We start from the raw sequence: 115,343 nt of genomic DNA on the forward strand, positions 1-115,343 counted from the left end.
GCTCCTGAAACTAAAGGTGTTGTAAGGTTCAAAGTTGAACCAACACATAGTGGGCCATTATTCGATGCAGTTGGTGTTGCCGGTATCGGGTTAACAACAACTGTGGTTGAACCTTCTGCACTTGGACAACCTGCTACAGTTACTATAACATTGTATGTTCCCGCAGTAGCTAGAGTTACTCCGGAAATACTTGGATTTTGTAATCCAGAACTAAAACTATTAGGTCCAGTCCAGCTGTATGTTGCTCCTGAAACTAAAGGTGTTGTAAGGTTCAAAGTTGAACCAACACATAGTGGGCCATTATTCGATGCAGTTGGTGTTGCCGGTATCGGGTTAACAACAACTATGGTTGAGCCAGCGGCACTTGGACAACCTGCTACTGTCACTGTAACATTGTATGTTCCCGCAGTAGCTAGAGTTACTCCGGAAATACTTGGATTTTGTAATCCAGAACTAAAACTATTTGGTCCGGTCCAGCTGTATGTTGCTCCTGAAACTAAAGGTGTTGTAAGGTTCAAAGTTGAACCAACACATAGTTGCCCATTATTCGATGCAGTTGGTGTTGCCGGTATCGCATTAACAATAACTGTGGTTGAGCCAGCGGCACTTGGACAACCTGCTACAGTTACTGTAACATTGTATGTTCCCGCAGTAGCTAGAGTTACTCCGGAAATACTTGGATTTTGTAATCCAGAACTAAAACTATTTGGTCCGGTCCAGCTGTATGTTGCTCCTGAGACTAAAGGTGTTGTAAGGTTCAAAGTTGAACCAACACATAGTGGGCCATTATTCGATGCAGTTGGTGTTGCCGGTATCGGGTTAACAACAACTGTGGTTGAACCTGCTGCACTTGGACAACCTGCTACAGTTACTATAACATTGTATGTTCCCGCAGTAGCTAGAGTTACTCCGGATATACTTGGATTTTGTAATCCAGAACTAAAACTATTAGGTCCAGTCCAGCTGTATGTTGCTCCTGAAACTAAAGGTGTTGTAAGGTTCAAAGTTGAACCAACACAAAGTGGCCCATTATTCGATGCAGTTGGTGTTGCCGGTATCGGGTTAACAGTTGTTGAAATACTATTACTAGTTGCAGGATTTCCAATAGGGCATGGCGTTATGTTTGATGTTAAAACAACTGAAACAACCCATCCGTTCTGAAGTGTCGATGTTGAAAAAGTATTACTTAAACTTGGAGTACCAACGTTTAAGCCATTTACTTGCCATTGATACAAGGGACTATCACCTCCGTTTGTTGGAGTTGCTGTAAACATAACAGACTCACTTGCGCAAATAATGTTATTGCCATCACTTGAAGATATACTTACACTAACAGGTATCAATGGATTTACCGCAAAGTCATTTACACTTATGTTAGCTACTGCACCAGCGGTAATTGTAATTTTTCCTGTTGTTGCATCATTAGGTAATGTTACATTAATCTCTGTATCACTTATTACTGTAAATGTTGTAGCTGATAGTCCGTTAAATAATACATCATCAACCTCTGTCGGTACTTTAAAACCGCTGCCATTTATAGTTATGGAAGCCCCTGAATTAGAGCAAGCGCTGCTAGGAGTAAAACTTGATACTGTTTGTCCAAAACTAAAAAGAGTGCTCAGAAACAATAAAATTATGAAGAAGTATTTTTTTTTCATGAGACCTACGATTTAGATTCAAAACAATTATTATTTCTGAAAAATGCAGATGGTGGGTGCCGAGTCAATTTTATAAACAAAACAATAATCTTTACTTTAGGTAAAATATTTATAAAAAATAAAAAATAGAAATAGACTAAATTATTTTATTGTTTAATTTACGAGATTTTTCTTCTTAAATTAAAGTATAGATTTGGCTTATCTGACTTAAAGTTAGGTGTTTGAAATGTATTTTTTGATTTTTATACTTGTTTTTCGATGAACGGATTTTATCTATCGACGAATCACCTGTTTAAAAAATACATGAAAGAATTTTCTATGCTATAAGTCTGTGTAAAAACAAAAAAACTGTCTAAAAAGACAGTTTTTTTGTTTTTGACTAGCAATCCTACATTAGGGAATAATTATTTTTTTACTTAATTCTCCATTTGTAGTTTTTATTTTTACGACATATATTCCTGTGCTTAATTTTTTAACTGGTAGGACAATTTGGGTCTGATTTTTATTCTCAATTTCCCAATTTGAAACAGTCTGACCTAGTATATTGAAAAGGGCAACTTCGTCCACTAATAAATTTAAGATGTAATTTGTAATAACTAACGTCTCATTATTCTCAGAATAAAAAATATTGATGCTATTTTCTATCTTAGTTTCTTCACTTAGGCTAAGTGTTTTGCCAGTAAATCTCAAAATGTAACGATTGTTGTATTTGCCGACATCAAAATAAATTTTAAAGTCGTTTTCTCGTAGATTATGATAAACTGCATTTCATGTCTTGTAAATAAATTTCAGTGCTTTTTGGAATATTTTCCAAAGCATCAATTCTTATAGTTACTTCACTATAAACTTCTTTGTTGAAAGAAAGTTAGGAACCTATCGTTACGGCCTCTAATTTTATAAAAGAAGAAAAAGAAGAAGGATGTAAGACCGTATTATAACCGTAATAAAGCCCGATTATATTTGTAGTCTATACTTTAAGAAAGCAATATAGTGGTGCCATGCTAACAATTTCGTTTTTTATCCATTTTTATTCTTAAATTACAAAAAAAAACATAAAAAACTGTCACGATAGACAGTTTTTTGTTTGTATAAAGGTTGATTAAAATAAATTAAGGAATAATTATTTTCTTACTTAAATCTCCTTTTGAAGTTTGAATTCTTGCGATATAGATGCCAGAACTTATTTTCTTGATAGGTAGCTGGATGTTTTGTTGCGATTGATTCTCTATCTTCCAAGTGTTTATAGTCTGTCCAATGCTGTTATATAACACGACTTTCTGTACCGTTATATCTATTGAAGAGTTGCTGATTATCAGTTTATTGTTGTTTTGGGAATGACTGATAATAATGTTGGTTGAATTTATGACTTCCTCTTTTATCGCTAATTTTTTATCTGTAAAACGCAATGAGAATCTTGTTTTATTCTGGCCTGCAGGAAGAGTAACTTCAAAGGCTTTACTACGAATATCATTATAGGTGTCATTCTCCAAATCATAAATAAATATATTTTGATTTTTGTCAAAATTTTCTAAATCATCAATCATGAAACTTACTTTTCCCAAAGCATCAGTTTTTACACCAATAGGGTAGGAGGCGCTGGCATTAAAATAGCCCACTCCCTGAATGATTAATTCCGATTCGTTAGTTAAAAAATAAATATCATTTGGTAGATTATCAAAACTGGTTCCATCATATCCATAATCAATACCATCGGTCGCTTTTTCATTCATAAAACCTAATAAGAGCTGTTTGTGGTAATCGTTATGTGAGGTAAAGCCCAATCGAATTCTTTTTATATTATCTTCAGGAGTTATGTCACTATTGTTGTTGTTCCAAGCTTCCTTTTTAGTTTCTTTCATTTTATACAAAACATTCGATGATTCATTTTCATTTTCTTTAACAAAGGCTCTCTGACTGTTTTTGAAAATTACAGTACTAGTTGTGGAGCTTGGACGACCACTAATAAAAAAACCTTGGCCCACAGGGATATATCTGTTGGGAATTCCTCGGGAAGGTGTGTCGACCTTACTTATAAAGTCAACATTTGCGGAGGATGGTGCTATACCTCCAGTTAAATTACGAACCGCATAACCTCCTTGATAGTCCCTTAGAACATGAGTGTTGTTCGCTTTATAATGTTCCCAGAAATATAAAGTTCCATTAGTAACATCACTTGTATTGGAGTCAATGAAACTTAGGTTGTCTTGTATAAAAGCATTTGAGTCTAATGCTGAAGGATAGGGGTTTCCAGCTAATAATAGTTGATTTGGATTAATTGTATTAGTTGCGATCAAGCCGTTGTTCGGTTTTCCCACAAAGGTATAGTTTTGGTTATCCGATGTTGCTCCACTTCCTTTTAGGGTGTAGCCTTGACCTACCCTGACAGTTCCGGTTTCACCAATTCCGCGCCAATTTGCATATGCATTACTATAGTTATCAAATTTATATACCCAATAACGTGCTAGGCTAATAGGGGATGTTGGAGAACCATCATAACCACCAATCCATTTTAAATTTTGTGGTGTCGAGCTAGTTCCGTCTTTCATCACGTCAGCAATTGTATAATCAGGATTATTAGTCGTTGTATTTATAGGACTAACGGGAGAACTCCAATAATTGTAGTTGTACTTGTTCGATTGTCCTTGTTGATCTCTTTCAATAGACCCAGAACTAGTTACATCCAGATCACTTTCAGTAGTTTGTACCAACTGTGACATGCCCACTAAATCAATTTTTCCATCTAATTTTAAGTACCAATCATTTTGTATTTTGGTGTCATTATTCATCACAATATTTTTTCCTGAGTCAACAATCATTCCCAAGTCAATATTGTTAGCCGTTTCAGCAATATCATGCTGAACTTTTACTATTGACCAGTCTTGCTCCATGATATCATTTCCTCTGATTTCTTTAGTGGGGCTGTTTACCGCAGTTGCAAAACTTCCGGTGCGTTCAGTTAAAAATGGCATCGGAGCCTGTTGCACATAAATATTTTTATGGTTATAAATTTTTGTTCCTGTAACATCAATAGCTGTTGTTGTCAGGTCATCAATGATATCATCTTTGTAGGTGTCCATTCTATAATAACGGAGCAAAGAAGTAAAAGGCAAAGAAGCAGGCGCGGTAGCGACATTTTTTGGAACAATCAAACCTCTAATTTGCGAACTTACATCTTGAATTTCTTGATACACCATCCTTTGAAATTGTGATTCGGTCAATGCTGAATTAAAGACTCTTACTTCATCTATTTTTCCTTTGAAATATTTTGCACTCGTACTAGGATCTCTTCCTAAAGTAAGTAATGTTGCATCAGCTGATATACTTCCGTTTTTAGCTTGTGTCGCTACTAAAGCTCCATTTAAATATAATTTGATATTTGATCCGTCATAAGTTACTCCTACATGGTACCATTGTGATACATTCAAAGTGGTGTTAAAAAGAACTGATGTTCCATTTACAACCGCTTCTAATTTCTTAGCTGCAGTAATTCGGATTTGAAAATTATTTTGTCCTACAATAACTCCATCGGTTGAAAATGTAGGGTTTAAATTGATCCATGCCATAAGTGAAGCATTGGCTAAGCCTCCAAGAATGGCGGTGCTTTGGCCGTAATCATTTCGTCCGTCAAAATCTAGATACAGTTTGGTACGGATGTCTCTAGGAGATCCCCATTGAGACGTATTTGTATCAAAAGTATCTAGGATCCCGTCTTTATCAATGTCGGTTGTGCCATCAATAATGCCATCATTATTAGTATCTAAAGTTTTATAATCATAAATCAATAGTGTATTAGCAATATCAAATGTACTTCCATTAGATTCAACATCAAGATAATCAGGAATTCCATCTCCATCAGTGTCTTTGAGATAGGTAGTAGCTGGATTTGCAGTTGCGATACCTTGTCCTAAATTTCCATATTGGTTCGTAACACCTGTGCCATAGTCATAAATGTCTAATATTCCGTCGCCAAAACCTTCAGTTATTCCATCTCCATTAATATCTTTACTTCTAAATGTTTCTGATTCTGGCCCATCGCCAACACCATCTCCATTGATATCACCATCTCCATTTTGATATCCAGCAACGGCATTTGTATTTCCAGCTCCAGATTCGTCCACGTCAAAAAGACTGTCATTATCGCTATCTAAATCAATATAATTAGGAATCCCATCTCCGTCAGAATCTAATGCCGGTAATGCCGCTACTGATTCACCACTATCATGAAGTCCATTTCCGTTGGTATCTAGCCAAGTAGCATCAATTTTTCCTTTGGCGTTACTCAAGTTTCCTAAACCTGCTTCAATTACATCTTCTATACCATCGTTATCTGCATCCAAATCAAACATATCGGCTACACCATCATTGTCTAAATCGCATAAAGTTTGTGAAATTAGGATGTCATCAAGGGCAAGGTCATTACCGCCACCACCAGGAGCATTATTCTTGAAACGAATGGTAAAGGCATTTACATTTCCTAAGTTGACGCTAGTGGTGAATTGTTTCCAAACTCCTTGAGCACAAGTATTATCTGTGGTGCTTCCAGAACATCTGCCAATATCACCTGTGTTGAAAGTAGTAAGAAGATTGTTTGATAGATCATAAAATTCAACTGTAACATTGGGTAAAATTGAATTTGGAAAGGTAGATTGTGCCATGATATTTAGTACCCAAAAGCTATAAGTTATAGGTAGATTTGACAAGACACCGGTAATGGTTGTTTCATAAAATGTACCTGGGGTAAAACTGGCATTAAAAACGGCCATTCTTCCATTGGTATCTCCTGTGGTATGATCTTCCCCATTGTACCAAGCCAAATCGCCATGAATGTTTTCAGGATCACTAGCAATTGTTCCTGTTATTTTAGAAACCACCGTGTATTCACCATCGTCCAATATCTTAGTTGATTGCGAAGGACATTCTGTAGTATTGGCTCCAACAATTCCGTCTTCATAGCAATAGGTTGTTGTTGCATTATAGGCGGCAGTAAAGTCTGAAGTTCTTCCTCCAGTGCCAAAGGTTTCATTTAGGAATTTATAATCTACTTTATGTCCATTGGAACTATTGCAATTTATTTCCTCGGTTGCATCCAGAATGCCATCATTATCATCATCAATGTCAAAGTTGTCATAAACTCCGTCGCCATCGCTATCAAAAAAAGTTTGGATTCCTGTTCCTTGAATGGAGAAATCATAAGGATTCTCATTACTGTCATTGTTTACAATTGAAATTGCAGCGTTTTTTTCACCTAGCGTGCTGGGGTTAAAGCTAACAGAAAATGTAGAGCTGGCTCCGGGAGCAATTGAAGCATTCGGACTTGTTGTAACTGTAAAATCACTGGCATTAGCTCCAGAAATAGTAATGGCGCCTATAGATAAGGAGGTAGCTCCCGTATTTTGAATCGTATATGTTTTTGTAATGATTCCCGTACTCGTTTCCATCGATCCAAAGACTGTCCAATCTGAAGTACTTGGGGTAGTATCTCCATCAATAATTGAAGTAGCATTTCCTAGAATATTTATTTCTTGTGGTGTAATCACAGTTGCTATCACAGCGGTTCTTGATGAAGAGGTGCATGAACCGTTATTTGTTTCTACGTAATAAGTTGTTGTAGCAGTAATAGTTGGAGTAGTAAAACTAGTTCCTGTCCCTAAAGCAGTTCCGTCGAGACTAGTTGCAAACCAAGAAATTGTTCCTGCAGATGCCATTGCTCCTAAAGTTACTGTTCCTGTACCTACTGTAGATCCAGGAGTTGTGCTTGTAATTGTAGGGATAGCCATTACGGTTACAGTTGCCGTATTATTTACATTAATTGTTGAATTGCAATAATTTGGAGTGAATCCACCACTAGCAAGATTTGTGATTGTTATAGTAGTCGATCCGAAATTTGGCAATGTGCCAGTGTTGAAACTTCCCGAACCTGCCGTAGCAACTGTCATAGTTGCTGTGATTCCTGTTGCTGTATTTACACCAGTTAAATTATAAGTAACAGTATAGGTACCAATAGGTAATCCTGTTGCTGTTGAAGTAACAGCTACATTTGCACTACTTTTTGCACATATTGGAGTCGTAACTGATGTGGTACTTAAGTTGTATGTAGTAGGGCAGGTCCAGGTTACAATTACCTGACCTCGAAAACCATCCCCTCCTTTTCTATTAGCGTTTCCAACATTTCGACCACCACTTCCACCGCCACTTAAGGCAGTTGCAGAATTTCCATCTGAGCCGGAACTTATTGTACCTGGGGCTCCATCACCTCCTTCAATTGTACCTCCGATTCCTTTCGTGCTACCACTTGCATTTCCGCCACTTCCAGTGCTACCTGCACCACCACCACCACCACCGCTAGCGCCTGCTATAGCATTTCCTCCAGCTCCACCATTTGTTGTGATCCCAATAGTTGCGGTGCCACCGGCACCTAAAGAGTTATTACCAAGATTTCCACCGGAACCTCCTATGGCCGTTACGGTAGTACCAAAACTTGAAGTTTCACCAGTTGTTCCATTTACTTTATCCGCCCCAATACCTCCAGCCCCAACTTTGATTGTTATTGCTGTACCTGAAGTTACAGGTACGTTAGTAGCTTTAGTATATGAACCTCCGGCACCACCACCACCTGCTTGTGTTTTATTTCCGCTGCCTTGAACGCCTCCGCCTCCGCCTCCTCCTCCCCAAGCTTCTACTTGAACATTGGTTACTCCAGGGGGAACTGTAAAAGTTCCAGAAGTAGTGAAGGTTTGAGTTGTTTGTGATATTCCAAAGATTGTTATGAAAAGTAGGCTAATTGTAAAAACTATTTTTTTATTTACTAAAGTAATTTTCTCCATAATCTAATTACTGTATTTAATTAATGTTCCGCTTATTATTTTTTATTAGGATCATATTTGAGTATTTTTTTATAAATGCTATAAATTTAAATTTATTATTGCAAATAATCTGCTTAAGTACTAATAAAATCGACAAAATGCATTTTTGTTTAATTATAGTAGGTTAATTATTGTTAAATAATTAATTTTTAATACAATTTTTGATAGTTATTGTAGTACAGTAATAATAACTAATTTGTAAATTTTAGAATAATTCTTATTTACTAAAAGTAGTTACGATAAATCGCAACTACTCTTAATTAGAAATTGAATATTCTCTATCTAATGCTTTTTTTTAAATGAAGATAGTCAAGATATAAAGGATTTACTTAGTAGAGGTATCTCAAAACTCCTTGAGCTGCATGAATGCTACAAAGAACGGGTTGGGTAGATTGCAGGGAATTAATCGGTTATTTATTTCCTGAAAATTTTACAATTGTAAAAAACACTTTTAGAACCACAAGAGTGAATAAGTTTATGGAGTTAATATGCTTGATTAACAGTGTTTTATTTGAAAATAAAAATGGGACAAAGAAGAATATTTCTTTCTTGTCCCATGTAGTAGCGAAGACTACAGGTGAACTCGTTACCTCAGGGTTATGAAAAACGCTATTTTTATTATATTCACCCTAACTTTGCGATTTTATAGAACTTTATCGAATCTTGAATGCTTCGATATTTGTTTTTTCGGACTATTCCTCACTCTTTATTTAATGGATAGAGGGAGTTAACTAGATATAAATCCTGTCCAAATTTGCTTCAACGAGAACTTTGCAAATAGTATGATTATTTAATTTGTAAGTAAATTTATGATCGATATGTTACGGTTATAGTACATCTTGTAATTTACCATAAGCTTCTTTGTGTTTTTGAGTTGGTATTTTTTTTAGATTTATCATTTTCCAAAGAACCGAAGGAAGGTTTGCAATTACTTCAATATTCTCCATTTCTAGTAAATTCCAATCTGGCGTTTTGTTTTTAAAAGATAAAAGAAATTTACAATAAAAAAAAATAACATGAAAAAATCTGAAAAGTTGTTATTGTGTGGCTAATCGAAAAATTTGCAAATAGGTGTGAATTTATTTTTTATTGCAGGGAAAACTTAGAATGTTTTGTTTAAATAATGTAATCCTATTTTTCGATTTTACTTTTATTAAGCATCATGAATTTTTTTATTTCTTGTCCAGAAATTTTAGGATTAGCTCCTTCTTGACCTGCTACTAAAGCTCCTACCGCACATGCATAATTCAATGCCTTTTGTGGAGATTTACCTCTAAGCAAGCGCGATAGGAGTGAGGCCAAAAAAGAATCTCCAGCACCAACAGTATCTACTACTTTTACAAAATAACCACTATTGTAATAAAATTTACCATTATAATATAGAACAGCTCCAAATTCCCCTTTAGTGACACAAAGCTGTTTTGTATTTGTTTTCTCGGCAATGAATTTGATGTTTTGTTCAAACGAGTTATATGGCGAATTCAATTCTCGGCTTATTTCACGTAATTCTTCATCATTCAACTTTATAAAGTCAGCTTTTAGCATTAATGAGTAAATTACTTCTGTTGTATAGTATGGAGCTCTTAAATTTGCGTCTAAAACTTTATATTGTGCATTGTCCAAAAGAGAAAATAAAGTTTCACGAGATACTTCATCTCTGGATGCTAAACTTCCAAAAACAAAAACATCTGCTTCGGTAATCAGTTTATCCATTCTTTCTGTTTTTTCAATTTTGTCCCAAGCAGATGGATATAGTATGTCATAGGAAGCATTTCCCTTTTCATTTATCATCACATGGACTGCGCCCGTTTTATATTCGTTTGTTATTTGAATTAAATCAGTAGAAACTTCATGATCGTTTAGATATGATAAAATACCTTCTCCATTTTCATCCGCACCTACGCGACTTATCATGTTCGTTTTAATTCCCATAGAATTCATTCGCAAAGCGACATTTAAAGGAGCTCCTCCAATTTTCTTGTGAGTTGGAAAAATATCCCATAGCACTTCCCCATAACATACTGCACTTAAAGCGTTCTTTGTCTTCATAGCAAAACTTATTAAAAAATTAAGAATAAGTATATTAAGGACTTATTCAGTAAAAAAAAATATAAGTTAAAGGCAAGAATAAACCTTGCCTTTAACAGTATTAAATTAATAACCAAAAAATAATTTTATTCTTAATAACCTGGATTTTGTTTGTATAATCCAGCCGTAAAATTAATTTCTCTTTGTGGTATTGGGTAATATTCATCTCGACCCGCTGTAAACTTGGCATTCGAAAGAAAGTCTCTTTTTGTTTTTTCTTTAGTAAGATAAGCATTTAACACGGGTTCAGCGATTCCCCATCTTACAAGGTCAAAAAATCGAGGACCTTCCATACCAAACTCTAATCTTCTTTCAAACATCAATGCTTTCATTGCATAATCTTTTGATGGAAAAGCCAAGTATGGCGAAATTTTATAAACATCTGAAGCACCTGCTGCTAATGGCATTGACTTACTAGCTGCAGCTCTTGCTCTTACAAGATTTATAATAGGCAAAGCTTCGTTCTGGCGGTTCAACTGGATTAATGCTTCCGCTTTAAATAATAAAACATCTGCATATCTAATGAAATCAACATTTTTAGACGTTCCAATAAATGGTCCGTTTTTTACATAACAAGAGCAGTCTGGCGATTGTTGTTCTTTCATATTCCCAAAAAAACCATAAACACCTGGATCTCTCGCCCAACTGAATTTGTAAACCATATCACCCGCATTTTTCAAAGTGTTTTTGTATTTAAATGGTCTTCCAGGAACACCTACAGTATGATCAATTCGAGGGTCAAGAGTTACTCCAGCCGTTAGCGGAGCATTACCATTTCCATCAATTGTTTTAAAAATATCAGAATCATTAAACGTTTCTAATAATGGCAATCCGTTTGCATCTGTTTTAAAAGCATTCACCATATTTTGACTCGCTAAGTGAAAACCACAACATCCATAAAGAGAAGTTCCATGCGGAGAGTTTAATCCGGTTACAAAACTTACTCTTCCAGTATTTGTACCATCATTGATAGAAAACTGAACAGCCCAAATAGATTCTTGTCCATTATCATTTCCATCCAAAAAGTTTTTTGCATAATCAGTTTCTAAACCACCTGTTACCGCATCAGCATAATCAATCACCTCTTGTAATCTTGCGGTATTTATGCTTGTTACTTGATGATTATCATTTTGCTGATAAGCTTGATACAATCTTAGTTTTGCCAAATAGGCCGCCGCTGCATTCTTATCGGCTCTACCAACTTGATCTTGCGCTTGTTCTAAGTTATTAAAGGCGAAAACGAAATCTTCCGCTATTTTATTCCATAATTCATCACTTGTCAAATCATTTGATGTCTTTAATATTTGCTCCTTAGATAAATCTTCTGATATATATGGAACTTTATTAAATAGTAATTTCAACATAAAATGCGAATGCGCTCTTAAAAAACGTAATTCTGCTTGCCTTGTTTTCTTTTTTGGAAATTCCGCTTCTGTCAATCCATTGATAACAGACAAAGCAAAATTAGCTCTTGAAATGGCCTTATAATGGTTTGTCCAAGTTCTAGGTAACATAAAATCTCCATAATCAGCAATAGTTGTATTGTATTGTTCGTAACGATCAATTACATCGACATCACCACGACCGCCACCGCCTTTGTAAGCATCATCAGAACGCACACTTCCATAAACCCATTGATTGGTTATTGGCCCTACCATTTCGTCATTTCCTATTGCAGCATAAGCTGCAGTAACAAGAGCATCTGCATTTTCTGCTGTTGCAACACTTTCTGAAGTCAAGACTCCTGTTGGTTCATAATCTAAAAAATCGGAGCTACATGATGCCAAAAACAAGATTGACAGGCAGCTAATAACTATTTTATTATATTTCTTCATGATAATTGCTTAAAAATTAATGTTTAGACCTAATGAAAATGTAGTTGGAACTGGTATTCTATTTACATCTGTGCGCTCTGGATCCTGTCCTATATATCCTTTTGGTGTAAACCAAAATAAATTCTCTCCTTGTGCATAGACCCTGCAATTTGTTATGAATCCTGTTTTTTCTACTAATTTCTCAGAAAGTGTATATCCAAGTTGCATGTTTCTAACTTTGAAATAGGAGTTGTTTCTGAAAAAATAATCAGATGCTTGATTGTCATTATTTGCCAAAGAAAGGGAAGGAACATCTGTGTTTGTATTAGAAGGTGTCCAAGCATTCAAGGTTCCAGGTCCCGCATTTTCTCTACCTTGAACAAAATTATTCCAATAGATATATGGATCTTGTCCAATACGGCCTGTAACTCCTGATCCAAAAACAGAAAAATCAAAATCTTTATAAGCTAAACTAATGTTGATTCCGTATTCTAATTTTGGCAATGTGCTTCCAATGAAAGTTCTATCTTCAGAATTTATTACACCATTTCCATCAAGATCAATATATTTAATTCCTCCTAATCTGGCAGCCACTTGTGTAGCATGTGAATCTATTTCAGCTTGACTTTGAAACAAACCGTCAGTTTTGTATCCAAAAACTTCAAACTGTGAATGTCCTACGATTGAATTAGTCGCTGTCCCAGGATAGGCCGCTCTTACCTCTTCTGGTAATTCAGTTATTTTATTCTTTGTTGCACCAAAATTAGTAGTCACATTAAAAGTCAAGCCGTTATCCAAGGTTTCACCATAACTTACGCTAAGTTCCCATCCTCTGTTAGCAGTATTCGCACCATTTACAGAACGTTGTTGTCCTTCGCCAACAGCGGATGCTACAGGTGGTACAATCAATATACCCTCGGTTTTTCTAGAGAAATAATCAAATGATCCTGATAATTTATTTGCAAAGAAACCAAAATCTAAACCAACATTATATTCCTTAGTTGTTTCCCATTTTAATCCTGAATTTATACCTTGTATAGATACAAAACCAGAAGGTAAATTTCCAGTATTAGCACCATTCAAATCGTAAGCTGTGCCCACATTATAATAAACGTTAAAAAAATCAGGGAAATATACATTTTGATTAGGACCATATCTCGTTTCAAACAAACCAAAACGAGCATTGTCACCAATAGATTGATTCCCCACCTCACCGTAACCAGCGCGTAATTTCAAATTTGAAACTGTTGTAACATTTTTAAGGAATTCTTCATTGTTAATTCTCCATCCTGCAGTTACTGCTGGAAAAATACCATATCTATTATCTTGGCCAAATCTTGAAGAACCATCCCTACGAATCGTGAAAGAAGCTAAATAACGATCTGAAAAGGCGTAATTAAATTTTCCGAATTGAGAAAGCAAACGGCTTCCAGTTGTTATACCATTATTAGTTCTTGCACCAGTTGCCGCTGCAAGTGTAAAATATGATTCTGATTCTACTGCAAATCCTTCAGCACGAGCAAATAATGAATTAAAATCCGTTTTAGTTGATTCAGTTCCTATAAGAATTCCAATCTTATGATCTGAAAGGTTTAAATTATAATTCAAAGTATTTGAAATGGTTAGACTTGAGTATTTATTAGTGTCTATGTTTAAACTATTTATATTTCTAGTAATAAATCCATTGTTTACGGTTGGTTCAATGTCTTTACGTTTAAAATCATTAAAATCTATACCAATACTGTTTCTAAAAACTAATCCTTTTACGATGTCAATTTCAGTGAAAACATTACCATATAAGGACATTTTTCTAGAATTATCCCATCGATTTAGATATTGCATCAACAATGGATTATTTCTATCTGAATATCCAGATCCAATAGGACCTCCATACTCTCCAGTATTAGTGTAAACTGGAATAGTAGGAGCTAGAGATATCGCTAATCCAGGAGTTAGTGCACTACCTACATCAGTAGCTGCATTTCTTTCGTCAGATTGTGTAAATTGAGAGTTGACACCAAATCTTACTTTGTCATTAAACAATTTAAAATTGGCATTAAGTCTAGCAGAATATCTCTCGTAATTCGTATATTTTAACATTCCTGAATTATCCAGATATCCAAGATTTAAAACTGCATTTGCTTTTTCAGACCCTCCTGAAACAGACAAGTCATTATTTACAAGTAATCCTGTTTGATATACTGTATCTTGCCAATCAGTATCACCAGCAGGTACGTTTAGATCGCCTCCTACAAATGGTTTGACGCTTACGCTATTTAAGACTGGATTAGCAAAATCATTATTCCAATCAAAATTATAAATTTCGCCATACCCGCCCGCTGGATCAGCACCATCATTTACAGATGCTTGCCATAATACTTTACCTCTGTCTGCAGCATTAAGCATTTTATAGCGTTGTCTCTTTTCAGAAAGGACTGAAACGTTAGTGCTAAATGAAACCGCAGTAACATCCCCTTTAGTTCTATTTTTAGTGGTTACAATAATGACTCCATTGGCTGCTCGAGAACCGTAAATAGATGAAGCTGAAGCATCTTTCAAAACTTGAACAGATTCGATTACACTAGGACTTAAACTCGCAAACACCTCTGGTCTTACGGTAGGAACCCCGTCAATTACATACAAAGGATCGGTATTCCCCAAGGTACTAACTCCTCTAATCAAAATTTTGCTATTTGCACCACTTGGATCTCCTGATTTTTCAATTGCCAGACCAGCAACTCTCCCTTGGAGTGCTTGCATAGCATTACCAGAGCTCATACTTTGTCCTTCTATCGGCTTCAGATCCACGACAGTTACCGCTCCCGTTAAATCGGCTTTTTTCTCTCTAGAGTAACCAGTTACAACAACATCATCTAATTTAAGCGACTCTGATTTCAATGAAACATCTAAATTAGTTTGTCCATTAAGCTTAATAGTTTGTGTAGCAAAACCTGTATAGCTAAATATTAATGTTGCATTTTTATCTACATTATTAATTGTAAATCTACCGTCAAGGTCTGTAGATGTACCCATATTTGTACCTGACACCAGTACTGATGCTCCTGGAAGAGTCATCCCATCATCTGCGGAAGTTACTACTCCTCTGATTCCTATATTTTGGGCCGATAAAGAAGTAAAGGACCCCATCAGGATTAAGTAAAGAATGATTTTGTGTTTCATAATTAAAGTGGTTTAGTTAAAGTTTAGTTGGTTAATTATTAAGTTTTCAATGGTATATTCTGCATTAGCATTAGAAACCGTGAAATATTGCATTGGTTTATCTGGAAAAAATATTTCCGTCATAACCGTCTTTCCATTATTATAAAATATTTCAATTGAAGTTTTGTCAACAATTACTCTTACATCCATTTTATCAAAGTCACCTATAAAAGGAGCTTTTGAAATGTTTTTTGCAAAAACATCAGAAAAAGCTAAGTTTCCAGATTTTGATCGATCGATAAAAAAGTAATTATCTTCTTTATTGATTCCAAATTCTAATTTATTTTTTGAATCATTTGAAAATGAAAAAGTGTAAACATCCTTTTTTAGATCCTTTATAGTAAAGCGAATATCTAGTTTCGATAAATCGACTAATCCCTTATCTATTATCACTGTTTCTCTATTTATTTTAAGAGATTCTTTTTTAATAGTCTTAGCAATATAATTTTGTAATTCTTTTACCGGTTTAGAGGAGATAATAAAGTGACCGTCCTCTTTTATAAGTGCTAATTCTCTAGGTATCGTCATAGAACTTCTCCAAGTTTCAGTTGGTACTTTTTCTGCATAATTCCAATTTGACATCCAACCTATGAACAATTTTCTGCCATCAACCTCAGATATATTTGCCCAAGTTACCCCAGCATAGTTGTCTCTTCCGTAATCAATCCAAAGTCCTTTTTGTTGTTTTACATCTTTGGCAAAAGATTCATCCAGCGTGAATGTTTTTCCGTCAAAATCACCAACAAAATATTGAGTAGCAGAACCACCATTAGGTCCTCCTGGGTTTATACTTAATAACATTACCCATTTGTATTCATCAGTGCCTTCAACTTGCATCGGAAAAAAATCTGGGCATTCCCAAACACCTCCATGAGCTCCAATATTTTTCCCAAAATCTGAAAGTAGTTCCCAGTCTTTCAAATTTTTAGAACCATAAAACATAGTCTTATCTCCCGCTGCCAAAACCATTAACCATTTTTTATGAATGTCATCCCAAGTTATTTTAGGGTCTCTAAAATCTTTAATATTTGGATTTTTAATAATAGGATTAGCATCATATTTTGTCCAAGTCAATCCTTCATCTAATGAATATGCAATTCCTTGTGACTGATAGTTAGTTTCCCCTGCTTTTTCCATCTTCATATCGTGGTAAGTAAACATCGCAACCATAGGAGGATTTTTCAAGCTCCCAAAACCTGAAGTGTTATTTACATCTACAACTGCACTTCCAGAAAAGATATATCCTTTTTCATCTGGGTAAAGGGCGATTGGTTTTTCTGTCCATGAAATAAGATCTGTACTTATTGCATGTCCCCAATGCATAGGTCCCCAAACATTCGAATCTGGATAGTATTGATAAAAAAGATGGTAATAGCCATTGTAATAAAACATCCCGTTGGGATCATTCATCCAACCTTTTTGTGGAGTAAAATGAAAATTTGGTCTATACAATTCTGCTTCTGTATAATCTTTCTTTTCCGTAAATAATGATTGCTTACACCCTACTAAGAGAACCATTCCCATAATACAACATAAGAGCCTGAAAAATTCTTTTTTAATTACTGTTTTCATAATTTTTTATTTAATTAATTTTTTACTCAATTCTTCCAAAGAAATTCCTTTTGTTTCTGGCATCATAAAAGCAACAAACAAAAGTTGAAAAACCATCATTACTGCAAAAAACAAAAACACTGTACCAGGGCCTACTGTAGAAAACAAATATGGAATTAATGATGGAATTATAGCCGCTAGAACCCAATGAGTAGTACTCCCAAAGGATTGCCCTGATGCTCTAAGATGGTTCGGGAAAATTTCTGAAATAAATACCCAGATTACTGCACCCTGACCTATTGCATGTGCTGCAATAAAAAGAAACAAAAATACCGGAACTGCCATGCCTTCCCAATGAAAGAAGAAAGCCATTGCTACTAAACTAAGTGATATGATATAACCAACAGAACCTATGTACATTAAAACCTTACGTCCCAATTTATCAATAAGAAAAACACCCAGCAGCGTAAAGATTAAATTCACGACACCAATACCTATGCTGCTTAACAAGGCAGTACTTTCGCCAAGACCGGCTTCCTGAAATATTCTACTTGAATAATATAAGAATGCATTAATTCCTGACAGCTGGTTGAAAAAAGCCATTAAAAAAGCCAATATCAAAGGAGTTCTGTATTTTTTCAAAAAGATAGTATCGTTTGCAATTGCCGCGTTGTCGTTATCAAGCTCTATTTCCTCCTTCATTTTTTCGTAGTCAGCTTCTTGCCCCATCAACTGCAAAACTTTTCTGGCTTCATCATTTTTAAATTTAGATAACAGCCATCTAGGACTTTTAGGAATAAATAAAACCAGCAATACATATATTATGGCCGGAAATGCTTCAACACCCATCATCCATCTCCATGAGTTTTCTCCAATGTCTTTCAATAAATAATTAGAAAGAAAGGCAACTAAGATTCCTAAAACAATATTGAATTGATAAAACGCTACTAATTTTCCTCTGTCCTTTGCTGGAGCAATCTCTGAGATATACGTTGGAGCAGCAATTGTTGAGGCACCAACTCCGATACCTCCAATAAATCTAAAAACAGCAAAAACAATCGGATCATTTGCAAAAGCTGAACCAATGGCTGAAACCAAAAATAAAATTCCAATCCATAATAAGGTATTCTTTCTTCCTATTTTATTAGTGGGTATTCCTCCAAATATGGCACCTAGTACCGTACCCCATAATGCCATTCCCATGACAACTGTCCCGTGAAAAGCATCAGATGAATTCCAAATCGATTGTAAATTTTTATCGGCTCCTGAAATCACTACAGTATCAAAACCAAAGAGGAAACCTGCTAGTGAAGCTATCAAGGCCCAAGACGCTATTTTTTTCATTATTTATAATTATTATATTGAATTGCTAAATTATGTTTAAAAAAAACAATAATAATTTACAGATGTTACAATGTCATACGATACCTATAAAAAAACACAATACCTATTGCTATAGCCTTTAATTTCAGCGGATTTAACTTTAAAAATTACATATGCTACTTCGTTGTAGTTACAGTTATGTTACAAAAAGTAGAATCATGTTACATGGTTATTAATGATAATAAGAACTTAAAAGGACATCAATACTCGCATATCATTAGTCTTAAGGTTTATTTAAATAAAAGTTAAACATTGGGTTTGGTGAGTAGAAACAAAAAAACCATCAAAATATACTTTTGATGGTTATTCTTAATGTTAAAATACGTCTATTATTAGGTAGGTTTTAAAAGTAGATTTAATTCAGTAAATAATACTGTACAGGCAATTTATAGGAATATAATAGAACGGACAAAGCTCACAATTAGCACCTTAAAACTTATTTATAATCGTGTTTTCTAATTTTTGAATTCCTTTGGAGACACTCCAAATTTATTTTTAAAAGTAGTTGAGAAATAATTTGGAGAAGAAAATCCAACTGCATATGCTATTTCAGAAATAGTTTGATTCGAATTTAGAAGCAGCTCCTTTGATTTATCTAATCTGATATTATTGATATGATCACTTACACTAATCCCTAAAATCGCTTTTACTTTTCGATATAATTGCACGCGAGAAATATTCAAGTCTTTAGCTAAATCCTCGACGGTATAAATAGAATTATCAATATTTGAAGCTATTAGCTCATTAAGTTTTCTAAGAAAATTCTGTTCTGAAGTTCCGAAATTAACATTCTCATTATTTGCAATATTAGCAATGTTATTAGAATAATAAAAGCGTAATTTTTCTCGGTTAAAGAGTAATCCTTTTATGGATTGAACCAGTACTTTTAAACTAAATGGTTTTGTTAGGAAAACATCGGCACCACTTTCTAGTGCTTTCAGATAGGAATCCTGGTCATCTGAGGCAGTAAGAATAATTATCGGGATATGAGAAGTTCTTAAATCTTTCTTGAGAATTTCACAAATTTCAAATCCATTTTTTCCTGGCAAATTCAAATCACACACTATAACATCAGGTACCATCTCTAGTGCGCGTTTAATAGCATCAAAGCCGTCAGCGGTATAAATAGAAAATTCAACAGACAGTTTTTGAGTCATATAATCAAGTAGATCTACATTGTCTTCGATACATAAAATAGAATATTTATCATCTGAATTTGCAACTTCTCTGTTTGGCAGAACTTCTTCCTCAAGATAATCATTCTGATTAACGAAGTCTAAAGCTGGGGTGTTCACTATACTTTTAGGATCTAAATGTTCTTTTCCTAATTGTAATGTTATAATAAAATCAGTTCCATTTTTCGATTGAACTTCGACGCTTCCCTTATGTAAATCAACAAAACTTTTGGACAGATGGAGACCAATACCAGAGCTATTTCTAAAATTGTTGGAGCCTTGATAAAAGGCACTAAACACCTCTTTTAATTCATTTTCCGGGATTCCAATCCCAGAATCTTTAAAATAAATCTTAACCTCGTTCTTCAGTTTGTCTTCATTTATCACAATAGAAATCTTACCTTTTTCTGGAGTAAATTTAAAGGCATTGGAAAGTAAATTAAAGTATACTTTGTCCATCAGATTTCGATCAATATAAACCTCAAGATCAGGATTGTTTGTCACCAAAGAGAAATCGATACTAAGTTTCTTTGCTTCTCTTTCAAAATCCGCAATAATACTATTTGAAAAATCAAACAAATTAGTGATTGAAGCTCTTAATATAAATTTTTTGTCTTCAACTTTTCTATAGTCTAATAATTGATTGATTAATCGAAGCAACCTTCTAGAATTATTATACATCAAAGTAATCTCTTTATTTACTGAATTTCCTTTGCTTTTAAGCTCGGTTCCCAGAGATTCTACAGAACTTAAAATTAAAGTCAAAGGCGTTTTAAATTCATGTGACAAACCCATAAAGAAGTTTAATCGTGCTTCATTACTTTGTTTTAATTCCTCTGAATATTGTTTAATTTCATTTCTTTGACTTTTAATTTTTTTGTTTCTTATTTCTAATTCCTCTTTTTTACGGCTAATCGCAATGCGAGAATAGATGCTGTACACTGCTAAACACAATGTTAAAATAAATAATGCAAATAATAGTTTTAATAAATTATTTTGAGTTGCATAATCCTTCCCTTTGCTTTTAATGATATTTTGCTGTTCTTCAATATTTGACTGTTGGATTGCTATTCTGTCAAATTGATTACTCATAATATCTGCGTTAAGCGAATCTATTATTGTAGTACTAAGTTTGTTTTTTTTGGGAACTATTTCATTATATACAATTTTCAAGGCTAATTTTATTGCTTCACTACCTCCTGTAGGGTACAAAATAGTTGCGCTCAAAACTCCTTCTTTAACCAATTGAATCCCTCCAAAGGGACCATTGAGACCATCAACTCCTATAAATTTTAATTTATTTCCTAAACCTTTACTTTTAGCAGTTTTCCAAGCATTATATGCGATAACATCATTATAACAAAATACATAGTCTATATTTTGTAAGCTATCTAATAATCTGGTAAATTCTGCTTTTGGATATTCAGAGTCCACAGAACCTACTGTATGTACTTTGATTCCTGGGTATTTACTAATAATTTGTTTAAAACCTTCACTCCTTTCTACTCCTGGAGAAGTGGTGTGATCTCCTTTAATTTCAACTACAGTAGCGTTCCCTTTTGACGAAGCAGCAACATATTTTCCTGCTAATCTCCCTACCTCAATATTATCTGCGCCTATGTAAGTAGTGTAATTAGTTGTGCTTGCTTTTCTGTCTATTAAAATAACAGGTATACCGCTAGCCTTGGCTTTTTCTATAACGGGAACAATAGAGTCAGATTCGAACGGGGAAATTATTATTACATCAACTTTATTATCAATAAACTTCTCTATGTCAAGAATTTGTTTTTTAGCCTGGTGATGCGCATTATATATAGTCAAATTGACGTGGGGGTGAAGAGAGGCCTCGACTTCCATTGCATGATTCATAGAAACTCTCCATAAGTCATTTCCAACACTTTGTGAAAAGCCTATTGAAATTTCACGTTCTTCTGTAGATGTTGAATTACAAGAGGTCTGTAGGAAAACGAAATTCAAAAGCAGGATATAAAAAAAGATGCTTCTTGTCATGGTTTGGTTGGCTTATTATGGTATATCATTAACCCATTACGACTAACAACTTTGAAATATGATATAAAAAACAGAAGTAGTCCGTTTTTTATATTGGAAAGTATATAACTTTATAGGGGGCAAGGAAGTTAAGAGAGTTTTTTTTTTTTTGACTATATTTTCTAGAAATTATTAGAAAGGTTCAAAAACAAATATATAAAAAAAAAATGATAGTATAATTTTATTAGTACAATGGTATTTGAAGTTTCTAAAATTGGAGTAAAATTTAAGTTACGAAAGTAAAAAAACAACTTCTGATTATATTTATTTCCTGACAGAAAAGTAAAAAATTGGACATGCTAATTTAGCCATCACAGTAAGTTAAGAAATAATCTTAATTTTAGCCTATGAAAGAAGTCCGCAAAATTTATGACAAAGCTTTTAAAGAAAAAGCCGTTCAATTAAGTTATGATAGAACAAATGTATCAGAACTCGCCAGAGAGTTGCATCAAGTAATGCAAAAAGAAACAGGGCTACTAACTTCACATTCGAATACAAAAGTATTGGAATCATATTATATAGATCCTCAAATTTTATCGGTAGTTGAAAGGGGGGCTGTCGAAATAAAGATATTTGGACAAAATTCCTCACTCTAATTCCTCACTCCTAATATTTTGAAATGCTTTTTTACTTGATTGAAAGCATAAAAAAACCCTTAAACAGCTGTTGTTTAAGGGTTTGTTTGTGTAGCGAAGACGGGAGTTGAACCCGTGACCTCAGGGTTATGAATCCTGCGCTCTAACCGACTGAGCTACCTCGCCAAATGTTCCTGAATAAGTAATCCCTGAACGCGGGTGCAAATATAAACATAATTTTAGAGCACACAAGTATAAATCGAAGAAAAAAAAATATTTTTAAAAACGTTTTTTTTATGGCATTATATTCTATATATTCGAAAAAAATATAAATGTAGCTCATGGATTCAAAAGTACGTTACGAAATAGAGTTTCCAATAAATTCTTCTCCACAATTGTTATATCAATATATTTCCACACCATCCGGATTATCAGAGTGGTTTGCAGATAATGTTAACTCTCGTGGTGAGTTTTTTACATTTATATGGAATGATTCTGAGGAAAAAGCTAGGCTAGCCTCAAAGAAATCAGGGGAAAAAGTGAAATTCAAGTGGGTGGATGGAAATGGAAAAGATACCGAGTATTTTTTTGAACTACATATTTTAGTTGACGAGTTAACCAAAGATGTTTCTTTAATGGTGGTCGATTTTGCCGAAAAAGAAGAAATTGATGAAGCCACACAACTATGGGAAAATCAAATCTCAGACCTGAAACATCTCATTGGTTCTGTATAGCAAAATCGCATATTATAACTTATATTTGCCCTAAACTAAATTTAGGGCTTTTTTTATGATTAATTTTAATGGGACTATAGTATCTCAGGATACAAATATATTGACACAGAATCGTGCTTTTCTTTATGGTGATGCTGTTTTTGAAACGGTAAAAATCGTAAATGCTAAGATTCTTTTCTTAGAAGATCATTATTTTAGGTTAATGGCGTCTATGCGTGTGGTTCGAATGGAGATTCCTATGAATTTCACAATGGAATACCTAGAAGAACAAATTCTCTCTGTAGCAGCTGCTAACTCACTGTCTAGTTCTTGTCGTACTAGGATTACTGTTTATAGGAATGATGGTGGTTATTATTTACCACAAACTAATACAGTCTCGTTTTTAATTCATTCTATCGGGATCGAAGAAGTATTGTATTCATTCAATGAACAGAAATATGAAGTTGATTTGTTTAAAGATTTTTACATCACTAAACAATTACTGTCTTCGATAAAAACAACAAATAAAATTCTAAATATTACAGCCAGTATTTTTGCGAGCGAAAACGGATTTGATAACTGTTTGTTATTAAACGATAGTAAGAATGTAGTGGAGGCGATTCAAGGTAATATATTTATGGTGACAGCCAATAAATTGATTACTCCGCCGGTTTCTGAAGGATGTTTGAATGGTATTATGCGAAAACAAATTTTAGATTTTGCTAAAAAAATGAATAATTTAGAGGTAGTAGAAGAAGTAATCTCGCCGTTTGACTTACAAAAAGCAGATGAGTTATTTATTACAAATGTGATAAAAGGAATACAGCCAATAACAAAATATAGAAAAAAAGAATTCGATGTCGTAGTAGCAAAAGTGTTATTAGAAAAATTGAATGAGGTAGTAAGCAGTACTTAGTTTAAGTAGGGATTTTCGGGCGCATTAGACCAAATCATATAGTCACCGCCTAGTTCTAAGATTTGTTCTTTCCAGAAATGCTCAGAGGCTTTGCCGATGATTTTATTTTTATAGTTGTTGTTTGCGACAATCCATGAATTTGAAATCATTTCTAGTTCTAATTGATTTTCTTCCCATCCGGTGTAACCTAGAAAAAAACGGATATTGTTTTTATTTATTTTTCCGTTGTTGATGAGTGTTTTTGTCGATTCAAAATCTCCGCCCCAATAGATACCATTCGAAATTTCGATACTGTTTGGTATCAAATCTGGGATATTGTGAATGAAATATAGGTTGTCCTGCTCTACCGGTCCGCCATTGTAGATTTTAAAGGAAGCGTTAATTTCAGGAAGTAGATCATGTATCGTGTATTTTAAGGGTTTATTGATGATAAATCCTACTGATCCTTCTTTATCATGGTCCGCTAATAAAATGACAGATCTATTAAATGATAGATCTCCAATTATAGAAGGCTCTGCTATAAGTAGTTGTCCTTTTATTAGTTTTTCTGAAATCATTTTCGTTGGTTTTTTTTAATAAATTTAAGAAAAAATAGCAGAAATATCCAAATAAAATCGTTTAAAGACAAAAAAAAACCCTCCATCAGGAAGGTTTTTATTATAATAGGTTTTAAAACTTACAATTAGTTTACTGCACCTTCTAATTCTGCACCTGCTTTGAATTTCACAACGTTCTTAGCTGCAATTTGAATAGTTTTTCCTGTTTGAGGATTTCTACCGTCTCTTGCTGCTCTTGCTGAAACTGACCATGATCCGAAGCCTACTAGAGATACTCTACCACCTTTGTTCAAAGTTCCACTTACATTTCCTAAAAATGACTCTAAAGCTAATTTTGCAGCTGCTTTTGTGATTCCTGCATCAGCTGCGATAGCATCGATTAATTCTGATTTGTTCATAATAATAGTTATTAATTGTTGGTTATAAATAATTGTTAATACACAAATTTAGCAGGAAATCCTTACCGCGCAAGCGTTTCGGGTGATTTTAGTGCGTTTTGTTAATAACTTATTTTTTTTGTTCATAAAACAATGCTTATTTGTTGTGATTTTTGAAAATCACCCTATTTTATTGACTTTAAGAGACTTTTGCCTGGGCAGAAAATGTGACTCCATTTAAAAATTCAGGAGTTGTCATTTTCTTCTTACCAGGAAACTGTAAGCTTAGAATCTGGATAAAACCATTTTCTACTGCAATTTTCATTTCTTTTTTCGTGCAAACCATCGTGCCGATCGCTAAATCATGATCTTCAAGTATTGTTTTAGCATCGTATATTTTTACGTTCCATTCCTCATTTTTATCTAAAAACATGCACCAAGCTGCGGGATACGGACTCAGTCCTCTAATCAGGTTGTTGATTTCTAAAGCTGGTTTTGTCCAATCAATTTTACAGTTTTCTTTGTTTAGCTTAAATGCCGATTTAATATCAGATGAATCGGTTTGAATTGTGGTCGTCACATTTCCTTTTTCAATTAGCTCTAAAGTTTCTATAACTGTCGTACTACCCAAATACATTAAACGGTCGTGTAATTGTCCAGCATTTTCAGTTGGGTCAATTTCGGTTTCTGAACTCATGATCATGGCTCCAGTGTCGATTTTATCATCAATAAAAAAAGTAGTGACTCCTGTTTTTGTTTCGCCATTTATTATTGCCCAGTTTATTGGCGCAGCCCCACGATAATTAGGTAGGAGCGAAGCATGAAGGTTAAAGGTGCCTAATTCCGGCATTTCCCAAACCACTTTTGGTAACATTCTAAAGGCGACTACAATTTGCAAATTTGCATTCAGCGATTTTAATTCTTCTAAAAATGATTCGTCTTTAAGGTTTGTGGGTTGTAGTAGGTGTAAATTATTAGCTAAAGCATATTCTTTAACTGCAGAATATTTTAGTTTTTGACCACGACCAGCAGGTTTATCTGCGGCAGTAATAACTCCTACAACATTATATTTATTTTTTATTATAGTATCCAAAATGCCAACGGCAAATTCGGGGGTTCCCATAAATACGATTCTTAATTTTTCCATTATAATTTTAAGGTATATTTATTATTCGACTTTATCTGTATGCGTTCGTTTTCTAATAGCTGCTGCAATACAAAGATAATATCCTTTGATTTTTTATTCGTTTTATTTTCAATTTCTCTCGAATTTAAATCTTCGAGAGTTAGTAAGGCAATTATTTCTGTTGAAAGACTGCTGCTATCTGTTTTCTTATTTTTTTTACTAATGCAGTAGGAACAAATACCGCAATCAGTGTTTGTCTTTTCTCCAAAATAGTCTAGAATCAACTTGCTTCTACACGCTTTTTGTTCACTAATATAATGTAATACTGATTTGAGCTGCTCTTTCTTAAGTTGATTTTGGTTTTCTAAATATTTAGAAACTCTAGATATGGTTCTTTCATCTTCCCGAATTTCATTAAAAATCAAAGTGGCATCATTGTTTTTTGACTGGTAATCTACAATGTCTTTTTCTTTTAATTTTTGTAAAACGGCTAGTACTTGGCTTTCGGTATGTTTTGATTTTTTTGCGATTAATTGCAAATTAAAGGCGGTTGCCGTATCATAAATTCCAGCGTAAGTTCTAAGGATCGCTAAAATAATTTCTTCGTCGTTGCGATTCAAACTCATGTATCGAATTAGTTCCTTGGAAGGAATAACGAACTGTAACATGATCTTTTCTGAAAATTCTTGTGACAGCGTGATAATCCCTTGTCTGTCCAGAAATTGCATCGCATTATAGGTTTTTAAAACTGGGAATTTATATTTTATACAAAATTGATTCAAGTTAAACGAAAACCGTTCGTTAATGCCTTCTCCGTATGCGATCTGGAAAAAATTACACAACTTATTATACATTTCGTTGAGAAATTTTTTGTCTGGGAGAATGTGAATAAACTGATTTTCAGTCTGTTTAATATCTGAAGGGTTGGTTAAGAGTACAGCAAATGCTTTTTCGCCGTTTCGTCCAGACCTTCCTGCTTCCTGATAGTAATTTTCCATGTTTTCGGGAAGCTGAATATGAATCACGGTTTTGACATCTGATTTGTCGATTCCCATCCCAAACGCGTTTGTAGCGACAATAACTTGCGCTTTGTTTTCCATCCACAGCTGCATGTTTTTGTCTTTTTCCCTCGAAGTAAGTCCTCCGTGGTAATAGGTTGCTTTAAATCCTAAGGATTGCAATTGAGACGAAATTTCGAGACAAGATTTTCTGTTTCTAACATAGATTATTGAAGATTGAGGATTTTTCTTTAGAATCTGTTCTATTCGAAAAAGTTTATCCTCTACTTCAAAAACCATATAAGCAATATTTTTCCTAGCAAACGATTTCTGAAAAAGCTGTGGCTCTTGTAAACCGAGTTCATTGATGATATCTTCTTTAACTTTAGGAGTTGCTGTTGCAGTTAAAGCTAAAAAAGGAACTGTAGGAAAATGGGTTTTTAAGTTGGAAATTTTCAAATAAGCGGGACGAAAATCATGACCCCATTGCGAAACACAGTGTGCCTCATCTATAGTTATCAAACTGATGGGTAGGGCTTTTATTCTGTCCAGAATCCAGTCTGACTGCAAGCGCTCTGGTGATAAATAGAGAAATTTATAATTTCCAAATTGGCAATTGTCCAATAAGTCAATCATTTCATCAGATTTTATTCCACCTGTTAGTGCGATTGCTTTAATGTTTCGCTGTTGCAAATTAGCCACTTGATCTTTCATTAAGGCAACCAAAGGAGAAACGACTAAGCAAATTCCGCTCTTCATCATCGCTGGAATCTGAAAACAGACTGATTTTCCTCCGCCAGTTGGCATCAGAGCAAAAGTATCCTTGCCGCTTAAAACGGAATCAATGATTTCATTTTGCAGCGACCTAAAGGAATCGTGTTTCCAGTATTTTTTAAGAATTTGTAATGCTTCTGACATCAATTATGAATTAGGATTACAAATTTCGAATTACAAATAAATGAGTTGTAGACTCAAACAACTAATTACTTAGAAATTTCATCTAATATAAAAAGAATTCTGTTATCTATAGTGTCTTTAGGAACTTCTATAAGAGAATAGCCATAACCTTCGTAGGTTTCTATAAGGTGGCTTTGAATCAATTTTGCTTGTTCGTAGTTTTCGTAACGGGCCTCATCGCTTACGTAAATCTCTTCCCAAGGCGGGAGGATGAAAATTTTAGTGTAGACATGTTCCTTACAAATAGCGTCAAAAGAGGCTGGATAGCTGTCCCCGATATAATGCATATAAGCCAAAACATCAGGAATTCCACGATCAATAAAAACAACATCATGAGATTCATTCAACGCATCATTGAATTGTTTTTTCCTTCCTTCAAGAAGTAGTTCGCTGAACAACAAGGGCTTTTCGAGAAATAATTGCTCGATGCCTTGTTTCTTTGCTTCTAAGGTTACCTCTCTGGAAATTTCAGGGTAGCAGCAAAAACCTTTGGCTACTAACCCATTGATAAGAGTACTTTTGCCTGTTCCAGGACCGCCGATAATTACTATGATTTCTTTCTGCACTTTTTGGAAATAAGGCGCAAACTTACTCAAACTTATTGGAAAATTAAAAAATGATTGCGCTTAAAATTATAGTTTTAAGTAAAAATTCATATTTCATAATTCATAATTTACATTTGAAACCGTATATTTGCTATTATTTTCTAATATATATAATGGATAAAAACACCGAAGAATTTTATGCGCGATTAAAAGTAGAGCTGGATAATAGTAATAGCTGGCCTGCTTTATATTTGTTTAAATTTATTGTTCCTTCTGTAAACGATAACGTGGAACGTGTTGAACTGGCTTTTGATTGTATGGGTGCCGTTATTACAACGACAAAATCCAAGACCGGAAGGTTTACCAGTATTTCAGTTGATGTTCAGATTAAAGATTCTCAAGAAATAATTGATAAATACCTGGAAGTTTCTACTATTGAAGGTATCGTTTCCTTGTAAATAGGAAAAAGACTAATTAAAGTAAACGTAAATACTTGTTTTGTTTGTACTTTAAATGAGTCTGTAACACTGAATAAAAATACAATTCACTTATGAATTCAAAATACCAAAAAGAAATCGCTAACGATGTTGTACATCATTTAGAATATAATGCAGAGCGATCGCATTTAATTATTCCTGAATATGGACGTCATCTACAAAAACTTATTGAGCAAGCAGTTGCGATTGAGGATAATGAAGAGCGTAATAAAGCGGCAAAATACATCATTCAAGTGATGGGGAGTTTAAATCCTCATTTACGTGACGTATTGGATTTTCAACATAAATTATGGGATCAATTGTTTATTATGTCCGATTTTAAATTAGATGTAGATTCACCGTATCCAATTCCTTCACGTGAAGTATTACAGCTAAAGCCTGACGTATTGCAATATCCTCAGAATTTTCCAAAATACAGATATTACGGTAATAACATCAAGTATATGATTGATGTTGCCAATAAATGGGAGGATGGTGACATGAAAAATGCGCTAGTGAAAGTGATCGCAAATCACATGAAAAAATCTTATTTGAGCTGGAACAAGGACACTGTTAAAGACGATGTGATTTTTGAGCATTTATACGAACTTTCAGATGGTAAGTTGAATATGATACAAAATCCGGAAGAGCTTATAAGCACAACAGATTTATTGCGTACAAACAAACGAATTTCGAATAAAATTTTACCAGTGGGGCAACCAAAAATTCAAAGTAATAAGAATTCAAAGCCAGGTAAATCGAAAACATTCACAAAAAAACAATAATAATCAGAGTTAGTGATAAATTAAGACAGTACGAAATGGAGGTTAATTCTCCAGTTAATTCGAGATTGTTTTAAAAAATAAACTACATAAATTTTACTACAAACATATGGGAATTTTCAAAATAGAAGGAGGTATTCGTTTAAAAGGAGAAATTACTCCGCAAGGTGCAAAAAACGAAGCATTACAAATATTATGTGCTGTACTTTTAACTCCTGAAAAAGTAATAATCAACAATATTCCTGATATTATTGATATCAATAAATTAATTACGCTTTTAGGAAATTTAGGAGTAAAAATCCAAAAAAATGGTCCTAATTCATATACTTTTCAAGCAGACGATGTCAATGTAGATTACTTAGAAACGGAAGCCTTTAAGAAAGAAGGAGGATCTTTACGTGGTTCTATTATGATCGTTGGTCCATTTTTAGCCCGCTTCGGTAAAGGATATATCCCGAAACCAGGTGGTGATAAAATAGGTAGAAGAAGATTAGATACACACTTTGAAGGTTTTATCAATTTAGGTGCGAAATTTCGTTACAATAAAGAAGATCATTTTTATGGAGTAGAAGCTCCAAAAGGATTGAAAGGAGCAGATATGCTACTTGACGAAGCTTCGGTAACTGGAACCGCAAATATTGTTATGGCTGCTGTACTAGCAAAAGGAATAACAACGGTTTATAATGCTGCTTGCGAACCTTATTTGCAACAACTTTGTAAGATGTTGAACTCGATGGGTGCAAAAATCTCAGGAGTTGGATCTAACTTATTAACTATCGAAGGGGTGGAAAGCCTTGGTGGGTGTGAGCATAGAATTCTTCCTGATATGATCGAAATCGGAAGTTGGATTGGACTAGCTGCCATGACCAAAAGTGAAATTACCATTAAAAATGTAAGTTGGGATAATCTAGGTGTGATTCCAAGTACTTTTAGAAAAATTGGTATTACTTTAGAACGAAGAGGAGATGATATTTACATTCCTTCTCATGAAAATGGATACGAAATTAAAACAGATATTGATGGTTCTATACTTACCGTTGCCGATGCACCTTGGCCAGGATTTACTCCTGATTTATTGAGTATCGTTTTGGTTGTAGCTACGCAAGCAAAAGGTGATGTTTTGATACATCAGAAAATGTTTGAAAGCCGATTGTTCTTTGTGGACAAATTGATTGATATGGGAGCAAAAATAATGTTGTGCGACCCGCATAGAGCAGTGGTTATGGGACATGACTTTCAATCACAGTTGAAAGCGACGACGATGTCTTCACCTGATATTCGCGCTGGTATTTCTTTATTGATTGCTGCGCTTTCCGCAAAAGGAACTAGTACGATACAAAATATTGAGCAAATAGATCGTGGTTATGAAAGAATTGACGAAAGACTAAGAGCTATTGGGGCTAATATTGTTCGTGTCGAATAAAAAAGTGAACAACAACTAATGACAAATGAACAAACTGCTGTAAAAGCAACTTACTTTAGTATCATAGGAAATACCTGCTTAGCCCTTATCAAAGGGTTGGCAGGTTTTTTTGGCAATTCATATGCTTTAATTGCTGATGCGATTGAGTCCACCACCGATATTTTCGCCTCGTTTTTAGTCTTATTCGGAATTAAATATTCGAATAGACCAGCAGATAAAAATCATCCGTATGGACATGGGCGTGCAGAGCCATTAATTACCTTTATTGTAGTTGGTTTTCTAGTTATTTCGGCTACCATAATTGCTTATGAGAGTGTTTTAAATATTCGAACTCCTCATGAATTACCTAAATCATGGACATTATATGTTCTAGGGGCAATAATTATTTGGAAAGAATATTCCTTTCGGTTGGTTATTCGAAGAAGTATAGAAACAAATAGTTCTTCATTAAAAGCTGATGCCTGGCATCATAGAAGTGATGCAATTACTTCTGTAGCAGCTTTTATAGGGATTTCTGTAGCTCTATTATTAGGGAAAGGATACGAATCAGCAGATGATTGGGCGGCACTTTTTGCTTCGGTATTTATTATTTTTAATGCCTATCTTATTTTTAGACCTGCATTAGGAGAGATTATGGACGAACATGTATATGACGATTTAATTGAGAACATTAGAGAAGTATCCTTAGAAGTTGAAGGAATTATTGATACTGAAAAATGTTTTATAAGAAAAGCTGGTATGAAGTATCATGTAGATTTGCATGCCATCGTAAATGGAACGATTACGGTGAAGGAAGGGCACGATTTAGCTCATAAACTGAAAGATACCTTAAGGGAAAAATTACCTGAACTAGGCCATATTTTGATTCATGTAGAGCCGCATTTGTATAGTTAAAACAATAGCATAAAAAAAGGAGTTGGATTTTCGAATCCAACTCCTTTTTTAAGTTTTAATACATTTTTAGGAAGTCTTATTCAATAAAGGACAAGACTGCTAATTCGTAGCTCTTTAATCCAAATCCCAAAATAACGCCTTTAGCATTTCCTGAAATATAAGATTGATGCCTAAAGCTTTCGCGTGAATAGGTGTTAGAAATGTGTACCTCTATAACAGGAGTTGTAATTGCTTTTATTGCGTCGCCAATTCCTATGGAAGTATGTGTATATGCGCCTGCATTTAAGATAATTCCATCGAATGAAAATCCAAATTCTTGAATTTTCCCGATTAATTCTCCTTCAATATTACTCTGGTAGTATATAAATTCAATTGCTGGATATTTAATTTGCAAAGTAGTAAAATACTCCTCAAAGGTTTGATTTCCATAAACCTCGGGCTCTCTTTTTCCTAGTAGATTTAAATTAGGTCCGTTGATAATACAAATTTTCATAATCGATGTTTTTGTAAAAATAAAAAAACCGTTCCAATTAAAGAACGGTTTTGGTATAATTAGTTTTTTATTCTGCTAGAAAAGGAATCCAGCTGAAACTTGAACTACTGAGTTTTTTACTTCAGCATTCTTTGAAGCGTCTGTCAATCCTAGGCTATAACGACCTGCAAGAAAGAAGTTATTTGTGATTTTAAAGCCAAGTCCTGCATTAGCTGCGAATTCGAATGTGTTAGCGTCTTTAATGTCAAAATTATTTCTTTCGCTTAATAAAAAGGAAGCTTGTGGTCCTAATTCAAGGCTGACTACTTTATTCAAATAAACTTTTGCCATTACTGGAATAGACAAGTAACCTAGTTCATTTTTAAATTCTTCGACAGCGTTTTTGTAGGTTGCGCCTTGTGTAGAATATAATAATTCAGGTTGAATAGCGAAACTGTTTAATAATTTAATTTCAGCAACTAAACCCGCGTGGTAACTCGTAATAGCTGAGGTGCTATAGTTTTCGTTGTTTATGTTAATTTCTGAACCATTTTGATTAGCATAATTCAATCCTCCTTTTATTCCAATTTTAACTAATTGTGCTTGTACTGATGCAGACATAGCCAATAAGGCAACTGCTGCTAAGATCGTTTTTTTCATAAAATTGTTTTTAAATAATAATTTTTAATTTGAAGCTGCAATACATAACCCTTTTTTAAGATAAATATTGTCGATGTCTTCTTTTTATTTTTTTGTTGTTATTACGATTTTCATAAATCAAATACTGAGCCGTTATTTGAGAATGGCAAGTATGTCAAGTTAGATAAGCTCACTCGTTGGAAACAAAATTAGAGTGTAAAAGTACTGGTTGTTAGTGTTTTATTATTGTTGTTTATAAAAAGAATCCCTTTAATTTAATTCTGGGTTTTATTTTAAATTTCTCTTATACAAGGGTTTGTCGAAATAATTAAATTTTAGTGATTTTTGATTAATTAAGATTTTAGTGAATGGTTTTGGTATGTTTCTGTCATGAAAAAAATTCAGTAAAATAGATTTGATAAATAATTAAAAATTGTGATTTATGTATTTACTATTCGAAATTTATAAATGTTTTAATTTCGAAATAAATTTAAAGGGAAAGAAGCGTTTGCAAAGTTGTTTTTACTGCAGCGCCTTTTTTATAGCTAGAAAAGGCTTTTCTTTGTAAGATGAAGTGGAATTCATATATCAAAGATTTTCAGTCGTATTTAAAAATCGAACGCGGTCTATCAAAAAATACGATAGATAACTACTCTTTCGATATCGAGCGACTGTGTTTATTTCTCAGTGAAAATCAAATCGATATTTCGCCACTTAAAATCCAAGAAGAAACGATTCAGCAATTTATCTATGCGGTTTCAAGTGAAGTAAATGCACGCTCGCAGGCAAGAATAATATCAGGTTTGAAAAGTTTTTTTGGTTACTTGATTTTTGAAGATTATCGTCTCGACAACCCTTTGGAACTTATCGAATCGCCAAAGACTGGCCGGAAATTACCCGATACCTTGTCTGTCGATGAAATCGATGCCTTAATTAAATCGATTGATTTGACTTCAAATGAAGGAGAGCGCAATCGCGCGATGCTTGAAACACTTTATGGTTGTGGATTACGTGTTTCGGAACTAGTGTCTTTAAAAATTTCCGATTTGTTCTTTGAAGAGGGTTTTATCAAAATCACAGGGAAGGGAAATAAGCAGCGTTTTGTGCCTATTGGCAGTCTAGCGCAGAAGTACATTCAGGTCTATAAAGAGACGGTCAGAGTTCATCTGAATGTTAAGAAGGAGCACGGTGATGTTTTATTTTTGAACCGGAGAGGTAGTCAACTTACCAGAGCGATGATATTTACTATTATTAAAGATTTAGCGGTTAAAATAGAGTTGAATAAAAAAATAAGCCCACATACCTTTCGTCATTCTTTTGCTACACATCTTCTTGAAAATGGCGCCGACTTGCGTTCGATTCAATTGATGTTAGGACATGAATCAATAACTACAACGGAGATCTATTTGCATCTCGACAGAAAGTTTTTATCAGAAGTGATTAATAATTTTCATCCCAGAAAAAGCTAATGATTACAAAAAGATAAGAACTATTGATATTTAGCGCATTTCAGGACGGGACAATACAATAAAAAAAAGACCTATTGAATCGAAATTCAATAGGTCTTTTTTTTATTCCCCTCGAGGGGTTAGGGGAGGATTACTTAGCGATATTTACCGCTCTAGTTTCTCTAATTACTGTTACTTTAACCTGACCTGGATAAGTCATTTCGGTTTGTATTTTTTGTGAAATTTCGAAAGAAAGTGTAGCTGCATTATCATCAGATACTTTTTCGCTTTCAACGATGACTCTTAGTTCTCTACCAGCTTGAATTGCATAAGCGTTTTTGACACCGTTGAATCCATATGCTACTTCTTCTAGATCTTTTAGACGTTGTATATATGAATCTAATACTTGTCTTCTAGCTCCTGGTCTAGCTCCTGATATTGCATCACAAACTTGAACAATTGGAGATAATAAAGATTTCATTTCTATTTCATCATGGTGCGCTCCAATAGCATTACATACTTCTTCTTTTTCGCCATATTTCTCAGCCCATTGCATTCCTAATAATGCGTGAGGTAAATCACTTTCTGCATCTGGGACTTTACCAATATCATGTAGCAAACCGGCTCTTTTTGCTAATTTTACATTTAATCCTAGTTCAGCTGCCATAATTCCACAAAGTTTAGAAACTTCGCGGGAGTGTTGCAATAAATTTTGTCCGTAAGAAGAACGGTATTTCATACGTCCTACTACTTTTATCAACTCAGGGTGTAAGCCGTGAATTCCTAAATCGATAACAGTACGTTTACCAACTTCTATAATTTCATCGTCAATTTGTTTGGCAGTTTTAGCAACAACCTCTTCAATACGTGCTGGGTGAATACGTCCGTCAGTTACTAATTTGTGTAAAGCTAAACGTGCAATCTCTCTACGTACAGGATCAAAACAAGAAAGGATAATCGCTTCCGGTGTGTCATCTACAATGATTTCTACTCCGGTTGCTGCTTCCAGTGCTCTAATGTTACGTCCTTCACGACCAATAATTCTTCCTTTAACATCGTCAGATTCTATGTTGAATACAGACACACAGTTTTCTACCGCTTCTTCTGTTCCAACTCTTTGGATGGTATTGATAATGATTTTCTTAGCTTCTTGTTGTGCAGTTAGCTTAGCCTCTTCAATTGTATCTTGAATATGAGACATCGCATTGGTTTTAGCTTCTGCTTTTAAACCTTCTACTAGTTGGTTTTTAGCTTCTTCAGCAGATAAGCCAGAAATTACTTCAAGTTGTTGTAATTGGCTTTTATGTAGTTTGTCAACTTCTAATTGTCTTTTGTCTAAAACTTCGATTTTAGCAGTAAACTCAGTAGTTTTTGCTTCAAAATCATCATTTACTTTCTTAGCCTTGGATAATTCGTTAGAAACTTGCGATTCTTTGTCTCTAATTCTTTTTTCAACTTCAGCTACTTTTTTGTCACGTGCCAGAATTACTTGTTCGTGTTCTGACTTTAATTCGATAAATTTCTCCTTTGCTTGTAGAATTTTATCTTTTTTTATGTTCTCTGCTTCAAGATTAGCATCTTTTAAAATGGATGAAGCTTCCTTTTTTGCACTTTTAATGAGATTAGAAATATTGCTTTTTTCTATAATTTTAGCGATTCCAAAACCCGCTGCAATACCTATAATTCCTGAAATAATGATCGTTAATATTTCCATGTTTGTTTAAAATTTATATATAAAAAAAGCCTACATTAAGTCGTTTGTATAAACTCGAAAAGACAAGTTTTGAGCTAACTCACTGTTCAAGTTTCCTCGCCGAGGCGTGGCATGCTTTAGTAGTGATGATTTGCTCATTCTAAATTGTTAGTGTTGAGTTTACCAAATGTGAACTAATGTAGGCAGTATCTTAGTTTCTGTAAAGAACGTTTAATTGTCGAGATATTGATCTAAAAGCGCGTTGATTTTTTTAATTCTTTCAATGGTTTCTTCACCATTAATAGCATTATCAATTTGTTTTTGTTCTGATTGTGAGGCAAATTGTAAAGCGCACATCGCTAATACATCTTGTTTGTCACGCACAGCATAATTTTCTTCAAATTGCTTCATCATCACGTCAATCTTTTTAGAAGCACTTCTCAGTCCTTCTTCTTGCGAAAGATCTACCGTTAACGGGTATACTCTGTCTGCTATTGATATTTTAATTTTAAGCTTTTCGTCCATAAGTTTTACTAATCAGATAGCTGTGCTATACAGTAATCAATTTCACGAATTAATGAATTTATTTTAAGCTTGGTCTCTCTCTTATTATCGTCACTGCCTAGTAATGAGTTGGCAATTTTAAGTGTCTCATATTGCGATTTTAACGCTTCAATCTCATTTGCTTGAGTTTGTATGATAGTTGCAGATTTTGTTAATTCGATTTTTAACTCTTGAGTATTTTGATCTAAACGTTTTATTTTTAGAATTAGTTTTTCAACCTTATTTTCAAGAGTATCAATTATTTCTGCAATTACACTCATAATTTATCCTACGTATTACTTATTATTACAAATTTAGTATTAGTTTTTATTATTACAATATATTATTCGTTTTTTTATTATAAAATAATCAATTGGCTGTACTTTAAGAGGTTACTAAATCTGCCATTTAATTCAAGGAGAACTAGTTACTTTTATTTATCTTAGCAAAAATGTATGCTATGAGATTTGTTATTTGTTTTCTATTGTTTTCGGCGAGTGTACTAGCACAGACGACCTTTCCAAAGGACTATTTTAGTCCGCCGTTAGATATTCCTATGCAGCTGTCAGGAAATTTTGGTGAATTAAGATCCAATCATTTTCATGCAGGTTTAGATTATAGAACCTTACAGCGTGAAGGCTTGAATGTGCGTGCTGCGGGAGACGGTTATGTCTCTAGAATAAAGATTTCGCCCTTCGGAAATGGGAAGGCAATTTATATAACTCATCCAAATGGTTATACGTCTGTATATTGTCATTTACAAAGAGCAACTGACGCTATCGAAAGTTTTATTTTTAAAACGCATTACAAAGAAAAATCATATGAAATCGAGATGTTTTTGAAACCGGGTGAATTGGTAGTCAAAAAAGGACAGATCATTGCATTGTCTGGAAATACAGGTTCTTCAGGTGGGCCACATTTGCATTTTGAATTTCGAGATAGCAAAACAGAAAAAGTGATCAATCCCTTTTTATTTGGATTTGACAAGGATTTCAAAGACACTAAAAAACCGACTGTTTCAGCAGTTTATGTTTACCCGGTTGACAGTAAATCTTCGGTAAATCGTTCGAAACGTCCGCTGCTTCTAAATTTGTCTTTACAAAAGGATGGAAGCTATCTGGCAAATAAGGTGGTGGCAAATGGTAAAATTGGTTTTGGAGTGAGCGCTGTCGATTATAATAATATGTCAGCTAACAGAACTGGAATATATAAGTTGCAGACTTTTTTGAATGGAAAACCTAATTTTGGTTTTCAAATGGACACTTTTTCATTCGACGAAATGCGCTATATAAATGCATTGGTAGATTATGCTCGCTTTAAAACAACTTCACAAAAAGTACAAAAACTATTTATGGTTAATCCATATAAATTGAGTTTGATAAAGACTGATGATACAAACGGGGTGATTACTGTAGTTCCTAACTTGACATCCGTTTATCGTATTGAAGTTTCTGATTTTACAGGTAATACCACAACAATTTCCATCCCCATTAGTTATGATCCATCAGCGCCAATTGTTGAAAAAGAGGCTGTCGTTTCGAATTATTTTATAAAAGTGAATAAAGACAATAGTTTTGCTAAAAATAATATGTCGGTTTTCTTTCCAGCTGGTACTTTCTACGAAGATTTTGATATGAACTTTGATGCGAAAGGGGATGCCTTGTACTTACATGATGGTACTATTGCTGTACACTCTAATTTTACAATTACTATCGAAGATGGTAAATACACCGATAGTCAAAAGGAAAAAGTATTTATTGCAGATATCGATAAAAGCGGAAAACTAGGTTATAACACCACTTACAATAAGGACAATGTTTTTACTGCTAAAGTAAGATCTTTAGGCACCTATAAACTAGCAATGGATACTACTGCGCCAACGATTTCTATTGGTAATTCTATTGAAGGCAAGTGGATAATTTCTCAAAAAACAATTCAACTTTCAATTAATGACAGTGGCTCAGGTATAAAGAGCTATAATGGTTATTTGAATGGCAATTGGATTTTATTCGAATATGATAATAAAACAAGAAAAATCACGCATGATTTCAAAGATGGAGTAGTGGCTGAAGGAGCTAATGATTTAAAAGTTGTGGTCACAGATAATGTAGGAAATTCTACTATCTTTGAAACTAGTTTTTTTAGAAGCCAAAAATAACCTTATACATACAACTTGAGTGTCAATAAAATAACATTTGTTTTTATTACTTTATGGATGGGTTTGTCTTCGTTTGCACAATCAGCACGTGTAAAGGGAGTAATTCTTGATAATAATAATCGACCAATAGAGAATGTAAATGTTACGGCAGCAGGATATAAAACACAATCTAATGAAAACGGTTTTTATCTTGTAAGAGTGCCGGTAAATGAAAAAGTCGCTGTCGTTTTCACCCATATTTCGTTAAAAAAAGCAACGGTCTATCTTACCTTAAAAATAGATGAAGACTATGAATTCAACTTGGTTATGAATAATCAAGAAGAACAAATGGGCGAAATTATAGTCACTACTAATAATAAGAAGCAGGTTCAAGGAATTACGACAATTGCCCCAGAGGCTATTCGGAAAATTCCTGGTGCTAATGCTGGTATCGAAAATATTTTAAAAACATTGCCAGGAGTTAATTCGAATAATGAACTGAGTACGCAATATGCTGTTCGCGGTGGAAACTATGATGAGAATTTGGTTTATGTAAATGAGATCGAAATCTATCGGCCTTTTCTAATTCGTTCGGGACAACAGGAAGGATTGAGTTTTACTAATACTGATTTGGTTCAAAATGTAGAATTCTCTGCTGGAGGTTTTCAAGCAAAATTTGGAGATAAGTTATCCTCGGTATTAGATATTACGTATCGAAAACCCACGAAGTTTGGCGCTACACTTGAAGCGAGTTTTCTTGGCGGAAGCCTATCAGTAGATGCAGTTTCGAAAAATAAAAAATGGACCGCAATCACAGGTGTTCGTTATAGAAATAACAGTCTTTTAGTAAATAGCCAAGACACCCAAACTAATTTTACTCCCGCATTTGTCGATGTGCAAACGAACGTAAATTATCAGGCTTCGCCAAAATGGCAATGGAGTTTTCTGGGTAATATCTCGCAAAACAAATACCAATACCAACCTTTAACTCGTGAAACTAAATTTGGAACCATAGACAATCCGATGGCGCTCACGGTGTATTATGAGGGAGTGGAAAAAGATAAATACGACACCTATTTTGGTGCGTTTAAAGCAACTTTCGAAGCAACAGATACTTTTACTTTAAAATTTATTGGTTCTGTTTTTCATACTTTAGAGCAAGAGCATTTTGATATTTTTGCACAATATCGCTTAGGAGAAGTGGATTCTAATATAGGATCTGATACTTATGGCGAGGTCGCTTTTAGTCGTGGAATTGGTAGTCAACTCAATCACGCTCGAAACGATCTAGATGCCCTAATTGTAAATGCCGAAATAAAAGGCTTTCACGATTGGAAAAAAAACCTGCTAGAATGGGGAGTTAAATTTACTCGGGAATCAATTCGCGATAGAGTAGTGGAGTGGGAAGTGATTGACTCCGCTGGTTTTTCGATAAATCCTCCGATTATTAATTTGCCTAAAAATGATCAGCCCTATTCGCCTTATGCTGGACCTTTACTTCCGTACCAAAATGTACGGGCAATAAATTTCAACATAATAAATAGATTTTCGGGTTATGGGCAATGGAGTAGGAAAGATAAAATAGGTCGCAGTGAAGTGTGGTATAATGCCGGAGTGCGTATTCATAATTGGCAAGTTGGCGGTGGGAATGTTAATGGAACAGCTCAGACTACCTTTAGCCCCAGAGCACAGTTTTCTATAAAACCAGATTGGGAAAAAGATTTGGTATTCAGAGTTTCAGGAGGTGTATATCATCAATCTCCATTCTATAGAGAACTTAGAGATGCGGAGGGAATTGTTCAGCCAAATGTAAAAGCACAACAATCCATTCACTTTGTGTTAAGTAATGATTATAGTTTTAAAATGTGGGAACGCCCTTTTAAACTTGTTTCAGAGTTATATTATAAATCGCTTACAAATGTGAATACTTATACAATTGATAATGTGAGAATACGTTATGCGGCTTCTAATGTGGCCAAAGGCTATGCGCAAGGACTCGATTTTAGATTAAATGGAGAATTTGTTCCTGGAACAGAATCTTGGATTAGCTTTGGTTATTTAAAAACAGAAGAAAATAGTGCGAATAAAGGTTATATTGCAAGACCTACAGATCAGAGGTTGAAATTCGGACTCTTATTCCAGGATTATATGCCTAATATTCCAAGTGTAAAGATATATTTAAATTTGCTTTATAATACTGGATTACCTGGGGGTTCGCCGTCTTATGCTGATCCTTATTTGTACCAAAACAGATTAAATGATTATCGAAGGGTAGATGTTGGCTTTTCAAAAGTGTTATTAGATAACGCAATTGGAAAGCAAAAAGAAAATTGGTTTGGAAGTTTTAAAGAGCTTTCGATAGGATTAGAAATATTCAATCTCTTTAACAATCAAAACGCAATAACGAATACTTGGGTGCGTGATGTTTATTCGAAAAATGAATATGCGATTCCGAATTATATGACCACTAGAGTGTTTAATGTTAAGTTGAACGCACGATTATAAAGTAAGAAAGCAATCACTTTAAGTCACCGAATCGTTTTATGATATATATTAGTTATAATTATAAGAACCATTTTTAAAATTCATTACATTTGGATTTATTTTAATATTACATCTTTATGAAAAATTTACATATAGCCTTATTAAGTAGTATTGTGTTAGTTTTAGCCAGCTGCAAGAAGGAGGTCGAAAAGCCAAAAGTCATTTATGATACTGTAAAAGGAAAAGGAACTACTAAGGTAGATTCGACTCAAGTAGCTATTTCTGACTTGCCTATTCAGATGGAAGGGACTGATTATTTGATTCATCCAGTTGGGGATTTGAGAGTGTATGAAAGAGGAACAAAAGCGAGATACGGATCTTCAAGTGTAATTGATCTGAGTTTCACAATTTCGAACTATGGAGAAAATGAGATTACCGGTTACTTGCAAAATTTGAAATTTCAAAAAACCGATTCTGATTCGATACGACCGTTAACAGATAAACCTGCCTTAATTCAAACAGCTACTTATTTAAAGCCCATTTCTGATAGAATTAAGAAGCAAATTATGGTTTATACCATGTTTGATACAGACACAAATAGAGATGGAAAACTGGATAGCAGTGATATAAAATGCTTGTACTTAAGCGATATTAGCGGAAAAAGATTTACAAAAGTATCAGCAGATTTTCAGGAATTGATTGACTGGAATTTAATAGAATCTAAAAGTCGTTTGTATTTTAGAACAGTAGAAGATACCAATAAAAACGGACAGTTTGATAAAAATGATGTGGTACAATATAATTACATCGATTTGTTAAGTAGTGAATGGAAAGTAACCAACTACGAGCCAATATAGATTAAAACGAAATCTTAAATCAAGATATCACTCTCTAAATCAGATTTTTCAATTTTAAAATCAAAGCCCAGTTGCTTTACCAGTTGGATTACTAGGTTTTTATACCAGTTTTCTGATTTTGGGTGAATATATATTTTTTCGATCAACTGATCAAGATTTACATTTATTTTTAAACCATCATTTAAGGTAATAGTACTTTCGGCCACGTCTGAGATAATTCGTACTTCGCGCTCGTACTGAAAACTTTTTCGCTTGAACAAAAACGGAAAGAACATATCGTCAAAGGGGATGTATTCTTTTTTGTAATCGATATAATTCACTTCGCCAATAAACTGCTTGTAATTGTTCTCGGGAGCAAGTGCTTTCTGCAATCGGCCTATTGTGGATTGTATAGCAAGTCCCTCGGTGTTTTGCGTGAATATTTGCCACATAGCGAAGGATTCATACTCATTTATATGCCAACTACTAATCGCTACTTTTTCGCGTTGTTCTTTGTAGAACTTTAAAAAGTCGGGGTTGTCGATCGATAATTTTTTAATTTCTTCGAATGTGGGTTCGCTAAATGTACCTTCATATTGATCCTCAAATTTGTCAGATCGCGACATGAATAGCTTTTTAGACATTAACAAATCCAAAAATTTAGACAAATCCAAATACTTCCAAACAATGGTGTCTGGATCTTCAGGGAGATTAATATTTGGATTGGTATGGTACATTCTTTTTATTTAAATATCTAAAAAACGGAATAATTTATAGGTTGTACACAATTGGTAAACCTTAAATTTAAAAGCAACAATCATTATTCAAACGACTGTAGCGAAACTAATTTATTATACGTTCCTTCTAGTGCAATTAATTCGTCATGCGATCCCTGCTCTACAATTTTTCCTTTTTTCATCACTATAATAACATCTGCATTTTTAATAGTCGAAAGACGGTGTGCGATTACAATGGAAGTTCTGTTTTGCATCATATTCTCCAAAGCAACTTGCACAAATTTTTCACTTTCGGTATCCAAAGCTGAAGTCGCTTCGTCCAATATCATAATTGGAGGGTTTTTCAAAACAGCACGTGCGATAGAAAGTCTTTGTTTTTGACCTCCAGAAAGTTTATTTCCGCTGTCGCCAATGTTGGTGTGAATTCCGTTAGGTAATTCATTTACAAATTCATAAGCATTAGCGATTTTCAAAGCTTCTATAATTTCGTCATCTGTGGCATCGATCTTTCCTATTAAGATATTAGCTTTTATCGTGTCATTAAATAAAATGCTGTCTTGGGTAACGAGTCCCATTAACCCACGAAGTGACTGCAAGTTCATGTCTTTTATGCTTATTCCGTCAATGGTTATTGTACCTTCATTAACATCATAAAAACGAGTTAGTAAATTAGCGATTGTACTTTTTCCACTTCCAGATTGACCTACTAAGGCAACGGTTTGTCCTTTTTTAACTTGGAGTGAAAAGTCTTTTAGCACTTTTTCATCTTCGTATTTGAAATTGATATTTTTGATTGTTATATCAGATTCGAAAGTGTTTTTTACAACGGCATTTTCTTTAGATGTAATTTCGTTTTCTACTTCTAGAACTTCAAATACACGTTCTGCAGCGGCTAACCCATTTTTTACGGAATACGAAGCTTTAGAGATCGCTTTAGCAGGCGTAAGAATATTAAATGCCAAAGTTAGATAAACGATAAAAGCCGATCCGTCTAAGGTTTTGTCTATTAGAACTAAATTACCGCCATAAAAAAGTAAAACGGCTATGGTTGTTACCCCCAGAAACTCACTTAATGGTGTGGCTAAATTGTTTCTACTTCCTATGCTGTTTGTTAAATTTAATAATCGTGTTACCGAATCATTAAATCTATTTTTAAAAGTAGGCTCTGCATTATAGCTTTTAATCACTTTTAATCCGCCTAAAGTTTCATCAACAATAGAAATTAACATTCCGCTTTCCTTTTGCGCTTGTAATGATTGCGCTCTCAGGTTTTTGGCTAGTTTCGAAATGATCCATCCAGAAATAGGCATGAAAATCAAAACAAATAAAGTTAGTTTTGTGCTTATAATAAACATCGTTACTAGCGCAAAAATAATGGTAAGCGGTTCTTTTACAACTAATTCTAAAATAGAGAAAAAGGAGTTTTGCACTTCATTGACATCACCTAGCATTCGAGCCATAATATCTCCTTTTCTTTTTTCAGAATAGAAGGAAATAGGCAAGTCTATGATTTTTTTATACATTGATTTTCTCAAATCTCTCAAAACACCATTCTTGAGATGCATGATATGATGCGATGCTAAATAATTGAATAAGTTTTTAAGTAAGAATGTTGTAATTACCATTAAGACCACGAACAATAAGGCAACTTGGATACTGTTGTCCTTTGTTAGTGAGGAAATTTGATAATACATATAATCAGTACCAAATTGTTTTATTTCTCCTATTCCAGTGTAAACAGGTTTAGTTAATACCGCCCTTGTTTTTCCAAAAAGCACTTCAAGTACAGGAAGGAGGGTAAGCATAGAAATAGTGCTAAACAAGGCATACAAAATATTATATACCACATTCCAAATGATATGTGACTTATACGGTTTTGTATAAGGAATTAATTTTAATAAACTTTTATCCATTAGTTCAATTGCATTGCTGTAATTATATTCTTAATTTTTTGATCTAAAATTGCGTCTACTTCTTTAAAGTCGTCAACAGAATCTAAGAAAGTATTCACACTGATGTAGAATTTTATTTTTGGCTCGGTTCCGCTTGGTCTGGCACATATTTTTGATCCATCTTCGGTGTAATAAATAAGGACATTCGATTTTGGAAGATCCATTGTGCTTTCTGATCCGTCTAATAAATTCTTAGCGATAGATGATTGGTAGTCTTCGACAATTATAACTCTTTGCCCACTAATTTCTTTCAAGGGGTTTTCGCGCAAATCAATCATCATTTGGTTGATTTCTTGCAATCCTTCCATTCCTTTTTTGGTGATTGAAACTAAGTATTCTTTGTAGAAACCGTGGTCTACATACAATTGTAGTAATTCTTTGTACACCGTACTTCCTTTAGCTTTGGCTTGAGCCGCAACTTCACAAATTAATAAGGTAGCTGCAACAGCGTCTTTATCACGCACGGCATCTCCTACCATATAACCAAAACTTTCTTCACCACCACCAATGAATTCCTGCTCTGGAAAGTCATTGATCATTTTTGCGATCCATTTAAATCCAGTCAAACCAATTTTGCATTCTACATCATAGCTTGTCGCTAGTTCCATCATCATAGGCGTGGAAACAATCGTTGAGCCAACAAATTGTTTACCATTTATTTTGCCTGCATTTTTCCATTTTTCCAATAAAAAAGCAGTCATCAAAATCATTGTTTGATTTCCGTTTAATAAAGTCATCTGTCCTTCATTATTTCGAACAGCAACACCTAAACGATCGCAATCAGGATCTGTCCCGATAACAATATCTGCATTTATCTTATCAGATAGTGCCGTTGCCATTGCTAATGCTTCCGGTTCTTCTGGATTTGGAGATTTAACAGTTGGAAAATCACCATTCGGAACTGCTTGTTCAGGAACAATATTAACATTGGTATAACCAGCTTGAGCTAAAGTGTCAGGAACTAAAGTTATCGAAGTCCCGTGTAAAGAGGTGAAAACGATATTTAGGTTCTCTTTTGCTTCAGTGGGAGTGTTGAAGCTTGCATTTTCAATAGATGATTTTATGAAAGCGGCATCTACTTCTTTTCCTACATAATGAATTAAAGCTTCATTAGCATCAAACTTAATTTGATCGAAGTTTAGTTTTTCGATTCCATCGATAATAGCTCCGTCTTGTGGAGGAACAATTTGTCCGCCATCTTCCCAATATACTTTGTATCCGTTATATTCAGGAGGATTGTGAGAAGCTGTAAGTACAATTCCGCACTGACATCCTAAGTGCTTAACAGCAAATGACAACTCTGGTGTAGGTCTCAGTTCTGAAAATAAAAACACTTCGATACCATTTGCAGAGAAAACATCGGCAACCACTTTTGCTAAAGTATCACTGTCGTGACGGCAATCATAAGCGATAGCAGCTTTTATAGGTTGGTTAGGAAAGGTTTTTAGTAAATAATCAGATAGTCCTTGTGTACTTTTTCCAAGTGTGTATTTATTGATTCGGTTGTTTCCAACGCCCATTACACCGCGCATTCCACCAGTTCCAAATTCTAGATCTTTATAAAAACTTTCTTCTAGTTCTTTTGGAGAACCAGCTATTAATTCTTTGACTGCTTGCTGTGTTGCTGCGTCAAAGGTTGGTGTAAGCCATTCGTTTACCGCATTCAAAATGTTTTCTTTAATTTCCATTTTTTATATGTTTTAACTTTTATTGTTTTAGAAATCAGCAGTTGATTCTGCTTCGCACCGAAGCGTCTGCGTCTTTACTGCCTGTGCTAGTTAGCTGGTTTGGATAATTATTTTTTATAACCTATTTTATTTCTATCCTTATTTTTGTTGGCGTCGGTATCTTTGTCTACCAGATAGTTTAGTGCTTTGTAAATATCTGGAAATTGATTTTCAATTTCCGTTAGCCTTTTGGTAAGTTCTTCATAATTTAAGGCGAATTTTCGTAAAGAAACAAAACTACGAATTATGGCAATATTAATCTCAATTGCTTTTTCATTGTTTAGTACACTTGATAACATTGCAACTCCTTGTTCCGTAAATGCAAAGGGCATATATCTTAGTCCTCCTCGGTTTGAGGTCACAATTTGTGACCTCAAACTTTCTAATTCGATTGGAGCCAATTCAAACATGAAATCATCTGGAAACCGATTGATGTTTCTTCGGACAGCTTGTTTTAAAACTTTAGTACTTGTTTCGTAAAGTTGAGCTAAATCAAAATCAAGCATTACTTTTTGCCCTCGAATTTCAAAAATTTTATTTTTAATTACTTCGATTTCCATGTGAGACTGTTTGTCTAATAATCAACTTTTACATTAAGAAAACCAATTTACAAAAAATTAAGCTCGCCAGAAATTTTATAACGCTCTTCGTTACTCTTTGTACGTAAAATTATTTCGCCAAGAAATCCTGCCAAAAATAATTGTGTACCTAATATCATAGTGGTTAAGGCAATAAAAAACCAAGGGTTGTCAGTAACTAGGCTATAGCGCATGTCGTTGTACATGTGGTATAGTTTTGATATTCCAATGTATCCTGCCAGTAAAAAACCGATAATAAACATTAGTGATCCCATGGCTCCAAATAAATGCATTGGTCTTTTTCCAAATCGAGACAGAAACCAAATCGTAATTAAATCTAGAAATCCATTAATGAAACGTTCCATTCCAAATTTAGTTTCTCCATATTTTCGAGCTTGGTGCTGTACCACTTTTTCTCCGATCTTTCCAAAACCGGCATTCTTTGCCAAGACAGGAATGTATCGGTGCATTTCACCCGAAACTTCGATGTTCTTTACTACTATATTTTTATAGGCTTTTAACCCACAATTGAAATCATTCAGCTCTACTCCAGATGTTTTTCTAGCTGCCCAATTGAATAGCTTTGAAGGTAGGTTTTTTGCAACCACAGAATCGTAGCGCTTTTTTTTCCAACCTGAAACTAAATCAAAGTTTTGAGAAGTAATCATATTATAAAGACCCGGAATTTCCTCAGGGCTATCTTGTAAATCAGCATCCATTGTGATAATAACATCACCTTTGGCTTTAGCAAAACCAGCATGTAAAGCCTGGGATTTACCAAAGTTTCTCATGAAACGTATTCCCTTTACATATGGGTTTTCAGAGGCAAATTCTTCGATAATCGACCAAGAATTGTCATTGCTTCCATCATCTAAAAAGATGATTTCGTAGGTGTAGTTATTGGATTGCATTACTTTAACAATCCAAGTATAAAGCTCTTTAAGGGACTCTTCTTCGTTAAGAAGAGGTATAAGTATGGATAAATTCATTAATTAAAGGCTTTGAGGATTTTGGTTTTTTACAATGGCACCAACAATTAGCGAGTATAATAACCCAATAAAAGAATACATTGCAAGTGTGACAGGTAAGACAATTAATGGATTTGAGAATTTTTTCATCATTTCAATACCCATCTCCATATCTTTAGAGGTGATGTTAGGGTTTTGTCTAATCATATCATCTTTGGTAATTGAAATCATCTCATTAAGAAACTCGGGAAAAATAAGATTAAAAACAATACTAAAAAGACCATAAATTAGTCCAGCTATAAAAGCGATAGCAACTCCCGTTTTTAGACATTCACCATAGGAAATGAATCCGTTATTTAAGTTTTTCTTGTAGTTGATACATCCTAAATATATGAATATTAACGGCAGTACAAGGTAATTAGCAATATTGACAATCACTCCGGCGCTAGTTCCTACTAAGGATCGCATTCCTATAATATACATAATTACAAATTCGAGAATCATTATAACGCCAAACGCTATTCCATATAATATTCCAGATTTACCGGGGGATGTACTTTTTTCCATAGATACCTATATATTTATTAATGCACAAATATAGTAATTCCCAATATATTGGGCTATAAAAAACAGTTTTTACAATTTAATAAAAAAAATGAAAACAAAGATTTGTTTATTGAAAAATAAGTGTAAATTTGCAGTCTCAAAATAATAGTGTAAAACAAAAAGTTATAATGAGTTTACACCTTTTCTGTCGAAAGAAAAGCTTCAAAACAAGTTATAACCAAACAAATAAAAAAGATGAAAAAAGGTACGCACCCAGAAAATTACAGATTAGTAGCATTTAAAGACATGTCAAATGAAGACGTTTTTATCACTAAATCTGCTGCGGAGACAAAAGAGACAATTACAGTTGATGGTGTTGAATACCCAGTTGTAAAATTAGAGATCTCTAGAACTTCTCACCCTTTTTACACAGGAAAAAACAAACTTATCGATACTGCAGGACGTATTGATAAATTCAAAACTAAATACGCTAAACACGTTAAATAATTTAACTTGTTTTCAAAATTTATTGAAGCCTTCCAATGTGGGAGGCTTTTTTGTTCTTTTTTTTGAAAACTTTGTAACTTTGCTGCAATTGTATTAAAAGAGCGATTTTTAGAATTAAACTATAAAATGATAAATAACCGCATCATTAAATAAATTTTATATGAATTACATACTTTTTGACGGTCCAGCCCGAAATGCTTTATTGCCTTTTACCTTTACGCGTCCCGTTGCTGATATCCTTATTGGGATTATGACAATTCGTCAAAAATGGGAAATGCATCTAGGATCTACCACCACAACCTTAACCGAGGAGTATTTGTCAGATAAATATCCAATGGTCGAATTAGAGGAGAATGTGATGATTAATGCTTCTTTTCTTCCTAATGTTGTTCTAGTGGAAATGATCGGTAATCTAAAAGCAAATCAGGCTATATTTAAAGGAGAAGAAGTTGTTGCTTTTTTTACGGATGAAAATCAAGAAGAAGTAGATTTCGATTCTTATGAGATTATTAAATATAATGAAGATTGTATAACAGTAATGCGTACTTGGGATATTTTCTCAAAAAATGATGCCGCTATTCGGGAGGATTTTGAATTCTTGACTGCAAATAGAAAATCAAAACCAATTCCAAAAAGTGTTAATGTAATCGCTCCTGAAAATGTGTTTATTGAAGAAGGAGCTAGCTTAGAATTCGTAACTTTAAATGCATCTACTGGTCCTATATATATTGGTAGGAATTCTGAAATTATGGAAGGCACTGCTATTCGTGGACCTTTTGCCTTGTGTGAAAATGCATCGGTAAAGATGGGGTCTAAGGTTTACGGCGCTACAACAGTAGGGCCTTATTCAAGAATTGGTGGTGAAGTAAAAAACACGGTGCTTTTTGCTCATTCGAATAAAGGACATGAAGGCTATCTTGGTGATTCAGTTATTGGTGAATGGTGTAATTTAGGTGCTGACACTAATAATTCAAATCTAAAAAACAACTACGAAGAAGTGAAGTTGTGGAGTTATGAAACGGAAGGTTTTGCTAAAACTGGATTGCAGTTTTGTGGCTTGATGATGGGAGATCACAGTAAGTGTGGAATTAATACCATGTTTAACACCGGAACGGTAGTTGGGGTAAGTGCTAATGTTTTTGGAACTGGATTCCCTCGCAATTTTATTCCTAGTTTTTCTTGGGGTGGCGCTGCTGGTTTTACCACTTACTTAACTAAAAAAGCATTTGAGACAGCAAGAATCGTTTTGAGTCGAAGAAATATGGAGTTTGACGAAAAAGAGGCCGCAATTTTAGAACATGTTTTTGAAGAAACAAGAAAATGGAGAAAAGAGTAAAGAATTAGTACTTTACAAGTTCGCATAAGAAAAACTGCCTCGTTTATTATAATGAGGCAGTTTTTTTTATGCTTTTATTTTTGGGGTAAAATCTTATTTTATTGGTTATTATTGTTAATAGTGCTGTTTTAATGTAAAAAAAGTTTTTTTTATTAGAGCTTGATTTTTAGCTTATTAATGCTTTTTATTTTTTTTATAAAGTATATAGTTAGTTTTTTTTATCAGTATGTTATAGTTTTATCAAAAATTATTAATGAAACGATTGTTTTGTTGGTTTTATGATAATTATAAATAAAGCAAATATATGGAAGAAGTTGTTGGGATGTTAAATGACATAGTATGGAGTAATGCATTAATCATTTTGTGTTTAGGTACGGGACTTTATTTTTCGATCAGAACACGCTTTTTACAAGTGCGTCATTTCAAGGAAATGTTCCGTTTGCTATTTGATGGAAAAAGCACAGAATCTGGAGTTTCTTCATTTCAGGCATTGTCAATGTCTTTGGCCGGTAGAGTAGGTACCGGAAATATTGCAGGAGTGGCCACGGCAATTGCTTTTGGTGGACCTGGAGCTTTATTTTGGATGTGGTTAGTGGCTTTTTTAGGAGCGAGTACTGCTTTTGTCGAAGCTACTTTGGCTCAAATTTACAAGGAGAAACATTTGGGTGAATTCCGTGGTGGACCTGCTTTTTATATAGAAAGAGGTTTAGGGGTGAAATGGTTTGGTGTTTTGTTTGCGATCGTTTCAGTTATTTCGGCGGGTGTCTTGTTGCCTGGAGTTCAAGCAAACTCAGTTGCTGACGGAATCAAAAATGCCTTTCAATTAGATACTTGGATTACGGGAATTGGGGTTGTTTTGATATTTGCTGCTATTGTCTTTGGTGGTGTAAAACGAATTGCAAAGTTTACTGAGTATATAGTTCCTTTTATGGCAATTGGCTATATGCTTATCGCCGTCGTGATTATAATTGCTGATATTCAACAACTACCTGATGTTATTATGTTGGTATTCAAAAGTGCTTTTAATATGGAAGCTGGTTTTGGTGCTGTTTTTGGTTTAGCGGTTCAATGGGGAGTAAAAAGAGGAATTTATTCTAACGAAGCAGGACAGGGAACGGCTCCACATATTGCCGCTGCTGCAAATGTTTCGCATCCTGTCAAGCAAGGTTTGGTGCAGTCTTTTTCAGTTTATATTGATACTTTGTTAGTGTGTTCTGCAACTGGATTCATGTTGCTGATGACTGGAAAATACAATGTTCATAACCCAGCTTTCGGAACGGGTGGCGCATCTGAATTTTTGTATTCTGGTGCTCAGAATATTGCAGTTGGTCCTGGATATACGCAAAGCGCCATGGATAGTGTTTTTCCAGGTTTTGGGTCTTATTTTGTGGCAATAGCTTTGTTTTTCTTTGCCTTCACAACAATATTAGCGTATTATTATATTGCAGAAACTAATATTTCTTATTTGACTAGAAAATTTGAATCGCCAATCTATAATTATATACTTAAAATAATTATGATGCTTGTAATTATGTACGGCTCTGTCAATCAGGCAAAATTAGCGTGGGATATTGGAGATATAGGAGTTGGATTGATGGCTTGGTTTAATATTATTGCTATAATTCTGCTGCAAAGACCTGCTTTAGCTGCCTTGAAAGATTATGAAAAGCAACGAAAAGCAGGTAAAGATCCTGTTTTTAATCCAGAAGATATTGGAGTTTCAAATGCACATATTTGGAATACAATACACAAAAATAAAGACGTTTAGTAGTAGTTTTAGATTTTTGAAAGCTTCTAGAGATCAGAATTTAATTCCGTTTCTAGAAGCTTTTGTTTTATAGTAAACAAATTACTTAATTAATCTATCTTTGCACTTTTAAATTTTAGGTATTCAAATTCTTGCAACCTTTAGTTTCTAATCTCTAACTTAAAACAATGATTACAGTTAACGATATTTCAGTCCAGTTTGGTGGAACTACACTTTTTAGCGATGTTTCTTTTGCTATTAATGAAAATGATAAGATTGCCCTAATGGGTAAAAATGGAGCAGGAAAGTCTACGCTTCTTAAGATTATTGCAGGTCAAAGTAAACCGTCAACAGGAAATATTTCTGCGCCAAAAGATGCTGTAGTAGCTTATTTGCCACAGCATTTATTGACATCAGATGGAGCTACTGTTATGGAGGAAACTTCTAAGGCATTTGGTGAAATTTTTGGAATGAAAGCAGAGATAGATGAAATCAACGAGCAGTTGACTATTCGGACTGATTATGAAAGCGATGCTTACATGAAATTGATCGAAAGAGTTTCTGACTTAAGTGAGAAATTCTATGCGATCGAAGAGGTGAATTATGAAGCTGAAGTAGAGAAGATATTAATAGGTTTAGGTTTTGTTCGCGAAGACTTTACGCGTCAAACTTCTGAGTTTTCAGGAGGATGGAGAATGCGAATTGAGTTGGCGAAGATTCTTTTGCAAAAACCAGATTTAATTTTGCTGGATGAGCCTACCAATCACATGGATATTGAAAGTATTCAATGGTTAGAGGATTTCTTGATTAATTCGGCCAAAGCAGTTGTAGTGATTTCCCATGATAGAGCATTTGTAGATAATATTACAAATCGTACCATCGAAGTGACGATGGGACGTATTTATGACTACAAAGCTAAATATTCTCATTATTTAGAGTTGCGTAAAGACAGACGTATTCATCAGCAAAAAGCATACGATGAACAACAACGTATGATTGCCGACAATAGAACTTTTATCGACCGTTTTAAAGGGACGTTTTCTAAAACTGATGCAGTTCAATCGCGAGTGAAGATGCTAGAAAAGTTAGTTATCGTGCAAGTTGATGAAGTTGATACTTCGGCATTGAAATTAAAGTTTCCTGCGGCAGTTCGCTCGGGACAATATCCTGTTATTGTAAAAGATTTGTCTAAATCGTATGGAGATCATGTCGTTTTTAAGGATGCAAATATTGTAATCGAAAGAGGCGAAAAAGTGGCTTTTGTTGGTAAAAACGGAGAAGGAAAATCGACCATGATTAAAGCAATCATGAAAGAAATAGGTATCGATGGCGGAAGTCTTGAAATAGGACACAATGCCCAAATTGGGTATTTTGCACAAAACCAAGCCTCGTTATTAAATGAAAATGCTACTATTTTTGAAACTATCGATGATATTGCTGTTGGTGATGTTCGAACTAAAATTAAAGATATTTTAGGAGCTTTCATGTTTCATGGAGATGACGTGACCAAAAAAGTAAAAGTACTTTCAGGTGGTGAGAAAACGCGTTTAGCAATGATAAAATTATTGCTTGAACCAGTTAATTTGTTGATTCTGGATGAGCCTTCAAATCACTTAGATATGAAAACCAAAGATATTATTAAAGATGCCTTACGTGATTTTGACGGGACTTTGATCTTGGTTTCTCACGATAGGGATTTCCTTGACGGACTAGCAACTAAAGTTTTCGAATTTGGAAACAAAAGAGTAGTGGAGCATTTTGAAGATATCACTGGTTTCTTAGCACATAAGAAAATGGATAGCATGAAGGAAATAGAGAAATAGTTATTTCGAAGAAATTTTCGAATAAAATAATTAATAAACTGCCCCCAAATAGCACTTTGCTTTTTGGGGGCAGTTTGATTTTATAGTTTTTTAAAGTCTAATTCCGGGTGGAAGTAGTTCTTTGTAAACAGGATTCTTTTTGAAGAAAACTACGATTTTTGGAAGTATTGGAACTACTTTTAATTTTCGTTCAATGGCTATTGCCATAATTTCAGATAGAAACTGAGAAACAAATTCTTCATTTTCAAATTCCTCAGGAGTATTTATTCTGGTTAAGAATATCTTTTTTTCCTGAAAAGAATATTCAATTGAAACTAATCCTTCCTCTACTATAGTTTCAAATTGTCTTGCGAAAGTATTGTCTTTGATTTCCAGAATGCTAATAGAATGTTCCATATTGTTTATTTTTTTTATTTATGAATGAAGCGTGTTTCTCTCGTGTGTTTTACTGAAGATTCATTGGCGTCACAGCCAATAGTATTTATATTTAGTTTCTGTTTTTAATTAGTAAAAAGTATTTATTTCTCTAATTGTCCCTAGTAATCGAATTTTTAAACTTCATGAGTCTGCTAAGCGTCGAGTGTGGGGTGGGCGCTGCTATATTTCGAATTTTGGTTGTGATATTTTTAAAAATTTGCAGATCAAAAAGTTTTATTAGTGACACTATAATGTGTTTAGGGCTTTGTATTTTTTAGTAAAAGTACCTTTGCAAAGGTATTTAATTGATTATCAGTATCATATTATTTTAACTTCTATCTTTGTTGTGGCCTTCTCTACGGTAGGAAATTCAAGTCTTTGCTGTATTTTCAGATGTTAATATTGATGAGGTATCAAGTTCAGTATTTCAGCTTTTGCTACTCAATTTTTGATATTAGTTGTAATAGGCAGCTATAATATAAATATCGAAAAGAGAATTAAACAAATTTTAGCTCGTTTTTAATGCAATCTCACTTCCCTTTTAGAGTTGTACTAAGTTGTTGTCATAATTTAATGATAATATCGATCGTGTTTAGAAGGGAGTTGAGATAAAAAAATTAATTTTATAGGAAATTTGTTGTTATAACATGAAACGTAATTATGAGTAAAATCCCCGTTTATTTTATGCCTGGATTAGCGGCTAGTGCCACGATTTTTGAGAGAATCAAACTTCCCGAAGCTGACTTTGAAGTACATCTTCTAGAATGGGAAATTCCGCTGTCGAAGGAATCATTGGTAGACTATGCTAAGAGAATGACCAATAAAATCAAAGAAGAAAATCCGGTTTTAATCGGTGTTTCGTTTGGTGGTATTTTAGTTCAAGAGATGGCTAAACATATTGACGCTAGAAAAGTAATTATTATTTCGAGCGTAAAAAGCAATTTAGAGTTTCCTCGAAGGTTGAAAATTGCCAAAACGACTAAGGCTTATAAACTAATCCCGATGAGTTTGATATTGAATTTAGAGAATTTAGCTAAGTTTTCCTTTGGCGCAAAGATCAATCATCGACTAAAATTATATGAAAAATTCCTGTCGGTTCGCGATATTGGGTATTTAGAATGGGCGGTAGAGAAAGTGATTCTTTGGGATCAAACGGTCGCTGACGAAAATGTAGTTCATATTCATGGTGATTTAGACGATGTTTTTCCAATAAAGTATATTAAAGAATGTAAGGTGATAAAGGGCGGAACTCATATTATGATTTTGAATAAATACAGGTGGTTCAACGCTAACCTAGCTGCTATTATTTTAGAAACAAAGACAAGCGCCGACTGATTGTTGTTTCCAGAAACGAAAACACTAAAAAATGAATAAAATGAAAAGAATAGAGAAAATAAGTGTCATCATTACAGTGGTTATTGTAAGCGGTTTATTAATTTTTGCGACTACTCATGCGTCAAAAGATAAGTTAGACAAAGAATATACATCGTCCTATTTTCCAGCCGCTGCTAATTTTGCTGGAGAAGCAACACCACTGAAAGTTTCGGATGTCAAAGAACGTCTAGATCGAGAATTGATTGTGAATATCAACCTTCATGCTTCAACTATTTTGGCTATAAAAAGAGCGAACCGCGCTTTTCCTGTTATTGAGCCCATTCTCAAGAAAAATGGAGTCCCAGATGATTTTAAGTACCTACCGGTTATCGAAAGTGGTTTAGTAAATGCAGTATCTGGTGCTGGTGCCAGAGGAGTATGGCAATTTATGCCTGAAACGGCCAAGGAACGAGGCATGGAAGTGAATGATTTTGTAGATGAACGCTACAGTTTAGAGAAGTCGACCCAGGCTGCCTGCAGTTATTTGTTGAATGCCAAAGCAAAATTTGGAACTTGGACACTAGCTGCAGCTTCATATAATGGCGGAATAGCAGGTGTAAACAAACAAATAGACATTCAAAAAGAATCCAATTATTATGATTTACTTCTTACCGAAGAAACGTCTCGTTACGTATTTCGCATTCTAGCATTGAAGGAAATTATGAAAAATCCTGATAAATACGGATTCTCATTGGCTAAAGAAGAATTGTATCCCTTATTGCCAACTAGAAAAATTGTCGTGGATAGTACAATTCTGGACTTAGCTGATTTTGCAAAAGCGCAGGGAATAAACTATAAGATTTTGAAGATTCACAATCCTTGGCTTCGAGATAGAAAATTAGAAAATCCAACCAATAAAAAGTACACGATCGAAATTCCGCTGAGGGGATATTAAGTTGGCATGATAAATAAGAAAGCAGTTCAAAGCTATTTTCTTATTCGAATAAAAAGAAGCAGCTTCGCAGATCTATTGATAGATAGAAATTGCGAAGCTGCTTTATTTAAGGCTTTATTTCCTGAGGGAATTAAAGTAAAAAAGGACAAAATGAATCCATTTTGCCCTTTTTTAAATTATATCTTTTTCATCTGACCTTTCATCATTGTGATTTGTTCTTTCAGCATACCTTGCTTGTCTAGTTTTTTTGCTTCATTCAACAGATTGGTTGCTTCTAGCTTTCTTCTTCTTGACATCGCAACTCCAGCTAGATTTAATTTGGCAACAGCCAAATCCATATCCATAGACAATCCAAGTTCGATTGCTTTTTTGAAATATTTTTCTGCTTGATTGATATTTGTTTGCGAAAGCATGATTCCGTGTAGGTAATTAAAGTATCCTTGTTGCTTTCTTACTAAGGCCGTTTCTGGATTTTTAATGAATGTTAGCCATTTTTTTGCTCCTTCAAAATCTTGTTTTCTTAGTTTTAAGAACGCTAATAAGATGAATTCGTTTTTGAAGTAAAGGAAAATTGGAATCGAGGTCAATAATAAAAGGAAAATTCCATTCCCAATATTGTTTTCAGTAAATTGCCAAATGCCAGTAATTGCGATAAGTCCGGCGATAATAAGTTTAATATTCTTGTGAAACATAGTGTGTTTGATTTATGAAGGCAAATATAGTAAAATGAAATGAAAATATTTTTACAAAACTACTTGTGAGGAAAAAAAGTCTTTGTATATTTGCACTCGGTTTTAGGGTAACAGATACTCAAAAACGAGAAGACATATAAATAAGATTTTAAAGATACAAAGCAATGAGCAAAAGAACGTTTCAACCATCGAAAAGAAAAAGAAGAAATAAGCACGGATTCATGGACAGAATGGAGACTCCGAATGGAAGAAAAGTTCTTGCTAGAAGAAGAGCTAAAGGAAGACATAAATTGACTGTTTCTTGCGAACCAAGACACAAAAAATAATGTTTGTATAAACATAGATAAGGCGTTACTTTTTTTAGTATCGCCTTTTTTTATACCTTGTCGTTAAATTATTATTTTTTTAGAAGCTAATCCCGCTTTTTGTTGCAATCTTTTTATTTTTAAAGAAAAAATAAAAAGGATTTTCACGACAATCGGGGCTAAAAGTAAAACAACAAATTACACAATAACTACACTACAATGCCAAGAGACACATCCATCAAATCAGTTTTAATAATAGGATCAGGACCTATTGTTATTGGTCAAGCTTGCGAATTTGACTATGCAGGATCACAATCAGCACGTTCTATCCGAGAGGAAGGAATTGAAGTAATCCTTATAAATTCGAATCCAGCAACGATTATGACCGACCCATCCATGGCCGATCATATCTACTTGAAACCCCTAACGACTAAGTCGATAATTGAAATTTTGAAAGCACATCCACAAATCGATGCTGTGTTACCTACTATGGGTGGACAAACAGCTTTGAACTTGTGTTTAGAAGCTGATGAAAAAGGGATTTGGCAGGATTTCGGAGTAAAAATGATAGGTGTTGATGTAAACGCCATTAATATTACCGAGGATAGAGAGCAATTCAAACAATTGCTTCAAAAAATTGGAGTGCCATCGGCACCAGCAGAAATATGTACTTCTTACCTTAGAGGAAAAGAAATTGCACAAGAATTTGGTTTTCCTTTAGTAATACGTCCTTCTTTTACTCTTGGAGGTACCGGAGCCGCTATTGTTTATAAGAAAGAAGATTTTGACGAACTTTTAACCAGAGGTTTAGAAGCTTCACCTATTCATGAGGTGTTGATTGATAAAGCTTTAATGGGATGGAAGGAATATGAGTTGGAGCTTTTGAGAGATAAAAACGACAATGTTGTAATTATCTGTTCTATTGAAAATATGGACCCAATGGGAATTCATACTGGAGATTCAATCACTGTGGCGCCAGCGATGACGTTATCAGATCCAACATTCCAAAAAATGCGTGACTACGCAATTTTGATGATGCGTAGTATCGGAAACTTCGCAGGTGGATGTAACGTGCAGTTTGCCGTTTCTCCTGACGAAAAAGAAGATATAGTAGCAATCGAAATTAACCCTCGTGTGTCTCGTTCTTCTGCATTAGCGTCTAAAGCAACTGGTTATCCAATTGCAAAAATTGCTTCTAAACTAGCTTTGGGATACAACCTAGATGAATTACAAAACCAAATTACAAAATCAACTTCGGCTTTATTCGAACCGACTTTAGATTATGTAATTGTAAAAATACCGCGTTGGAACTTCGACAAATTCGAAGGAGCTGACAGAACTTTGGGACTTCAAATGAAATCTGTTGGTGAAGTAATGGGGATTGGACGTTCGTTCCAAGAAGCTTTACACAAAGCCACTCAATCATTAGAAATAAAAAGAAATGGTTTAGGAGCTGACGGAAAAGGATATACAAACTACGAACAAATTATCGATAAACTAACTCATGCGAGTTGGGATCGTGTTTTTGTAATTTATGATGCGATTGCCATGGGAATTCCTTTGAGCCGTATCCATGAAATTACTAAAATCGATATGTGGTTCTTGAAACAATATGAAGAACTTCAAACTTTAGAAAAAGAAATTTCTACTTATAAAGTAGAAGACTTGCCACGAGAACTTTTACTAGAAGCGAAACAAAAAGGTTTTGCCGACAGACAAATTGCACACATGGTAGGTTGTCTTGAAAGTCAGGTTCACACGTTGAGAATGACAATGAATATCAATCGTGTCTTCAAATTAGTGGATACTTGTGCGGCCGAATTTAAAGCAAAAACACCTTATTACTACTCGACTTTTGAAGCTGAAATAGAAAAGGCTGATGGAACACGTTACGTAGACAACGAAAGTATTGTTACTGATAAAAAGAAAATAATCGTTCTTGGGTCAGGTCCAAATAGAATTGGGCAAGGAATCGAATTTGATTATTCTTGTGTGCATGGAGTTTTGGCTGCGAAAGAATGTGGTTATGAAACTATCATGATTAACTGTAATCCAGAAACAGTTTCGACTGACTTTGATACAGCTGATAAATTATACTTCGAACCGGTTTTCTGGGAACATATCTACGATATTATCCAACATGAGAAACCAGAAGGTGTAATCGTACAATTAGGTGGACAAACGGCTTTGAAATTAGCTGAGAAATTATCTAAATACGGAATAAAAATTATAGGAACTAGCTTCGACGCTTTGGATTTAGCCGAAGACAGAGGTCGTTTTTCTGAATTGCTTACGGAATTGAATATTCCTTTTCCACAATTCGGAATTGCTGAAACAGCTGATGAAGCTTCTGCTTTGGCTGATGTACTGGACTTCCCATTATTGATTCGTCCTTCTTATGTGTTGGGTGGTCAAGGAATGAAAATTGTAATCAACAAGCAAGAACTTGAAGAGCATGTTGTTAATTTATTGAAGACAATTCCAGGAAATAAATTGCTTTTAGACCACTATCTTGATGGTGCGATAGAAGCGGAAGCGGATGCGATTTGTGACGGAGAAAATGTGTATATCATAGGAATTATGGAGCACATTGAACCATGCGGAGTACACTCTGGAGATAGTAACGCCACATTGCCACCGTTTAACCTTGGTGAATTTGTGATGCAACAAATAAAAGACCATACTAAGAAAATAGCACTGGGCTTAAGAACCGTAGGTTTAATAAACATACAGTTTGCGATAAAAGACGATATCGTTTATATTATCGAAGCTAACCCTAGAGCATCTCGTACGGTACCGTTTATTGCAAAAGCATACGGAGAGCCTTATGTGAACTATGCGACCAAAGTAATGCTAGGTCACAATAAAGTAACTGATTTTACTTTCAACCCACAGTTGAAAGGATATGCAATCAAACAACCGGTTTTCTCTTTCAGCAAGTTCCACAATGTAAACAAGGCATTAGGACCAGAAATGAAATCAACAGGAGAAAGCATCCTTTTTATTGATGATCTGAAAGACGATCAATTCTACGAATTGTACTCAAGAAGAAAAATGTATTTGAGCAAATAAGCTTGAATTAATATACAGAAAAGCCACTCAATCGAGTGGCTTTTTTTATGGAGTAAAAAAATGTGGTATTTTGTTCATTCCGAGGAACGAAGGAATCGCATTAAAATAGTTATGTGATTCCTTCTTCACTGGAATGATAAGTTTGCAGAATGAACATTATAACTATAAAACAGAGATTAAGTTATGTTCTATTAATTACTTGAAGCCTTTTCTTTACTGGTTCGTATCAATTCCCATTTTCATTAACTAGTTTTCGCTTTGCCAAATAATTTTTTAAATACGTTCACAACCAACAATGCAAGAATTCCGCCTACTAATCCTGCGATAAATTCTCCCACTATCGAAGGTAGGCTTTGTAATAAATGATGAACAGGTTCAATACTGTGCACAAAAATTCCACCCGCGACTAATAGAAGTGCCAAAGTACCTATAACGGCTAGACTTTTGATTACTATGGGAAGTGCTTGTATCAAGAAGTTCCCCGTCAATTTTGATATTTTACTTTTCTTTGTCATTAATAGAACTCCCATATCATCCATTCGAACAATAAGTGCTACAATTCCATAAACCCCTACGGTGGCTATAATAGCAATAAAAGTAACTACCAGGATTTGTGTGATAGTGGGTTTCCCCAATACCGTTCCCAAGGCGATGATCACGATTTCGACTGATAATATAAAATCAGTTACTATAGCCGATTTTATTTTCCCTTTTTCAAGTGCTAATATCTCCGCGTCGCTTAGTGGTGCGGTATTAATTTTTTCTACTGCATGTTCGTGAGGAATTACATATTCATATATTTTTTCGGCACCTTCATAAGCAAGGTAAATAGCACCAAGTAATAGTATAACAGTGATTAACGATGGAAGAAAATAACTCAGTAGAAATGCGAGCGGTAAAATAATCAATTTGTTTAAAAACGAGCCTTTCGTTATGGCCCATAACACCGGTATTTCTCTGGAGGAAACAAATCCAGATGCTTTTTCGGCATTAACGGCTAAATCGTCACCTAATATACCTGCTGTTTTTTTGGTGGCTATTTTACTCATTACCACAACGTCATCCATAAGTGCTGCGATATCGTCTAACAGCGCGAAAATTCCTGATGCCATACTTTATTATTTGTTTAGTTTATCTTTAAAAAAATCAATTGTTCGAGTCCACGATAGTGTGGCTGCCGCTTCATCATATCGCGGCGTAGTATTATTGTGAAAACCATGATTGACGCCAGGATAAGTATAAGCAGTATTTTCTACTTTGTTCCTTTTAAGAATGATTTCATAGGCAGGCCAACCTTCATTTACTCGGCTGTCTAATCCTGCATAATGTATCATAAGAGGTGTTTTAATGTTTTCAGCCTCTTCAGCAGTCGGTTGTCCGCCATAATAGGGAACTGCCGCGGATAATGTTGAAATTTTTACTGCCATCATATTGGCAATCCAACCTCCAAAACAAAATCCAACAACACCTATTTGGCCATTACAATCTTTATGAGCTTTAAGGTATTCGTAGGCGGCTATGAAGTCTTCGAGCATTTCCTCTCGGTTTCGTTTTTTTTGTAATTCGCGACCGTCATCGTCATTTCCTGGGTAACCGCCCAATGGAGATAAAGCGTCTGGTGCGAGCGTTATAAATCCGTCAATCGCCGCTCTTCGGCCTACATCTTCGATATAAGGATTCAGTCCGCGGTTCTCATGCACCACAATGATTCCCGGTAACTTTTTTTTCGACTTAGATGGTTGGGATAAAAGCGCATTTATTTTTCCTCCGCCTTTCGGGGAATCGTAGGCAATAAATTGGGAGTTCAATCTAGGATCTTCCGGTTTTATCAAAATCGAGTCTAGGTAATTAGGAGTCATAAAACTCAATAAAGATGGCAGGGTAAGAGTTCCTACGGCAAACAAGGACAGTTTTTCAACAAACCGTCTTCTGTCAATTTTATTATGGGCGTAGTCGTCATATAAGTCAAATACTTCCTGACTGATATCTTCTTTGGTTAATTTTTTCATAATGCTAACTTTTTATAAAGGTATGCTTTTGTTTCAATCAATAGAAAACACAAATATCCTCGAGTCCTTTTCTTTTTAAATCGGGAACCCAGCATTCTTTGGCTGGATAACCCACGGGAATCAAAAGATAGGGTTTTTCATTTGCAGGGCGGTTTAATGTTTTGGTGAGGAAGTTCATCGGGCTAGGAGTGTGGGTTAAAGAAACTAAACCTGCATTATGTATTGCTGCTAGCAAAAATCCGGTGGCTATACCGACACTTTCCTGAACATAATAATTGTTTTTCTTTTTCTGGTCAGAATCTAATTCATAGATACGTCTAAAAACGATAATAAGATAAGGTGCGGTTTCTAGAAAAGGCTTGCGCCAATCGGTCCCTAAAGGTTTTAAATCTTCTATCCAATCGCTGGACATGCGGGATTCGTAACTTTCGAACTCTTCCTCTTCGGCAGCGATGCGAATTTGTTTTTTGATTTCGGGATTTTCGACCACACAAAAAGTCCAAGGCTGTTTATGTGCTCCAGACGGTGCCGCAGAAGCGGTTTTAATAAGATTTTCAATCACCTCTCTAGGAACAGGGCTGTCTGAAAATTCCCTTACGGAACGTCTGCTGTCCATTGCTTCGAAAAAAAAATGAGAACGCTCGCGCATTTCTTGGTCAGAAAGCATGACTTTGCTATAACGGATATAGGGGTAATCTTCAATTATTTTTTTATCTGGCATTTTGACTTTTTTTCCTATTATCAAATATAAATAAAATTATGAGTAATAGTGTTAAATGTACAGTTCAAGTACATTTTTAAGCAAAAATCAAAAAAATACCGTGACTGGGATTTTCGTGGATCGTTGGTTTAAAAGTTTTCATTATAATTAGTGCAAATACTTAGTATACCATGTTATTGCCGAATTAGCGACTTCGAAAAGTTTCCCTGGTTCTTCAAACAGATGGGTAGCGTCTGTAATAACTTTCATTTCTTTTTCGCAATGCAATTCGTCGTAAGCCCTTTTATTCATTTCGATTATTGGTATATCCTCGCCGCCCACAATTAGTAATGTCGGAGCGGTCACCTGATGCAAAGCATTCGAGGCTAAATCAGGTCTACCACCACGAGAAACTACTGCTTTTATAGTATCTCCAAAATAAGCCGCTGCTCGTATTGTCGAAGCTGCTCCCGTATTAGCTCCAAAATAGCAGATGGGTAATCCATTTACCTCACTGTAATTGACAAGCCATTCTGTAGTTTCTATCAATCGGCTGGTTAAAAGGTCGATATTAAATCTATTTTCGTAGACGCTATTTTCCTCGTCCGTTAATGAATCTAACAATAAAGTGCCTATTTTCTGTTTTTGAAGTAGCTCTGCCACCATTCTGTTTCTGGTACTAAAACGACTGCTGCCAATTCCATGAGAAAAAACTACAATTCCTGTTGCTCCCATAGGAATTGTTAGATCTCCTTTTAATATCGCTGAAGTTAGTGGGATATCAATTTCTAGTTTTTTCATGATTTCTAATCTTAGAATAATAGTTTAGTTGTTATTTGATTTGGTTAGCTTGTATTCAGTATTTGGATTACTTGCTCGTCGTCCACTTGTCGAAAATCTTCATAAAACTCGCCTACACTTTTGAAATGTTTGGAGGCTATTAGATAGTGGAATTCATCAGTTTGATCTTCAATGATAGTGACAGTATTGTACGACAGTACTGGAACGGCGACAATAATTTTAGCAGCACCCTGTTTTCGTAGCATTTCTAAAGTTACTAATAAGGTGTTTCCTGTGGCGATGCCGTCATCTACAAGTATGGTATTTTTACCTTTGATCTCAATGGGTTTGCGATCGCCTCTGTAAAGTTTGTATTTTTCCCGCAGTACATTTTGGAGTCTGATAATTTCATTTTCTATATAAATTTTATCAATTTCCGGATGTTCATCTAGAATAGTAGAATCCAGTGAAACGGCACCAATGGCAAATTCTTTATTAGAAGGATGCGCTATTTTTTTTGAAAGAACGATGTCTAAAGGCAATTGTAATGTTTTTGCAATTTCCGATCCAAGGGGCACGCCTCCTCTCGGTAATGCCAGTACAACCGAATTACTGTTTTTGTACTTTTTTAATTTTTCTACGAGTAAAATTGCGGCTTCCGTTCGGTTTTTAAAAATCGAGTTGTACATAGAATAGTTTTTAATAAAAACAACATCTTTTTTATTTGTAAATTAACTGATTGGTAGTTGTTTATGAATTTAAGGGTGCTAGTTTAAAGCGAAGGTAAATTTAGCAGTTTGGCTTTTCTGGTAATGCTATCAGACTGCTCTGCTTCTTTTTAAACCAATAAGGTATGGCAAATTGCCAAAAATGATTTGTGGATATAGATTCCATTGTCTGGGTTGTTATGTGTTAAGAAACAAACAAAATGAGGCTGCATTATGATGCAATAGATAAGGGGAGTACATTGTTTTTTATAGTTAGTGAAATTAATTATTAGCTATAAATAACTTGCATATCAAAGTTAATTAAAAAATAATAATACTCATACATTTTTATCTAACTATTTTATTGTCAATTACTTGTGGTCTAAATAGTACAGTTTAGGAAATTATCAAACTACTAGAATATAATTTATACTAGGTTGAAAACTATTTTTGGCTTTAGAAAAGATGAATTGATTCAATAATAAAGTATAACTAAGTAGATAGTTTTGAAGCTTTTATTCAGGTTTAAAATAAATAACCTATATTTGTTTAATAAATATGGATAAATAATGAACAATATAAAAAATGTATTTAGCATTAAAGACCTCGAAAATCTTTCAGGCATAAAAGCACATACCATACGTATTTGGGAAAAAAGGTATAATGTGCTGCAGCCTATGCGAACAGATACCAATATAAGATTATATGATTTGGCAAGTTTGCAAAAACTGTTGAACATTACTTTATTACATGATTACGGATATAAAATATCCAAAATTTCTGCTTATCCAGAAGCGGAAATTCCGCAGATGGTGCGTGAAATTGTATCTTCAAAGAGTGCAAAAAACCACGCCATTACTGCTTTTAAAATGGCGATGATGAATTTTGATCAAGAGCTTTTTTTAAATACCTACAATTGGCTATCCGAAGAAAAATCATTCAAAGAAATTTTTCATCAAGTATTTATTCCATTGCTGGAAGAGTTAGGTTTATTGTGGCAGACGGATACTATTACTCCGGCTCACGAACATTTTATTAGTTGTCTCGTTCAACAAAAGCTCTTGGTCAATACAGAAAAACTACAGTTAGTTAGGCCAACACAATTAGATAAGGTTTTTGTACTTTCACTTCCTATGAATGAAATACATGAACTAGGGTTAATGTATTTGAATTACGAAATTTTATACAGAGGCTATAAAACGATATATTTAGGAGAAAGTATGCCCATTGATAACTTAAAAGATCTAAAAAAGCATTTCAATTCTATTGTGTTTGTTTCTTATTTAACGGTTCAGCCAGAGCTGAGTGCTATTAATGATTATATAGTAGAAATGACAAATCAGTTAGTAGATGAAAGTACTGAACTATGGTACACAGGCAGGTTAACACAGTTTATCGACAAAAAATATCTTTCAGATAGAATAGTCGTTTTTAATTCTATTGCGGAATTAATTGAGAAAATATAGTTTTTGTTTAATCATTTTGTATATTTGCTAAACAAATGAGAAAAAATATTACAATTATCGGTTCGGGATTTTCAGCTTTGTCTGCCGCTTGCTATTTAGCCAAAGCAGGTCACAAAGTTGTGGTTTTTGAGAAAAATGCTACCATTGGAGGTAGAGCAAGACAGTTAAAGAAGGACGGTTTTACATTTGATATGGGACCAAGTTGGTACTGGATGCCAGATGTTTTCGATCGTTTCTTTGCTGATTTTGGCAAGAAGACATCAGATTATTATGAGCTTATAAAGTTGTCTCCTGCATATCGGGTGTATTTTGGTGAAAATGAATTTATTGCAATCGCCGATAATTTAGCAGAAATCGAAGCTACTTTTGAGTCTATCGAAGAAGGAAGTGGGAAAGTCTTGCACGAGTTTATAACCGAGGCAAAAAGTAATTATGACATCGCTATTAAAGACTTAGTGTATCGTCCTGGTGTTTCTCCCTTAGAACTTGTAACAGTCGAAACAACTAAGAAAATAGGGCAGTTTTTTAGCAATATTAGCCGTGATGTACGCAAGAAATTTAAAAACGAAAGACTAATTCAAATTCTTGAATTTCCTGTGTTGTTTCTGGGAGCAAAACCATCCGATACGCCTTCTTTTTATAGCTTTATGAATTACGCTGATTTCGGAATGGGAACTTGGCATCCAAAAACAGGAATGTTTGACGTCGTGCGAGCTATGGAAAGCCTCGCAAGAGAACTAGGTGTGACATTTCACACCAACTCTAACATTGAAAAAATAATTGTCGAAAATAAAACAGCAACAGCGATTATAGTTAACGGCGAAAAGATAACCTCAGATTTGGTTTTAAGCGGAGCTGATTATCATCATACCGAAACATTGTTAGATAAGGAATATCGTGCTTATTCAGAGAAATATTGGGAAAGTCGCGTTTTTGCCCCTTCCTCTTTATTATTCTATGTAGGTTTTGATAAAAAAATTGAAAACATATCGCATCATGCCTTGTTTTTTGATGTTGACTTTTATCAGCATGCAAAAGATATTTATGATGAACCACAATGGCCAAAGAATCCTTTGTTTTATGCTAATTTTCCCTCTTTAACTGATAAAACTGCCGCTCCAGAAGGAATGGAGTCTGGCTTTTTTCTTATTCCATTAGCCCCTGGAATCAATGACTCAGAAGAGCTGAGAGAGGAGTATTTCAATAAAATAATAGATCGTTTTGAGCAGTTGACGCAGCAAAGTTTAAAAAATAATATTATCTTTAAAATTGGGTTTTGTAAAAATGATTTTGTTGAAGAATATAATTCTTATAAGGGGAATGCTTACGGCATGGCAAACACTTTGTTGCAGACGGCTTTTTTAAGACCAAAACTGAAAAGTAAAAAAGTACTTAATTTATATTTCACGGGGCAATTAACCGTTCCAGGACCAGGAGTTCCTCCGGCTTTAATATCAGGAAAATTAGTGTCAGATTTGATTAATAAACAATTTTTAGAACAATAAATATGAAGCAATTATTTGACGATGTATCATTCAAATGCAGTAAACTAGTCACAAAAAGCTATAGCACTTCATTTTCCTTGGCTGTATATATGCTTTCGCCAAGTATTAGAGATGCAATCTATAGCATCTATGGTTTTGTGCGATTTGCCGATGAAATTGTGGATTCGTTTCATGGTTTTAAAAAGGAAGATTTGATTAATGATTTCGAAAGAGAATATTATAAAGCATATGATTCTGGTATAAGTCTAAATCCTATATTAAACTCTTTTCAGCATACGGTGAAACAATACAATATTACGGATGATCTTGTTCAGGCCTTTATGAAAAGTATGAAACTGGACTTAATTAAATCAGATTATAATAGTGTCGAAGAGTACAATGAATACATTTATGGATCTGCTGATGTGGTGGGTTTAATGTGTCTAAAAGTTTTTGTTTCTGGTAAAGAACACAAATACGATCAGTTAAAAGCCGAAGCGATGCGTTTAGGATCTGCTTTTCAAAAAGTAAATTTCTTGAGAGATTTAAAGGATGATAAGCTGCTTTTAAACAGGAATTACTTTCCTGGAGTCGATTTGAATTCATTCGATGAAAAGGCTAAGAACGAAATTATAGCAGAAATTGAAGAAGATTTTAGGATTGCCTATCAGGGAATTGTAAAGTTGCCTATTGAGGCTAAATTTGGGGTGTATACTGCCTTTGTGTATTATAAAAAATTATTAAAAAAATTAGAGAATACTCCTTATCACCAAATTGGAAATGAAAGAATACGAGTTTCTAATTATACTAAAGCGGCTTTATTAGCACAATCTTTCGTGTCTTATAAGTTGAAATTGGTATAAGTGTAGCAACCTATTTTTAGCTTTCAAATTAATTAAATACAAATAACAATGATTTCTTTTTTTATTTTCCTTAGCGTTTTTCTGTTTATGGAATGTGTCACTTGGCTAACCCACAAATACGTGATGCATGGCTCGATGTGGTATTTTCACGAAGATCATCACCAGCCTAAATATGCTAATACTTTCGAACGGAATGATATCTTTTTTGTAATTTTTGCATTGCCCAGCATTGTTCTTTTTTACTTTGGCGTTGAGGGCGGAATGAATTATTTGTTTTTCGTAGGACTGGGAATTACGGCCTATGGATTTTGTTATTTCATGATTCATGATGTATTAATTCACCAAAGATTTAAATGGTTCAAGAACACAAAAAACAAATATCTAATAGGTTTGCGCAAGGCCCATAAAGTACACCATAAACATCTTGGAAAAGAGCATGGTGAATGTTTCGGTATGTTGTTTGTCCCTTTTAAGTATTACAAAATGTAATGATTTTATTTTGCCGTGTACACGTTGAAAAAATATTTCCCTGGTTTTTTCAATAATGTTGAGCATTAGATTGCCGCTTTTATGATCTCGTTTTTAGAACTAGGTCAAAAAGATCTCGCCCGAAACTTCGGGGAAATTTCTAAACGAAATATAGTTGTGAATACAACATTAAAATCGAATAAAAACTATGAAAGTATATAAAAAAGAAACCGTGCAGCATGTAAATGCTACAGTTGAGGAATGCTGGAAGTTTTTCTCTAGTCCTAGGAATTTACAAAAAATAACTCCCGAAACGATGGGTTTCCAAATCACGGATTTTGATAATAAATCCATGTATGCTGGACAAATTATCCAGTATAAGGTTTCACCGCTTTTAGGTTTAAAATTACCCTGGGTGACCGAAATTACCTTTGTAAAAGAAAATAGCTATTTTATAGATGAACAACGTTTTGGACCCTATTCTCTTTGGCATCACAAACACTTTTTTGAAGCTACTGAAAACGGTACAAAAATGACAGATCTCGTTCATTATGCTTTGCCGTTGGGCTATTTAGGCAGAATAATGAACAGCCTAATAGTAAAGAATAAATTAAAAGAAATCTTTGAATATAGAGTTAAAAAGGTAAATGAAATCTTCAATTCTAAATAATGAATAAAATTGCAGTTTCTTTTTTTTGGTTTAGACGTGATTTACGTTTGGAAGATAATATTGGTCTATTTTATGCTTTGGAATCTAAATATCCTGTTATCCCATTATTTGTTTTTGATGATTCCATTTTAGATAGTTTACCAAAAAACGATGCAAGAGTTGGTTTTATACACGAATCATTAGCAGGGATTAATCAGGAATTAAAAGCAATAGGAAGTTCATTTTTAATAAAAAAAGGAGCAACTGCAGCCGTTTGGAACTCCCTTATTCAGGAATATAATATTCAAGGAGTTTTCTTCAATAAAGATTATGAGCCCTATGCTATGAAAAGAGATCAGGAGATTTGTGAACTTTTAGTAAATGAAAACATCGTTCCCTTTTCCTATAAAGACCAAGTCATTTTCGAAGAAAAAGAAATCACAAAAGCCGATGGCTTACCGTACACGATTTATACACCATTTAAAAATAAATGGCTTGAAAAATACAATTCTGTTGGCACAGTTCGCGAATATTTAACAGCTGACAAATTTTCAAGTTTCTATAAATCTGCCTTCGCTTTTCCATCCTTAAACGAAATAGGTTTTGTCGAAAATTCCATAAAAGTAAAGCCTTATACTTTAGATTCAATTTCGAAATACCAAGAGATACGAGATTTTCCGGCAGTAGATGGGACATCCTATTTATCACCACATTTGCGTTTTGGAACCATTAGTGTTCGAAAAATGGTCAATTGGGCAGCAAAGACAAATGCTGTTTTCTTAAGCGAATTGATATGGCGGGAGTTTTTTATGCAAATCCTCTTCAACTTTCCAAGAGAGCTAACTCATAATTTTAAGTCAGCTTACGATGGAATTAAATGGCGTAATAATGAAGAAGACTTCAAGCGTTGGTGTTCCGGAACTACGGGCTATCCCATGGTTGATGCCGGTATGAGACAATTGAATGAAACGGGTTATATGCACAATCGAGTGCGTATGGTTGTAGCAAGTTTTCTATGCAAACATTTATTGATTCAATGGCAGTGGGGCGAAGCTTATTTTGCCGAAAAGTTATTGGATTACGAAATGGCGTCCAATGTTGGAAATTGGCAGTGGGCAGCCGGAACTGGTTGCGATGCAGCGCCGTATTTTAGAGTTTTCAATCCTGAAATTCAATTGAAAAAATTTGACGAAAAAGGAATTTATATTAGGAAATGGATTCCTGAATTTAATTTAGGTTACGGACAACCTATGGTGGAACATGCTTTCGCTAGAGACAGAGCTATAGCGACTTATAAAGCTGGGATATTGAAATAAATTAATTTACCATATAAGTCATATAAGTAGAGAACAGAATATATTACAAAAATAATATATGGTTTGAAGAGATTATTCAGTATACCTCTAAACGGAACTTTAAGTTTACGAGTGGATTACACTTTATCAAATACTAAGTTATCACTAGTTTTAAAGCAGTTAAATTAGGAAAGTAAATTTTTTACAATGTAAGACATATAAGTAAATACCAGGAAAACTTATATGAACTTAAATTACTTATATGTTTTAAAAACCTCGGTGATCTTTTCAATTTATGATTAAAGGATAAAACTTTAAACTTATATGACTTATATGTTTTAAAAAAGATATTTACTTTATCAACTCATTTAACATTCCATTAAAGATAAAGCCATGAAAAGGCAAAACAGAGTACCAGTATAATTTTCCCCAGATTCCTTTTGGTTTAAAGGTTGCTGTTTGAATTAAATTCTTGTCATGGATTTTGAATTCGAGCCAAGCTTGTCCAGGTAGTTTCATCTCAGCATATAAGACTAGTTTGCCTTCTTCTTTATTGGCATACAAAACCCGCCAAAAGTCCAAAACATCTCCAGTGTGAATCTCATGTCTGTTTGTTCTTCCTCTTCGAGAACCAACACCTCCAAAAAGTTTGTCTATAAAACCCCGAATACCCCAGAGCCAATCGCCATAATACCATCCAGTTTCACCTCCCAAAGACCAAATTTTATCAATAGTATAATCTCGATCGACTAGTTCTTTTTTTCTACTGTCAATAAAACAATCTTCTTTTGGAATGGTAAGGTATTCTGAAATACTACTGCTAAACCTACCGCTGGCTAAGGAATCTTTCCAACTGGAAACTACTTTATCTTCACCTACTTTAATTAAAGCAAGAGACAGTGCTTCCGTGTATGACATAGGTTTTACATCAAGCAATTCATTTATTCTGGTGTCCCTGCAAACTACTTCGACTTTCATACTACTTACTAATGCTGAAGCTAATTTATAGGAGGTAGAAGTTACAAAATAAAGCCAATAGGACGATAGTTTTGGTGTCATTAACGGCACCGTATAAATCCATCTTTTTAAATTTTTAGCTTTGGCAAAACCCAATAGCATTTCCTTATAAGTAAGTATATCCGGCCCGCCAATATCAAAGTTTTGTTTGTAAGTCAATGGATTTAATAAAGACTTTGATAAGAATTCGAGAACATTACGTATAGCAATAGGTTGGCATCTGGTATTAAGCCATTTTGGGGTTATCATAACCGGGAGCTTAAGTACCAAATCTCTAATGATTTCAAAAGAAGCGCTTCCTGAACCCACAATAATTCCTGCCCTTAGTGCTGTTAATGCAAAAGTTCCAGTGTTTAAAATATTTTCCACATTTTTTCTGGACGAAAGATGTTTAGAAAGGGCATCATCATTGACAATCCCGGTAAGGTAAATGACTTGTTTAGCATTAGTATTGTTTATCCTATTCACAAAATTAGTGGCTGAAGTACTTTCTAATTCATCATAATTATCCTTTGAACTTGCCATGGAATGAATAAGGTAGTAACCAGCATCAATATCATTAGGAATGTTTTCTAATGTTTCTTCCTTTAAAAAATCGACTTCAATTACAGCTATGTTTTTTTCGAATTCTTTTGGAATAAAAAATCTATTTTTATCTCTCACGCAACAAATGACATCATGACCTTGCCCAATTAAAATAGGTAGAAGTCGTTTTCCAATGTAACCTGTTGCGCCTGTTAAGAGAATTTTCATAGATCTTATTTTTAGTATTAAATTTAACTAAATTTATTAGAAATCAGGCTAATAAACTCTTTTCTAGTTTTGTCTTTTTCAAAAGCGCCAGTAAATGATGAGGTTGTCGTAACTGAATTTTGTTTTTGAATTCCTCTCATTTGCATGCACATGTGCTGCGCTTCAATTACTACAGCTACACCTAATGGATTTAACGCATCTTGGATACAATTTTTTATCTGATCTGTTAATCTTTCTTGTACCTGCATTCTTCTGGCAAAAGCATCGACAATTCTAGGAATCTTGCTAAGTCCCACAATTTTTCCATTTGGAATGTAAGCAATATGTGCTTTTCCAAAGAACGGTAACATATGATGTTCACACATAGAATACACTTCAATATCTTTTACGATAATCATGTGTTTATGATCCTCTGTAAACATAGCTGATTTTAAAATTTCTAATGGATCCACTTGGTAGCCATGCGTTAAATATTGCATTGCTTTAGCAGCTCTAACAGGCGTATTTAAAATACCTTCACGATGTACATCTTCACCTAAATTATTAATAATTGATTTATAACTTTCAGCGATTACTTCTGTGACTTCAACATTATATCGCTCTACTTTTTCGTAATTTTTAGTTTCTTTTACTATCATGTTTTTACTTATTTGTTCGTTTTTTTTTACAATTTAAAGCTTACCATTCCGTAGTCCATTTCAAAAATCTGACCTGACATCGATTTGGCTTTTTCTGAAATGAGGAAATTTGCCATTTCCGCAACTTCTTCGGGTTTTAGGTAACTTTTCATGGGGTGGCGTTCTATCATATTTTCCTTCATTCGATCATTTCTTAGAATATTTGAGGAAAGTGTAGTTTCAGTAATAGTAGGAGCAATCGCATTTATTCGAACGGTCGAAGCTAATTCTGCTCCCAGAGATTTCACGAGACCTTCTACTCCCGCTTTTGCAGTTGCAATACTCGCGTGAAAAGGCATTCCCAGTTTTACCGCAACGGTACTAAACAAAAGAATTGATGGGTTTGTTCCTTTCTTTAAAACTGGTAAATATTTCTGAATTGTTTTTACCGCTCCAATAACGTTGATTTCAAAATCATTTCTAAAATCAGCGATACTTAAACTGCCTATTGGTTTTAAATTGATAGAACCGGGACAGTAGATTAAAGTATCTATGTTTTCTATTTCAGGTAATTCATCTGTCAGAATGTTTATTGAATGATGGCTTAGATTTTCATGCGCAACTTCCGGTGCCGTTCTACTGATATTGTAAACTCGGTTCGTTTCTAATTGCTGCATTAAAATAGCATTCCCAATACCTTTACTTCCACCTATTATAACTATGTTTTTCATTCGAAAACTATTTTTGGTTTATCTTTTTGATATTTTATTATTGTTGATTTGTCTTTGCCTGCTGCATTTAAAGCGGCCTTCTTTAAAATCACGAAGTTTTTCATGTTTTGTTTTTCGGCCCTGAACTCTTTTTCGCCATCTTCTAAAACTAGTCAATTTGAGTTCGACCCGCATTAATTCTATTACTTGCTGTTCTTTTAGTCCAAATTGAAGTAAAATGGCGTCAAATGTCGTTCTGTCTTCCCAGGCCATTTCGATCACTCGATCTTTTTCTAAATCAGATAAATGAAGTTCTGTCATGCTTAGTATTTTAAATATTCAGTGACTGTAATTTTCGCTTTTAAATCAAACATCAAATTGTAAAGTCCAAAGAAGGTACGATTCATATAGATGAAATGTTTGGATCCTCTATTGCCATTCATCTTTTTAAGGTTGGTGTCATTTGCAAAACGTTCTCCTAGGCTGGCTATATTTTCAAAGAATTCTTCATTCGAAAAATCGAAAGTTGCTTCCTGAAACGGTTTTGTAAATAAGGACAATAGATCATAAAACATGGCGGTGAAATATTCTATTTCTTCTTTTGAATCATCCACTCTTAGGATTTCTAATTCAAATAATTTTTCTCTAAATAGCGCCGCATTGTCTATTACATTTGGATCGATCAATTCAAAATAGGGAACGTAAAACTCATTTGGGATGCTTTTCATACATCCAAAATCAAGGGCAATTAATTCATTCTTATCGTTTATTAAAAAATTTCCAGGATGTGGGTCAGCGTGTACTTTTTTCAAAACATGGATTTGATACATATAAAAATCCCATAAAGCCTGACCTATTTTATTTGCAATTATTGGATCGGTATTTTTAAATTCTGATAAATGTACGCCAGTCATCCAGTCCATAGTAATAATCTTCTCTGAAGAATATTCAGGATAATACTCAGGAAAAACAAGGTTTTCTATTTTTCTACAAGCATCAACTACTTCTTGGCTTTGCTTTAGTTCCAATAAATAGTTGGTTTCTTCAATTAGTTTGTCTTCTACTTCTTTAAAGTATTTATCAGAGTCTTTTCCTTGCAGGTTAAACATTCTGATCGCTATAGGTTTTACTAAGGCCAAATCAGAAGAGATGCTATTTGCAACTCCAGGATATTGAATTTTTACTGCTAGTTTTTTATTGTTTTTTACCGCCAAATGTACCTGACCGATACTCGCTGCATTAACCGAATTAGCGTTGAACTCATCAAAAATTTCATAAGGCGTTTTACCAAAATTATTTTTGAAAGTTTTTAATACTAAAGGAGCCGAAAGTGGGGGAACAGAAAATTGAGACAGAGAAAATTTCTCCACATAAGCTTGTGGTAGGAAATTCTTGTCCATACTTAGCATCTGCGCTACTTTCAAGGCGCTTCCTTTTAGACTTTTTAAGCCGTCATAAATATCTTCGGCATTGTCTTCATTTAATTTGTCACGGGTCAAATCAGAATTAACTATTTTTTCACCGTAATATTTAAGGTAATTCACACCTACTTTTGCTCCGGTTTGAACCAGTTTTGTGGCTCTCTCAATTTTTGACGTTGGAATATAATCGATTGTTTTCATTATTTGTTTTGTACTTTTTCTTTGAAAATAAATTTTCCAAAGTCAATTAAACTATCTATTGGTGCAATGTTCATTAATTCGAAACTCAGTTTTACCGACTTTTCGATGTAGATATCTGTTTTCTCAAATGCTGGAGATTCATCTTCTAACCAGAACTTGAGTGTTAATAAAAACTGAATCCATGCGCTTTCCTGAATTGCTTTTTTCTGAAAGTCCTGAATTTTTTCTTGCTTAATTAAATAGTCGTCTGTAATAATTTCGGCAACATACTTTTTAAAACTTGTTCTCAGACTCGAAAGTTGCATTAGATTTTTCAGCTGATTTCCATGTTCCCTTAAACTCATGGTCACATAACTTCTGTTGGCCGTAAGTAATTCGAAAAAGGTAAAGTAGAAACTCAGCATTTTAGATTTCATATCATAATCGGCGTAATTTTCATCTTTATGAATTAATTCGACTGTCATTTCTAAAAACATTTTAAAAATTTCTTTTTCCACGCTTTCGATAGTTCCGAAAAAGGCATAAAACTCTGTTTCCGTAAAATCGTTAAGTTTCGCGAAAAGGTAGACAGATTTTGGTTTTTCGCCATTTTCTAAAACATAATTCATATACAGGGAAACTATTTTTTCTTTTGTAACTTTAGTTTTCTTCATTGCCATTTTTAATTATTTAAAAAATTAGAGTATAAAGATAATGAATGTTTAACGAAATAATCATAAAGTTAAACAAAAATTATTATGTACCTTTGGAAAAGAGAGTTTGAATTATAAAATAAAGTGTTATGAAAAAGAATGTATTGCTAACAGGAGGTACTGGATTTGTAGGGAAGCATTTAACTAAAGTTTTGATAGATGCTGGTTTTACTGTTTCTATACTCAGCAGAAGTAAGCAAGAAAATACTGCATCTATTTTTTACTTTACCTGGGATGTGCAAAAGCAAACCATAGAAATGGAAGCTGTACTAAATGCAGATTATATTATTCATTTGGCAGGAGCAAATATTGCTGAAAAGCCTTGGACGACGAAACGTAAAGAGGAAATAATTAATAGTCGGCAGCAGTCTGCCCAATTAATATATTCTGTTTTAAAAAAGAATGATAAAAAATTAGACGCGTTTATTTCCGCATCGGCGATTGGTATTTATGGAGCGGTAAATGGAGCGGAAGTTTGTACAGAGGAAACCGCTTTGGGTGATGATTTCTTAGGTCTTACTTGTCAAAAATGGGAAGCTGCTGCAGATCAATTTGAAAAATTAGGAATTCGTACAGCGAAAGTTCGTACTGGTCTAGTCTTAGGGGAAAATGATGGCTTTTTAAATAAATTAACACCTATTTTTAAATGGAGATTGGGTTCTGCATTAGGTTCTGGAAAACAGTATATGCCATGGATTCATGTAGAAGACTTGTGCGGCATCTATCTCGAAGCGATCAATAATCCAAATATGTCAGGACCTTATAATGCTGCGATAAATGATAATACTACGAATACTAGTTTCTCGAAAGCATTAGCTAAGGTGTATGGTTATAAAATCTGGTTGCCTAATGTTCCAGAGTTTATAATTAAGTTGGCAATGGGCGAAATGGCTAAAATAGTGTTGACAGGACGAAGAGTTTCATCAGATAAAGTAAAGCAATTAGGGTTTAATTTTAAACATACTAATTTAGAAGAAACCTTAAAAATCTGTATACAGAAGTAAATGTTCGACGATACTTTCTTTTTATTGGGCAATCAAACCCATTATAAAAACAGATTTAACCGAAACTTTTACACTCTTTGATACTTTACTTCTAATGATGTAAGGGATTTCGATCTTGTAATCATCAGTGTTTAGATTGAAATTTGAGATGATCTCAATCCCGTTTGCTACTTTTTTAATTGTGGCCGAAACGCGAATGTTTTTCGTTTCGCCATGAAGATTTATTTTGCCATTGATGTAATATTCTGTTGGTTGTGATGCAATATTTTTTAAATCAAATTTTTCTATTAAACCTTTAAAAGTAGCTTTGGGGTATTTACTGCTTTCCATATATATTTTATTGAAATGCTCTTGCATTAAACTTCTTTCGAATGAAAAGTTCTCGATATCCACAGTAAATGAAATCGTTCCTTTCTTTGTATTTAAAACACACTGAACATTCTTATTCTCGGCTTTTACTGGCTCAAATAAAGGTACCGACGCTTCAAAAAAAACTTCACTATTTCTAGTAGCCAGTTTTTCTTGTGCGTTGATGCTAAATGCTGTTAATAGTGACAATAAGAGTAAAAGTGTTTTCATTTTATGATCAGATTGATGCTACTTAAAGTTACGAAAAAAACAGGCGCTTTTCCTAAAAACGGAATGCTAATAATATCAAAAAAAACTTCAAAGAATTTAATAGCTCTTTGAAGTTTGCTGTGTTTTATTAAGCTTTAAAACTACTTACAAAAAAGCGAACTTTATTTTAAATCAACTAATACATTATACTTTTCTAAACTCGCTAAGGTTTCTATTGAGCTGTAATTAAAATCGTCTTCATGACGGTCTTGTTCTTTCTTCAAAGAGATTTGTTTTAAGCAATTACAAAAACGGCGCACATCTTCTAGACTAGCAAGAATAAGACCTGGTACTTTTTCATTTTTTCCGTCTTTGTCTTTTGAAACCATCGTAAAATAAGAGGAGTTACAGTGTTTTACCGCTCCTGTTTGGATGTTTTCAGCTTCGACACGGATACCAATAATCATCGAGCTCTTACCTACATAATTGACGCAGGCTTTCATAGTTACCAGTTCGCCTACTTCTATGGGTTTTAAGAAATTTACTGTATCTACAGAAGCGGTTACACAATAATTCCCTGAAAACTTTGAGGCACATGCAAAAGCGATTTGATCGAGCAGAGAAAGGATATAACCTCCATGTATTTTTCCGCTAAAATTGGTGTGCGAGGGCAACATTAATTCGGATATCGTAATTTTTGACGAAGCAACAGTTTTAAAGCTGGTATTCATGTTTAATGTGATTTAAATGGAGATTCTTTTTCTTTTACGGCGATGACAAAATATTTAGATTCGCCCCACCACGGGAATGTTTTGTAACGCTCTATGTAGGTTAGTCGAACATATTGTCCTTCCAGATCTTTCAAGTCGCTAATCACTTGCTTGTCTTTATCTAATACAGAAAAAGCAAAAATTTGTGCGCCAGACATGCCTTGACTTATTTCTCCTTCCCAGGTTTTGTAAGCCATTCCTTTATGACTAAACTTAATTAGTTGACCAGATTGAATACCTTCACTATAAGTCGCATAATAGATAAATGTAAAATAGCTGACTATGGATAGTAGCAGTACTAGTCCCAAAATTATCAATATTTTTTTCATCGGAATTTAGTTTAATAGTTGGTTTTCCTCTTTGTCAGCTTTTGATAAGATTTTTTCGGGCAGCGATTTTTTTGCTTTTGCGCCCATTTTTTTTAGTTTTTCAACACTGCTGATCAAATTTCCTTTTCCTTCGACTAATTTGTTCATCGCACCGCTATATTCTATTTTGCTTTCGTCGATTTTCTTACCTATTTTTATGAGATCACCCACAAAACCTTCAAATTTATCATATAAAGCGCCGGCTTGCCTTGCAATTTCAAGTGCGTTTTCCTGTTGCTTCTGGTTCGTCCACATACTGTCAATGGTTCGCAATGTCGCCAGCAATGTGGCAGGAGTTACAATCACAATGTTTTTTTCGAATGCCTTATTGTACAAACTCGTGTCCTCATTTAGTGCCATGGCAAATGCGGGTTCGATGGGAATAAATAGCAGCACAAAATCTGGACTTTCTATTTGGTATAAATCCTGATAGTTTTTATTCCCCAGTTGTTCTACGTGACGCTTGATCGAATTTAGGTGCTCTTTTAGATAGGCTTTTTTTAATTCATCGTCATCTTCGTTGATATGTTTTTCGTAAGCTGTCAGTGAAACTTTCGAATCGACAATCATTTTTTTACCATCAGGAAGATTGATTACAACGTCAGGAAAAACACGGTTTCCATCTTCAGTCGTGAAGCTTTGTTGCACTTCATATTCCCGACCTTTTTCTAAACCAGATTTTTCTAATACTCGCTCCAGAACTAATTCGCCCCAATTTCCCTGCATCTTGCTATCGCCTTTTAAAGCCTTGGTAAGGTTGATCGTTTCCTTACTCATCTGAAGATTCATTTGCTGTAAACCTAAAATCTGTTGGCGCAAAGCCGCATGATAATCAATACTTTCTTTGTGGGTATCTTCGACTTTTTTTTCGAATAATTGAATCTTATCTTGCAAAGGGGACAAGATATTTTTCATGTTTTCCTTATTCTGTTCTGTGAATTTATTGGACTTTTCGTCTAAAATTTTATTGGCGAGGTTCTCAAACTCTTTGGTGAATTTTTGCTGCAGTTTTTCTACTTCGTCTCTTTGCTCTTTGTTGCGTTCCCATAAATTCTCAAAATCGACTTCTTTTTTAGAAAGCTGGATTGCTAAGCTGTCTTTTTCATTTCGAATAAGTTCCTTCTCTCTATTGATGTTTTCTAATTGTTTTTCAAAAGTAGTTTTGTCATTCAAAAATTGCTCTTTCAGTTGGTTAAATTGAGAGGAAGAAGCAATTAGTTTCTCTTCTATACCTATTTTTTCTGCTTGAAAACGCGCGGAGTAAATAAGTTTTCCAATAAAAACACCAATTGCTAATGCAATTATAAACAAGAGTAAAAAAGGAAGCATATTTGACATAGAAAGAGTGATTGCTGTAAAAAGTAAAAGTAAGAAATATTACAGCTGGGTACTAAACTTATTAATCAGAAAATGAAAAAGCCAATAAAAACGATTGTTCTTATTGGCTTTTCGAATGACTGAAAAAACTTTATTCATCCTCTGATTTCATGTTTCCTCTGTCTTTGTGATTGTCTGGATGCGAGGCAGGATAACGATTGGCCGTGATATCTGAGTTGAGATCTTTATTTTCTACTGTTTTCATTGCTTCGCCCTCGGTAATGACACCTCGACTCATGCTTTCATTTTCATTCCAGCTGCGCTCTTCACCAGGAATATGCGCAACGGATCCATCGACATTTCGTGCCCTTTGTACAATAGTTTTATTTCCTTCGGCATCAATTTCTATTTCATTTGTAAGAATGGAATCTTGCGTTTTATCTTTGTCACTCACATATTTTCCGCTAAAACCTTCATTGGTACTCTGTCTATCGAACTCATTTTTTGAATTTTGATCTTTATTTTCCATGATTTAAAATTTTAGTGATTGTTATTAGAACTATAATAGTACAGCTTTTAGCCGAAGAAAGTAAATCATTTAACATAGCGTTTAGATTATTGAAATGTAGCTGATAGTTATTTAGAAGCTAGTAAAACAACACTATCTTTGCGTTTTATAAAATAAAACAAAGTCAATGTCCCATCAGCATTTCATTCTTCATAAGCCCTATGGTTATTTAAGTCAGTTTATTTATGAACTGAAACGAAAAAAGAAATTGCTTGGTGAATTGTATGATTTTCCCGCGGGAACTATGGCCATTGGTCGCTTAGACGAAGATTCAGAAGGTTTATTGCTCCTAACTACAGATGGAAAGATGAGCGAAATTATTCGTTCTAAAAAAGTGGACAAAGAATACTATGTTCAGGTAGATGGAATAATTAATCAGGAAGCAATCGACAAGATGAAGGCTGGTGTCGAGATAGGTTTTAATGGAACCAAATACATCACTAAGAAATGTGAAGCGACTTTGCTAACTGAAATTCCTGTTTTTGGTACTCGTGGAAAAAAAATACGGGACGAACGCCATGGGCCCACTTCTTGGGCATCAATAACGGTCAACGAGGGTAAGTTTCGCCAAGTGAGAAAGATGACAGCCGCTGTTGGATTTCCTACACTAAGACTTGTTCGTGTGCGAATAGGAAATATTCATCTCGATAATTTACAAGCTGGCGAAGTGATTGAAATTGAAAGTTTTCAATAGCAATAGCAAAAGTCAATGGCAATAGCAATAACAATGGCAAAAAACAATGGCAATGACAAAAATTAAGAAATCTAATCCTAAGCATCAATCAATAATCAACAATATTAAATCTTTTTTAAATGTTAAACATCGTTTTAGTAGAACCTGAAATACCTAATAATACTGGAAACATTGGCCGATTGTGCGTAGGTACTGAAAGCCGACTGCATCTGGTGCACCCATTCGGCTTTGTAATTAATGACAAAAATTTAAAACGTTCGGGATTGGATTATTGGATTCATCTCGATGTTACCGAATATCAAAATGTCGAGGAATGGATTACCCAAATTCCTGATAAATCCCGTGTTTTCTTGATGAGTTCTCATGCTGAAAAATCCTATTTGGAAACAGAATTCCAAGACGGAGACTGGTTGGTTTTTGGTAAAGAAAGTAAAGGTTTAAGTGAAGATATTTTAGCTAAATTTGAAAATCACCTAAAAATTCCGATGTCAAATTTGATTCGCAGTTTTAACATCGCTAATTCTGTGGCTTTCATCATTGGCGAAGCCAAAAGACAAATAATGTTGAAGTAAAAAGCTGAAATTTAGAATTGTAATAGATTCTTGTTCAGTTGAAATTTTATATATTTGAATGTTGTGTTCGTGATAAAAGCGATATGCGACTCATCTTATAATTTCCTTTTTATGATTGATAAAGCTTCTTTGCGCAGTGCAATTTTCAGACATTTAGATGGCTTAGTGACGGCGCCAGTCGCATATTCACTACATAAAAAGGGGGTTTTGACTTTTATTCTAGATCGAAAAGAAGCTAGCCTAAAAGAAATTACGACGCATTTTAGCGCTAACGAAGGCTACCTCAACGTGGGCTTGCGCGTTTTATGCTCCCAAGGATTTCTACAATATCATATCAATAATGCTACTGACGAAATCAAATTTACAATTACGGAAAAGAGCGAAATGGCTTTTGTACTATTTCATTTGTATGAAGACATAGTGGACTTAGTGAAGTTTTCGACTCAGTTTCATCCTCGGTTTATTGAAGAAGCTCCCTTTGAGCGCTTGCGGATGATTTTCGAAAAATATAAAAGAAATTATGATTTAGAATTTTCTAATGAACCATTAGAAAGAGAAACACAGCAACAGATATTAATGCATATTGAAGGTGTTTTGGTGGGACCCATATTAGTGCGATTAGGAATGAGCGGCATGTTTCATAAATATTTTATGGAGGTATCTTTCCGTCCAGAGGAATTTCATAAGTCGCCCGAAAACTTCAAAATTATATTGGATTTATTTGTCCACTTAGGCTGGTCTACGCAAAAGAACGGAAATTATCAATTCACAGAGACAGGATTGTTTTTTGCCAAAAGAGCTGCCGCTTATGGTGTGACGGTTTCTTATTTGCCAATTTTCAGTAAAATGGACGATTTGCTTTTTGGCAATCCTACTATTCTAAGGACAGTTACCGCAGACGAAGATGAAATTCACGTAGATAGGGAAATGAATGTTTGGGGAAGCGGTGGCGCACATGAAACCTATTTCAAAGTAGTCGATGAAATCATCATCAAATTATTTAATTTGCCAATAGAAAACCAACCAAAAGGAATTTTAGATATGGGTTGTGGAAATGGCGCTTTTTTAGAACATGTCTTCGCCGTTATCGAAAGGCAAACTTTGAGAGGTAAAATTCTCGATGAATATCCTTTATTTCTGGTAGGTGCCGACTATAATCAGGCAGCGTTGAAAGTAACGAGAGCCAATTTGATTAAAGCTGATATTTGGGCTAAAGTGATCTGGGGAGACATCGGTCGTCCTGACTTACTAGCAAATGACTTAATGGAAAATTACGGGATTGATTTAAAAGATTTACTGAATGTGAGAACCTTTCTGGACCACAACAGGATCTGGGAAGAACCAAAAAACATTTCCAACGACAGAGTAAGTCTGTCCACAGGAGCTTTTGCGCATCGAGGAAAGCGAATGATTAATAATCTAGTAGAAGATAATCTCGTGGAGCATTTTAATAAATGGTCTCCTTATGTTAGGAATTTTGGTCTCTTGGTGATAGAATTGCACACTATTCCGCCTTGCCTAACAGCCGCTAATCTTGGTAAAACAGCTGCGACGGCTTATGATGCGACCCATGGTTTTTCTGATCAATATATAGTGGAAATCCCCGTTTTACATAAAGTCGCTGCCGAGGCAGGATTGTATCCAGACACTCAGTATTTTAAAAGATTTCCAGATTCGAATAGCGCTACTGTGAGCATTAATTTATTAAAAGGAAAGTAGGGAGCGATTAGTGCTCAGTTTTTTAGTGTTCAATCTTGATTATAATGGTTACAGTTTTCAATACCAAGGTCAGCCGTAGCTTTCAAACCCAGTTTATAGCCTATGCTTTCAAAAGCATCTCATATTTAGTTTTGAACGTTTGCACCCAACTTTCAAATTTCGTCTCCCCCTCCTTCGGAGGGCGCCGGGGGAGGATTAAACAATCACGAACTTCCCTTTTTCAGAATCAAACGAGATGTGTTCGTCTTTGAAAATAGTGTTGAAACTCCCTTTTGAAATCAAATTACAAGGTTCGTCTTGTATGATAGTTTCCGGTGTCATAAGGATCATGTCGTCACTCAATTGAATCGCCATATCAATATCGTGTGTCGAAAACAAAATACATTTATTGGTTTCCTTTGTCAATTTTTTCAGCAATTTAAATAGTGCCACTTTGTGTAATAAATCCAAGTGGGTGGTGGGTTCGTCTAAAATGATAAGTGGAGTATCTTGTGCCAGAGCTCGTGCCACTAATACTTTCTGTAATTGACCGTCGCTAATTTCATAATGTTTTTTTGAGGCCAAATGACTAATTTGGGTGAGTTCAAGTGCTTCCTTAATTTTGGCAGAGTCGACATCCGATAAAGTTCCAATCCAATTGGTATAAGGTTGACGTCCCAAAGCGACCAATTCGAAAACAGTCAGATTACTTGGTGGTAATTTTTCGGTTAAAACGATACTCAGATTTTGAGCTAGTTCTAGCGGTTCGTAATCGGTTACTTTTTTATCATTTAGATACACAGTGCCTTCAAGTGGTTTTTGAATTCCGGTAATCGTTCGCAATAAAGTCGATTTTCCTATTCCGTTAGCTCCAATTAATGCAATTAGTTTCCCTTGCTGTAAATTCAGGTTAAGGTTTTTTGCAATAGCGGTAACTGCGCTTTTGGTTTTGTAACCAATGCTTAGATTTGATGTTGTTAGGATGTTTTTTTTCATCTATTTGAGATTTTGTTTTTTTAAGCACATAGAGCCATAGCTTATTTTTTTAATAAAAGAATTCGATAGATGTTTTACTATTCGCATAGTTTTATCTATTTGAAAAATAATTTTATTTCTATATACACCTTTATTTACAACCATAATCTTATGAATCTATGTGGTATAAAATTTTGTAAGCTTATTGAAATATGCTCAGGTTTTTTTAAAATAATTTTAAGGTTTGTTTTTTAACCACATAGAAACATAGCTTATTTTTTTAATAAAAGAGTTCGATAGACGTTTTACTATTCACATAGTTTTATCTATTTGAAAAATAATTTTATTTCTAAAAGCATCTTTATTTACAACTAATTTCTATGAATCTATGTGGTTAAAATTTCGGAAGCTTATTGAAATATGCTCAGTTATTTTTTAACCATATAGAGCCATAGCTTATTTTTTTAATAAAAGAATTCGATAGATGTTTTACTATACGCATAGTTTTATCTATTTGAAAAATAATTTTATTTCTATAAATACCTTTATTTACAACCAAAATCCTATGAATCTATGTGGTTTAAAATTTTGTAAGCTTATTGAAATATGCTCAGGTTTTTTTAAAATAATTTTAAGATTTGTTTTTTAACCACATAGAAACATAGCTTATTTTTTTAATAAAAGAGTTCGATAGACGTTTTACTATTCACATAGTTTTATCTATTTGAAAAATAATTGTATTTCTAAAAGCATCTTTATTTGCAACTAATTTCTATGAATCTATGTGGTTAAAATTTCGGAAGCTTATTGAAATATGCTCAGGTTTTTTTAAAATAATTTTAAGGTTTGTTTTTTAACCACATCGAAACATAGCTTATTTTTTTAATAAAAGAGTTCGATAGACGTTTTACTATTTGCATAGTTTTATCTATTTGAAAAATAATTTTATTTCTAAAAGCATCTTTATTTACAACTAATTTCTATGAATCTATGTGGTTAAAATTTCGGAAGCTTATTGAAATATTCATTTACTAAAGTAATCTGTCCTTCTTTAAAAATATTAAAACAATTAAAATTAATTAAAATTCCTTTAGGAGATTGTAATAGTTTCATATAAGTTAACAATTGTGCTTTATGAACAGGATTAATTTCAGTGACTGCTTTTAGTTCAACTACCAAACAGTTTTCAATAAATAAATCACATTTGAAATCAATGTTAAGTTCTTTTTCTTTGTAAAGGACTGGGATTTTCATCTCAGCTGAGAAATTAAGTTTTTTGGAATTTAATTCTTCAATCAAACAATGATGATAAATATTTTCTAGTAAGCCCCTGCCCATTATTTTATGAACTTCAATTGCTGAACCAATGACTTCATAGGTTAATTCGTCTAAATACTTTTGTGTTACCATTTACTTTGTTTAATTTTTTTAAAACATCATCCCATCATTTTTCGTTTTCGAACCAATAACCAAATCACTATTGGCGCACCAAGCAACGAAGTTATGGCATTAATAGGCAAAGTGATATCAAAACCGGGCATTTGTGAAACTACATCACAAACGAGCATAATTCCCGCGCCAAGAAGAAGCGTGCTCCAGTATAAAACCGAATGATTACTAGTTTGAAACAATAGTTTGGCGATATGCGGAACGGCTAAACCTATAAAGGCAATTGGACCAGCATATGCGGTAATGCTTCCCGCCAAAATACTGGTAGCCAAAATAATGATAAGACGTGTTTTTTTGAAATTGAGTCCCAAGCTTCTTGCATAATTTTCCCCAAGAAGTAAGGCATTTAAGGGTTTGATGCTAAACAGACTTAAAAGCAATCCTGTAAAAACGCAAACAGACAAAATTAAAATGGAACTCCAAGGTAGGTTCCCTAAGGTTCCCATAGACCAAAAGGTGAATTTTTGCAATTGTTCGGCAGTACTGAAATAGGTTAATGTTCCTACAATTGCACTGGTAAAACTACCAAACATCAGTCCTACTATTAGGATTGCCATAGTATCTCGCAAGCGATGCGAAACTAGCAATACGGCTAGTAAAACGATAGAACTTCCCATAGTGGAGGCAAGAACGATTCCGTAAGAAGATAATAAAATACTGCTCATAAATGCAGGCATAAAAGCAGCTCCTAAAATCACAAAAGCAACTCCTAAACTAGCACCCGAACTCAGTCCTAAAACATAAGGTCCTGCAAGTGGATTCCTAAATAAAGTTTGCATCAGTAATCCACTAATGGAAAGCCCCATTCCAACTAAAACCGCTGTAATCGCTTTAGGCAATCGGTAATTGATGATGATGTATTCCCAAGTGGATTTACTCGCTTGTCCACCAGTCAAGCTGCTGTATACTTCCTTGAAAGGAATGGTTATTGAGCCAAAACTGATGTTTATAAAAAACAAGACGATAAGTCCTAAACCAAGTAAGGAAAATAAAAGAATATTACGTTGTTTTTTGGCCAATTTAGTTCAGTTTTTGTGCAAAGGTAAATGTATAATTGGGAAGTAATTCAGGATGGAAGATTTTGATATAATCTTTTAATACTAAATCCGGTCGACTGGGTGCCGATTCATAATAAATAGTTCCACCTGTTGCTCCTATTTTTCCCTCAAAAGTATAAACTTCTTTGGTTTTGAAAGCATCAAATTGACTGTAATGTGGATTGATTTTTTCTAATTCCGCTACCGTTTTAAAAGGACCTGTAGCAATCCAATAATTGGCAGTTTTTGCTTTTTCTAATACTTTTTCGAATGATAATCCAATGCTGCCTGTTCCTTCGGTATCTGACCAAAGGTAATTCGCCTTGGCATCTTTTAAAAATTGTGCGACCCAGCTATTGGCTTTGGCCACATACCATTGGTCTTGGTACATCGAGCCATATAATACGGTTGCTGTTGGCTTTTTGGTGGAAACCAAATTCAAAGCTTCTTTGTAATTTTTTAGAATATCGTCAAATTGAGTTTTGGCTTCTTTTTCTTTTCCAAAAAGAGCTCCGTACAGTTTTATCCATTCTGCTTTTCCAAGCGGTGATTGTTCCATCCAGTCGGCTTGAATCAATACTTTTAAGCCACTTTTCTCCAGATTATCAATCATTGGATTGTTATTGTCAATACCAAAAGTGACTATAAGTTCAGGACTCATTTCGATCAATTGCTCCATGTTTAATTTTTCGTTTTGTCCTACATTTTTAACTGAACCATTGTCAATTAATTTTCGAGTTTTTGAGGAAGAAATGTAATCTGTATGCGGGAATCCAACCAAATGGTTTTCAACTCCAAGCATTTCCAAATAAGGAATAATAGTGGTTGAGGTGACAACGATTGATTCTAAAGGAACTTGAATTGTATTGTATTTTTGTAAGCTATCAGGAACGACAACGTTCTTCTCTTTTAAGAGATAAGTAAAGTCTTTTCCAGCATTGGGCCAAGGGTTGATTATCTTTACTATCGAATAGCCTTCGTGCTTGAATATAGCTAAGCTACGGGCGTATTCTATTTCGTTTTTTGCGTTTGAAAATGATTTATTTTCTGATTTTTCAATTTTTTTACAACTAACGAAAGTTGCAAGAACAAGTAATAAAAGAATTTTATAGGAAGTAAGTTTCATGGTAGCATTTTATTATTAAGGCAAAGGTAAAAGAAATTACAAAAAATCTTGTTTATTTTTTAACCTAAAAAAATCAACAAATACTATCTTTACAACATGAATGGTAGTAAAGAAAAACAGTGTTCAAGCTGCGGGGTAGATTTTGGTTGTGGGGACACAGCTGAAGGGAGTAGGTGTTGGTGTAATGATTTTCCACCGTTATTTGTTCCTACAACTGCAATTGATTGTCTTTGTCCTATTTGTTTCAAAAAATCCTGCTCAGAAAAAATTGATGAGTATGTAGCGACTTTGGATCCGGAGACCGTACTCCAAAATAAAGCGGCATTGTTACCTAAGTCCAATAATTTAATTGAAGGAATTGATTACTATTTAGAGAATGGGAATTATGTTTTTAAAGCTTTCTTTCATTTGAAAAGAGGGAGTTGCTGTGGTAACGGTTGTCGTCATTGTCCGTATGATTTTAAAAACTACAAAAGCACAAAATAAGACCATATCACATGGATGAAAATCTATTTAATAACTAATAACTAATAATTTTAATGATATATCTGATTACAGGCGGAGAACGCTCTGGAAAAAGCAGTTATGCCGAAAATTTGGCAAAAGAATTATCGGCTAAGCCAATGTATGTAGCAACAGCGAGAAAATGGGATGATGATTTTCAAAAAAGAATTGATCGCCATCAAAAGGATCGTGACGAACGCTGGATTAACATCGAAAAAGAAAAACACCTGAGTGAAATTGATTTCTCCGGTAATGTTGCGATAGTTGATTGTGTTACGCTTTGGTTGACTAACTTTTTTATAGATACTAAAAATGATGTTGCTTTGTGTCTAGAACAAGCCAAAGCAGAATTTGACAAAATAGCAAATCAAGAAAACGCCACTATTATTATTGTTACCAATGAAATAGGAATGGGTGTTCATGCTGAAACGCACATTGGCCGAAAATTCACCGAATTACAAGGTTGGATGAATCAGTATGTTGCTAAAAGAGCAGATAAAGTGGTGTTAATGGTTTCTGGAATTCCTGTAACAATAAAAGGACAATAATGAATTTGAATCTTTAGATTCTGAATATTTCTGAAAAAAATAAACCAATGCAAACATTAGATGAAATTTTAAAATCCCGTCGCGACACTCGCCATTTTACTAGTGATGAAGTTCCTGATGCCGTTATCCAAAAAGCGCTTCAGGCAGGACATTGGGCACCATCTGTGGGTTTGACAGATGCTACTAAATATTATCTAATTAAGTCGGACGAAATTAAGAAAGCTGTTAAAGAATTGTTTTTGGATTATGATACTAAAGCAGCAAATCAAACGGATAGCGAAGAACAAAAGGAAGATTATAAGGCATTAAAACTAGAAGCAATTCAAGAAGCTCCGCTTGGACTTGTAATTTGTTACGATCGTTCGGTTTTGAATAATTTCACTATCGGAACAGTAGGAAGTAATGAAGCAATTAAATTTAGTTCGGTTTGTGCCGCTCAAAATATATGGTTGTCTTTGACAGAACAGGGTTATTCGATGGGATGGATTTCGATTCTAAATTACTATCAGTTCAAACAGTTATTAGGATTGCCAGAACATATAGAACCGCTAGGTTATTTTTGTGTAGGCAAACCTGCAACGGATTATGATAATCAACCCATGTTACAACAATTGAATTGGAAACAAAAATCAGAAGTTCCTTTTGTAGAAGAGATTTTAGTCCCAGTCACCTATCCAGAGTCATTGCAAGAAACTAAGCAAATTCATACAGAATCTAGATCAATAAAGGATGCATTACAACATAAAATTGACAATAAAACAAAGCCTTTAGGTTCATTAGGGATTCTTGAAAAACTAGCCCAACAAATAGGAGAGCTGTTTCAAACTCTGGAACCAAAAATATTTCAACCCAATATTGTTGTCTTTGCCGCTGATCACGGAATCGCAGTACACGGTGTGAGTGCGTATCCACAGGATGTAACGCGTCAAATGGTTACTAATTTTCTTGAAGGTGGAGCGGCAATAAATGTTTTTTGCAAACAAAATAGCATTAGTTTGTCGATTGTGGATGCTGGCGTGAATTATGATTTTCCGCCGAATGCCAATCTGATTTCAACGAAAATTGCTAAAGGAACCCAATCCTTTTTACACGGACCGGCAATGAGTGATTCCGAATTGAGTTTGTGTTTTGCTAAAGGAGCAGCTGTTGTGAATACTATTGCAAAAACAGCTAGTAACTGTATTGGTTTCGGAGAAATGGGTATTGGAAATACCTCGACAGCTTCGGTTTTGATGAGCGTAATTACAAAGATTCCTCTAGAAGATTGTGTGGGATTAGGAACAGGAGTAAGTGATGCCAAACTAATTCAGAAACAAAAAATACTACAAGCAGCGGTAGATAATTATTCAGGGTCCCAAGAATTAGACGAAAAACTCGCTTATTTTGGCGGATTTGAAATCATACAAATGGCTTCCGGGATGTTAGCGGCTCATGAAAATAATATGCTGATTCTGGTTGATGGATTTATTTGTAGTGTGGCATTTTTAATTGCTCATCAAAAAAATCCCGAGATAATCAAGAATGCTGTTTTTAGTCATTGTTCTGCTGAACAAGCCCATGTTAAATTGTTAGATTATCTAGGGGTTCAGCCCGTTTTACAATTGGGATTGCGCTTAGGTGAAGGTACTGGTTGTGCTATTGCTTTTCCAATTATTGAGTCGGCGGTGGCTTTTTTGAATGAAATGGCTAGTTTTGACTCTGCTGGGGTGAATAACAAATAGTTTTTAGGATAAGATGAATTTGGTTAAGGCCTTTTGATAAATAAATTAGAGTGCCTCCAAATAAATCTGGAGGTAAGTCAAAAAAAATATCAGTGAAATTTTCAGCATTTTTAGATGTTGGATTATAAATAGAAAATGAGATTGGCTTTAGCCAAAAAAGAAAAGAAATTTTTATATTAATATGAAAAAAGAACTGCACATATTTTTTACAGCATTGATGTTTTACACCCGAATTCCTTGTCCCAAAAACATAGATCATAACCCAGATTATTTAAATAAAGCTTCTCGCTATTTTCCTGTTATTGGATGGATTGTGGGCGCTGTGACATTTGGTGTTTTTAGCTTGTTTAATTATTTAATGTCTCCAGAAATAGCGGTGATTTTTTCTATGATTGCATCTGTTTTAGTTACAGGTGCTTTCCATGAAGACGGTTTTGCAGATGTTTGTGATGGTTTTGGAGGAGGATGGACCAAAGAAAAGATACTTGTAATCATGAAAGACAGCGCCATTGGAGCTTATGGAGCGATTGGAGTAGTTTTATTGTTTTTACTCAAGTTTAAAACTTTGTCTGATATAGTTTCTCATACAGATTTCTTAAACACTAAATCTCAAATCCTAATTCTGTTACTTTTTGTTTCTGCACATTCTTTGAGTAGATTAGCAGCGATTTCTATTGTTTTTACCCATGAATATTCGCGAGAGGATGCTACTAGTAAGAGTAAACCTATTGCACAAAATTATACTTGGCGCGAAGTGGTAGGCGCTTTCTTTTTTGGGTTAGTACCCCTTATAATATTAGCTTATTTTCAATGGCAGTTCTTATTGGTTTTAGTTCCTGTTTTTTTGACTCGATTTTTCCTAGCGCGTTATTTTCAAAAATGGATTGATGGGTATACGGGAGATTGTCTAGGAGCCACTCAACAAGTTTGTGAAGTTGTTTTTTATATTTCAATTATTGCCTTATGGAAGTTTATTTAGTACGCCACACCGAAACGGTTTGCGAAAAAGGAATCTGTTACGGACAATCCGACGTTCGGATTTTAGAACCGTATTTAGAATTATTCGAATCAATAAAAAACAAAATTCCAACCGATGCAGTTGTCTACTCCAGTCCGTTGTTTCGTTGTACGGAATTGGCTAAATACCTTTCGAATGAAATAATTACAGATACTCGATTGATGGAAATGAATTTTGGGGATTGGGAAATGAAAAATTGGGATGCAATTGCTCCCGAAGAACTAAATCCTTGGATGACTGATTTTGTAACTGTTCGCGTTCCTAACGGAGAATCATTTACTGACTTGCATGAGCGAGTAAATGATTTTTTAGAAAAAGAACTTCAAACTTTTAATTCAAAACCAGTAATTATTGTGGCGCATGCAGGCGTAATTAGAAGTATTCTGTGTAAAATATCTGATCTACCACTAAAAGAGGCATTTAATAACAAAGTAGATTTTGGAGCTGTAATTAAGGTCAAATTATAAAATTGAGATTTCTGTAGGTTGTTATAGGATTATAATTCTATCTTTGCCGCCGAATTGAGGTTGTGATTTTAGTTTTTTTTCAAAATCGCATTAAAAGGGAATTAGGTTAAATACCTAAGCTGTTCCCGCAACTGTAAGCTATCAAGCTTGTTGTAATCTACGAAACCACTGTTGGCCGCGGCGAATGGGAAGGTAAACAACAAGACGCAAGCCAGGAGACCTGCCTTTTTTCTTAACTAATATCGAACTTTCGGGAAAAAGGTTCAGAAATTATGGCAACTAAAAATTTTCTTTTATTTTCAATTGTATTATTTGGTCAATTCCTTTTGGCTCAAAACAAACCTGCAATACCTTTAAACGAAGTTGTTGTATCGGACAGTCAGCTCAAAAACTTTTCGAGCTCCCAATCTGTGCAAAATTTGAATGATTCGATTATAAGCAAAAATCAACCTTCGTTAACTTCACTGCTAAACTATAACACCGTAATTTATTTTAAAGAGAATGGCTTGGGGATGGTTTCTTCGCCTTCATTTAGAGGAACAACGGCCCAACAAACTGCTGTAGTTTGGAACGGAATAAACATCAACTCTCAATTATTAGGACAAACTGATTTTAACACGGTTTCGACCAGAGGATACAATTCAATTGCTGTAAAAGCAGGAGGAGGAAGTGTCGTTTATGGAAGTGGTGCGATAGGAGGAACCATTCACTTGAACAACGATTTAAAATTTAAAAAAACCTTCAAAAATACAGTTGAAGTCTATTATGGAGCTTTTAATAGTCTGAGTGCGATATATGCCATTACTGCTGCCGCAAAAAAATGGAGTACAAACGCTAGTTTTACTAGAAATAGTTCTGACAATGATTTTAAATTCATTGGAAAAGAAGGCAAGAATACAAATGGTGAGTTTTACAATAGCAGTTTGAGTACAGCCATTGGATACAAGGTAAATGCCAACAACAGCATTAAATTTTACAGTGAGATTTATGATGGTGAGCGTCACTTTTCATTGACATCACCCAATTCTGTTAAAACAAAATACCAAGATTACAATACTAGAAATCTTTTGACATGGTCTAGTAACATAGGAAGATCAGTTTCTAATTTTAAGTTGGCTTATATCACTGAACATTATAAGTATTTTGAAGATATAGAGAATGAAGGCTTTACTTCTGGCGGAGTAAAAAGCTTTATTGCAAAGCACGATTTTGTTTATGAATTTGCGCCAACAATTAGTTTAAATACCATTCTAGATTACAATAAAACTGATGGATTAGGTTCAGGTATTGGTAATAGTAGCAGGCAAGTGGGAGGCGTTAGTGTTTTATTAAAGCAGAATCTTAGCAAGCATTGGAATTATGAGCTTAGCGCTCGAAAAGAGATTTCAGATGTGTATAAAAGTCCTGTACTATTCTCAGCAGGATCTACTTTTGATTTCTACAAATTCTATCAGTTGAAGTTTAATATTTCTCGAAATTACAGAGTTCCTACCTTTAATGATTTGTACTGGGAAGGCAGCGGAAATCTTAATCTGAGGCCTGAAAACTCTTATCAGGCTGAGGTGGAAAATCAATTTCAGTATAAAGATTTTAGATTAACAGCCGCTGTTTATACTTCTAAAATTGACGATATGATTCGTTGGTTGCCTACCAACTCAGGGAATTGGTCTCCTGTAAATACTGACAAGGTTTCTATCTATGGAGCCGAGGCTTTGTTAGGCTGGAACAAGAGTTTCAATGGACATGCATTTGATTTTAGTAGTACTTATTCGTACACTGTTTCTTTGGACGATAAAAACAACAAGCAACTTTTTTATGTTCCTTATCATAAATTAACTGCGTCAGCTTCTTATTCGTATAAGCGCTTCAATGCGTACTATCAATTTTTGTTTACCGGTGAGGTTTTTACAACATCTGACAATGATCCAAAATATATTCTAAGTGATTATAATGTGTCCAATTTAGGACTGGATTATAATTTTAGCAAAAAAGACGTTATTAAGATAGGCTTTAAAGTGGCAAATCTTTGGAATGAAAAATATGAATCCTTACCCAGTCGAATGATGCCGGGACGGAATTTAACTCTTTATTTAAACCTTAATTTTTAAACAATGAAACTAAACAATGTTTTTTTCGGAATTTTTGCAAGTGCCTTATTACTTGCTTCTTGTAGTAATGATGATTCAAATGAAAAGGATAGTCCTTTAGGCGCTTATGATAATGGAGTTATTATCTTGAATGAAGGAAATTTTGGCACACCAAATGCTTCCGTATCTTATATTTCGAATGATTTGACTGTTTTTATGCAGGATGTATTTGGAACTGAAAACAGCGCAAAAGTATTAGGAGACGTAGCACAATCATTAAGCTTTTTTGAAGATAAAGCGTTTATTGTGATGAATAATTCAAATACTGTTGAAGTGGTAAACAGATACACTTTTAAAAGTATCGCAAGTATTACTGAGAATCTTAAAAAACCTCGTTATAGTGTTGCTTTGAATGGTAAATTATATGTTACTAATTCAAGTTCTAAGGCAGTAACGGTTTACGATGCAAAAACATTTGCTTATGTAGAAACTATTGCTATTGGCAAGACTACTGAAAAGATTGTTACCGCTAATGGGAAATTGTATGTGATGAATGGTGCTTATGGTAGCGGAAATGCGGTTACAGTTGTTAATCCGCAAAGTAATAACGCAATGAGTATAATTACTGTGGAGAGCGGAGTAAACTCTATAGAAGAGAAAAACGGGTCTGTCTATGTTTTATGTGGGAATACTACAAAAAGTAGGCTGTTCAAAATTAATACTACTACTGATACAGCAACTTCAATAGAGTCTGCTACATTGACTAAAGCATTAAACATGGATATTGATGGTGATAAAATTTATTACACTAAAGGAACTGGAGTTTACGCTATGGCTTTGAACGCAACTACTTTTAGTGAAACGCCTTTATTTTCAGTAGCTGACAATAGCTGGTCTACTTTATATGGCTTTAATGTTATTGATGGTAAGGTTTATACGGCAGATGCTAATGGATTTACAGCAGCTGGTATTGTTAAAATATCAACTACTACTGGTGCTGAATTGAAAACCGTAGCGGCTGGTATGGGACCAAATAGTTTCTATTCTAACAACTAGATTATACTTACTACTTCCCTATAATGGAAGCGTAACTAAAAGCCCCATTTTTCACTTAGAAGATGGGGCTTTATTATTTTGCTACTAAAAGGTTTAAATTTTATCCAATCAATTTCGATGTTGTACAAGATTTTGATACTTTCGAAAAATAAAATTCCATTCTAGAGTTTTTTCATTTTTAAGTGATTTATTGGTAAAAAGTAATTTTTCACCATTTTATATTGAGCCAAGTTTATTTTTATTCCAAAGCTTTTAAAATGCCTTCAGGTGCTTGTTCTAGATACATTTGGTTTTGTAAGCCATCTAATGATTTTGCGTCTTTAAAATAATTAAACTCTTTTCCGGTTTGTCTGATGATTTTTCCCGTTCCAGTTATTTTATTAATTGCAGTATTCAATAACGGTTCTGAAGGATCGCCAAGAATTCCAAAACTACTGACAGTTTCTTTCTGTAAAAAAGTGGGAGTTAGACCATTAAAATAATCGCCAAAACCCTCTGAATTTACTATCTTTAAAACAATAGGCTGCATAGCATAACGATGATTTGGGTTTCTATTTTCATCACCAAAAGTAGGGGAGTCATATAAGGTTACTGACCCAACATTTTTTCCGGTAGTAACATCACCAATTTGGACCACATTCATATAAGGTTTCAAGCCATTGATCACCAATTCGCTTGCTGAGGCCGAACTTTGTGTGGTAAGGATATAGATTTTAGTTAAATTTAAACTGTTTATCGGCGTAGTTCCTATCTTGTCTGTGAAATTATTTTTTAGGGCTTCTGGATTGTTAGCTTCGAAATAGCTGTTGATTTTTGAATTCCATTGTTGTTTTGCAAAAACTTTCCCAGTGTATTGTCCTGTTATCATGCTGGCTAAACGAGTAGCGGTAAGTACAGATCCTCCACTATTATATCTTAAATCTAGCACTAAATCAGTTACTCCTTGTGATTTTAAATCTCCAAAAGCTTCGTTTAGTTTAGTGTCGAAATCAGCATAAAAACCATTATACATTAAATAAGCAATCTTGTGTGATCCATTGACAATAACTTTATTGATTAAAATTGGATTTTCAGATAAAACAGTTTTTGTTAATGAAACTGACTTTCCGTTGGCTATAACTGTAGTTCCGTTATAATCAGCTAAATTTAAGGTGTAACTGTCTGCAGCTAGTAGCGATTGGTAGTTGCTAACAGTAAGTTGGGTGCCATTTACAGCAGTAAACATGTCACCACGTTTTATTGCTTTGTTTGATGCATCCGAATTTGCGATGATATAACGTACATAACCAAATAGTTCAGTAGTACTTCCGGGTTTGTAGCTTAAACCAAAATCGACTCCGTCATTTTTTGTAGTTCCTTGTAGTGCTCCCTCCAGTTCTAAATAATCATCAACAATCCAGCTAAATCTATCTATTGATTTATCAACCCTCAAGGCATCAAATAAATCCTCAGGAACGGGATATCCTCTCAAGAAAGTGTTCAAGGCATCTTGCGTTGCAAAGCGGTCATCTGATAAATTAGGCACATCAGCTTGCCATAAATAATATTGGTTGAGTCCTTTCCATATAAAGTCCTGAACTTCCAGACTTATAGGTGCGGCAGTGTCATCGTTGTCTTGACAGCCTTGGAAAGAAAAAACTACTAAAAAGAGTAGTATTGCGAATTTATAAGTAGCTTTCATATGTTGAGGATAATTTATATAATAAACGTAAAAATAGTATCTTTAGTTTTATTTCTTTACATTTTATGTAACAAAAATAATACCGCGTCGTCTTGATAGTATAAGCCGGGTTAAAAATGTATTGATTTATGGACCAAATAGAGTTTCTACAGCTTATCGCTCCATTCAAAGACAAGGTCTTTCGATTAGCAAAACGATTGCTTATAAGTACTGAGGAGGCCGAAGATGCAACGCAAGAGATTTTAGGTAAATTATGGAATAAAAATGAAAACTTTCATACTCTAAATAGTGTAGAAGCCTTTGCAATGACCATGACTAGAAACTATTGTCTGGATCAGCTAAAATCAAAGAGAGCTGGAAACATAAAGATTGATCATGATAATTATACAGATCAATCGCCACAGCTGGATAAAATGCTAGAGGACGAAGATAGTATCAGTTGGGTCGAAAGAATTATAAATCAGTTACCTGAACAGCAAAAAATAATAATACAACTGCGCGATATTGAGCAATACGAATTTGATGAAATTGCAAAAATTGTAGAAATGAACGAAACAGCTATTCGAGTGGCGCTTTCAAGAGCGAGAAAAACAGTAAGAGAAAATATGACAAAAATCCACAGTTATGGAATCGAATAAAATTGAACTGCTGCTAAAAAAATACTTTGAGGGAGAAAGTAGTATTGCAGAAGAGAAAGAATTGCAAAAATATTTTGCGTCAGCCGGAGTTGCGAGGCATTTAGAAAAGTATAAATCGATGTTTGGCTATTTTGCTTATGCGGCTGCACAGGATTCGAAGCAAGAAACTAAAGTACCACAACTGTCTCTAAATAAAAAACAAAATAGAGTTTGGTTGTCGATTGCTGCTTCAATTGTTGTACTATTGGGTGCTGGAACTTATGTGTATTTTGACAGGCAAGTTTCAAACCAAGATTTAGGAACTTACGATAGTCCAGAGGCGGCGTTGAAAGAAACGCAAAAGGCATTGGCCATGTTGTCGAAGAATGTAAATGTTGGCATAGAAAGTGTAATAGCCTTGGAGGAATACGAGGACTCAAAAAATTTAATTTTTAAGGAATAATAAATACATAGAAAATGAAAAAAGTTATAATCACATTAGTGTTAGTTTTAGTGTCAAGCCCGTTTTTTGCCCAAGCTGCTTTCGATAAATTCGACGGCCAAGATGGAGTTACCTCTATTATCGTAAACAAAAAAATGTTTGAATTGATGAGTAAGGTAAAAGTGGACGCTTCCGACAAGGAGACGCAGCAATACATGAGCCTGATAAAAAAGCTGGACAACCTAAAAGTTTTTACCACTAGTAGCTCCAGTGCAACTACTGATATGAAGTCGACTGCTGAAAAGTACATTCGAACTGCTGGCTTAGAAGAATTGATGCGTGTTAATGATAATGGCAAAAACATTAAAATTCTAGTAAAATCAGGAACTACCGACAGTCAAATTAGAGAGCTTTTAATGTTTATTGAAGGTGCAAACAAAGCAAATGAAACTGTTTTGATGTCGTTGACTGGGAATTTTGATTTGAATGAAATTTCGATTCTTACAGATAAGATGAGGATACCAGGTGGTGAGGATTTGAAAAGAGCAACCAAAGGCAAAAAATAAAATGAAAACGATTTATAGTATCGCACTTTTTCTAAGTTTGCTGGTTGCTGGATGCAAGTCGGAGCCTACACTGCAGCGCTATTTTGTGGAGAACACAGAAAATAAAGATTTCATTGCTTTAGATGTTTCGCCTAGTATCTTAAATTTAGACAAAGCAAAATTATCTGTCAAGCAAAACGAAGCTTTCGAATCATTTGACAAGATGAATGTTTTAGCCTTTAAGCTGGATGAAACCAACAAAGCGCAATTCGAAATAGAAAGCGCTAAGGTAAATTTGATTTTAAAGGATGCGAAGTACCAGCAATTGATGAAGTATGGTTCTGGTTCAATTGGAGCTTCTGTTAGCTTTGTAGGAACAGACGAGCATATAGATGAGTTTGTATTATTTGCGAATAACAATGACGCTGGATTTGCGGTCATTCGAGTTTTAGGAAAAGATATGAATCCTAATACTGTAATTGCATTAATGTCGGTTTTAAAAGATTCTAATATCGACATGGCGCAATTAAAGCCTTTGCAGGAAATGTTTAAAAAATAAAATTATACACTTTTAATTAGAAGCGTCTCGGCAGTTTGTCGGGACGCTTTTTTTATAGAGCTAAATTGTAGATATTCAGTACAAATGGGATTTTAGAAAATAATTTACTTCATTCCGTTTTATGCGTATTCCTAACATTATCCTCCCTTATTGTTAATCGTGTAATTAATGTGAAAAATCACTAAAAGTGGGTATTGTAAACGAGTTTTAAGAGTCGTTTCTTTGTAAGATAAAAGATACTCTTTTTTAGACTATTAACAGACTTTAAATAAGATTAAAATGATGATTGCTGCCAAATATAGACAAGCTAATAGCGAGCTAATGCGATACGAATATAAAAATGACAGATTGTATTTATTTCTGGGTGTTTTTTTTATGGTAGCGGCCGGCTGCTCAATTGCAATTTTATTATTTATGGGTTTTTTAATTAAACTTGGATTGCATTTTTAGAGGTAGCGTTGGAATAAGAAGCTCGACAGGATTGACTTCGTGTTTTTATGTCTAATTTTTGCTACTCCACAGGTTTTCGTTATGATCCCAAAGCTCCGCTTTGAAAAAACAAATGCTCAAAAAATAATTTCAAGCAAGCTTGATTATTTTTTGAGCATTTGTTTTTATTCGTGACCACGGTGGGATTTGAACCCACACGCCCTTGCGAGCACCAGCCCCTCAAGCTGGCAAGTCTACCGTTTCTCCACGTGGCCTGAAAATAAAAAAGGTCATTCGCCATGGCGAACAACCTTTTAGTGACCCGACTGGGGCTCGAACCCAGGACCCCATCATTAAAAGTGATGTGCTCTACCAACTGAGCTATCGAGTCATTGCATTCAATTTGAAATATTAGGTGTTGATCACTTAATTTGTGACCCGACTGGGGCTCGAACCCAGGACCCCATCATTAAAAGTGATGTGCTCTACCAACTGAGCTATCGAGTCTTGTATTTCATTGCTTGAATGCGGGTGCAAATATAAGGACTTTATTTGATGTTTTCCAAAGTTTTTTGCTTTAAATTTGTCTTTTTTTAACAATAAATTTTAACGTCTTAGTTTACAAGGTTTTATTCTATGAAGAAAATTATATTATTAGGTTATATGGGTTGCGGTAAGTCGACAATCGCCAAAACACTGGCAAAAATCAATGGGCAACCATTTGTCGATTTGGATGTCTATATCGAAAAAAAAGCGGGATTGTCTATAAATGCTATTTTTGAACAGTATGGAGAGATCAAATTTAGAAAGATGGAACATGAGGCATTTGTTGAATTATTAAACGCTCCTGGACAAATGATAATAGGTCTTGGTGGTGGAACTCCATGTTATGCGAATAATCATGAGTTGTTAAAACGGGATGATGTCGTATCTATATATTTGAAAGCGTCAATTGACACCTTATTTAATAGACTGGTCGTTAATAAAAGCAAAAGACCCCTTATCGCCAATAAAAATGAAGAGGAGATGAAGGAGTTTATTGCTGTGCATCTTTTTGAAAGAAGCTACTATTACAATCAGGCGCAACATAAAGTTACAGTAGATGATAAAACTGTCGATCAAACAGTTCTTGACATCCTTGCGATTTTAGCTTAAATAAGCATGGCTAGTACCATTTTCTTCAAATACTACCTGAACATGCTCTAATAAGGATGTAGATAGTGAGATTCCTTTAAAATCTGCTTTTACGGGGTACTTCTTATGATTGCGATCCACTAGAACTGCCGTCTTGAATTTTTTCAAAGGAACGTCAAGGAAATGTCTAATGGCATATATTAAGGTTGTACCCGAATTTAGTACGTCATCTACAAGGATTAATCCCTTGTTTGCATATTCTTCTTTTAGTAGCGAGGTGTGTATTGCTGATTCTGGATTGATTTTGTTGATTTTTACTTCGCACAGCGAAACCTTTAAGTTCGAAATGCTTTGTAGTTCTTTTGCAATTTTTTCTGCAAAAATAAATCCATTGCTGGCAATCCCCGCAAGTACGACCTCGTTTTCATCGACAAAGGTTTCGTAGATTTGGAACGCTATTCTTTTTATTTTGTGTTCAATCTCTTGATTCGTTAAAATGATATTTTTGCTCATTGTTTTTGTTTAAAATTAATTTTTTAAAGAGTTCTAGTTTTAAGACTAGTTGTCTTCCGGTTCGTCAGTTTTGATTTCATTTCCAAATTCGTCAATATCCCTTCTGTCTTTCTTGGTAGGTCTTCCGGTACCATTTTTTCGATAATGCTGCTTTGACAATTTCAATAATTCCAAATGCTGGAAGGATTCTGCAGGCGTATCATTTCTTCGATACATATCTACCAGTTTAGCTCCTACACGGTTTTCGGGAATGTCTAAGACGGTTATGATTTGCGTAATTTGGTCTTTTCTAAAGGTGATTTTATCAGTAGGAAAAACCTCCTTAGATGGTTTTGCAACAAGCCCATTTACAGTGACATGATTTTTTTTACAGGCTTCTGTCACCATATTTCGAGTCTTGTAATATCGAACGCACCATAAATATTTATCTATTCTCATAATAATTCTAAAATCGGAGTTAAATAGTTTACAAAAATCAATCAAAATTGTATCTTGCGCACTTAAAAAATCAGCTATAATGAACAAATTTAAGTTTTATTTTATTTTATCAATTACAACCCTCTCTTTATTTTCATGTTCAAAGAATAATGATAATGCTGAAATTACTCCTCCTAGAGAATATCCAGTACAATATGCCACAGATATTACTGATATTGAAGAATATTTAAACACCTATTATATAACAGTTACTAATAATCCTGGTGCTCCAGATGATCAGGACGTAGTTTTTACTAAGATTCCAGCAGGAGGAACTCAACCATCTATAATGTCTTATAAAGACAAAACAACTTTTCCTAAATTGTTGAGTAGAGATGTAAAGCTTCATGATATTACTTATAAATTATATTACTTAGTGTTGAGAGAAGGAGTAGGAGTTGCACCTTCTAATGTAGATAATGTTTTAGCATCCTATAAAGGTGGTTATTTAGAACAAACGGTAGCAGAAAGTGTAACTACATTAACAAAAACTGAGTTTGAAGAGGTTAAATTCCCACAACAAATGTTAAGTTTATTCAGCGTTATTAGTGGTTGGAGTGAGGTTTTTCCTCAATTTAAAACTGGGACTTATACTACTAAAGACGACGGAACGGTATCGTACAAAGACTTTGGAGCTGGGGTTATGTTTGTTCCTTCTGGATTAGGATATTATGCTTCAGGTAGTGCTGCTATTCCTGCTTATGCACCTTTAATTTTTAGTTTTAAATTATATGAAATAGGTCGTTTAGATCAAGACGGTGATGGGATACCATCTTACCTAGAGGATTTAGATGGAGATGGTTATCTTAGAGTTTTAGCTACTGGAGTGGCGAATCCTGATGATTCAGATGGAGATGGAATTCCTAATTTCCTTGACGTTGATGATGATGGAGATGGTTATGGTACGAGAGGTGAAATTACTAAAGCTGATGGAACAATTATGGCTTTTGATGCTATACCAGGTTGTGATGGTAATTCATCTGATCCTGCACGGATCAAAAAACACTTAGATAAAAGTTGTAACTAATATAAGTGTAAACTGAGCATAAAAAAAATCCCATTCGCCGCGGCGAATGGGATTTTTTTATGGTAGATAAGAAGTGAATTATTTTCTTTTAATAACTCTTTCTACAGCTTCAACAATTGCTTGATTGTTTAATTTGTATTTATCCATTAATTGTTCTGGTGTTCCTGATTCTCCAAAGCTATCATTAACCGCAACAAACTCTTGTGGAGCTGGATTGTTTAATGCTAATACTCTAGATACGCTTTCGCCAAGACCTCCAAGAATATTGTGCTCTTCGGCAGTAACGATACATTTAGTTTTAGTCAATGATTTTAGAATTGCTTCTTCGTCTAGTGGTTTGATCGTATGTATGTTGATTACTTCGGCAGAAATTCCTTTTGCTTCTAATGCTTCAGCAGCGATAAGTGCTTCCCAAACTAAGTGTCCAGTAGCTACGATTGTTACATCTGTTCCTTCGCTTAATAGGATTGCTTTCCCAATTACGAAAGGTTCGTCAGCTGGCATAAAGTTAGGTACAACTGGACGTCCAAAACGCAAGTATGCTGGACCATGATGATCAGCAAGTGCGATTGTCGCTGCTTTTGTTTGATTGTAATCACAAGTATTGATTACAGTCATTCCAGGTAGCATTTTCATTAAACCAATGTCTTCAAGGATTTGGTGAGTTGCTCCATCTTCTCCTAATGTTAATCCCGCGTGTGACGCACAGATTTTTACATTTTTCTCAGAGTAAGCTACTGATTGACGAATTTGGTCATAAACTCTTCCTGTAGAAAAGTTAGCAAAAGTTCCTGTGAAAGGAATTTTACCTCCAATGGTTAATCCCGCTGCAATTCCAATCATGTTTGCTTCAGCAATTCCGATTTGGAAAAAACGCTCTGGATGATTTTTCTTGAAATCGTCAAATTTTAACGAACCAATTAAATCAGCACAAAGTGCCACTACGTTTTCGTTTTTTTGACCTAATTCAGTCATTCCCGCTCCAAAACCTGAACGAGTATCTTTACTTCCTGTATTTGTATATTTTTTCATTTTATGCTGAATTTATTTCAGTATCTTTTTTCTTAATAGTCTAATTCGCCGCCTGCATTATAGTTTTGTGCCAAAGCATCTTCCAGTTGAGCATCGTTAGGTGCTTTTCCGTGCCATGCATGCGTATTCATCATGAAATCTACTCCGTTACCCATTTCAGTATGTAACAATACACAAACTGGTTTTCCTTTTCCTGTTCTAGACTTAGCATCTGTCATTCCAGCAATAATTGCTTCGATGTCATTTCCTGCTTTGATATCAATAACATCCCAATCAAAAGCTTCAAATTTAGCGCGGATGCTTCCCATTGCTAGAACTTCATCAGTAGAACCATCAATTTGTTTTCCGTTTAAGTCAATTGTAGCAATAATGTTGTCTACTTTCTTTGCAGAAGCATACATAATTGCTTCCCAGTTTTGACCTTCTTGTAATTCACCATCACCGTGAAGAGTGTAAACTAAATGATTGTCATTGTTCAATTTTTTAGCTTGAGCAGCTCCAATACCTACAGATAAACCTTGTCCAAGTGAACCAGATGCAATTCTAACTCCTGGTAAATTGTCGTGAGTAGTTGGGTGTCCTTGTAATCGTGAATTGATTAGACGAAAAGTAGCTAATTCTGAAACTGGAAAATAACCGCTTCTTGCTAAAACGCTGTAGAAAACTGGAGAGATATGTCCGTTTGAAAGGAAGAAAAGATCTTCTCCAATGCCGTCCATATCAAAACCTTCTTTGCGGTCCATTAAATTTTGGTATAAGGTTACCATAAATTCAGTACAACCTAGTGATCCTCCTGGATGACCTGAGTTAACAGCATGTACCATTCGAAGGATATCTCTTCTGACTTGGATAGTTAAATCCTTTAATTGTTGTGTGTTAGGCTTCATTTTGTGTGTAAAAGTTAAACTGTCGCAAAGGTAATTTTTATTTTGGCGTAAGACAAATGATTTTTGATTTTGTTCTTAGAGTGATTTATAAGGATAATTACTAGAAATTGAGGCTGTAACAATGTCTTTTTTTGAATTTGTTTTTGCCGTTTTGAATCTTTTTAAGCTTGTTTTTTTTTAAAATGCTACTGTAATTATTATCTTGCGAGTATGTATGAGCAATTAGCAAAAAGTATTGGTGAAAAAGTAGCACTGACTGCAGCGGAGTTTGATTTGTGTAAGACTTTTTTTATTCCAAAAAAAATAAGGAAGAAGCAAACTTTACTATTAGAAGGGGATGTTTGTACCTATAATGCTTTTATCGAAAAAGGGATTTTACGTTCCTACACAACTGATGCTAAAGGAAATGAACACATCATACAGTTTGCTTTTGAAGGCTGGTGGATCACTGATTTATCCAGTTTTTTAATGGGAGAGAATTCTACTTATACGATTGAAGCCATTGAAGATTCGGAACTATTGCTATTAACGGCTGCAGCAAGAGAAGAATTAATGAATGCGCTACCGGTTTTTGAACGCTATCAAAGACTTCTATTAGAAAACGCTTATATTGCTTTGCAAGCAAGAGTAAATTCAGCGTTGACCGCAACTGCCGAAGAGAAATATACCAAACTTACCATTGCCTACCCTGATATTGTAGCGCGTGTACCCCAACACATGATCGCTTCCTACCTCGGTCTTACCCCAGAAACACTAAGCCGAGTGCGAAAACAAATTACTCTTCGAAAATAAAATTGATTTAGATCAATGGCATTTCTTATTCTATCTCAATGGAACTAAGCGGTGTCTTACTATAGTTTTGCAGCAGTAAAAACAAGAGAAATGCAAAACGTAAGAACCATTGCCGTTATTGGAGCCGCTGAGAAAAGAAATTTTACAGTACTCAAAGAATTAGGAGAGCAATATCAACTGCTTTTATTCGATAAAGATCAAGATGCACTTTCAGAAATTCACGAAAGCCTTTTGGCACAAAATCGCCACGGCTATATTGAAAAAATGGATTGTGCTGTAAATGCAAGTTGGGAAGCTGATATTATAATTCTTTCTGGCTTTTGTATAAATGATGCAGCAGCTGTCGAAAAAATAAAGGAAGTTGCTACAGCAAAAATCATCATTGTTTTGGAAAACGAAGAGGAGTTTACTTCATCGATAAACAACCAACTCAGTTTTGATCTTATTTTTCCTCATTCTAAAATAGTCGAAATTATCAATCTCTCTATTGATGAAAATACAGAGAAAGAATTTCTACTAGAAGGTCATAACTCAAAAGCTTTGGATACCGTTTCTGGAATTTTCGAAGGCTGTGGCTTTACGACTTACATATCTCAACTTAATTAATAAATAATAACAATATGAGTAATTCCATTTTATTACGTCCATTTAAACATAACGATACCATTTTTAATAACCGTATGGCAATGGCGCCCATGACCAGAAGCCGTGCCGGTAATGAAGGAAATTTAGCAACAGAACAGATGGCTATTTACTATGCTGACCGCGCTGATGCTGGTTTAATAATTACCGAAGGTACCGTGGTAAGTACAAAAGCAGCCGGTTTTATTAATGTTCCCGGGATTTATAGCGAGGAGCAAACAGAAAGTTGGAAACAAGTGACGCAAGCCGTACATGACAAAGGCGGAAAGATATTTGTTCAACTTTGGCATACTGGGAGATTATCACATCCTGACTTGCACAATGGAGCGTTGCCGCATGCGCCTTCGGCAATTAATCCAGAAGCAAAAGCATTTGTAGCGACTGGTTTTATAGATACAGTGACACCAAAAGAAATGACCGTTGCTGAAATTAAAGCGACAGTCCTAGATTTTAAAAACAGCACTAAAAATGCAGTTGAAGCAGGCTTTGACGGAGTAGAATTGCATGCAGCAAACGGCTATTTGTTTCACCAGTTTTTTAATGGAACTTCAAATATACGAACAGATGAATACGGTGGAAGTATAGAAAACAGAGCCCGAATATTGTTCGAAACATTAGACGCTTTAAACGGAGTTATTGACTATTCTAAAGTTGGAGTTCGTTTAAATCCTTCTATGCACGGAGTACAAGGAATGACAGTAGATCAAGATACAATTCCTACACATGAGTATATCGTGAATCGTTTAAATGACTATGGTTTAGCTTATGTACATTTAACGGAGCCTTTTACTGATGTAAGCGAGGTTCCTTATGCTGTCGCTCAAGTAGCAAAACATTTTAGACCAATATACAAAGGGCTACTAATGATTAATAAAGGATTTACAAAAGAAACTGGAAACCAAGTGCTAACAGATGGAGATGCTGATATGGTAGCTTACGGAGTACCGTTTATAGCTAACCCAGATTTAGTGGAACGCTTTAAACAAGATGCGCCTTTAAACAAAGCTGATCAAAGTACTTTTTACACTTTCACTGCCGAGGGATATAATGACTATCCAAAAATGAATGCCTAATTTTTATCTGAATATTTAATTTGTTCGAAGGTTTAACGACTTTACGGCTGAATGCTACTAATGCAATGCTAGTATTTAATGATTGTCTTTTAAACCTTAATAAAATAGAAAGCCCCAAAATTGGGGCTTTTTATATGCACTATTTTAAGATCGCTTTCCTGGTCTGCTTCTCATGAATTTATTTCTACCGAATAATTTCGAATAAAACAACACAGTTAATAAGTGCTATACATTCCTTATATTTTGTTTTGCAAACTGCTCCAGCCGCCACCGTTATAAACGTGCTCAAAACCATTCGATTTTAAAATGCTTTTTGCAGAGGCGCTTCGCATTCCTGATGCACAACAAGTAATGATAGTAGCATCTTTTTTTAATTTCGAAATATGATTCGAAAGATCATTCAGCGGAGTATTAATGGAACCTTTTATATGTCCCTGTTTGTATTCTCCCGGACTACGAACATCAAGAATTACCGCTCCTTTTTTTACTAATTCGGCGTAATCTGCTTTTGGCCCAAGACCAAATATTTTTTTTAATAAGTTGATCATTTTACTTTGTTGCTTGCGATTGATAATAATTTACGTCGAGCCAAGAACCACCGTTATGACACTCGATTCCATGCTGAGAGAGGAAGTTCTGTGCTTGTCCGCTTCTGTTTCCAGAGGCGCAACATAAAATTAGAGGCGATTTCATGTTTTTTAATTCTTCGACTCTTTGTGGTATTTCATTCAGCGGGATGTTAATGGAGCCCGCTACATTTCCGCCCATAAATTCTTCGTACGAACGAACATCTACAACGGTTCCTTGTTTTTCTTTGATTGTATTTTCTAAGCTCATTTTCTCTGGTTTTATAAATTTTGAATTGCGCTAAAAAGCAGTATTACTGATCGATGTCTTTGATATTGTATTCTAATTGGATAAGACAAAAGTAGTACAAAATAAAAGTAGTGTCAGTAACTTTTGTTACACAAGTAAATAATTAACGTTCCGTATTAAAACAGTTAAATTTCAAAAATGGTTCCGCCTAAAGCCTATTTTAAATCTTATTGCTCCTGCGCAGAAGGGAGTTTTTATTTTTTTTTTTCGAAATAAAAAATATTCAGGATAGAGAGATTTTATTTTGTAATAAAATCAGGACTGTTTTCTCATTTCTTCTAGCATGTTAATTATTTTATCCAGTTTGTGGACTTCAATATTATTGAGTTGTCTTGCCAGCGCTTCTATTTCCATTTTGGCATCTATGTTAGTCTGATAATCGGCTTGTGCTTGAGCGCGATCTCTTTCGTTTTGCCTGTTTTGGGACATCATGATAATTGGCGCTGCATAAGCCGCCTGCGTTGAGAATACCAAATTGAGTAAAATAAAAGGATACGCATCCCAATGTTTTACAAAGGCAATCAGGTTTAATGTCATCCAGAGAACGACCAGAATCGTTTGTATAATTATGAATTTCCAAGATCCCATACTTTTTGCGACGGCGTCGGCAAGGCGACTTCCAAAACTTAAAGATTCTAACTGTTTTTGATGCCAAGTGTTTTTTACTCCCATACTACGGTAATTTGATGCGTTTATAATTTTTTAAATTGGCGTAAGCTCTTTGTGGTTGCAATAATTTTAATTAACCAAAAAAGCAGGGTTATTTCGGCTCCTTTATTTAATTTTTCCATATTGCAATGATTATTGCGATGGTGAGCTAAGAAAGTAGTTTTACTCTTTTACATATTTATTTTGGAAACAATCGTAACATTCATCGTTAAGAAAAAGTTTATTGTCAGCGCGCGAGAAAGACTGTTTCCCATCATTTTCATAAACGATTAATTTCTTTTCACCTCCAAAAATGGAAGTCCCAGTTTGAATAGTATAGGCGGTTTCAGAAACCAAAGCTTCATTAATATATTTTTTTATTTTTGAGTTCGAAATTTCAAGTTGAATCGTTTTTCCGGTAGATTTTGGGGTTTCCGTTCTTCCGTCAATCCCACCAGAGGATTCAACCCAATTCCATTTTCCAATGATGGAGTTGTTTTTAGTGCTACTCGATTCAGAGGAACAGCTTATTATAGAAAGAAGTACTACGATCAGGCATGTTATTTTTCTCATCATTATAATTTTCGAATAATTAAAAAATAAGTTGGAGTTTTTACTAACTTAGAAAGTTTAGCGTATCCAAATTTAAGTATTTTCGGCTTTGTTTTTACATGTCGGGAAAGAAGCAGCTGTTGTTGTAGCGATCTATTTTTGTGTGAGAACTAAACTTTCAATTTGAGTGATAAAATTACTTGTTGCTTTCTATTATTTGCAGCAGCGACTGCAAAATCTCTTGACCTTCTTCCCAATATTTCAATTCTGATTCGGAATTGAGATGGCCTTTCTCACCGATATTTATAAAGGAACTTCCCCATTTTTCGGCTAAGAATGCTGCTCTTTCTACTGAGATATACGGATCATTAGAGCTAGTTATCACGATAGATGGAAATTCTAATTTTAACAAAGGAATAGGAGCGAAGTTTCTAATTTCTTCTGGCGTGTGCGCGGGAGAATCTACATCAGCGGGCGCGACAAGTAAGGCTCCTGCTATTTTGTGTCCTTTGTTTTCTTTAGACCAATGATTGATCAATGAGCAAGAAAGACTGTGAGCAACGATAATTATTTCGCCTTCGGCAGCTTCGATTGAAGCAGTTAAACTTTCGAGCCAATCTTCTAAAATTGGGTTGTTCCAGTCCTTTTGAGTCACTTTTTGAGAAGTGTCAAAATGCTGTAGCCAATAGTTTTGCCAATGCGTCTCTCCTGAGTCACCTAGTCCAGGAAGGATTAAAATAGTATAATTCATGTATTCCTGTTTTAATATAAGTCTGAATCTAAATTCAATAATTTTTCTATCACTTCACATTTCGCTGTATTCGTGTTCATTCGAATAATCAAAACATACTTTTATTCAAAAGCAAATCATCTCTTACAAATCTAATGAATTCCATTTCGTTCTGTTATCATAAAATGAATTTTCATTGAAATGTAAATCAGTGAAGCAGCTTTTTCATTAATGTATATATTTGTAAAAAAACCATGCGTTACAAAATTGGTATACTCGTTTTCTTAAGTAGTATTATTTTAAGTAGTTGTGCTACAAAAAAAATAACAGACGTCTCTTATTTAGTTGCTTCGAAAGAAAATACGATAGCCGCGCCCAAGCTGAATGTTTTTATTCCTCGAAATTCTAAAGCTAAATCGCTTCCTGTTTTAATATTTGTTCATGGCGGCTACTGGAATAGTGGTAGCAAAGGGACTTATGATTTGCTGGGCCGCAACTTCTCACGAAAAGACGTTGTTACTGTGATTCCTGACTATACCTTAAGTCCAGATACGGATTATGACGGAATGACCAAACAAATTGCTACCGTCATTCAGTGGACAAAAGACAGTATAAGTAAGTACAAAGGTAACCCAAATCAAGTTTTTGTAACGGGACATTCAGCAGGTGGACATCTGGCTGCATTAGCGGTTATGAATCCCAAATACGGAATTAAACCAAGCGGTATTTCTGGAATTATCTTGAATGATGCTGCGGGTTTAGACATGAAACATTATTTAGAGGAAAATCCACCTACATCTGAACACGATTATTTAACCACCTGGGGCAGCTCGCCCGCAAAATGGCAGGATGCTTCACCCATTTATTTTTTGGATAAAAATACACCGCCATTTTTAATTTATGTAGGTGATAAAACCTATACTTCCATAAAAGTAACTAACAAACGCTTTATAGATGCTTTGCATCCCTTTCAGCCAGAAGTTACAGCTGTGCGATTAAACAAAAAACACGTTCCCATGGTTACACAGTACTTTTGGCCTTATAGCAATCGTTTTAATGAAGTGATGGACTTTATGAAAAGCCAGCAGAAATAATTTCTTTTTTAAGATTAATGAAAATCAAAGTAGGGTAAATTAGTGCACAGTTGTCTTACTTATGAGGATACCAATAAAATACTATTGCAATAACATTAATTTTAAAATTATGAAAACAGTTAAAACACTTTTGATTATAATGATTTTTACTTTCTTGCCAAAAATGAATGCGCAAGAAGCCAGAGTTAGCCATGATGGCAAAGTAGAAGCAAAACATACTTTGTCGTATTATCAACAAAGAGGTCGTGAAGACGCTCAATACGAGCAAAAGTTTACCGCAAGTACGAAAGCCGAAGAACGAGCTTTCTGGAAGGAGCAAAAACAGTACGAAAAAGACTTACGTAAAGAAAACAGACGCGGCTACAAAGTGTATATTCAAGCAAAGAATGATTCGTATGCTGAGCACCAGCACAACTGCGACGGAAATTGTCATCATAGTGACTATTGGTATGAAAATGCAGCACATTACCATTATGAATACCGTCAGCCTCGATATGAAAATCGATCTTCTAGCGCCACAGTAAAAACACAAATAGAGGTTAGTGTGCCAAAGGTAAGAGTAGGAATTTTTTAATTTACGAAAACAGAAAACTGCACTGTCCCAAAAGTGTATGGTCAAAAGAAGGACTTCGACTTTAAAGTTGGAGCCCTTCTTTTTTTATTTGGTATAATTTGGCTCGAAAATAATTTCCAAATTAAGAATGAGAATCAACCTTATTTTGGTTTCTTTTAAACAGCAGATTTTTACTACTGCCAATTTTCATTTTGAAAAATAAAAAAAAATAAATTCCAGATTGTCAAATGATTAAAAGTAAAAATGAACGAAAAAAATATTGTCCACTTAATTATACTTTGAGTTTAGTAGGGACTTAATGGAAACCATTAGTATTGTTCCATTTATTGGATGGTATTTTACGTTCTGGATTACGATAAAAGAAAATTCCTGAAATTTCAAATATAATGTTTGTCCAAACAGTACTAGAATTAGAAACGGACGGTCTTATTTCTAGAAAGATTTTCCCGGTCGTTCCGCCAAGAGTTGAATAAAAACTAAGCGATAGAGGAAGGTCGCTTGAAGCTATTTTATGAAGCTTGGATACCTGGGAAATTGAAGATAATCCTAAATAAATTGAATTAATTATAAGTTGGAGTCCTAAGAATTTCTTCTTTATAATTTGTTTTGGTAGAAATTCTAGTCTCTTTCAAACAAGTACCTTTGGAATCTTTGGCCAAGCAGCTTATTAAACCTTCGTCAATAAGTTTATCATTTTTGTCCAATGTAATGATTTTAACGAGCTCTTTGTTAGTATAATAAAAATGCTGTGTGTGGAAAGTGGTGAAATTATCTGCTCTTTTAGCAATAGTTCCATCTTTATTATAATGGTAAATGCTTTCGTTTTCTTTGTATTGTTTTTTAGTATAACAGCTAATGCGTTCGCGCTGTTTGGGTTTCCAACGTGTCTTACAGTAATAAGGTTCTCTATCTGTATGCGATTCGACAACAAACCATAATTTCTTTTCAGTTTCTTGTATTAAGTTCCCTAAGGAGTCAACAGTTTTTGAGTATTTGACACGGCCATTTTTAGTAAATACCATCTCCTTTTTAGATAAAAGTTTTTTCTCATTATTTATTACTAGATATATCTCTTCGGTTAAAGATTTTATCTCTTCGGGCAGTAGTAGCTTCTTGCTGTCTTTTTTTGTGGCACAGGATAGGAATGATAAAAATAGGATTAAAATTAATAAGGCTCTCATAATAGTTAATCATTAATTATGAGTTTAAGTTACTAATTTTAAATGATTTAAAATATAATTCATATTTAAATAATGCATGATAGATTTTTAGCAAAGAGTCTCGTATTTTATTAACAACTAAAAACGAAAACATTTAATTTAAAAGGTAACTGACTGTACAAAAAAACAGTTAGTCCCTAACGGTTATGAACTAGATAAGTGTTATTATAAGAGGGTTTCACAACGTTTGTCATTCCGTAGGAATCTCAAATGCTATAGTTCCTTAAAGCAATTAAATGAAGTAACTGTTAATTCTAGGAAGTGGCAATTAGAATGGGCACGAAGTCGGGAGACTTCGTGCAGTGGTCTGGAACTTTTTTAGTTTTCAAGCAATACTCTGGAGAGCAGAGTTCATTATTCTCCCATTATTAAAAAAACAATATACCCAACATACAGCATCAGAAATAATACACCCTGCCATTTTTCCATTACATTTTTTTTTCCGATGAATAAAATTGCAAATAATAACAAGCTGGAAAAAACGGCCATTGCAATATCTGAGTTTCCAGATGGTTTAAATGGCAATGGCTTAATCAAAGCGCTGACACCCAATATCCAGAAGATGTTAAAAATATTAGAGCCGATTACATTTCCAATAGCAATGTCTGTATCCTTCTTATAAGCTGCCACAGCAGAAGTAGCAAGTTCGGGAAGCGAAGTGCCCACGGCTATTACAGTGAGGCCGATTAAATATTCACTTACTCCAAATTGACTAGCAATCTCAACTGCTCCATCGATAATCCAGGTGCCACCCAAAACCAATCCCGTTAAGCCCAGAATGATGTATACAACAGACTTTAAATTGCTTAACTGGCTAATTTCTTCCTTTGTTGCATTCTCTGATTTCCTGGCAATGCTAAAAATATAATAAATAAATATGATGAAAAACCCAAGTAGGATAAGCCCATCACTCCTGGTTAATTCTGAATTTTCTTTTTGGTCAATCAAGTGGTCGTTGGCAAGAATGCCCAATACCAGTGCCGCCAGCAAACTGAAAGGAATTTCTTTCCATACTGTTGTGCTTTGTACCGCAAGCGGAAAAATAATCGCGGACACACCAAGTATCAATAGGATATTAGCAATGTTACTGCCTATAATATTACCAATGGCAATTTCAGGACTACCCTGAGTACTGGCAAAAACATTGACGAACATTTCGGGAGCAGAAGTACCAAATGCTACTATCGTTAATCCAATTACCAAATTAGATACGTTCATTTTTTTGGCAATAGAAGAAGCTCCCGTCACCATTAAATCAGCACCTTTTATGAGTATTATCAATCCGATGAAAAATAGAAAATAAGTCAGCATTTAGTGTTGTTTTTTGATTTTATTTCGGTTTATTACTAATGTTCAAGTTGTT

At 34.4% G+C, this 115,343-nt stretch carries 106 protein-coding genes, 4 tRNA genes, 1 pseudogene and 1 riboswitch; of the genes and pseudogenes, 48 read left to right on the forward strand and 63 right to left on the reverse strand.

Going from position 1 to position 115,343, the window contains the following annotated elements:
• The 9 genes from E0F98_RS11095 to E0F98_RS11135 form a co-directional block, all read right to left on the reverse strand.
• Positions 1-1,658 (reverse strand): IPT/TIG domain-containing protein (locus E0F98_RS11095; RefSeq protein ID WP_207917103.1); only part of this gene is annotated, 1,658 nt, incomplete at its 3' end.
• A 393-nt stretch (positions 1,659-2,051) separates the two neighbouring features.
• Positions 2,052-2,348, reverse strand: a complete 297-nt coding sequence (locus E0F98_RS11100; protein ID WP_165929314.1) for a T9SS type A sorting domain-containing protein — start codon at positions 2,346-2,348, stop codon at positions 2,052-2,054.
• 419 nt (positions 2,349-2,767) lie between these two features.
• Positions 2,768-8,482 carry a LamG-like jellyroll fold domain-containing protein gene (locus tag E0F98_RS11105; protein WP_132111442.1) on the reverse strand — a complete coding sequence of 1,905 codons (5,715 nt, stop codon included), beginning with the start codon at positions 8,480-8,482 and terminating at the stop codon, positions 2,768-2,770.
• 1,170 nt (positions 8,483-9,652) lie between these two features.
• The gene (locus E0F98_RS11110; RefSeq protein WP_132111444.1) at positions 9,653-10,570 is read right to left on the reverse strand and encodes a carbohydrate kinase family protein; all 918 of its coding nucleotides are present in this window, start codon (positions 10,568-10,570) and stop codon (positions 9,653-9,655) included.
• Positions 10,571-10,701: 131 nt separating this feature from the next.
• Positions 10,702-12,444 carry a RagB/SusD family nutrient uptake outer membrane protein gene (locus E0F98_RS11115; protein WP_132111446.1) on the reverse strand — a complete coding sequence of 581 codons (1,743 nt, stop codon included), beginning with the start codon at positions 12,442-12,444 and terminating at the stop codon, positions 10,702-10,704.
• A 9-nt stretch (positions 12,445-12,453) separates the two neighbouring features.
• Positions 12,454-15,603 carry a SusC/RagA family TonB-linked outer membrane protein gene (locus tag E0F98_RS11120; RefSeq protein ID WP_132111448.1) on the reverse strand — a complete coding sequence of 1,050 codons (3,150 nt, stop codon included), beginning with the start codon at positions 15,601-15,603 and terminating at the stop codon, positions 12,454-12,456.
• 12 nt (positions 15,604-15,615) lie between these two features.
• Positions 15,616-17,214 (reverse strand): glycoside hydrolase family 32 protein, encoded by a 1,599-nt coding sequence (locus E0F98_RS11125; protein WP_132111450.1) that lies wholly within the window; start codon positions 17,212-17,214, stop codon positions 15,616-15,618.
• Positions 17,215-17,220: 6 nt separating this feature from the next.
• Entirely contained in the window at positions 17,221-18,537 is a 1,317-nt protein-coding gene (locus E0F98_RS11130; RefSeq protein WP_132111452.1) for a sugar porter family MFS transporter, read from the reverse strand.
• A 494-nt stretch (positions 18,538-19,031) separates the two neighbouring features.
• Positions 19,032-21,761 carry a hybrid sensor histidine kinase/response regulator transcription factor gene (locus E0F98_RS11135; protein ID WP_132111454.1) on the reverse strand — a complete coding sequence of 910 codons (2,730 nt, stop codon included), beginning with the start codon at positions 21,759-21,761 and terminating at the stop codon, positions 19,032-19,034.
• 386 nt (positions 21,762-22,147) lie between these two features.
• Here E0F98_RS11135 and E0F98_RS11140 point away from each other — a divergent pair, with 386 nt between their 5' ends.
• Complete coding sequence (locus E0F98_RS11140) at positions 22,148-22,396, forward strand: transposase (RefSeq protein ID WP_132111456.1); 249 nt, start codon at positions 22,148-22,150, stop codon at positions 22,394-22,396.
• A gap of 91 nt (positions 22,397-22,487) precedes the next feature.
• Here E0F98_RS11140 and E0F98_RS11145 read toward each other — a convergent pair.
• Positions 22,488-22,561 (reverse strand) — tRNA-Met (locus tag E0F98_RS11145).
• Between the two features lie 155 nt (positions 22,562-22,716).
• Here E0F98_RS11145 and E0F98_RS11150 point away from each other — a divergent pair.
• Positions 22,717-23,109, forward strand: coding sequence for an START-like domain-containing protein (locus E0F98_RS11150; protein ID WP_132111458.1), 393 nt, complete (start codon positions 22,717-22,719; stop codon positions 23,107-23,109).
• Between the two features lie 55 nt (positions 23,110-23,164).
• Positions 23,165-24,004 (forward strand): aminotransferase class IV, encoded by an 840-nt coding sequence (locus E0F98_RS11155; RefSeq protein ID WP_132111460.1) that lies wholly within the window; start codon positions 23,165-23,167, stop codon positions 24,002-24,004.
• Here E0F98_RS11155 and E0F98_RS11160 read toward each other — a convergent pair.
• From E0F98_RS11160 to E0F98_RS11180, 5 genes are all read right to left on the reverse strand, one after another.
• Positions 24,001-24,561: a YqgE/AlgH family protein gene (locus tag E0F98_RS11160; protein ID WP_132111462.1), complete on the reverse strand. Its 561-nt coding sequence runs from the start codon at positions 24,559-24,561 to the stop codon at positions 24,001-24,003. The genes E0F98_RS11155 and E0F98_RS11160 overlap by 4 nt on opposite strands.
• Positions 24,562-24,686: 125 nt before the next feature.
• Positions 24,687-24,959 carry an HU family DNA-binding protein gene (locus tag E0F98_RS11165; RefSeq protein WP_091092421.1) on the reverse strand — a complete coding sequence of 91 codons (273 nt, stop codon included), beginning with the start codon at positions 24,957-24,959 and terminating at the stop codon, positions 24,687-24,689.
• Positions 24,960-25,137: 178 nt separating this feature from the next.
• The gene (gene fmt / locus E0F98_RS11170) at positions 25,138-26,085 is read right to left on the reverse strand and encodes a methionyl-tRNA formyltransferase (RefSeq protein WP_132111464.1); all 948 of its coding nucleotides are present in this window, start codon (positions 26,083-26,085) and stop codon (positions 25,138-25,140) included.
• A complete protein-coding gene (locus E0F98_RS11175; protein ID WP_132111466.1) occupies positions 26,085-27,980 on the reverse strand; it encodes a RecQ family ATP-dependent DNA helicase in 1,896 nt (631 codons plus the stop codon). Before E0F98_RS11175 ends, fmt begins: the two co-directional genes overlap by 1 nt.
• A 65-nt stretch (positions 27,981-28,045) precedes the next feature.
• Positions 28,046-28,585 carry an AAA family ATPase gene (locus E0F98_RS11180; RefSeq protein WP_132111468.1) on the reverse strand — a complete coding sequence of 180 codons (540 nt, stop codon included), beginning with the start codon at positions 28,583-28,585 and terminating at the stop codon, positions 28,046-28,048.
• Positions 28,586-28,737: 152 nt separating this feature from the next.
• Here E0F98_RS11180 and E0F98_RS11185 point away from each other — a divergent pair, with 152 nt between their 5' ends.
• From E0F98_RS11185 to E0F98_RS11200, 4 genes are all read left to right on the forward strand, one after another.
• On the forward strand, positions 28,738-29,022 hold the full coding sequence (locus E0F98_RS11185; RefSeq protein ID WP_132111470.1) for a DUF493 family protein: 285 nt from the start codon (positions 28,738-28,740) through the stop codon (positions 29,020-29,022).
• A gap of 92 nt (positions 29,023-29,114) precedes the next feature.
• Positions 29,115-29,825: a DUF4290 domain-containing protein gene (locus E0F98_RS11190; protein WP_132111472.1), complete on the forward strand. Its 711-nt coding sequence runs from the start codon at positions 29,115-29,117 to the stop codon at positions 29,823-29,825.
• 106 nt (positions 29,826-29,931) lie between these two features.
• Entirely contained in the window at positions 29,932-31,245 is a 1,314-nt protein-coding gene (murA, locus tag E0F98_RS11195) for a UDP-N-acetylglucosamine 1-carboxyvinyltransferase (protein WP_132111474.1), read from the forward strand.
• 18 nt (positions 31,246-31,263) lie between these two features.
• Positions 31,264-32,139 carry a cation diffusion facilitator family transporter gene (locus E0F98_RS11200; RefSeq protein WP_132111476.1) on the forward strand — a complete coding sequence of 292 codons (876 nt, stop codon included), beginning with the start codon at positions 31,264-31,266 and terminating at the stop codon, positions 32,137-32,139.
• A gap of 76 nt (positions 32,140-32,215) precedes the next feature.
• Here the strand turns inward: E0F98_RS11200 and E0F98_RS11205 are convergent, their stop codons facing one another.
• On the reverse strand, positions 32,216-32,632 hold the full coding sequence (locus E0F98_RS11205; protein WP_132111478.1) for a type II 3-dehydroquinate dehydratase: 417 nt from the start codon (positions 32,630-32,632) through the stop codon (positions 32,216-32,218).
• A gap of 75 nt (positions 32,633-32,707) precedes the next feature.
• On the reverse strand, positions 32,708-33,271 hold the full coding sequence (locus tag E0F98_RS11210) for a porin family protein (RefSeq protein ID WP_132111480.1): 564 nt from the start codon (positions 33,269-33,271) through the stop codon (positions 32,708-32,710).
• 548 nt (positions 33,272-33,819) lie between these two features.
• Between E0F98_RS11210 and xerD the strand changes: the two genes are divergently transcribed.
• A complete protein-coding gene (gene xerD / locus E0F98_RS11215; RefSeq protein WP_132111482.1) occupies positions 33,820-34,719 on the forward strand; it encodes a site-specific tyrosine recombinase XerD in 900 nt (299 codons plus the stop codon).
• A 130-nt stretch (positions 34,720-34,849) separates the two neighbouring features.
• Here the strand turns inward: xerD and rny are convergent, their stop codons facing one another.
• From rny to E0F98_RS11230, 3 genes are all read right to left on the reverse strand, one after another.
• Positions 34,850-36,412 (reverse strand): ribonuclease Y, encoded by a 1,563-nt coding sequence (gene rny / locus E0F98_RS11220; protein WP_132111484.1) that lies wholly within the window; start codon positions 36,410-36,412, stop codon positions 34,850-34,852.
• Between the two features lie 210 nt (positions 36,413-36,622).
• Positions 36,623-36,916 carry a cell division protein ZapA gene (locus E0F98_RS11225; RefSeq protein WP_132111486.1) on the reverse strand — a complete coding sequence of 98 codons (294 nt, stop codon included), beginning with the start codon at positions 36,914-36,916 and terminating at the stop codon, positions 36,623-36,625.
• A gap of 8 nt (positions 36,917-36,924) precedes the next feature.
• Positions 36,925-37,215 (reverse strand): hypothetical protein, encoded by a 291-nt coding sequence (locus E0F98_RS11230; RefSeq protein ID WP_132111488.1) that lies wholly within the window; start codon positions 37,213-37,215, stop codon positions 36,925-36,927.
• A 179-nt stretch (positions 37,216-37,394) separates the two neighbouring features.
• On the opposite strand from E0F98_RS11230, the gene E0F98_RS11235 reads away from it, so the two are divergent.
• The 3 genes from E0F98_RS11235 to E0F98_RS11245 all read left to right on the forward strand — a co-directional run bounded on the left by E0F98_RS11235 (position 37,395) and on the right by E0F98_RS11245 (position 42,412).
• A complete protein-coding gene (locus tag E0F98_RS11235; RefSeq protein WP_132111489.1) occupies positions 37,395-39,092 on the forward strand; it encodes a M23 family metallopeptidase in 1,698 nt (565 codons plus the stop codon).
• A 57-nt stretch (positions 39,093-39,149) separates the two neighbouring features.
• On the forward strand, positions 39,150-41,576 hold the full coding sequence (locus tag E0F98_RS11240) for a TonB-dependent receptor (RefSeq protein WP_132111680.1): 2,427 nt from the start codon (positions 39,150-39,152) through the stop codon (positions 41,574-41,576).
• Positions 41,577-41,692: 116 nt separating this feature from the next.
• Positions 41,693-42,412 (forward strand): hypothetical protein, encoded by a 720-nt coding sequence (locus tag E0F98_RS11245; protein WP_132111491.1) that lies wholly within the window; start codon positions 41,693-41,695, stop codon positions 42,410-42,412.
• A 14-nt stretch (positions 42,413-42,426) separates the two neighbouring features.
• On the opposite strand, the gene E0F98_RS11250 is transcribed toward E0F98_RS11245, so the two are convergent.
• The 6 genes from E0F98_RS11250 to E0F98_RS11275 form a co-directional block, all read right to left on the reverse strand.
• On the reverse strand, positions 42,427-43,128 hold the full coding sequence (locus tag E0F98_RS11250) for a DUF2971 domain-containing protein (RefSeq protein WP_132111493.1): 702 nt from the start codon (positions 43,126-43,128) through the stop codon (positions 42,427-42,429).
• Between the two features lie 83 nt (positions 43,129-43,211).
• Positions 43,212-45,041, reverse strand: coding sequence for an ABC transporter ATP-binding protein (locus E0F98_RS11255; protein ID WP_132111495.1), 1,830 nt, complete (start codon positions 45,039-45,041; stop codon positions 43,212-43,214).
• Positions 45,041-46,768 (reverse strand): phospho-sugar mutase, encoded by a 1,728-nt coding sequence (locus tag E0F98_RS11260; RefSeq protein WP_132111497.1) that lies wholly within the window; start codon positions 46,766-46,768, stop codon positions 45,041-45,043. Before E0F98_RS11260 ends, E0F98_RS11255 begins: the two co-directional genes overlap by 1 nt.
• Before the next feature lie 107 nt (positions 46,769-46,875).
• Complete coding sequence (locus tag E0F98_RS11265; protein ID WP_132111499.1) at positions 46,876-47,367, reverse strand: ORF6N domain-containing protein; 492 nt, start codon at positions 47,365-47,367, stop codon at positions 46,876-46,878.
• Between the two features lie 47 nt (positions 47,368-47,414).
• Positions 47,415-48,374, reverse strand: coding sequence for a glycosyltransferase family 2 protein (locus E0F98_RS11270; protein WP_132111501.1), 960 nt, complete (start codon positions 48,372-48,374; stop codon positions 47,415-47,417).
• Positions 48,375-48,377: 3 nt separating this feature from the next.
• Positions 48,378-48,920: a DUF4199 domain-containing protein gene (locus E0F98_RS11275; protein WP_132111503.1), complete on the reverse strand. Its 543-nt coding sequence runs from the start codon at positions 48,918-48,920 to the stop codon at positions 48,378-48,380.
• Between the two features lie 234 nt (positions 48,921-49,154).
• On the opposite strand from E0F98_RS11275, the gene E0F98_RS11280 reads away from it, so the two are divergent.
• The 4 genes from E0F98_RS11280 (at position 49,155) to E0F98_RS11295 (ending at position 54,312) form a co-directional block, all read left to right on the forward strand.
• A complete protein-coding gene (locus E0F98_RS11280) occupies positions 49,155-49,406 on the forward strand; it encodes a type B 50S ribosomal protein L31 (protein WP_132111505.1) in 252 nt (83 codons plus the stop codon).
• 160 nt (positions 49,407-49,566) lie between these two features.
• The gene (locus tag E0F98_RS11285) at positions 49,567-50,742 is read left to right on the forward strand and encodes a GlmU family protein (protein ID WP_132111507.1); all 1,176 of its coding nucleotides are present in this window, start codon (positions 49,567-49,569) and stop codon (positions 50,740-50,742) included.
• Positions 50,743-51,046: 304 nt separating this feature from the next.
• Positions 51,047-52,510, forward strand: coding sequence for an alanine/glycine:cation symporter family protein (locus E0F98_RS11290; protein ID WP_132111509.1), 1,464 nt, complete (start codon positions 51,047-51,049; stop codon positions 52,508-52,510).
• Between the two features lie 167 nt (positions 52,511-52,677).
• Positions 52,678-54,312 (forward strand): ABC-F family ATP-binding cassette domain-containing protein, encoded by a 1,635-nt coding sequence (locus tag E0F98_RS11295; RefSeq protein WP_132111511.1) that lies wholly within the window; start codon positions 52,678-52,680, stop codon positions 54,310-54,312.
• A gap of 90 nt (positions 54,313-54,402) precedes the next feature.
• Here the strand turns inward: E0F98_RS11295 and E0F98_RS11300 are convergent, their stop codons facing one another.
• Entirely contained in the window at positions 54,403-54,687 is a 285-nt protein-coding gene (locus E0F98_RS11300) for a GNAT family N-acetyltransferase (RefSeq protein WP_132111682.1), read from the reverse strand.
• A 702-nt stretch (positions 54,688-55,389) separates the two neighbouring features.
• Between E0F98_RS11300 and E0F98_RS11305 the strand changes: the two genes are divergently transcribed.
• A complete protein-coding gene (locus E0F98_RS11305) occupies positions 55,390-56,064 on the forward strand; it encodes an alpha/beta fold hydrolase (RefSeq protein ID WP_132111513.1) in 675 nt (224 codons plus the stop codon).
• 40 nt (positions 56,065-56,104) lie between these two features.
• On the forward strand, positions 56,105-56,998 hold the full coding sequence (locus E0F98_RS11310; RefSeq protein ID WP_132111515.1) for a lytic transglycosylase domain-containing protein: 894 nt from the start codon (positions 56,105-56,107) through the stop codon (positions 56,996-56,998).
• A 176-nt stretch (positions 56,999-57,174) separates the two neighbouring features.
• Here the strand turns inward: E0F98_RS11310 and E0F98_RS11315 are convergent, their stop codons facing one another.
• Positions 57,175-57,690 (reverse strand): DUF2892 domain-containing protein, encoded by a 516-nt coding sequence (locus E0F98_RS11315; RefSeq protein ID WP_132111517.1) that lies wholly within the window; start codon positions 57,688-57,690, stop codon positions 57,175-57,177.
• Between the two features lie 164 nt (positions 57,691-57,854).
• Here E0F98_RS11315 and rpmH point away from each other — a divergent pair, with 164 nt between their 5' ends.
• On the forward strand, positions 57,855-58,016 hold the full coding sequence (gene rpmH / locus E0F98_RS11320) for a 50S ribosomal protein L34 (protein ID WP_074723512.1): 162 nt from the start codon (positions 57,855-57,857) through the stop codon (positions 58,014-58,016).
• Between the two features lie 198 nt (positions 58,017-58,214).
• Positions 58,215-61,067: a carbamoyl-phosphate synthase large subunit gene (gene carB, locus E0F98_RS11325; RefSeq protein ID WP_132111519.1), complete on the forward strand. Its 2,853-nt coding sequence runs from the start codon at positions 58,215-58,217 to the stop codon at positions 61,065-61,067.
• A gap of 242 nt (positions 61,068-61,309) precedes the next feature.
• On the opposite strand, the gene E0F98_RS11330 is transcribed toward carB, so the two are convergent.
• The 5 genes from E0F98_RS11330 to E0F98_RS11350 all read right to left on the reverse strand — a co-directional run bounded on the left by E0F98_RS11330 (position 61,310) and on the right by E0F98_RS11350 (position 65,245).
• Positions 61,310-62,179, reverse strand: coding sequence for a DUF808 domain-containing protein (locus E0F98_RS11330; protein ID WP_132111521.1), 870 nt, complete (start codon positions 62,177-62,179; stop codon positions 61,310-61,312).
• Between the two features lie 6 nt (positions 62,180-62,185).
• Positions 62,186-63,076, reverse strand: a complete 891-nt coding sequence (locus E0F98_RS11335; RefSeq protein ID WP_132111523.1) for a dienelactone hydrolase family protein — start codon at positions 63,074-63,076, stop codon at positions 62,186-62,188.
• Positions 63,077-63,113: 37 nt separating this feature from the next.
• Positions 63,114-63,797 (reverse strand): nitroreductase family protein, encoded by a 684-nt coding sequence (locus E0F98_RS11340; protein WP_132111525.1) that lies wholly within the window; start codon positions 63,795-63,797, stop codon positions 63,114-63,116.
• Positions 63,798-63,944: 147 nt separating this feature from the next.
• Positions 63,945-64,577, reverse strand: coding sequence for a dienelactone hydrolase family protein (locus tag E0F98_RS11345; protein ID WP_132111527.1), 633 nt, complete (start codon positions 64,575-64,577; stop codon positions 63,945-63,947).
• A gap of 44 nt (positions 64,578-64,621) precedes the next feature.
• Entirely contained in the window at positions 64,622-65,245 is a 624-nt protein-coding gene (locus E0F98_RS11350) for a phosphoribosyltransferase (RefSeq protein WP_132111529.1), read from the reverse strand.
• 587 nt (positions 65,246-65,832) lie between these two features.
• Here E0F98_RS11350 and E0F98_RS11355 point away from each other — a divergent pair.
• From E0F98_RS11355 to E0F98_RS11380, 6 genes are all read left to right on the forward strand, one after another.
• Entirely contained in the window at positions 65,833-66,729 is an 897-nt protein-coding gene (locus E0F98_RS11355; protein WP_132111531.1) for a MerR family transcriptional regulator, read from the forward strand.
• A 35-nt stretch (positions 66,730-66,764) separates the two neighbouring features.
• Positions 66,765-68,234 carry a phytoene desaturase family protein gene (locus E0F98_RS11360; protein ID WP_132111533.1) on the forward strand — a complete coding sequence of 490 codons (1,470 nt, stop codon included), beginning with the start codon at positions 66,765-66,767 and terminating at the stop codon, positions 68,232-68,234.
• Between the two features lie 2 nt (positions 68,235-68,236).
• Positions 68,237-69,076 carry a phytoene/squalene synthase family protein gene (locus E0F98_RS11365; RefSeq protein ID WP_132111535.1) on the forward strand — a complete coding sequence of 280 codons (840 nt, stop codon included), beginning with the start codon at positions 68,237-68,239 and terminating at the stop codon, positions 69,074-69,076.
• Between the two features lie 48 nt (positions 69,077-69,124).
• Positions 69,125-69,565, forward strand: a complete 441-nt coding sequence (locus tag E0F98_RS11370) for a sterol desaturase family protein (RefSeq protein WP_132111537.1) — start codon at positions 69,125-69,127, stop codon at positions 69,563-69,565.
• Positions 69,566-69,752: 187 nt separating this feature from the next.
• Complete coding sequence (locus E0F98_RS11375; protein WP_132111539.1) at positions 69,753-70,214, forward strand: SRPBCC family protein; 462 nt, start codon at positions 69,753-69,755, stop codon at positions 70,212-70,214.
• The gene (locus tag E0F98_RS11380) at positions 70,214-71,509 is read left to right on the forward strand and encodes a cryptochrome/photolyase family protein (protein ID WP_132111541.1); all 1,296 of its coding nucleotides are present in this window, start codon (positions 70,214-70,216) and stop codon (positions 71,507-71,509) included. The genes E0F98_RS11375 and E0F98_RS11380 overlap by 1 nt, the downstream gene beginning before the upstream one ends.
• Positions 71,510-71,839: 330 nt before the next feature.
• On the opposite strand, the gene E0F98_RS11385 is transcribed toward E0F98_RS11380, so the two are convergent.
• The 6 genes from E0F98_RS11385 to E0F98_RS11410 are packed head-to-tail and all read right to left on the reverse strand — an operon-like array spanning position 71,840 to position 76,866.
• Positions 71,840-73,258, reverse strand: a complete 1,419-nt coding sequence (locus E0F98_RS11385; RefSeq protein ID WP_132111543.1) for an SDR family oxidoreductase — start codon at positions 73,256-73,258, stop codon at positions 71,840-71,842.
• 23 nt (positions 73,259-73,281) lie between these two features.
• Positions 73,282-73,896 (reverse strand): GTP cyclohydrolase I FolE, encoded by a 615-nt coding sequence (gene folE / locus E0F98_RS11390; RefSeq protein WP_132111545.1) that lies wholly within the window; start codon positions 73,894-73,896, stop codon positions 73,282-73,284.
• A gap of 26 nt (positions 73,897-73,922) precedes the next feature.
• Positions 73,923-74,606: an SDR family NAD(P)-dependent oxidoreductase gene (locus tag E0F98_RS11395; protein ID WP_132111547.1), complete on the reverse strand. Its 684-nt coding sequence runs from the start codon at positions 74,604-74,606 to the stop codon at positions 73,923-73,925.
• Positions 74,607-74,624: 18 nt separating this feature from the next.
• A complete protein-coding gene (locus tag E0F98_RS11400) occupies positions 74,625-74,906 on the reverse strand; it encodes a TIGR03643 family protein (protein WP_132111549.1) in 282 nt (93 codons plus the stop codon).
• Between the two features lie 2 nt (positions 74,907-74,908).
• Entirely contained in the window at positions 74,909-76,207 is a 1,299-nt protein-coding gene (locus E0F98_RS11405) for an ABC1 kinase family protein (RefSeq protein WP_132111551.1), read from the reverse strand.
• Positions 76,207-76,866 carry a TetR family transcriptional regulator C-terminal domain-containing protein gene (locus E0F98_RS11410; protein WP_132111553.1) on the reverse strand — a complete coding sequence of 220 codons (660 nt, stop codon included), beginning with the start codon at positions 76,864-76,866 and terminating at the stop codon, positions 76,207-76,209. The genes E0F98_RS11405 and E0F98_RS11410 overlap by 1 nt, the downstream gene beginning before the upstream one ends.
• Positions 76,867-76,988: 122 nt before the next feature.
• Here E0F98_RS11410 and E0F98_RS11415 point away from each other — a divergent pair, with 122 nt between their 5' ends.
• A complete protein-coding gene (locus E0F98_RS11415) occupies positions 76,989-77,903 on the forward strand; it encodes a TIGR01777 family oxidoreductase (protein WP_132111555.1) in 915 nt (304 codons plus the stop codon).
• 21 nt (positions 77,904-77,924) lie between these two features.
• Here the strand turns inward: E0F98_RS11415 and E0F98_RS11420 are convergent, their stop codons facing one another.
• The 5 genes from E0F98_RS11420 to E0F98_RS11440 form a co-directional block, all read right to left on the reverse strand.
• Positions 77,925-78,482, reverse strand: a complete 558-nt coding sequence (locus E0F98_RS11420; RefSeq protein WP_132111557.1) for a YceI family protein — start codon at positions 78,480-78,482, stop codon at positions 77,925-77,927.
• Between the two features lie 161 nt (positions 78,483-78,643).
• Positions 78,644-79,192: an acyl-CoA thioesterase gene (locus E0F98_RS11425; protein ID WP_132111559.1), complete on the reverse strand. Its 549-nt coding sequence runs from the start codon at positions 79,190-79,192 to the stop codon at positions 78,644-78,646.
• A gap of 2 nt (positions 79,193-79,194) precedes the next feature.
• Positions 79,195-79,560 (reverse strand): 6-phosphogluconate dehydrogenase, encoded by a 366-nt coding sequence (locus tag E0F98_RS11430; protein WP_132111561.1) that lies wholly within the window; start codon positions 79,558-79,560, stop codon positions 79,195-79,197.
• A gap of 6 nt (positions 79,561-79,566) precedes the next feature.
• A complete protein-coding gene (gene rmuC, locus E0F98_RS11435) occupies positions 79,567-80,937 on the reverse strand; it encodes a DNA recombination protein RmuC (RefSeq protein WP_132111563.1) in 1,371 nt (456 codons plus the stop codon).
• Positions 80,938-81,067: 130 nt separating this feature from the next.
• Complete coding sequence (locus E0F98_RS11440) at positions 81,068-81,445, reverse strand: hypothetical protein (RefSeq protein WP_132111565.1); 378 nt, start codon at positions 81,443-81,445, stop codon at positions 81,068-81,070.
• A gap of 166 nt (positions 81,446-81,611) precedes the next feature.
• Between E0F98_RS11440 and E0F98_RS11445 the strand changes: the two genes are divergently transcribed.
• The 3 genes from E0F98_RS11445 to E0F98_RS11455 all read left to right on the forward strand — a co-directional run bounded on the left by E0F98_RS11445 (position 81,612) and on the right by E0F98_RS11455 (position 84,469).
• Positions 81,612-82,178, forward strand: coding sequence for a pseudouridine synthase (locus E0F98_RS11445; RefSeq protein ID WP_132111567.1), 567 nt, complete (start codon positions 81,612-81,614; stop codon positions 82,176-82,178).
• Positions 82,179-82,297: 119 nt separating this feature from the next.
• Entirely contained in the window at positions 82,298-82,750 is a 453-nt protein-coding gene (locus tag E0F98_RS11450; protein WP_132111569.1) for a tRNA (cytidine(34)-2'-O)-methyltransferase, read from the forward strand.
• Between the two features lie 111 nt (positions 82,751-82,861).
• Positions 82,862-84,469 carry a class I SAM-dependent methyltransferase gene (locus E0F98_RS11455; RefSeq protein WP_132111571.1) on the forward strand — a complete coding sequence of 536 codons (1,608 nt, stop codon included), beginning with the start codon at positions 82,862-82,864 and terminating at the stop codon, positions 84,467-84,469.
• A 195-nt stretch (positions 84,470-84,664) separates the two neighbouring features.
• On the opposite strand, the gene E0F98_RS11460 is transcribed toward E0F98_RS11455, so the two are convergent.
• The 4 genes from E0F98_RS11460 to E0F98_RS11475 form a co-directional block, all read right to left on the reverse strand.
• On the reverse strand, positions 84,665-85,444 hold the full coding sequence (locus E0F98_RS11460) for an ABC transporter ATP-binding protein (RefSeq protein ID WP_132111573.1): 780 nt from the start codon (positions 85,442-85,444) through the stop codon (positions 84,665-84,667).
• Positions 85,445-86,419: 975 nt separating this feature from the next.
• A complete protein-coding gene (locus E0F98_RS11465; RefSeq protein WP_132111575.1) occupies positions 86,420-86,833 on the reverse strand; it encodes a GxxExxY protein in 414 nt (137 codons plus the stop codon).
• A 26-nt stretch (positions 86,834-86,859) separates the two neighbouring features.
• Complete coding sequence (locus E0F98_RS11470) at positions 86,860-87,891, reverse strand: iron ABC transporter permease (protein ID WP_132111577.1); 1,032 nt, start codon at positions 87,889-87,891, stop codon at positions 86,860-86,862.
• 1 nt (position 87,892) lies between these two features.
• On the reverse strand, positions 87,893-89,035 hold the full coding sequence (locus E0F98_RS11475; protein WP_132111579.1) for an ABC transporter substrate-binding protein: 1,143 nt from the start codon (positions 89,033-89,035) through the stop codon (positions 87,893-87,895).
• 96 nt (positions 89,036-89,131) lie between these two features.
• Between E0F98_RS11475 and E0F98_RS11480 the strand changes: the two genes are divergently transcribed.
• From E0F98_RS11480 to E0F98_RS11510, 7 genes are all read left to right on the forward strand, one after another.
• On the forward strand, positions 89,132-89,521 hold the full coding sequence (locus tag E0F98_RS11480; RefSeq protein ID WP_132111581.1) for a DUF5522 domain-containing protein: 390 nt from the start codon (positions 89,132-89,134) through the stop codon (positions 89,519-89,521).
• 53 nt (positions 89,522-89,574) lie between these two features.
• A complete protein-coding gene (gene cobU / locus E0F98_RS11485) occupies positions 89,575-90,087 on the forward strand; it encodes a bifunctional adenosylcobinamide kinase/adenosylcobinamide-phosphate guanylyltransferase (RefSeq protein WP_132111583.1) in 513 nt (170 codons plus the stop codon).
• A 47-nt stretch (positions 90,088-90,134) separates the two neighbouring features.
• The gene (cobT, locus tag E0F98_RS11490; RefSeq protein WP_132111585.1) at positions 90,135-91,808 is read left to right on the forward strand and encodes a nicotinate-nucleotide--dimethylbenzimidazole phosphoribosyltransferase; all 1,674 of its coding nucleotides are present in this window, start codon (positions 90,135-90,137) and stop codon (positions 91,806-91,808) included.
• A gap of 181 nt (positions 91,809-91,989) precedes the next feature.
• Entirely contained in the window at positions 91,990-92,787 is a 798-nt protein-coding gene (locus E0F98_RS11495) for an adenosylcobinamide-GDP ribazoletransferase (RefSeq protein ID WP_132111587.1), read from the forward strand.
• Positions 92,772-93,293, forward strand: a complete 522-nt coding sequence (gene cobC / locus E0F98_RS11500; RefSeq protein WP_132111589.1) for an alpha-ribazole phosphatase — start codon at positions 92,772-92,774, stop codon at positions 93,291-93,293. The genes E0F98_RS11495 and cobC overlap by 16 nt, the downstream gene beginning before the upstream one ends.
• A gap of 40 nt (positions 93,294-93,333) precedes the next feature.
• A riboswitch (cobalamin riboswitch) is annotated at positions 93,334-93,535 on the forward strand.
• A gap of 30 nt (positions 93,536-93,565) precedes the next feature.
• Positions 93,566-95,401, forward strand: coding sequence for a TonB-dependent receptor plug domain-containing protein (locus tag E0F98_RS11505; protein WP_132111591.1), 1,836 nt, complete (start codon positions 93,566-93,568; stop codon positions 95,399-95,401).
• A 3-nt stretch (positions 95,402-95,404) separates the two neighbouring features.
• The gene (locus E0F98_RS11510) at positions 95,405-96,436 is read left to right on the forward strand and encodes a YncE family protein (protein WP_132111593.1); all 1,032 of its coding nucleotides are present in this window, start codon (positions 95,405-95,407) and stop codon (positions 96,434-96,436) included.
• Between the two features lie 238 nt (positions 96,437-96,674).
• On the opposite strand, the gene E0F98_RS11515 is transcribed toward E0F98_RS11510, so the two are convergent.
• Positions 96,675-98,117, reverse strand: coding sequence for a S41 family peptidase (locus tag E0F98_RS11515; RefSeq protein ID WP_132111595.1), 1,443 nt, complete (start codon positions 98,115-98,117; stop codon positions 96,675-96,677).
• A 128-nt stretch (positions 98,118-98,245) separates the two neighbouring features.
• Between E0F98_RS11515 and E0F98_RS11520 the strand changes: the two genes are divergently transcribed.
• From E0F98_RS11520 to E0F98_RS11535, 4 genes are read left to right on the forward strand one after another with little or no spacing between them, the layout of a single operon-like run.
• On the forward strand, positions 98,246-98,755 hold the full coding sequence (locus tag E0F98_RS11520) for an RNA polymerase sigma factor (protein WP_132111597.1): 510 nt from the start codon (positions 98,246-98,248) through the stop codon (positions 98,753-98,755).
• On the forward strand, positions 98,742-99,197 hold the full coding sequence (locus E0F98_RS11525) for a hypothetical protein (protein ID WP_132111599.1): 456 nt from the start codon (positions 98,742-98,744) through the stop codon (positions 99,195-99,197). Before E0F98_RS11520 ends, E0F98_RS11525 begins: the two co-directional genes overlap by 14 nt.
• Before the next feature lie 14 nt (positions 99,198-99,211).
• Positions 99,212-99,742, forward strand: coding sequence for a DUF4252 domain-containing protein (locus E0F98_RS11530; RefSeq protein WP_132111601.1), 531 nt, complete (start codon positions 99,212-99,214; stop codon positions 99,740-99,742).
• A 1-nt stretch (position 99,743) separates the two neighbouring features.
• Entirely contained in the window at positions 99,744-100,280 is a 537-nt protein-coding gene (locus tag E0F98_RS11535) for a DUF4252 domain-containing protein (RefSeq protein WP_132111603.1), read from the forward strand.
• Between the two features lie 621 nt (positions 100,281-100,901).
• Here the strand turns inward: E0F98_RS11535 and E0F98_RS11540 are convergent.
• The 3 genes from E0F98_RS11540 to E0F98_RS11550 all read right to left on the reverse strand — a co-directional run bounded on the left by E0F98_RS11540 (position 100,902) and on the right by E0F98_RS11550 (position 101,216).
• Positions 100,902-100,984 (reverse strand) — tRNA-Leu (locus E0F98_RS11540).
• 43 nt (positions 100,985-101,027) lie between these two features.
• Positions 101,028-101,100, reverse strand: a tRNA-Lys gene (locus E0F98_RS11545).
• Positions 101,101-101,143: 43 nt separating this feature from the next.
• A tRNA-Lys gene (locus E0F98_RS11550) sits at positions 101,144-101,216 on the reverse strand.
• A gap of 129 nt (positions 101,217-101,345) precedes the next feature.
• On the opposite strand from E0F98_RS11550, the gene E0F98_RS11555 reads away from it, so the two are divergent.
• Entirely contained in the window at positions 101,346-101,864 is a 519-nt protein-coding gene (locus tag E0F98_RS11555; RefSeq protein WP_132111605.1) for a shikimate kinase, read from the forward strand.
• Here E0F98_RS11555 and E0F98_RS11560 read toward each other — a convergent pair.
• A complete protein-coding gene (locus E0F98_RS11560; protein ID WP_132111607.1) occupies positions 101,856-102,356 on the reverse strand; it encodes a phosphoribosyltransferase family protein in 501 nt (166 codons plus the stop codon). The two genes, E0F98_RS11555 and E0F98_RS11560, sit on opposite strands and share 9 nt — an antisense overlap.
• Before the next feature lie 45 nt (positions 102,357-102,401).
• Entirely contained in the window at positions 102,402-102,794 is a 393-nt protein-coding gene (locus tag E0F98_RS11565; RefSeq protein WP_132111608.1) for an RNA-binding S4 domain-containing protein, read from the reverse strand.
• Positions 102,795-102,873: 79 nt separating this feature from the next.
• On the opposite strand from E0F98_RS11565, the gene E0F98_RS11570 reads away from it, so the two are divergent.
• Positions 102,874-103,860, forward strand: a complete 987-nt coding sequence (locus tag E0F98_RS11570; protein WP_132111610.1) for an FKBP-type peptidyl-prolyl cis-trans isomerase — start codon at positions 102,874-102,876, stop codon at positions 103,858-103,860.
• A 78-nt stretch (positions 103,861-103,938) separates the two neighbouring features.
• Here the strand turns inward: E0F98_RS11570 and E0F98_RS11575 are convergent, their stop codons facing one another.
• Positions 103,939-104,892, reverse strand: a complete 954-nt coding sequence (locus E0F98_RS11575) for a transketolase family protein (protein WP_132111612.1) — start codon at positions 104,890-104,892, stop codon at positions 103,939-103,941.
• 32 nt (positions 104,893-104,924) lie between these two features.
• Positions 104,925-105,779: a transketolase gene (locus tag E0F98_RS11580; RefSeq protein ID WP_132111614.1), complete on the reverse strand. Its 855-nt coding sequence runs from the start codon at positions 105,777-105,779 to the stop codon at positions 104,925-104,927.
• 210 nt (positions 105,780-105,989) lie between these two features.
• Between E0F98_RS11580 and E0F98_RS11585 the strand changes: the two genes are divergently transcribed.
• The 3 genes from E0F98_RS11585 (at position 105,990) to E0F98_RS11595 (ending at position 108,286) form a co-directional block, all read left to right on the forward strand.
• Positions 105,990-106,571 carry a Crp/Fnr family transcriptional regulator gene (locus tag E0F98_RS11585; protein ID WP_132111616.1) on the forward strand — a complete coding sequence of 194 codons (582 nt, stop codon included), beginning with the start codon at positions 105,990-105,992 and terminating at the stop codon, positions 106,569-106,571.
• 90 nt (positions 106,572-106,661) lie between these two features.
• Positions 106,662-107,177, forward strand: coding sequence for a hypothetical protein (locus tag E0F98_RS11590; protein WP_132111618.1), 516 nt, complete (start codon positions 106,662-106,664; stop codon positions 107,175-107,177).
• Between the two features lie 14 nt (positions 107,178-107,191).
• A complete protein-coding gene (locus tag E0F98_RS11595) occupies positions 107,192-108,286 on the forward strand; it encodes an alkene reductase (RefSeq protein ID WP_132111620.1) in 1,095 nt (364 codons plus the stop codon).
• Between the two features lie 236 nt (positions 108,287-108,522).
• On the opposite strand, the gene E0F98_RS11600 is transcribed toward E0F98_RS11595, so the two are convergent.
• From E0F98_RS11600 to E0F98_RS11620, 5 genes are all read right to left on the reverse strand, one after another.
• Positions 108,523-108,834 carry a rhodanese-like domain-containing protein gene (locus E0F98_RS11600; RefSeq protein WP_132111622.1) on the reverse strand — a complete coding sequence of 104 codons (312 nt, stop codon included), beginning with the start codon at positions 108,832-108,834 and terminating at the stop codon, positions 108,523-108,525.
• Between the two features lies 1 nt (position 108,835).
• Positions 108,836-109,123 carry a rhodanese-like domain-containing protein gene (locus tag E0F98_RS11605; RefSeq protein ID WP_132111624.1) on the reverse strand — a complete coding sequence of 96 codons (288 nt, stop codon included), beginning with the start codon at positions 109,121-109,123 and terminating at the stop codon, positions 108,836-108,838.
• Positions 109,124-109,417: 294 nt separating this feature from the next.
• Positions 109,418-109,834 carry a DUF1003 domain-containing protein gene (locus E0F98_RS11610; RefSeq protein WP_132111626.1) on the reverse strand — a complete coding sequence of 139 codons (417 nt, stop codon included), beginning with the start codon at positions 109,832-109,834 and terminating at the stop codon, positions 109,418-109,420.
• A 159-nt stretch (positions 109,835-109,993) separates the two neighbouring features.
• Entirely contained in the window at positions 109,994-110,383 is a 390-nt protein-coding gene (locus E0F98_RS11615; RefSeq protein WP_132111628.1) for a hypothetical protein, read from the reverse strand.
• A gap of 175 nt (positions 110,384-110,558) precedes the next feature.
• Positions 110,559-111,113: an RBBP9/YdeN family alpha/beta hydrolase gene (locus tag E0F98_RS11620; protein WP_132111630.1), complete on the reverse strand. Its 555-nt coding sequence runs from the start codon at positions 111,111-111,113 to the stop codon at positions 110,559-110,561.
• 233 nt (positions 111,114-111,346) lie between these two features.
• Between E0F98_RS11620 and E0F98_RS11625 the strand changes: the two genes are divergently transcribed.
• The 3 genes and pseudogenes from E0F98_RS11625 (at position 111,347) to E0F98_RS16185 (ending at position 113,275) form a co-directional block, all read left to right on the forward strand.
• Positions 111,347-112,186 carry an alpha/beta hydrolase gene (locus E0F98_RS11625; RefSeq protein ID WP_132111632.1) on the forward strand — a complete coding sequence of 280 codons (840 nt, stop codon included), beginning with the start codon at positions 111,347-111,349 and terminating at the stop codon, positions 112,184-112,186.
• A gap of 109 nt (positions 112,187-112,295) precedes the next feature.
• On the forward strand, positions 112,296-112,760 hold the full coding sequence (locus tag E0F98_RS11630; RefSeq protein ID WP_165929315.1) for a hypothetical protein: 465 nt from the start codon (positions 112,296-112,298) through the stop codon (positions 112,758-112,760).
• Between the two features lie 314 nt (positions 112,761-113,074).
• A pseudogene (locus tag E0F98_RS16185) lies at positions 113,075-113,275 on the forward strand (winged helix-turn-helix transcriptional regulator).
• 45 nt (positions 113,276-113,320) lie between these two features.
• Here E0F98_RS16185 and E0F98_RS11640 read toward each other — a convergent pair.
• Positions 113,321-113,941: a hypothetical protein gene (locus E0F98_RS11640; RefSeq protein WP_132111634.1), complete on the reverse strand. Its 621-nt coding sequence runs from the start codon at positions 113,939-113,941 to the stop codon at positions 113,321-113,323.
• A 393-nt stretch (positions 113,942-114,334) separates the two neighbouring features.
• Positions 114,335-115,291 (reverse strand): calcium/sodium antiporter, encoded by a 957-nt coding sequence (locus tag E0F98_RS11645; protein ID WP_132111636.1) that lies wholly within the window; start codon positions 115,289-115,291, stop codon positions 114,335-114,337.
• Positions 115,292-115,343 lie beyond the last annotated feature (52 nt).

Origin of the sequence: Flavobacterium hiemivividum (genome assembly GCF_004349145.1) — a bacterium.
Taxonomy (GTDB): domain Bacteria; phylum Bacteroidota; class Bacteroidia; order Flavobacteriales; family Flavobacteriaceae; genus Flavobacterium; species Flavobacterium hiemivividum.

Coding starts and splice junctions, on each gene's coding strand:
- E0F98_RS11295 (WP_132111511.1), top strand. CDS start 52,678: ATGATTACAGTTAACGATATTTCAGTCCAGTTTGGTGGAACTACACTT.
- E0F98_RS11520 (WP_132111597.1), top strand. CDS start 98,246: ATGGACCAAATAGAGTTTCTACAGCTTATCGCTCCATTCAAAGACAAG.
- E0F98_RS11240 (WP_132111680.1), top strand. CDS start 39,150: ATGGGTTTGTCTTCGTTTGCACAATCAGCACGTGTAAAGGGAGTAATT.
- E0F98_RS11460 (WP_132111573.1), bottom strand. CDS start 85,444: ATGAAAAAAAACATCCTAACAACATCAAATCTAAGCATTGGTTACAAA.
- E0F98_RS11365 (WP_132111535.1), top strand. CDS start 68,237: ATGAAGCAATTATTTGACGATGTATCATTCAAATGCAGTAAACTAGTC.
- fmt (WP_132111464.1), bottom strand. CDS start 26,085: ATGGAAAAATTAAGAATCGTATTTATGGGAACCCCCGAATTTGCCGTT.
- E0F98_RS11270 (WP_132111501.1), bottom strand. CDS start 48,374: ATGAATTTATCCATACTTATACCTCTTCTTAACGAAGAAGAGTCCCTT.
- cobT (WP_132111585.1), top strand. CDS start 90,135: ATGCAAACATTAGATGAAATTTTAAAATCCCGTCGCGACACTCGCCAT.
- E0F98_RS11285 (WP_132111507.1), top strand. CDS start 49,567: ATGAATTACATACTTTTTGACGGTCCAGCCCGAAATGCTTTATTGCCT.
- E0F98_RS11185 (WP_132111470.1), top strand. CDS start 28,738: ATGGATAAAAACACCGAAGAATTTTATGCGCGATTAAAAGTAGAGCTG.
- E0F98_RS11645 (WP_132111636.1), bottom strand. CDS start 115,291: ATGCTGACTTATTTTCTATTTTTCATCGGATTGATAATACTCATAAAA.
- E0F98_RS11210 (WP_132111480.1), bottom strand. CDS start 33,271: ATGAAAAAAACGATCTTAGCAGCAGTTGCCTTATTGGCTATGTCTGCA.
- E0F98_RS11380 (WP_132111541.1), top strand. CDS start 70,214: ATGAATAAAATTGCAGTTTCTTTTTTTTGGTTTAGACGTGATTTACGT.
- E0F98_RS11200 (WP_132111476.1), top strand. CDS start 31,264: ATGACAAATGAACAAACTGCTGTAAAAGCAACTTACTTTAGTATCATA.
- E0F98_RS11395 (WP_132111547.1), bottom strand. CDS start 74,606: ATGAAAAACATAGTTATAATAGGTGGAAGTAAAGGTATTGGGAATGCT.
- E0F98_RS11610 (WP_132111626.1), bottom strand. CDS start 109,834: ATGGGAGTAAAAAACACTTGGCATCAAAAACAGTTAGAATCTTTAAGT.
- E0F98_RS11590 (WP_132111618.1), top strand. CDS start 106,662: ATGCAAAACGTAAGAACCATTGCCGTTATTGGAGCCGCTGAGAAAAGA.
- E0F98_RS11430 (WP_132111561.1), bottom strand. CDS start 79,560: ATGAAAAAAATATTGATAATTTTGGGACTAGTACTGCTACTATCCATA.
- E0F98_RS11265 (WP_132111499.1), bottom strand. CDS start 47,367: ATGGAAATCGAAGTAATTAAAAATAAAATTTTTGAAATTCGAGGGCAA.
- E0F98_RS11495 (WP_132111587.1), top strand. CDS start 91,990: ATGAAAAAAGAACTGCACATATTTTTTACAGCATTGATGTTTTACACC.
- E0F98_RS11535 (WP_132111603.1), top strand. CDS start 99,744: ATGAAAACGATTTATAGTATCGCACTTTTTCTAAGTTTGCTGGTTGCT.
- E0F98_RS11125 (WP_132111450.1), bottom strand. CDS start 17,214: ATGAAAACAGTAATTAAAAAAGAATTTTTCAGGCTCTTATGTTGTATT.
- carB (WP_132111519.1), top strand. CDS start 58,215: ATGCCAAGAGACACATCCATCAAATCAGTTTTAATAATAGGATCAGGA.
- E0F98_RS11600 (WP_132111622.1), bottom strand. CDS start 108,834: ATGATCAACTTATTAAAAAAAATATTTGGTCTTGGGCCAAAAGCAGAT.
- E0F98_RS11115 (WP_132111446.1), bottom strand. CDS start 12,444: ATGAAGAAATATAATAAAATAGTTATTAGCTGCCTGTCAATCTTGTTT.
- E0F98_RS11345 (WP_132111527.1), bottom strand. CDS start 64,577: ATGAAAAAACTAGAAATTGATATCCCACTAACTTCAGCGATATTAAAA.
- E0F98_RS11255 (WP_132111495.1), bottom strand. CDS start 45,041: ATGGATAAAAGTTTATTAAAATTAATTCCTTATACAAAACCGTATAAG.
- E0F98_RS11130 (WP_132111452.1), bottom strand. CDS start 18,537: ATGAAAAAAATAGCGTCTTGGGCCTTGATAGCTTCACTAGCAGGTTTC.
- E0F98_RS11410 (WP_132111553.1), bottom strand. CDS start 76,866: ATGGCAATGAAGAAAACTAAAGTTACAAAAGAAAAAATAGTTTCCCTG.
- E0F98_RS11510 (WP_132111593.1), top strand. CDS start 95,405: ATGAAACTAAACAATGTTTTTTTCGGAATTTTTGCAAGTGCCTTATTA.
- E0F98_RS11605 (WP_132111624.1), bottom strand. CDS start 109,123: ATGAGCTTAGAAAATACAATCAAAGAAAAACAAGGAACCGTTGTAGAT.
- E0F98_RS11135 (WP_132111454.1), bottom strand. CDS start 21,761: ATGACAAGAAGCATCTTTTTTTATATCCTGCTTTTGAATTTCGTTTTC.
- E0F98_RS11465 (WP_132111575.1), bottom strand. CDS start 86,833: ATGGTAACACAAAAGTATTTAGACGAATTAACCTATGAAGTCATTGGT.
- E0F98_RS11225 (WP_132111486.1), bottom strand. CDS start 36,916: ATGGACGAAAAGCTTAAAATTAAAATATCAATAGCAGACAGAGTATAC.
- E0F98_RS11370 (WP_132111537.1), top strand. CDS start 69,125: ATGATTTCTTTTTTTATTTTCCTTAGCGTTTTTCTGTTTATGGAATGT.
- E0F98_RS11620 (WP_132111630.1), bottom strand. CDS start 111,113: ATGAATTATACTATTTTAATCCTTCCTGGACTAGGTGACTCAGGAGAG.
- E0F98_RS11640 (WP_132111634.1), bottom strand. CDS start 113,941: ATGAGAGCCTTATTAATTTTAATCCTATTTTTATCATTCCTATCCTGT.
- E0F98_RS11555 (WP_132111605.1), top strand. CDS start 101,346: ATGAAGAAAATTATATTATTAGGTTATATGGGTTGCGGTAAGTCGACA.
- E0F98_RS11615 (WP_132111628.1), bottom strand. CDS start 110,383: ATGAGAAAAATAACATGCCTGATCGTAGTACTTCTTTCTATAATAAGC.
- E0F98_RS11625 (WP_132111632.1), top strand. CDS start 111,347: ATGCGTTACAAAATTGGTATACTCGTTTTCTTAAGTAGTATTATTTTA.
- E0F98_RS11630 (WP_165929315.1), top strand. CDS start 112,296: ATGAAAACAGTTAAAACACTTTTGATTATAATGATTTTTACTTTCTTG.
- E0F98_RS11375 (WP_132111539.1), top strand. CDS start 69,753: ATGAAAGTATATAAAAAAGAAACCGTGCAGCATGTAAATGCTACAGTT.
- cobU (WP_132111583.1), top strand. CDS start 89,575: ATGATATATCTGATTACAGGCGGAGAACGCTCTGGAAAAAGCAGTTAT.
- E0F98_RS11310 (WP_132111515.1), top strand. CDS start 56,105: ATGAAAAGAATAGAGAAAATAAGTGTCATCATTACAGTGGTTATTGTA.
- E0F98_RS11560 (WP_132111607.1), bottom strand. CDS start 102,356: ATGAGCAAAAATATCATTTTAACGAATCAAGAGATTGAACACAAAATA.
- E0F98_RS11355 (WP_132111531.1), top strand. CDS start 65,833: ATGAACAATATAAAAAATGTATTTAGCATTAAAGACCTCGAAAATCTT.
- E0F98_RS11415 (WP_132111555.1), top strand. CDS start 76,989: ATGAAAAAGAATGTATTGCTAACAGGAGGTACTGGATTTGTAGGGAAG.
- folE (WP_132111545.1), bottom strand. CDS start 73,896: ATGATAGTAAAAGAAACTAAAAATTACGAAAAAGTAGAGCGATATAAT.
- E0F98_RS11280 (WP_132111505.1), top strand. CDS start 49,155: ATGAAAAAAGGTACGCACCCAGAAAATTACAGATTAGTAGCATTTAAA.
- E0F98_RS11440 (WP_132111565.1), bottom strand. CDS start 81,445: ATGGAAAATAAAGATCAAAATTCAAAAAATGAGTTCGATAGACAGAGT.
- rmuC (WP_132111563.1), bottom strand. CDS start 80,937: ATGTCAAATATGCTTCCTTTTTTACTCTTGTTTATAATTGCATTAGCA.
- E0F98_RS11580 (WP_132111614.1), bottom strand. CDS start 105,779: ATGAAGCCTAACACACAACAATTAAAGGATTTAACTATCCAAGTCAGA.
- rny (WP_132111484.1), bottom strand. CDS start 36,412: ATGGAAATATTAACGATCATTATTTCAGGAATTATAGGTATTGCAGCG.
- E0F98_RS11205 (WP_132111478.1), bottom strand. CDS start 32,632: ATGAAAATTTGTATTATCAACGGACCTAATTTAAATCTACTAGGAAAA.
- E0F98_RS11585 (WP_132111616.1), top strand. CDS start 105,990: ATGTATGAGCAATTAGCAAAAAGTATTGGTGAAAAAGTAGCACTGACT.
- E0F98_RS11335 (WP_132111523.1), bottom strand. CDS start 63,076: ATGAAAAAATTAACCAAAGAAGATATCAGTCAGGAAGTATTTGACTTA.
- E0F98_RS11150 (WP_132111458.1), top strand. CDS start 22,717: ATGGATTCAAAAGTACGTTACGAAATAGAGTTTCCAATAAATTCTTCT.
- E0F98_RS11110 (WP_132111444.1), bottom strand. CDS start 10,570: ATGAAGACAAAGAACGCTTTAAGTGCAGTATGTTATGGGGAAGTGCTA.
- E0F98_RS11475 (WP_132111579.1), bottom strand. CDS start 89,035: ATGAAACTTACTTCCTATAAAATTCTTTTATTACTTGTTCTTGCAACT.
- E0F98_RS11140 (WP_132111456.1), top strand. CDS start 22,148: ATGAAAGAAGTCCGCAAAATTTATGACAAAGCTTTTAAAGAAAAAGCC.
- E0F98_RS11525 (WP_132111599.1), top strand. CDS start 98,742: ATGGAATCGAATAAAATTGAACTGCTGCTAAAAAAATACTTTGAGGGA.
- E0F98_RS11235 (WP_132111489.1), top strand. CDS start 37,395: ATGAGATTTGTTATTTGTTTTCTATTGTTTTCGGCGAGTGTACTAGCA.
- E0F98_RS11290 (WP_132111509.1), top strand. CDS start 51,047: ATGGAAGAAGTTGTTGGGATGTTAAATGACATAGTATGGAGTAATGCA.
- E0F98_RS11570 (WP_132111610.1), top strand. CDS start 102,874: ATGAACAAATTTAAGTTTTATTTTATTTTATCAATTACAACCCTCTCT.
- E0F98_RS11275 (WP_132111503.1), bottom strand. CDS start 48,920: ATGGAAAAAAGTACATCCCCCGGTAAATCTGGAATATTATATGGAATA.
- E0F98_RS11160 (WP_132111462.1), bottom strand. CDS start 24,561: ATGATTTCAGAAAAACTAATAAAAGGACAACTACTTATAGCAGAGCCT.
- E0F98_RS11400 (WP_132111549.1), bottom strand. CDS start 74,906: ATGACAGAACTTCATTTATCTGATTTAGAAAAAGATCGAGTGATCGAA.
- E0F98_RS11250 (WP_132111493.1), bottom strand. CDS start 43,128: ATGTACCATACCAATCCAAATATTAATCTCCCTGAAGATCCAGACACC.
- E0F98_RS11450 (WP_132111569.1), top strand. CDS start 82,298: ATGTTAAACATCGTTTTAGTAGAACCTGAAATACCTAATAATACTGGA.
- E0F98_RS11405 (WP_132111551.1), bottom strand. CDS start 76,207: ATGAAAACAATCGATTATATTCCAACGTCAAAAATTGAGAGAGCCACA.
- E0F98_RS11175 (WP_132111466.1), bottom strand. CDS start 27,980: ATGTCAGAAGCATTACAAATTCTTAAAAAATACTGGAAACACGATTCC.
- E0F98_RS11385 (WP_132111543.1), bottom strand. CDS start 73,258: ATGAAAATTCTCTTAACAGGCGCAACAGGTTACATTGGAAAACGACTT.
- E0F98_RS11105 (WP_132111442.1), bottom strand. CDS start 8,482: ATGGAGAAAATTACTTTAGTAAATAAAAAAATAGTTTTTACAATTAGC.
- cobC (WP_132111589.1), top strand. CDS start 92,772: ATGGAAGTTTATTTAGTACGCCACACCGAAACGGTTTGCGAAAAAGGA.
- E0F98_RS11595 (WP_132111620.1), top strand. CDS start 107,192: ATGAGTAATTCCATTTTATTACGTCCATTTAAACATAACGATACCATT.
- E0F98_RS11330 (WP_132111521.1), bottom strand. CDS start 62,179: ATGGCATCAGGAATTTTCGCGCTGTTAGACGATATCGCAGCACTTATG.
- rpmH (WP_074723512.1), top strand. CDS start 57,855: ATGAGCAAAAGAACGTTTCAACCATCGAAAAGAAAAAGAAGAAATAAG.
- E0F98_RS11575 (WP_132111612.1), bottom strand. CDS start 104,892: ATGAAAAAATATACAAATACAGGAAGTAAAGATACTCGTTCAGGTTTT.
- E0F98_RS11165 (WP_091092421.1), bottom strand. CDS start 24,959: ATGAACAAATCAGAATTAATCGATGCTATCGCAGCTGATGCAGGAATC.
- E0F98_RS11305 (WP_132111513.1), top strand. CDS start 55,390: ATGAGTAAAATCCCCGTTTATTTTATGCCTGGATTAGCGGCTAGTGCC.
- E0F98_RS11120 (WP_132111448.1), bottom strand. CDS start 15,603: ATGAAACACAAAATCATTCTTTACTTAATCCTGATGGGGTCCTTTACT.
- E0F98_RS11455 (WP_132111571.1), top strand. CDS start 82,862: ATGATTGATAAAGCTTCTTTGCGCAGTGCAATTTTCAGACATTTAGAT.
- E0F98_RS11350 (WP_132111529.1), bottom strand. CDS start 65,245: ATGTACAACTCGATTTTTAAAAACCGAACGGAAGCCGCAATTTTACTC.
- E0F98_RS11190 (WP_132111472.1), top strand. CDS start 29,115: ATGAATTCAAAATACCAAAAAGAAATCGCTAACGATGTTGTACATCAT.
- E0F98_RS11245 (WP_132111491.1), top strand. CDS start 41,693: ATGAAAAATTTACATATAGCCTTATTAAGTAGTATTGTGTTAGTTTTA.
- E0F98_RS11155 (WP_132111460.1), top strand. CDS start 23,165: ATGATTAATTTTAATGGGACTATAGTATCTCAGGATACAAATATATTG.
- E0F98_RS11420 (WP_132111557.1), bottom strand. CDS start 78,482: ATGAAAACACTTTTACTCTTATTGTCACTATTAACAGCATTTAGCATC.
- E0F98_RS11230 (WP_132111488.1), bottom strand. CDS start 37,215: ATGAGTGTAATTGCAGAAATAATTGATACTCTTGAAAATAAGGTTGAA.
- E0F98_RS11260 (WP_132111497.1), bottom strand. CDS start 46,768: ATGGAAATTAAAGAAAACATTTTGAATGCGGTAAACGAATGGCTTACA.
- E0F98_RS11315 (WP_132111517.1), bottom strand. CDS start 57,690: ATGTTTCACAAGAATATTAAACTTATTATCGCCGGACTTATCGCAATT.
- E0F98_RS11565 (WP_132111608.1), bottom strand. CDS start 102,794: ATGAGAATAGATAAATATTTATGGTGCGTTCGATATTACAAGACTCGA.
- murA (WP_132111474.1), top strand. CDS start 29,932: ATGGGAATTTTCAAAATAGAAGGAGGTATTCGTTTAAAAGGAGAAATT.
- E0F98_RS11340 (WP_132111525.1), bottom strand. CDS start 63,797: ATGCCAGATAAAAAAATAATTGAAGATTACCCCTATATCCGTTATAGC.
- E0F98_RS11425 (WP_132111559.1), bottom strand. CDS start 79,192: ATGAATACCAGCTTTAAAACTGTTGCTTCGTCAAAAATTACGATATCC.
- E0F98_RS11505 (WP_132111591.1), top strand. CDS start 93,566: ATGGCAACTAAAAATTTTCTTTTATTTTCAATTGTATTATTTGGTCAA.
- E0F98_RS11530 (WP_132111601.1), top strand. CDS start 99,212: ATGAAAAAAGTTATAATCACATTAGTGTTAGTTTTAGTGTCAAGCCCG.
- xerD (WP_132111482.1), top strand. CDS start 33,820: ATGAAGTGGAATTCATATATCAAAGATTTTCAGTCGTATTTAAAAATC.
- E0F98_RS11360 (WP_132111533.1), top strand. CDS start 66,765: ATGAGAAAAAATATTACAATTATCGGTTCGGGATTTTCAGCTTTGTCT.
- E0F98_RS11445 (WP_132111567.1), top strand. CDS start 81,612: ATGTCCCATCAGCATTTCATTCTTCATAAGCCCTATGGTTATTTAAGT.
- E0F98_RS11515 (WP_132111595.1), bottom strand. CDS start 98,117: ATGAAAGCTACTTATAAATTCGCAATACTACTCTTTTTAGTAGTTTTT.
- E0F98_RS11480 (WP_132111581.1), top strand. CDS start 89,132: ATGAATGGTAGTAAAGAAAAACAGTGTTCAAGCTGCGGGGTAGATTTT.